104 protein-coding genes and 1 other annotated feature (2 of these 105 running past the window's edge) are annotated in these 115343 nt (G+C 48.0%); of the genes, 22 read left to right on the top strand and 82 right to left on the bottom strand.

Annotated features, from left to right (window positions below; genetic code table 11):
• The 15 genes from BCOA_RS30330 to BCOA_RS30250 form a co-directional block, all read right to left on the bottom strand.
• Positions 1-122 carry the beginning of an ABC transporter ATP-binding protein gene (locus tag BCOA_RS30330; RefSeq protein WP_014097764.1) on the bottom strand. The gene continues 892 nt to the left of window position 1, outside the view, so only the first 122 of its 1014 coding nucleotides appear in the window; its start codon is at positions 120-122; its stop codon lies beyond the left edge, outside the window.
• Between the two features lie 47 nt (positions 123-169).
• A complete protein-coding gene (locus BCOA_RS30325; RefSeq protein WP_041818340.1) occupies positions 170-1051 on the bottom strand; it encodes an ABC transporter permease in 882 nt (293 codons plus the stop codon).
• A 153-nt stretch (positions 1052-1204) separates the two neighbouring features.
• Positions 1205-2158: an ABC transporter permease gene (locus BCOA_RS30320; RefSeq protein WP_041818339.1), complete on the bottom strand. Its 954-nt coding sequence runs from the start codon at positions 2156-2158 to the stop codon at positions 1205-1207.
• A gap of 308 nt (positions 2159-2466) precedes the next feature.
• The gene (locus BCOA_RS30315; RefSeq protein WP_014097761.1) at positions 2467-4053 is read right to left on the bottom strand and encodes an ABC transporter substrate-binding protein; all 1587 of its coding nucleotides are present in this window, start codon (positions 4051-4053) and stop codon (positions 2467-2469) included.
• Between the two features lie 172 nt (positions 4054-4225).
• Entirely contained in the window at positions 4226-5338 is a 1113-nt protein-coding gene (locus BCOA_RS30310; RefSeq protein ID WP_014097760.1) for an amidohydrolase, read from the bottom strand.
• A 123-nt stretch (positions 5339-5461) separates the two neighbouring features.
• Positions 5462-6940, bottom strand: coding sequence for a M81 family metallopeptidase (locus tag BCOA_RS30305; protein WP_041818127.1), 1479 nt, complete (start codon positions 6938-6940; stop codon positions 5462-5464).
• A 506-nt stretch (positions 6941-7446) separates the two neighbouring features.
• Positions 7447-8481, bottom strand: coding sequence for a glyceraldehyde-3-phosphate dehydrogenase (locus BCOA_RS30295; RefSeq protein WP_014097758.1), 1035 nt, complete (start codon positions 8479-8481; stop codon positions 7447-7449).
• A gap of 131 nt (positions 8482-8612) precedes the next feature.
• A complete protein-coding gene (gene coaE / locus BCOA_RS30290; RefSeq protein WP_014097757.1) occupies positions 8613-9215 on the bottom strand; it encodes a dephospho-CoA kinase in 603 nt (200 codons plus the stop codon).
• A 16-nt stretch (positions 9216-9231) separates the two neighbouring features.
• Positions 9232-9870: a sporulation membrane protein YtaF gene (ytaF, locus tag BCOA_RS30285; protein ID WP_014097756.1), complete on the bottom strand. Its 639-nt coding sequence runs from the start codon at positions 9868-9870 to the stop codon at positions 9232-9234.
• A 64-nt stretch (positions 9871-9934) separates the two neighbouring features.
• On the bottom strand, positions 9935-10768 hold the full coding sequence (gene mutM, locus BCOA_RS30280) for a DNA-formamidopyrimidine glycosylase (RefSeq protein ID WP_014097755.1): 834 nt from the start codon (positions 10766-10768) through the stop codon (positions 9935-9937).
• A 35-nt stretch (positions 10769-10803) separates the two neighbouring features.
• Positions 10804-13470: a DNA polymerase I gene (polA, locus tag BCOA_RS30275; RefSeq protein WP_044051923.1), complete on the bottom strand. Its 2667-nt coding sequence runs from the start codon at positions 13468-13470 to the stop codon at positions 10804-10806.
• A 181-nt stretch (positions 13471-13651) separates the two neighbouring features.
• The gene (gene mdh / locus BCOA_RS30265) at positions 13652-14587 is read right to left on the bottom strand and encodes a malate dehydrogenase (RefSeq protein ID WP_014097753.1); all 936 of its coding nucleotides are present in this window, start codon (positions 14585-14587) and stop codon (positions 13652-13654) included.
• Positions 14588-14658: 71 nt separating this feature from the next.
• Positions 14659-15933 carry an NADP-dependent isocitrate dehydrogenase gene (gene icd / locus BCOA_RS30260; protein ID WP_014097752.1) on the bottom strand — a complete coding sequence of 425 codons (1275 nt, stop codon included), beginning with the start codon at positions 15931-15933 and terminating at the stop codon, positions 14659-14661.
• A 197-nt stretch (positions 15934-16130) separates the two neighbouring features.
• Positions 16131-17246, bottom strand: coding sequence for a citrate synthase (citZ, locus tag BCOA_RS30255; protein ID WP_014097751.1), 1116 nt, complete (start codon positions 17244-17246; stop codon positions 16131-16133).
• Between the two features lie 379 nt (positions 17247-17625).
• Positions 17626-18093 (bottom strand): DUF441 domain-containing protein, encoded by a 468-nt coding sequence (locus tag BCOA_RS30250; protein ID WP_014097750.1) that lies wholly within the window; start codon positions 18091-18093, stop codon positions 17626-17628.
• A gap of 167 nt (positions 18094-18260) precedes the next feature.
• On the opposite strand from BCOA_RS30250, the gene ytvI reads away from it, so the two are divergent.
• On the top strand, positions 18261-19379 hold the full coding sequence (gene ytvI / locus BCOA_RS30245; RefSeq protein WP_014097749.1) for a sporulation integral membrane protein YtvI: 1119 nt from the start codon (positions 18261-18263) through the stop codon (positions 19377-19379).
• A gap of 42 nt (positions 19380-19421) precedes the next feature.
• Here the strand turns inward: ytvI and pyk are convergent, their stop codons facing one another.
• The 6 genes from pyk to dnaE form a co-directional block, all read right to left on the bottom strand.
• Positions 19422-21182: a pyruvate kinase gene (pyk, locus tag BCOA_RS30240; RefSeq protein WP_014097748.1), complete on the bottom strand. Its 1761-nt coding sequence runs from the start codon at positions 21180-21182 to the stop codon at positions 19422-19424.
• A 21-nt stretch (positions 21183-21203) separates the two neighbouring features.
• The gene (pfkA, locus tag BCOA_RS30235; protein WP_014097747.1) at positions 21204-22166 is read right to left on the bottom strand and encodes a 6-phosphofructokinase; all 963 of its coding nucleotides are present in this window, start codon (positions 22164-22166) and stop codon (positions 21204-21206) included.
• A 515-nt stretch (positions 22167-22681) separates the two neighbouring features.
• On the bottom strand, positions 22682-23656 hold the full coding sequence (gene accA / locus BCOA_RS30230) for an acetyl-CoA carboxylase carboxyl transferase subunit alpha (RefSeq protein WP_014097746.1): 975 nt from the start codon (positions 23654-23656) through the stop codon (positions 22682-22684).
• Complete coding sequence (accD, locus tag BCOA_RS30225; RefSeq protein WP_014097745.1) at positions 23650-24525, bottom strand: acetyl-CoA carboxylase, carboxyltransferase subunit beta; 876 nt, start codon at positions 24523-24525, stop codon at positions 23650-23652. Before accD ends, accA begins: the two co-directional genes overlap by 7 nt.
• A gap of 125 nt (positions 24526-24650) precedes the next feature.
• The gene (locus BCOA_RS30220; protein WP_014097744.1) at positions 24651-25883 is read right to left on the bottom strand and encodes an NAD(P)-dependent malic enzyme; all 1233 of its coding nucleotides are present in this window, start codon (positions 25881-25883) and stop codon (positions 24651-24653) included.
• A gap of 93 nt (positions 25884-25976) precedes the next feature.
• Positions 25977-29321: a DNA polymerase III subunit alpha gene (gene dnaE / locus BCOA_RS30215; RefSeq protein WP_014097743.1), complete on the bottom strand. Its 3345-nt coding sequence runs from the start codon at positions 29319-29321 to the stop codon at positions 25977-25979.
• A 145-nt stretch (positions 29322-29466) separates the two neighbouring features.
• Between dnaE and BCOA_RS30210 the strand changes: the two genes are divergently transcribed.
• Together BCOA_RS30210 and ytrI are read left to right on the top strand one after the other, a co-directional pair.
• On the top strand, positions 29467-29799 hold the full coding sequence (locus BCOA_RS30210) for a YtrH family sporulation protein (protein WP_013859924.1): 333 nt from the start codon (positions 29467-29469) through the stop codon (positions 29797-29799).
• Positions 29796-30302 (top strand): sporulation membrane protein YtrI, encoded by a 507-nt coding sequence (gene ytrI / locus BCOA_RS30205; protein WP_014097742.1) that lies wholly within the window; start codon positions 29796-29798, stop codon positions 30300-30302. Before BCOA_RS30210 ends, ytrI begins: the two co-directional genes overlap by 4 nt.
• 42 nt (positions 30303-30344) lie before the next feature.
• On the opposite strand, the gene BCOA_RS30200 is transcribed toward ytrI, so the two are convergent.
• On the bottom strand, positions 30345-31283 hold the full coding sequence (locus BCOA_RS30200) for a DHH family phosphoesterase (RefSeq protein ID WP_014097741.1): 939 nt from the start codon (positions 31281-31283) through the stop codon (positions 30345-30347).
• Between the two features lie 83 nt (positions 31284-31366).
• Between BCOA_RS30200 and BCOA_RS30195 the strand changes: the two genes are divergently transcribed.
• Positions 31367-31675: a YtpI family protein gene (locus BCOA_RS30195; protein ID WP_014097740.1), complete on the top strand. Its 309-nt coding sequence runs from the start codon at positions 31367-31369 to the stop codon at positions 31673-31675.
• Positions 31676-31695: 20 nt separating this feature from the next.
• On the opposite strand, the gene BCOA_RS30190 is transcribed toward BCOA_RS30195, so the two are convergent.
• Positions 31696-33012, bottom strand: coding sequence for a CBS domain-containing protein (locus tag BCOA_RS30190; RefSeq protein ID WP_014097739.1), 1317 nt, complete (start codon positions 33010-33012; stop codon positions 31696-31698).
• A 204-nt stretch (positions 33013-33216) separates the two neighbouring features.
• Positions 33217-33900: a metal-dependent hydrolase gene (locus BCOA_RS30185; RefSeq protein WP_014097738.1), complete on the bottom strand. Its 684-nt coding sequence runs from the start codon at positions 33898-33900 to the stop codon at positions 33217-33219.
• Positions 33901-34053: 153 nt separating this feature from the next.
• Here BCOA_RS30185 and BCOA_RS30180 point away from each other — a divergent pair, with 153 nt between their 5' ends.
• Complete coding sequence (locus BCOA_RS30180) at positions 34054-35148, top strand: M24 family metallopeptidase (protein WP_014097737.1); 1095 nt, start codon at positions 34054-34056, stop codon at positions 35146-35148.
• Positions 35149-35227: 79 nt separating this feature from the next.
• Here the strand turns inward: BCOA_RS30180 and ald are convergent, their stop codons facing one another.
• Positions 35228-36343, bottom strand: coding sequence for an alanine dehydrogenase (gene ald / locus BCOA_RS30175; protein ID WP_014097736.1), 1116 nt, complete (start codon positions 36341-36343; stop codon positions 35228-35230).
• A 306-nt stretch (positions 36344-36649) separates the two neighbouring features.
• Between ald and BCOA_RS30170 the strand changes: the two genes are divergently transcribed.
• Positions 36650-37114, top strand: coding sequence for a universal stress protein (locus tag BCOA_RS30170; RefSeq protein WP_013859933.1), 465 nt, complete (start codon positions 36650-36652; stop codon positions 37112-37114).
• A gap of 30 nt (positions 37115-37144) precedes the next feature.
• Here the strand turns inward: BCOA_RS30170 and BCOA_RS30165 are convergent, their stop codons facing one another.
• From BCOA_RS30165 to refZ, 14 genes are all read right to left on the bottom strand, one after another.
• Positions 37145-37975, bottom strand: a complete 831-nt coding sequence (locus tag BCOA_RS30165; protein WP_014097735.1) for an EcsC family protein — start codon at positions 37973-37975, stop codon at positions 37145-37147.
• Positions 37976-38132: 157 nt separating this feature from the next.
• Entirely contained in the window at positions 38133-39323 is a 1191-nt protein-coding gene (locus BCOA_RS30160; RefSeq protein ID WP_014097734.1) for an acetate kinase, read from the bottom strand.
• Positions 39324-39532: 209 nt separating this feature from the next.
• Positions 39533-40534 (bottom strand): class I SAM-dependent methyltransferase, encoded by a 1002-nt coding sequence (locus BCOA_RS30155; RefSeq protein ID WP_014097733.1) that lies wholly within the window; start codon positions 40532-40534, stop codon positions 39533-39535.
• A gap of 109 nt (positions 40535-40643) precedes the next feature.
• On the bottom strand, positions 40644-41147 hold the full coding sequence (gene tpx, locus BCOA_RS30150; RefSeq protein WP_014097732.1) for a thiol peroxidase: 504 nt from the start codon (positions 41145-41147) through the stop codon (positions 40644-40646).
• Between the two features lie 121 nt (positions 41148-41268).
• Positions 41269-41733 (bottom strand): GerW family sporulation protein, encoded by a 465-nt coding sequence (gene ytfJ, locus BCOA_RS30145; RefSeq protein ID WP_014097731.1) that lies wholly within the window; start codon positions 41731-41733, stop codon positions 41269-41271.
• A 35-nt stretch (positions 41734-41768) separates the two neighbouring features.
• Positions 41769-42458 (bottom strand): DUF2953 domain-containing protein, encoded by a 690-nt coding sequence (locus tag BCOA_RS30140; protein ID WP_251460211.1) that lies wholly within the window; start codon positions 42456-42458, stop codon positions 41769-41771.
• A gap of 36 nt (positions 42459-42494) precedes the next feature.
• Positions 42495-43019, bottom strand: a complete 525-nt coding sequence (locus BCOA_RS30135; RefSeq protein ID WP_014097729.1) for an RDD family protein — start codon at positions 43017-43019, stop codon at positions 42495-42497.
• 13 nt (positions 43020-43032) lie between these two features.
• On the bottom strand, positions 43033-44049 hold the full coding sequence (gene sppA / locus BCOA_RS30130; protein WP_014097728.1) for a signal peptide peptidase SppA: 1017 nt from the start codon (positions 44047-44049) through the stop codon (positions 43033-43035).
• A 115-nt stretch (positions 44050-44164) separates the two neighbouring features.
• Positions 44165-45739 carry an acyl-CoA synthetase MbcS gene (gene mbcS / locus BCOA_RS30125; protein ID WP_014097727.1) on the bottom strand — a complete coding sequence of 525 codons (1575 nt, stop codon included), beginning with the start codon at positions 45737-45739 and terminating at the stop codon, positions 44165-44167.
• Between the two features lie 133 nt (positions 45740-45872).
• Entirely contained in the window at positions 45873-46076 is a 204-nt protein-coding gene (locus BCOA_RS30120) for an alpha/beta-type small acid-soluble spore protein (RefSeq protein ID WP_013859944.1), read from the bottom strand.
• An 88-nt stretch (positions 46077-46164) separates the two neighbouring features.
• Positions 46165-47373, bottom strand: coding sequence for a tRNA uracil 4-sulfurtransferase ThiI (thiI, locus tag BCOA_RS30115; protein WP_014097726.1), 1209 nt, complete (start codon positions 47371-47373; stop codon positions 46165-46167).
• Positions 47370-48524 carry a cysteine desulfurase family protein gene (locus BCOA_RS30110; protein WP_014097725.1) on the bottom strand — a complete coding sequence of 385 codons (1155 nt, stop codon included), beginning with the start codon at positions 48522-48524 and terminating at the stop codon, positions 47370-47372. Before BCOA_RS30110 ends, thiI begins: the two co-directional genes overlap by 4 nt.
• Positions 48525-48890: 366 nt before the next feature.
• The gene (gene ezrA, locus BCOA_RS30105; RefSeq protein WP_014097724.1) at positions 48891-50591 is read right to left on the bottom strand and encodes a septation ring formation regulator EzrA; all 1701 of its coding nucleotides are present in this window, start codon (positions 50589-50591) and stop codon (positions 48891-48893) included.
• A 292-nt stretch (positions 50592-50883) separates the two neighbouring features.
• A complete protein-coding gene (refZ, locus tag BCOA_RS30100) occupies positions 50884-51522 on the bottom strand; it encodes a forespore capture DNA-binding protein RefZ (protein ID WP_014097723.1) in 639 nt (212 codons plus the stop codon).
• A gap of 162 nt (positions 51523-51684) precedes the next feature.
• Between refZ and BCOA_RS30095 the strand changes: the two genes are divergently transcribed.
• Positions 51685-52164, top strand: coding sequence for a GAF domain-containing protein (locus BCOA_RS30095; RefSeq protein WP_014097722.1), 480 nt, complete (start codon positions 51685-51687; stop codon positions 52162-52164).
• A gap of 205 nt (positions 52165-52369) precedes the next feature.
• On the opposite strand, the gene BCOA_RS30090 is transcribed toward BCOA_RS30095, so the two are convergent.
• Positions 52370-54238 carry a sensor domain-containing diguanylate cyclase gene (locus tag BCOA_RS30090; protein WP_014097721.1) on the bottom strand — a complete coding sequence of 623 codons (1869 nt, stop codon included), beginning with the start codon at positions 54236-54238 and terminating at the stop codon, positions 52370-52372.
• A 499-nt stretch (positions 54239-54737) separates the two neighbouring features.
• On the opposite strand from BCOA_RS30090, the gene rpsD reads away from it, so the two are divergent.
• Complete coding sequence (rpsD, locus tag BCOA_RS30085; RefSeq protein ID WP_013859951.1) at positions 54738-55340, top strand: 30S ribosomal protein S4; 603 nt, start codon at positions 54738-54740, stop codon at positions 55338-55340.
• A 201-nt stretch (positions 55341-55541) separates the two neighbouring features.
• Here the strand turns inward: rpsD and BCOA_RS30080 are convergent, their stop codons facing one another.
• Positions 55542-56318 carry a hypothetical protein gene (locus tag BCOA_RS30080; protein WP_014097720.1) on the bottom strand — a complete coding sequence of 259 codons (777 nt, stop codon included), beginning with the start codon at positions 56316-56318 and terminating at the stop codon, positions 55542-55544.
• Between the two features lie 548 nt (positions 56319-56866).
• On the opposite strand from BCOA_RS30080, the gene BCOA_RS30075 reads away from it, so the two are divergent.
• The gene (locus BCOA_RS30075) at positions 56867-57304 is read left to right on the top strand and encodes a helix-turn-helix domain-containing protein (protein WP_014097719.1); all 438 of its coding nucleotides are present in this window, start codon (positions 56867-56869) and stop codon (positions 57302-57304) included.
• A 200-nt stretch (positions 57305-57504) separates the two neighbouring features.
• Here BCOA_RS30075 and BCOA_RS30070 read toward each other — a convergent pair whose 3' ends face one another.
• On the bottom strand, positions 57505-58500 hold the full coding sequence (locus BCOA_RS30070) for a proline dehydrogenase family protein (RefSeq protein WP_014097718.1): 996 nt from the start codon (positions 58498-58500) through the stop codon (positions 57505-57507).
• 16 nt (positions 58501-58516) lie between these two features.
• Positions 58517-60064: an L-glutamate gamma-semialdehyde dehydrogenase gene (gene pruA, locus BCOA_RS30065; protein ID WP_014097717.1), complete on the bottom strand. Its 1548-nt coding sequence runs from the start codon at positions 60062-60064 to the stop codon at positions 58517-58519.
• Between the two features lie 181 nt (positions 60065-60245).
• Here pruA and BCOA_RS30060 point away from each other — a divergent pair, with 181 nt between their 5' ends.
• Entirely contained in the window at positions 60246-61619 is a 1374-nt protein-coding gene (locus tag BCOA_RS30060) for a sigma-54 interaction domain-containing protein (RefSeq protein ID WP_014097716.1), read from the top strand.
• Positions 61620-61718: 99 nt separating this feature from the next.
• Here the strand turns inward: BCOA_RS30060 and tyrS are convergent, their stop codons facing one another.
• Positions 61719-62978, bottom strand: a complete 1260-nt coding sequence (gene tyrS, locus BCOA_RS30055; RefSeq protein ID WP_014097715.1) for a tyrosine--tRNA ligase — start codon at positions 62976-62978, stop codon at positions 61719-61721.
• Positions 62979-63121: 143 nt separating this feature from the next.
• Positions 63122-63320 (bottom strand) — a binding site (T-box leader).
• Positions 63321-63533: 213 nt separating this feature from the next.
• Positions 63534-64343 carry a formate dehydrogenase accessory sulfurtransferase FdhD gene (fdhD, locus tag BCOA_RS30045; protein ID WP_014097714.1) on the bottom strand — a complete coding sequence of 270 codons (810 nt, stop codon included), beginning with the start codon at positions 64341-64343 and terminating at the stop codon, positions 63534-63536.
• Positions 64344-64585: 242 nt separating this feature from the next.
• Here fdhD and fdhF point away from each other — a divergent pair, with 242 nt between their 5' ends.
• Both fdhF and BCOA_RS30035 read left to right on the top strand, forming a co-directional pair.
• The gene (gene fdhF / locus BCOA_RS30040; protein WP_014097713.1) at positions 64586-67528 is read left to right on the top strand and encodes a formate dehydrogenase subunit alpha; all 2943 of its coding nucleotides are present in this window, start codon (positions 64586-64588) and stop codon (positions 67526-67528) included.
• 16 nt (positions 67529-67544) lie between these two features.
• Positions 67545-68072: a DUF1641 domain-containing protein gene (locus BCOA_RS30035; RefSeq protein ID WP_014097712.1), complete on the top strand. Its 528-nt coding sequence runs from the start codon at positions 67545-67547 to the stop codon at positions 68070-68072.
• Positions 68073-68113: 41 nt separating this feature from the next.
• On the opposite strand, the gene BCOA_RS30030 is transcribed toward BCOA_RS30035, so the two are convergent.
• From BCOA_RS30030 to acsA, 13 genes are all read right to left on the bottom strand, one after another.
• A complete protein-coding gene (locus BCOA_RS30030) occupies positions 68114-69115 on the bottom strand; it encodes a ThiF family adenylyltransferase (protein ID WP_014097711.1) in 1002 nt (333 codons plus the stop codon).
• 2 nt (positions 69116-69117) lie between these two features.
• Positions 69118-69606, bottom strand: a complete 489-nt coding sequence (gene moaC / locus BCOA_RS30025) for a cyclic pyranopterin monophosphate synthase MoaC (protein ID WP_014097710.1) — start codon at positions 69604-69606, stop codon at positions 69118-69120.
• 3 nt (positions 69607-69609) lie between these two features.
• The gene (moaD, locus tag BCOA_RS30020) at positions 69610-69840 is read right to left on the bottom strand and encodes a molybdopterin converting factor subunit 1 (protein ID WP_026104495.1); all 231 of its coding nucleotides are present in this window, start codon (positions 69838-69840) and stop codon (positions 69610-69612) included.
• The gene (locus BCOA_RS30015; RefSeq protein ID WP_014097708.1) at positions 69840-70292 is read right to left on the bottom strand and encodes a molybdenum cofactor biosynthesis protein MoaE; all 453 of its coding nucleotides are present in this window, start codon (positions 70290-70292) and stop codon (positions 69840-69842) included. The genes moaD and BCOA_RS30015 overlap by 1 nt, the downstream gene beginning before the upstream one ends.
• 4 nt (positions 70293-70296) lie before the next feature.
• Positions 70297-70779: a molybdopterin-guanine dinucleotide biosynthesis protein B gene (mobB, locus tag BCOA_RS30010; protein ID WP_014097707.1), complete on the bottom strand. Its 483-nt coding sequence runs from the start codon at positions 70777-70779 to the stop codon at positions 70297-70299.
• On the bottom strand, positions 70739-72037 hold the full coding sequence (locus BCOA_RS30005; protein ID WP_164931353.1) for a molybdopterin molybdotransferase MoeA: 1299 nt from the start codon (positions 72035-72037) through the stop codon (positions 70739-70741). Before BCOA_RS30005 ends, mobB begins: the two co-directional genes overlap by 41 nt.
• Positions 71940-72614: a molybdenum cofactor guanylyltransferase gene (locus BCOA_RS30000; protein ID WP_014097705.1), complete on the bottom strand. Its 675-nt coding sequence runs from the start codon at positions 72612-72614 to the stop codon at positions 71940-71942. The genes BCOA_RS30005 and BCOA_RS30000 overlap by 98 nt, the downstream gene beginning before the upstream one ends.
• Positions 72611-73111, bottom strand: a complete 501-nt coding sequence (locus tag BCOA_RS29995; protein WP_014097704.1) for a MogA/MoaB family molybdenum cofactor biosynthesis protein — start codon at positions 73109-73111, stop codon at positions 72611-72613. Before BCOA_RS29995 ends, BCOA_RS30000 begins: the two co-directional genes overlap by 4 nt.
• A 4-nt stretch (positions 73112-73115) precedes the next feature.
• The gene (gene moaA / locus BCOA_RS29990; RefSeq protein WP_014097703.1) at positions 73116-74117 is read right to left on the bottom strand and encodes a GTP 3',8-cyclase MoaA; all 1002 of its coding nucleotides are present in this window, start codon (positions 74115-74117) and stop codon (positions 73116-73118) included.
• Between the two features lie 200 nt (positions 74118-74317).
• Positions 74318-75046: a sulfate/molybdate ABC transporter ATP-binding protein gene (locus tag BCOA_RS29985; protein WP_237340677.1), complete on the bottom strand. Its 729-nt coding sequence runs from the start codon at positions 75044-75046 to the stop codon at positions 74318-74320.
• Positions 74994-75713 (bottom strand): molybdate ABC transporter permease subunit, encoded by a 720-nt coding sequence (gene modB / locus BCOA_RS29980; RefSeq protein WP_014097701.1) that lies wholly within the window; start codon positions 75711-75713, stop codon positions 74994-74996. Before modB ends, BCOA_RS29985 begins: the two co-directional genes overlap by 53 nt.
• 3 nt (positions 75714-75716) lie before the next feature.
• Positions 75717-76505: a molybdate ABC transporter substrate-binding protein gene (modA, locus tag BCOA_RS29975; protein ID WP_029141441.1), complete on the bottom strand. Its 789-nt coding sequence runs from the start codon at positions 76503-76505 to the stop codon at positions 75717-75719.
• Between the two features lie 165 nt (positions 76506-76670).
• Positions 76671-78389, bottom strand: coding sequence for an acetate--CoA ligase (gene acsA, locus BCOA_RS29970; protein ID WP_014097699.1), 1719 nt, complete (start codon positions 78387-78389; stop codon positions 76671-76673).
• Between the two features lie 223 nt (positions 78390-78612).
• On the opposite strand from acsA, the gene BCOA_RS29965 reads away from it, so the two are divergent.
• From BCOA_RS29965 to BCOA_RS29955, 3 genes are read left to right on the top strand one after another with little or no spacing between them, the layout of a single operon-like run.
• The gene (locus BCOA_RS29965) at positions 78613-79245 is read left to right on the top strand and encodes a GNAT family N-acetyltransferase (protein ID WP_013859974.1); all 633 of its coding nucleotides are present in this window, start codon (positions 78613-78615) and stop codon (positions 79243-79245) included.
• Between the two features lie 27 nt (positions 79246-79272).
• Positions 79273-79920 (top strand): acetoin utilization AcuB family protein, encoded by a 648-nt coding sequence (locus BCOA_RS29960; protein ID WP_014097698.1) that lies wholly within the window; start codon positions 79273-79275, stop codon positions 79918-79920.
• Positions 79917-81071, top strand: a complete 1155-nt coding sequence (locus BCOA_RS29955; RefSeq protein ID WP_014097697.1) for an acetoin utilization protein AcuC — start codon at positions 79917-79919, stop codon at positions 81069-81071. Before BCOA_RS29960 ends, BCOA_RS29955 begins: the two co-directional genes overlap by 4 nt.
• A 95-nt stretch (positions 81072-81166) precedes the next feature.
• Here the strand turns inward: BCOA_RS29955 and ccpA are convergent, their stop codons facing one another.
• The 6 genes from ccpA to BCOA_RS29925 all read right to left on the bottom strand — a co-directional run bounded on the left by ccpA (position 81167) and on the right by BCOA_RS29925 (position 90195).
• Entirely contained in the window at positions 81167-82165 is a 999-nt protein-coding gene (gene ccpA, locus BCOA_RS29950) for a catabolite control protein A (protein ID WP_014097696.1), read from the bottom strand.
• 658 nt (positions 82166-82823) lie between these two features.
• Positions 82824-83900 carry a bifunctional 3-deoxy-7-phosphoheptulonate synthase/chorismate mutase gene (locus BCOA_RS29945; RefSeq protein WP_014097695.1) on the bottom strand — a complete coding sequence of 359 codons (1077 nt, stop codon included), beginning with the start codon at positions 83898-83900 and terminating at the stop codon, positions 82824-82826.
• 411 nt (positions 83901-84311) lie between these two features.
• Complete coding sequence (locus BCOA_RS29940) at positions 84312-84689, bottom strand: YtxH domain-containing protein (RefSeq protein WP_014097694.1); 378 nt, start codon at positions 84687-84689, stop codon at positions 84312-84314.
• An 18-nt stretch (positions 84690-84707) separates the two neighbouring features.
• Positions 84708-85238 (bottom strand): DUF948 domain-containing protein, encoded by a 531-nt coding sequence (locus BCOA_RS29935; protein WP_014097693.1) that lies wholly within the window; start codon positions 85236-85238, stop codon positions 84708-84710.
• Positions 85239-85438: 200 nt separating this feature from the next.
• Positions 85439-86752, bottom strand: coding sequence for a UDP-N-acetylmuramate--L-alanine ligase (gene murC / locus BCOA_RS29930; protein WP_014097692.1), 1314 nt, complete (start codon positions 86750-86752; stop codon positions 85439-85441).
• A gap of 290 nt (positions 86753-87042) precedes the next feature.
• A complete protein-coding gene (locus BCOA_RS29925) occupies positions 87043-90195 on the bottom strand; it encodes a DNA translocase FtsK (protein ID WP_014097691.1) in 3153 nt (1050 codons plus the stop codon).
• A gap of 174 nt (positions 90196-90369) precedes the next feature.
• On the opposite strand from BCOA_RS29925, the gene BCOA_RS29920 reads away from it, so the two are divergent.
• Positions 90370-91008 carry a YhcN/YlaJ family sporulation lipoprotein gene (locus BCOA_RS29920; protein WP_014097690.1) on the top strand — a complete coding sequence of 213 codons (639 nt, stop codon included), beginning with the start codon at positions 90370-90372 and terminating at the stop codon, positions 91006-91008.
• Positions 91009-91062: 54 nt separating this feature from the next.
• Here BCOA_RS29920 and ytpR read toward each other — a convergent pair whose 3' ends face one another.
• From ytpR to BCOA_RS29905, 3 genes are all read right to left on the bottom strand, one after another.
• Positions 91063-91668, bottom strand: a complete 606-nt coding sequence (gene ytpR / locus BCOA_RS29915; protein WP_014097689.1) for a YtpR family tRNA-binding protein — start codon at positions 91666-91668, stop codon at positions 91063-91065.
• Between the two features lie 18 nt (positions 91669-91686).
• Positions 91687-92481, bottom strand: coding sequence for a DUF1444 domain-containing protein (locus BCOA_RS29910; RefSeq protein ID WP_014097688.1), 795 nt, complete (start codon positions 92479-92481; stop codon positions 91687-91689).
• A 148-nt stretch (positions 92482-92629) separates the two neighbouring features.
• Positions 92630-92944 carry a thioredoxin family protein gene (locus BCOA_RS29905; protein ID WP_014097687.1) on the bottom strand — a complete coding sequence of 105 codons (315 nt, stop codon included), beginning with the start codon at positions 92942-92944 and terminating at the stop codon, positions 92630-92632.
• Between the two features lie 143 nt (positions 92945-93087).
• On the opposite strand from BCOA_RS29905, the gene BCOA_RS29900 reads away from it, so the two are divergent.
• On the top strand, positions 93088-94227 hold the full coding sequence (locus BCOA_RS29900) for a SpoIIE family protein phosphatase (RefSeq protein WP_014097686.1): 1140 nt from the start codon (positions 93088-93090) through the stop codon (positions 94225-94227).
• 93 nt (positions 94228-94320) lie between these two features.
• Here BCOA_RS29900 and BCOA_RS29895 read toward each other — a convergent pair whose 3' ends face one another.
• The gene (locus BCOA_RS29895; protein WP_014097685.1) at positions 94321-95160 is read right to left on the bottom strand and encodes a CheR family methyltransferase; all 840 of its coding nucleotides are present in this window, start codon (positions 95158-95160) and stop codon (positions 94321-94323) included.
• Between the two features lie 288 nt (positions 95161-95448).
• Complete coding sequence (locus tag BCOA_RS29885; RefSeq protein ID WP_014097684.1) at positions 95449-98214, bottom strand: hybrid sensor histidine kinase/response regulator; 2766 nt, start codon at positions 98212-98214, stop codon at positions 95449-95451.
• 183 nt (positions 98215-98397) lie between these two features.
• On the opposite strand from BCOA_RS29885, the gene BCOA_RS29880 reads away from it, so the two are divergent.
• Positions 98398-98580 carry a hypothetical protein gene (locus BCOA_RS29880; protein WP_041818118.1) on the top strand — a complete coding sequence of 61 codons (183 nt, stop codon included), beginning with the start codon at positions 98398-98400 and terminating at the stop codon, positions 98578-98580.
• A gap of 90 nt (positions 98581-98670) precedes the next feature.
• Here the strand turns inward: BCOA_RS29880 and BCOA_RS29875 are convergent, their stop codons facing one another.
• From BCOA_RS29875 to BCOA_RS29855, 5 genes are all read right to left on the bottom strand, one after another.
• The gene (locus tag BCOA_RS29875; RefSeq protein WP_014097683.1) at positions 98671-99810 is read right to left on the bottom strand and encodes an MFS transporter; all 1140 of its coding nucleotides are present in this window, start codon (positions 99808-99810) and stop codon (positions 98671-98673) included.
• 85 nt (positions 99811-99895) lie between these two features.
• The gene (locus tag BCOA_RS29870; RefSeq protein WP_014097682.1) at positions 99896-100081 is read right to left on the bottom strand and encodes a hypothetical protein; all 186 of its coding nucleotides are present in this window, start codon (positions 100079-100081) and stop codon (positions 99896-99898) included.
• A gap of 380 nt (positions 100082-100461) precedes the next feature.
• Entirely contained in the window at positions 100462-101055 is a 594-nt protein-coding gene (locus BCOA_RS29865) for a hypothetical protein (RefSeq protein ID WP_014097681.1), read from the bottom strand.
• 127 nt (positions 101056-101182) lie between these two features.
• Entirely contained in the window at positions 101183-101707 is a 525-nt protein-coding gene (locus tag BCOA_RS29860; RefSeq protein ID WP_014097680.1) for a DUF84 family protein, read from the bottom strand.
• A gap of 61 nt (positions 101708-101768) precedes the next feature.
• Positions 101769-102842 carry a M42 family metallopeptidase gene (locus BCOA_RS29855; RefSeq protein WP_014097679.1) on the bottom strand — a complete coding sequence of 358 codons (1074 nt, stop codon included), beginning with the start codon at positions 102840-102842 and terminating at the stop codon, positions 101769-101771.
• A 204-nt stretch (positions 102843-103046) separates the two neighbouring features.
• On the opposite strand from BCOA_RS29855, the gene BCOA_RS29850 reads away from it, so the two are divergent.
• Complete coding sequence (locus tag BCOA_RS29850) at positions 103047-103358, top strand: PepSY domain-containing protein (protein ID WP_014097678.1); 312 nt, start codon at positions 103047-103049, stop codon at positions 103356-103358.
• Positions 103359-104610: 1252 nt separating this feature from the next.
• On the opposite strand, the gene BCOA_RS29845 is transcribed toward BCOA_RS29850, so the two are convergent.
• Complete coding sequence (locus BCOA_RS29845; protein ID WP_014097677.1) at positions 104611-105465, bottom strand: YtnP family quorum-quenching lactonase; 855 nt, start codon at positions 105463-105465, stop codon at positions 104611-104613.
• Positions 105466-105964: 499 nt separating this feature from the next.
• Positions 105965-106627, bottom strand: coding sequence for a tRNA (guanosine(46)-N7)-methyltransferase TrmB (gene trmB / locus BCOA_RS29840; RefSeq protein ID WP_026104491.1), 663 nt, complete (start codon positions 106625-106627; stop codon positions 105965-105967).
• 154 nt (positions 106628-106781) lie between these two features.
• On the opposite strand from trmB, the gene BCOA_RS29835 reads away from it, so the two are divergent.
• On the top strand, positions 106782-107060 hold the full coding sequence (locus BCOA_RS29835) for a YtzH-like family protein (protein ID WP_026104490.1): 279 nt from the start codon (positions 106782-106784) through the stop codon (positions 107058-107060).
• A gap of 146 nt (positions 107061-107206) precedes the next feature.
• On the opposite strand, the gene BCOA_RS29830 is transcribed toward BCOA_RS29835, so the two are convergent.
• The 3 genes from BCOA_RS29830 to thpR form a co-directional block, all read right to left on the bottom strand.
• Positions 107207-107998 carry a phosphotransferase family protein gene (locus BCOA_RS29830; protein WP_014097674.1) on the bottom strand — a complete coding sequence of 264 codons (792 nt, stop codon included), beginning with the start codon at positions 107996-107998 and terminating at the stop codon, positions 107207-107209.
• Between the two features lie 390 nt (positions 107999-108388).
• Positions 108389-109336, bottom strand: a complete 948-nt coding sequence (locus BCOA_RS29825) for an NERD domain-containing protein (protein WP_014097673.1) — start codon at positions 109334-109336, stop codon at positions 108389-108391.
• 12 nt (positions 109337-109348) lie between these two features.
• A complete protein-coding gene (gene thpR / locus BCOA_RS29820; protein ID WP_014097672.1) occupies positions 109349-109918 on the bottom strand; it encodes an RNA 2',3'-cyclic phosphodiesterase in 570 nt (189 codons plus the stop codon).
• Between the two features lie 151 nt (positions 109919-110069).
• On the opposite strand from thpR, the gene BCOA_RS35400 reads away from it, so the two are divergent.
• On the top strand, positions 110070-110237 hold the full coding sequence (locus BCOA_RS35400; protein WP_014097671.1) for a hypothetical protein: 168 nt from the start codon (positions 110070-110072) through the stop codon (positions 110235-110237).
• Between the two features lie 50 nt (positions 110238-110287).
• On the opposite strand, the gene dat is transcribed toward BCOA_RS35400, so the two are convergent.
• Positions 110288-111154 carry a D-amino-acid transaminase gene (gene dat, locus BCOA_RS29815; RefSeq protein WP_014097670.1) on the bottom strand — a complete coding sequence of 289 codons (867 nt, stop codon included), beginning with the start codon at positions 111152-111154 and terminating at the stop codon, positions 110288-110290.
• Between the two features lie 92 nt (positions 111155-111246).
• Positions 111247-112665, bottom strand: coding sequence for a dipeptidase PepV (pepV, locus tag BCOA_RS29810; RefSeq protein ID WP_014097669.1), 1419 nt, complete (start codon positions 112663-112665; stop codon positions 111247-111249).
• Between the two features lie 797 nt (positions 112666-113462).
• Here pepV and BCOA_RS29800 point away from each other — a divergent pair.
• Positions 113463-113684 carry a DeoR family transcriptional regulator gene (locus BCOA_RS29800; protein WP_014097668.1) on the top strand — a complete coding sequence of 74 codons (222 nt, stop codon included), beginning with the start codon at positions 113463-113465 and terminating at the stop codon, positions 113682-113684.
• Between the two features lie 629 nt (positions 113685-114313).
• Here the strand turns inward: BCOA_RS29800 and BCOA_RS29795 are convergent.
• Positions 114314-115343: the 3' portion of a putative polysaccharide biosynthesis protein gene (locus BCOA_RS29795; RefSeq protein ID WP_014097667.1), read on the bottom strand. Its footprint extends 596 nt past the window's final position; only the last 1030 of its 1626 coding nucleotides appear in the window; its start codon lies beyond the right edge, outside the window; the stop codon is at positions 114314-114316.

Raw genomic sequence — 115343 nt, 5'->3', positions numbered from 1 at the left:
ACTACGCCGAGCGTTTCCCCGGAATGGACCGTGAAACTGACCCCGTCCACTGCTGTCACCAAACCTTTTTCCGTATAAAAGGATGTTTTTAAATCTTTTACTTCCAGCAGGCATTCCTGCATGTATGCTTCCCCCTTTCTTTTTCGCATTATTGCCGTGTGAAGCCGCTTTACTTGTTCGCCTTGTTTGTATGGGGATCCAGCAAATCACGGAGCCCATCACCAAATAAATTGAGGCCCAAAACGGACAAGATAATAAACATTCCAGGAAAAACCGTCATCCACCAGGCACTAAAAATAACAATCTTTCCATCGTACAAAATATTTCCCCAGCTCGGATTGGGAGCCGGCACGCCCGCGCCAAGAAAACTGAGGCCTGCTTCCAGAATGATCGACAATGCGAAAACATAGGTTGCCTGAACGATAAACGGTGATATCGTGTTGGGTGCAATATGGCGCCAAATAATCCGAAACGAACCGGCTCCCTGGGCCTTGAGCGCCTCAATATAGGTTTTTTCCTTCACCACCAATGCCACAGACCGGACAACCCGCGCCACTGACGGAATTTTAACGACAGTAATGGCAACTACAACATTGACCGGACGGGGCCCGAGAACAGCGGTAATGGCAATCGCCAAAAGGATATCAGGAAAAGCCATCAGCCCATCACAAATCCGCATTAAAACATGATCCAGCAATCGGTAATAGGCAGCATATAAACCAGTGACCATTCCGATCAGGGCGGTAAGCACGGTAGCGGATAGCCCCACAGCCAGTGAAACCCGTCCACCGTAAGCAACACGGCTGAACAGATCGCGCCCGTAGTTATCCGTGCCGAACCAATGGATGGAACCGGGCGCCTGGAGACGATGGGCAGGGTCAATTTGAAGCGGCGTATATTTTGTGATAAAAGGGGCGATCAAAGCAAATAAAACCAATAAAATGACCATCATGCTGCCTAAAACGGCCTGCCGGTTCGCAAAAAACCGTTTTACAAACAGGTTGAATCGTTCTTTTTTCAGCCGGTTCTTTGTGGAGAGCATGTTCTCCATTTCCAATGTTGTCTCTACTTCCAATTTCTTCCCCTCCTCTGCTGTTCGGCAAAACAAAATGGGCTGAAAACATATCTTGTTTTTTAAAATCGGTTTCGGAGCCCGGTTTTTCCAAAAATTACTTTGGCTAAGCCACGGTTTTGCCGTAATCAATTATGTTTTCCGGTTTAAACGGACTCTCGGATCGATGACGCCGTACAATAAATCAACGATTAAATTGACGAGCAGATAGGAGACGGATGCCAGTAAAATAACCCCTTGAATGACTGCATAATCTCTGCGCAAAATGGAGTTCATGATCAGCTGGCCAATCCCGGGCAGATTAAATACGGTTTCTGTCACTACCGCACCGGCGATCAGCGAACCGAAAGACTCCCCGACAACGGTAATAATGGCAATGGAAGCATTTCTGAGGGCGTGTTTATAAATCACGATCCGCTGTTTAAGCCCTTTTGCTTTTGCTGTTTTAATGTAATTGGCACTCAGCACGTCCAGCATGGATGACCGGGTCATTCTGGCAATGACGGCGGTTTGGATGATGCCAAGGGCCAAAGCGGGCATGATCATATACCGCAAATGATTCCATACCCCTGCGCTTAATGGTTCATATCCGGCCACAGGAAACCATTTCAGCTTTACACCGAACAGCTGCATGAGCAACAGCCCTAATAAAAAGCTCGGTACTGCCATTCCGAGCATAACTAGCACCATGAAGAACTGGTCAGTTTTAGACCCCCGCTTCCTAGCGGCAATGATGCCAATTGGTATGGCCAAAATGATAGAAATGGCCTGGGCAAGAATGGAGAGCGAGAGCGTCGGCCCCAAATGTTCCAGAAAAGCATCCAGTACCGGTTTGTTTTGGGAGATTGACCAGCCAAGATCTCCCCGAAAAAGCCCGATAAACCAATCGAAAAATTGTTGGTAAAGCGGTAGATTCAGGCCAAGTTTGTCCCGCAATTGTTCCACCTCGGCCGGTGATGCCTGAGATCCGAGGATAACGGAGGCCGGGTCTCCCGGCGTTAAGTGAATCAGAAAGAAAACAACGATTGCTACAATCAGTAATACCGGTATAAGAGACAATAGCCGGGTTAAAATATATCTCTTCAATTGGCAAATCCCCTTTGCAAATCTGTCGTAGGGTTGATCATTCTGATATTCTTTTTTGCTGCTAAATTCTTTTATAAAGATGGGCAAAGCGGGCATTTCCGCTTGCGGCCACTTTATGATACAGCTTAACCCCCAGGTGATAAGGGTTAGGCTGTATCCGTGATCGTTTTGCAATACGCGATTAAATGGTATGCCTTTTTACGAGGTTTCGTAAAAAGCCAAGGGGTTCCCCAGCCAGCATTTAAAACCAGAGCCGCTTGAAATGTGATTTTTCAGTGCAAAGATGCAAACGCCTGCCTTGCCGAATTTTATGATTCTATGCTGACATTCCAGAGAACCGGACCAATAAACCATTTAAATCCTTTGACTTTATCGGAACAGGCATTGACATTTTTGTAAGTTCCAAGATTGATCACCGGCAGGTATTGCCAGAATTCCTGTTGCAGCTCACGAATGAGTGCTTTTGTCTCATCCTGCGTTTTGGCAGAACTGATCTGATCCAGCAATTGATCGATTTTCGGATCGTTTGTCCAGCCCGGCCAGTTTGCCTTGGAATCCAGGAAACCGTATTGATGCGGCACGATTCCCGTATCCCAGCCGGTGAAGAAAATGTCATAGTCGCCCGGATTTTCCCGATGTTCAAGCAGAGTGGCCCAGTCATATACATCAAGTTTGACTTTCATTCCGATTTTCTCCAATTGTTGCTGGGTGGCAATGGCTGCGTTATAGTGATGCGGATAATCCCGACTGGTCAGAACCTTGATTGTTTCGCCTTTATAGCCGGATGCTTGCAATAATTGCTTAGACCTGTCCAAATTTTTCGAATTATAAACTTCCTTCCCGGCATCAGAATACAATACTTTCTGTTCCGGCCGGAATAAGCCAGGTTCCAATTTATAGAATCGTTTATCCGTAAATGCGGATTGCAGAACGACTTTTTTGTCCAAGGCATCGTTTACTGCCTGGCGGGCTTTTACATTTTTGAAAAGGCCTTGTTTTTTGTTGAAGACGAGGATTTCCATCCCGTAAGTATAGGGCTGGATCTTCTTCCCCGGCGTACTTTCAATTTGTTTCACCGCATCATATGGAACACTGAGGGCAATATCATATTGCCCACTGATCAGGCCGGCACTCCTGGTGGATGCATCAGGCGCAAAATACCAGTAGATATCCTTTACCTTAGCCGCTTTTTTCCCGGCAACGCCGCTCGCCGGTTTATTAACGGGCTGATAAATTTTAAACTTTGTAAAATGGAGGTACTGGTCCTTTTTCCATCCTGAAAATTTGAATGGGCCCGTCCCAACATATTCTTTTGCCCCAGTAGGACCCGCCGATTCGGCGATTTCTTTTGGCATTACTGCGGCCAGCTGGGTTTGGTCTGCCAGAATCGTCATTGCAACAGATGAAGGTTTCTTTAGAACCAGTTCTACCGTGTAGTCATCTTTTTTCTCCCACTTCGCCCCGTCCATGATCGATTTCGTCAGCGAGGCATTTTTCTCCCACTTTTGCATCGAGGCGATCACATCATCCGCTTTCATTTCTTTGCCATTGTGGAATTTTACGCCTTTTCGCAGTTTAAAAGTGACCGTTTTTCCATCGCTGCTTGTTTTATAGGATTCAGCAAGCTGCGGGGCCACTTTATAGTTTTTATCCAACGTCACCAGTGATTCAAATACAAGTCTTGCGGGCTGGGCGGTTGCCTCAGCTGTTGTAACTGTCGGGTCGAGTGTATCCGGCTGGGCTTGTGCCGCAATTTTCAATGTACCGCCTGATTCAGATGTTTTATTTGAAGCGGGCGCATTTGAAGACTTTGTCGTTGATTTGCCGGAACATCCGGAAAGTGCCATGGCGATGACAAGCATGAAGAGCAGAAAATAAATCGGTTTTTTTCTCATCAACAGGAGAACCCCACTTTCTTTAAATTGTCGTTAAATAGACGCTATATAATACTTTTATTATAGTCAATGGACTGAACAGCTGTCAATCAATTTTAGACTTTTCGAAAAAGTAAATAGGGGAAGGAAGCTGTTCCTGCCGCTTTTTGTCACATGACGGCAGTTATTTACCTTAGCCAAAAGAGCAACGAAGAAGGACATCGGCCAAAATTCTTGCGCCGGTATCCAGAACCGACCGGTTAAAATGCATGTGCGGGTGATGCAAGCCCGGTTTGAGATCAGCTCCAATGCCGATCATAGACGCTTTTACTTCCGGCTTTTTAATGGTATAGAAGTGAAAATCGTCGCAACCGGTTGTAACAACAGGAGCGGCAATCGCATTCGGGCCGGCTATCCGGCGAATCGCTTGTTCGGCAATGTCCTCTGCTTCTTTCGAGACTTCAGCTCCCGGTGTGTAGTCTGTCCACTCCCATTGTATTTCGACACCAAAAAGGGTTTTTAATCCGGAAAGGCCTTCTTCCATTCTTTCTTTAATCCGGTTAAGAATGAGATTTTTCCTGGCTCGGATATCGAGGCCAAACTCGGCCGTTCCCGGAATAATGTTTAGATTCTCGCTGCCCGCCGCAATTTTTGTCAATTTGACTGAATACGATTCGAAAGGCGGGAAAGAAAGCGTTTTTATAAATTGGTACAGGGTGGCAATGACATCAATGGCGCTCTTTCCTTCATGCGGTCTGGCGCCATGCGCATCCGTTCCGAAAATTTTCCCCTCCAGAAAAATACCAGCGCCGTGATGAATGGAAGGGGAAAACTTTCCAAATGGCAATTCCTCCACCGGTCGGAGATGGATACCAAAGAGATGTGTGACCTTTTCCAACGCGCCGCGCTCAATCATTGCAAGGGAGCCGTTTCCTTTTTCCTCGGCCGGCTGAAAAATAAAACGGATTCTTTTATTGGGTGGCAGCGGCTGGTTTTTTATATACAACAACGCCCCAAGCACCATCGAAATATGCGCATCGTGCCCGCAGGAGTGGTTCGCCTGGAAGACGCCATCCACCTCCTGCCACAATGCATCCAGGTCGGCACGGACGGCGGCCGTTTCCTCGCCTTCACCAATATCGGCAATCAACCCGGTGATATCAGGAAAACGCCGGTATGTTACTCCGAGCTGTTCCAATATTTCCGCAATCCTTTTCGTTGTCCTGAATTCCCGGAAACTTACTTCCGGATTTGCATGAAAATCTTCAAACCAATCCAAAATCTGTTGTTCATAGTTTTCTCCCATACAACCACCTGATTTCAAAAATAAATTTTAATGCTTTTAACCTTTTTACAATGATGAAACCCCTTTTGGCACGTTTTTTTACTATTGAATGGAAACGGGGGCTCCCCCCCCGTTTCTATTTTTTCATACAGGGTCAAGTGGCAGTACCGGCCTTTTCACCCGCCGGTATTGGAAGTTCAGCAGATTGTAGCTGCTTAATCCCGGTGAATCAACAGGTATAATCTTTTTGGCAAGCGGCGTGAAAGAAGAGCGGAAATGGTTTTCAGACTTCAAGGCGACAATCTTATACTGGGTGACGTCTATGCCGTGCAGTTTAAATATTTGCTCATCAAACGTTTGCGCCCGCTTGGAACATACAATGATGTCCACATTGCCGACCTGAAGCCGTGCCGACTTTCCGAGATCCGCTTTTTTCCCGCGGTACATTTGCGTTGTATGCACAAACCGGCCGTCTGTTAAGGTTTTGACGTAGGCTTTTACTCGCAGCGGTTCCCCATGAAGGGAATCGGTTTTTCCGCCAAGAAGGGTGGTAATCCAGTTGCCGCAACCGGCCTGATGCGCCAAATCTGCTGTTTGCGGGTCATAAATAAACCCGAAGCAGGAGTTTTCAATATTCCTCTCGACCAGCACTTTCAACAGGTGAGTACCGTCTCCGGGAGCCCCTGCACCGGGATTGTCGGACATTTCATTTATTACAACCGGTCCGCCCGGCACAGCCAATGCCTGTTCGAGCCCTTCTCCCGGGTTGGGGTAACCGATATAAAATAGATCGCGCAGTTCCCAAATTTTCCTCGACACGTCTTTGGAAGCCTCCCGGGCCAGCTCTTCATCATCATTTGTCATCGTTAAAACTGAAACGCGCATGTCGGGAATATCCGTCTGGCAAAATCCATGAAAAAATGTACAATCGATGACGGATGGATGTTCTTCCCATTTCCAGCAAAGTTCGTTAATCTCTTTTGCCGGCGGCAGATCTGTGGTGGACGAAGCAATCATCATGGGAAGCTTTTCCACGTACATGACAGGCTTCAGCTCGCCATTTATGATCTTCAACAAGTTTTCCAATGCTTCCTGTCCCCGTGCAAAACAGTCTGTATGTGGGTAAAAGTTTACCCCGAACAATGCATCTGCTTCCTTCACCATCGTTTCTGTAAGATTGGCATGCAAATCAAGGGTGGCGACGATCGGAATGCCGTATCCGACCATTTTCCGGATTTCGGAAAGAATGGTTCCTTCCAAATCATCGATCCCTTCTGCCAAACCGCCGCCGTGCAGGGCGAGGCAAATGCCGTCAAGTTTTCCCGTCTTGCTGATATGGTTCAAAAGCGTTTCAATCAATTCCCGGTATGCGTCGCGCGTAATCAGCCCGGTTGGATTCGTATTAGCCCAAAATGCAGGCACAAGTTCCACGCCCAGTTCATGCCCTTTTGTAATCATGCCGCCAAGATAGTCGTTTACCTCCGCATGATGGTCGACAATCTCCTCCCCGACTTGCCATTCATAGCATTTGAATAGATCGACCGTTGTTTTGACCGTAGAAAAGGTGTTGGTTTCGTGCATAATGCCGCCGATCGCAATCCTCTTTTTTTGCAAACCTGCCATCCCTCCATAGCACTGTGCAGCTTTATTTTAAAAATATTCTTCCTATTAACTATAAAGCAATGCGGATGCGGACCAATTTCCGATGCCGTTTCTGCTGGCTTACATCCATTTGCTGCCGTGAAACTCGTCGCAAAATGGACGGTAAATAGGATAAACTTATCATAAAATAGACCCGGCTGCCACGTCAATTACAACGGCTACACATGCATCAGATTTCCTTTTCCAATCAATACGGGCGGTTTTCCTTCCTATCTTGGAAGCGTCCCGCCGCCATCTGTTATGCAGAACGGACCAGATCTCTCTATCCTGAAAAAATTGCGCCGGCTCATTTTTATCCTTTTGCCCATGCCGGATACAATGCAAATGGGCGCCTATTTCCGGAAAACCGCTGTTTTTCCATCTGCCAATGGGCCTGAAACTTATGTTTTTATTCAGCAAGTCATCCTCCGGCGCGGCTCTGAAAACTGGTAACGAAAACGGAGCAGGCTGGTGCTGCTCCGTTCGGCTTAGGCAATATTGATTTTCCCGGTTTCTTCCATTTTTTCCGCGACGAGCTGTGCCAGTTGTACGACGCGGCAAGAATAGCCCCATTCATTATCGTACCAGGCCAACACCTTGACTTTGCTTCCATCCATGACCATCGTGGATAAGCCGTCGACAATGGCCGAGTACGGATTTGTCGTATAATCCGAAGAAACGAGCGGCACTTCTGTATAGTCCAAAATGCCTTGCAGCGAGCCTTTCGCCGCCGCCTTAAATGCATCATTCACTTCTTCTGCCGTCACTTCTTTTTTCAAATCGACGACAAGGTCCACTAGCGATACATCCGGGGTCGGAACACGCAGCGCCATGCCGTGCAGTTTCCCTTTCAGTTGCGGGAGGACAAGGCCTAACGCTTTTGCCGCCCCGGTTGTCGTCGGAATGATCGATTTGCCACAGGCCCGGGCACGCCTTAAATCTTTATGCGGATTGTCGATATTGTTCTGGTCATTCGTATAAGAATGGACTGTTGTCATCAGGCCGTTTACAATCCCGAATTGTTCATCAAGTACTTTCGCGACCGGTGCCAGGCAGTTTGTGGTGCAGGAAGCGTTCGAGATAATATGATGCCGCTCGATATCTAAAACGTTTTCATTTACCCCTAAAACAATGGTGGCATCTTCATTCTTCCCGGGCGCTGTCAACAGTACTTTTTTCGCGCCTGCCTGAAGATGGAGCGCGGCTTTTTCCCTTGCATTGAATTTTCCGGTTGCTTCAATTACCACATCAATATCCATTTTTCCCCACGGCAGTTGGGCCGGATTGCGTTCCGCCAAAAGCCGGATGCGTTTGCCGTTCACAATGAGTGCTTCCTCTTCTTCCACTTCCACTTCTCCGGGAAATACGCCGTGGATGGAGTCATATTTAATCAAATGTGCCAGTGTTTCCGCCGGATAGCAGGCATTCACCGCCACAATATTTAAAGCGTTATCCATCATGGCTTTTCTGAAAACCATTCTGCCGATGCGGCCGAAACCATTAATCGCAATTTTTGTTTCCACAGTGCAGACAACTCCTTCGAATAATAAATGACATACTTTTAATCCATTATTCATCAATTAGTATATCATATTTTAAAAGTTATGTAGCGTTATTCCCCTATTTTTGCATAAAAAAAACCATGATGTACCCATCATGGAACGAGCTGCCAATCTGACACGATTTTTTCAAGCTGCTGTTTTGTTTCCTCCAGGCTGCCATTGTTGTCGAGCACCGCATCCGCCAGTGCCTTTTTTTCGCTCAGCGGCATTTGCGCCCGGATCCGCATCTGCGCTTCTTTTTCTGAAAGGCCGTTTCGGGTCATTAATCTCTTTAACTGCGTCTCTTCATCCACGTAAACGAGGATGGTGCGTTCAACCATATAGGTAAGCCGGCTTTCAAAAAGAAGCGGGATATCCAGAAAGACAGTTTTTTTCCCATTTTCAATTGCCCGGTCCTTTTCCCGCGTCATCCAGGCCCGGACTGCAGGGTGGACAATGCTGTTTAGTTTCATCCGGAGTGCTTCATCCGCAAAAATGAGTGCCCCGAGTTTTTTCCGGTCAAGCGTGAGATCTTGCAGCAAAATCCCTTCGCCGAACGCTTCAATGATTTGTTCATACGCAAGTTCGCCGGGTTCGACCACTTTTCTTGCGGCAATATCCGCATCGACAATCGTAAACCCTTTTGTTTTCAGCATATTGGACACCGTGCTTTTGCCGCTTGCAATCCCGCCTGTTAAGCCGATAATCTTTGCCATACTCCCACCTGCCTTGTTAAAACTTGCATATACCGATCAAAATGAGGAGAACACCTGGTATAAAGGAAATTTTCCGGATCCATTGCAGCCGGGAAAACAGCATGCCGAGCCGGATGCCGGAAGAGACAAGCAAAAAGCTCATGCCGGCAACAAGGAAACTGAGCAGAAACGGGGAGTAGCCCATGATGCCCGCACCGATCCCGGCACCGAATGCATCGAGCGAGAGCGCAATCCCAAGCATGACCGCTTCGATTCCCGTAATGGCCCCGGAACGGTCAAAATCCGCGCTCGTCGGTTTTTTCAAAATATGGATGACGACGCCCAATGAGCGGATTTCAAAGTTGAGCACGACCTTTTCCCCGGGTTCTTCTTTTTCGTCGTTTGACCGGAAAAACTGGACCATCACCCATGCCCCGATCAAAATTAAAATCACGCCGCCAATCCGGTTTGCCGTTTCCGGGCGAATCCAATGGAGTAGGCTCTTCCCGAACAGCACGGAAAGAAATAAAGACGCCCCCGAACAAACGGCGATGATGAGGAGGGACTTAAGCGGAATCTTCATCTTCCGCAGCCCGTATGTAAAACCTGTGCTGAAATTATCCATGCTGACCGCCAATGCCAATAGCAAAATCGAAAGCCGGAAACCCACGGCCATCGCCCCTTCCGTTTTGCATCGCTGCTATTAGTGTATGGAGGGGGCATGGCCAATGTTCAACCTGTTATCTGCGTTTCTTTTGGCAATTCGGGCAGTAATGGGTGCCGCGGCCTGCTGTAACCATCTTTTCAATCGGGGTGCCGCATTTCCGGCACGGCTCCCCTTTCCGGCCGTAAACATACAGCTCGAGCTGGAACATGCCCATCTGTCCTTGCGAATTTACATAGGAACGGACCGTGCTGCCGCCTTTTTCAACGGCTTCCTGCAACGTTTGAATGATCTCGCTGTGTAAAAGATGCACGTCTTTTTTTGTCAGTGACTTTGCTTTTCGCTCCGGATAGATGTGAGCACGGAACAAGGATTCGTCCACATAAATGTTCCCGAGCCCGGAAATGACCGTCTGATCGAGCAAACAGGATTTGACATTGCGTTCCGTTTTCTTTAGTTGGCCGTATAAATATTTTTCCGTAAACGTATCGGATAGCGGCTCAGGGCCGAGTTTTGAAAGCGGGAGAGAGGACAATTCCTCCCCCTTTAAAAACAAATGCATTGTCCCAAATTTGCGGACATCTTTGTACCTTAGTTCCTTTCCGGATTGAAAATGAAAAATCATATGCGTATGCTTTTCAACCGGTTCATTTTGGTCATAAACCCGGTATCGCCCTTCCATGCGCAAATGGGAGACAAGCGCGTAATGGTCCGTGTAAAAAATGAGAAATTTGCCGCGCCGCCCGAGCGAACGGATCGTTTCACCGGCCAGAGCATCGGCAAACGCCTCTGTGTGAAGCGGCTTTTTGACCATTTTTGGCAAAAGCACCGTTACGCTTTCAATCGTTTCGCCAGCAACGAGCTGTGCCAGCGTTCTTCGTATCGTTTCCACTTCCGGTAATTCCGGCATGCTTGATTCCTCTTTCCTTTCTTTGTTGCCTGCAGCTATTTTGCATCAAACCAGGTCGGCCCGTATGCGGAATCCACTTTCAGGGGAGCGGCGAGATCTACGGCATGCTCCATCACTTCCGGCACAATTTCTTTTAACACTTCAATCTCTTCTTCCGGCGCTTCGAAAATCAGCTCGTCATGGACCTGCAGCAGCAGCCGCGCCCGCAGTTTTTCTTTTTTCAGCCTTTTTGCCATATCGATCATCGCTTTTTTAATAATATCAGCTGCACTTCCCTGGATCGGTGTATTCATGGCCGTCCTTTCAGCAAAGCTGCGCAAGTTGAAATTCCGGCTTGTAATTTCCGGCAAGTAACGCCGCCGCTTTAAAAGGGTGGAGACATAGCCTTTTTGCTTGGCTTCCCTGACAATTTCATCCATATATTCCTTGACGCGCGGGTAGGACGCAAAATACCGTTTGATAAATTCGCCGGCTTCCTTGCGGGAAATGCCGAGATTTTGCGAAAGCCCGTAGTCGCTGATGCCATATACGATCCCGAAGTTGACCGTTTTTGCCTGGCGCCGCATCTCAGACGTTACTTCTTCCGCTTTCACATGGAAAACTTCCATCGCCGTTTTCGTATGGATATCCATGCCTTCGCGGAACGCTTCAATCAGCTTTTCATCGCCGGAAATATGGGCGAGCACCCGCAATTCCACCTGCGAGTAATCCGATGAAAAAATAAGCCAGCCTTCTTCCGACGGGACAAACGCTTGACGAATTTTCCGGCCTTCTTCCATGCGGATCGGGATATTTTGCAAATTCGGATCCGTCGAGCTGAGGCGGCCGGTCTGCGTCAATGCTTGGTTAAAACGCGTATGGACTTTGCCATCTTGGTGGACCACTTTTAAGAGCCCCTCAATATAGGTGGACTGGAGTTTCCCAAGCTGCCGGTAATGAAGGATTTCCCTGACGATTTCGTGGGCAGGCTCCAGTTTTTCGAGCACATCGGCAGACGTGGAGTATCCCGTTTTTGTTTTTTTAATGACAGGCAGCCCCATTTTTTCAAAAAGAATGACGCCAAGCTGCTTCGGCGAATTGATGTTGAATTCAGTGCCGGCCATGCTGTAAATCCGCTGCTCAATTTCATGAAGCCGGAGTTTAAATTCTTCGCCCATTTCTTTTAACCGGTCGGTATCGACTTTCACGCCGGTGTATTCCATATCCGCCAAAATAAGGGAAAGTGGGAGCTCGAGTTGTTCAAACAGTTCAAGCTGGCCGTTGTTTTTGAGCGCTTTTGTGCAAGGTTCGCAAAGGGCATCTATCGCTTCCGCTTTCCGGGAAATATGCTCGGCGTACCGTTTTTCCTCGGGCAGCTTCCGTTTCGCGCCTTTTCCGTAGACAGCCTCATCCGTTTCCACGTTCCCATAATCATGCGTTTTTGCCACCGAGGCAAAATCTTCGACCGTATCGGAAGGATTCAAGAGATAGGAAACGAGCAGCAAGTCAAAGTCGGTCCCACGCAGGTCTATGCCGTACCGTCTCAAAGCGACAATTGAACGCTTTGCATCGTAGACGTGTTTGATTTTGCTTTCATCTTCCACCCATTTTTTGAACGCTTCGGAAGAAAGTGCGTCTTCCGCCCGGAGGAAAAAGAGCCCTTTTTCGTTTTTTAAACCGAACCCGATGATCTCGCCAGTATGGTAATTTTCATCGAGAATCTCCACATAAAAAGAAGAAACATCGGCAAACAAGTTGTCCGTAATGTCTTCGGCAATGGAAAAAGAAATGGCTTCCAGTGCCGGTTTTTCTTCCGTCGGGGTGTCCCCGCCCATTTTTTCAAGCATTGATTTAAAGCCCAATTCCTGGTACAAATGCCGTAATTTTTCCGGGTCGGCGTGCTTGTATGCCGCCTGTTCAATGGAAATGGAAAGCGGAATGTCACGGTGAATGGTGGCGAGTTCTTTGCTCATCAGCGCCTGTTCTTTGTTCGCCTCCAATTTTTCCTGCAGTTTTTTCCCGGATACTTCCCCGATATGGTCAAGCAGCTCTTCCACCGTCGGGAACTGTTTTAACAGCTTAATGGCTGTTTTTTCCCCGATGCCCGGCACGCCGGGAATGTTATCGGATGAATCGCCCATCAGCCCTTTCATGTCGATGATCTGATGCGGCGTTAACCCGTATTTTTCCTCGACATGCGCCGGCGTGTAGGCTTCCATATCGGTGATCCCTTTACGCGTAATCATTACCGTTGTTTTCGGCGAAACAAGCTGCGTCATATCTTTGTCGCCGGAGATGACTTTCACAATAAACCCTTCTTCTTCCGCTTTTTTCGACAGGGTGCCGATGATGTCATCCGCTTCGTAATTTTCCAGTTCGTACCGTTCAATCCCGTGGGCATCGAGCAGTTCCCGAATCAGCGGGAACTGTTCGGACAGTTCCGGCGGGGTTTTTTGGCGCGTTCCTTTATATTCGCTGTATGTTTCGTGGCGGAAGGTCGTTTTGCCGGCATCAAACGCCACCAAAATATGCGTCGGCTTTTCCTCTTCCAATATTTTGGAAAGCATCATCGTAAAGCCGTAAACCGCATTCGTATGTATGCCTTTGTCATTGTTCAAAAGCGGCAAAGCAAAAAACGCCCTATAGGCAATGCTGTTTCCATCAATTAAAATCAATTTTTTCAAAACCAAAACCTCCCGGAAAAATGGAGAATATCCGTTCATATTCCTTTCCCCATTTTACCATGATTCGGCGCAAAGGAAAAATCGCGGCGCTTTTAAAAAAATAAATGAAATATTGCCGCTAAAAAAGGCGCGATCATCACCTTTTCCAGCAATTTTTAGAGGATCAGACGCGAAAAAAAGCCCCAAACCCTTCATGCGGATTTGGAGCAGGATTTTCTGTTTATGCGAGGGCATCCATGACTTTCCGGACGGAGGCGGCGGATTTGTCAAGCGCTGCTTTTTCTTCCGGTGTCAGATCGAGTTCGATGATTTTTTCAAGGCCGTTGCCGCCCAAAATGACCGGAATGCCGAGATAAATGCCGTTGTAGCCGTATTCGCCTTCGAGATAAGCAACGGCAGGCAGGATGCGGCGCTGATCTTTGGCAATGGCTTCCACCATTTCCGTTAATGCTGCTGCGGGCGCATAATAAGCACTGCCGTTACCAAGCAGGTTCACGATTTCCCCGCCGCCTTTTCTTGTCCGTTCCACAATTTTATCGAGGCGCTCTTTGGGAAGTAATGTTTCGAGCGGAATGCCGCCTGCGTAAGCGTAACGGACGAGCGGCACCATCTCATCGCCATGGCCGCCGAGCACAAAACCGGTAACGTCTTTGACGGAGACGTCCAGTTCCTCTGCGACGAAAGCGCGGAATCTTGCCGTGTCGAGCACACCCGACTGGCCGATTACGCGGTTTTTCGGAAAACCGGATGTTTGATAAACCGTGTAGGTCATTGCATCAACCGGGTTCGTCAGTACTATCAGCACGGCGTTTGGCGAGTATTTCACAATTTCCTTTGTCACGTTTTCCATGATCTTTTGGTTTGTCTGCACAAGGTCGTCCCGGCTCATCCCCGGTTTGCGCGCAACGCCCGCCGTGATGACGACAACATCGGAATCCTTTGTGTCTGCATAATCGGACGTGCCGGTGATCTTTGCATCAAACCCCTGTACCGGGGATGCTTCAAACATGTCCAAGGCTTTCCCTTTTACCGGGTTTTCCATTTGCGGGATGTCAACGAGCACCACATCCCCCAGTTCTTTTTGGGCAATCAGAAACGCCGTTGTCGCCCCTGTAAAACCGCCGCCAATGACCGATATTTTTTTCCTTTTCAGCATGACGAGCCCCCTTTGTTTAAATGTCAGCCGGCTGTAAAAAGGCAGCCGGCTTGCCGTAAATCATTTGTCCGTTATTTCCCCATGTTTTTAATCAGTTCATCGCCAAATTCAGAGCATTTGACTTCTCTTGCGCCATCCATCAGGCGGGCAAAGTCGTATGTGACCACTTTGGATGCGATCGTTTTTTCCATCGAACCGATAATCAATTTTGCCGCTTCATTCCAGCCCAAATGTTCAAGCATCAAAACACCCGACAAAATAACGGATGAAGGGTTCACTTTATCCAAGCCGGCATATTTCGGTGCCGTTCCGTGCGTCGCTTCGAAAATGGCATGGCCGGTTTCGTAGTTGATGTTCGCGCCAGGGGCAATCCCGATGCCGCCGACTTGTGCAGCGAGCGCATCCGAAATGTAGTCGCCGTTTAAGTTCATCGTTGCGACGACGTCAAATTCGCGCGGACGGGTCAAAATTTGTTGCAGGAAGATATCGGCAATCGCATCTTTGATAATGATCTTGCCGTTTGCTTCTGCTTCTTTCTGCGCCTGGTTGGCAGCATCCGCGCCTTTTTCTTCTTTAATGCGGTCGTATTCGGACCAGGTGAAGACTTTATCGCCGAATTCCCTTTCCGCCAGTTCGTAACCCCAGTTTTTAAACGCGCCTTCCGTAAATTTCATGATATTGCCTTTATGTACCAGCGTAACGGATTTGCGCCCTTCTTTGATCGCATAGTTAATCGCAGCGCGCACCAGCCGTTCCGTTCCTTCTTTCGATACCGGTTTGATGCCGATGCCGGAAGTTTCCGGGAAGCGGATTTTTTTCACGCCCATTTCATCTTGCAAAAACGAAATGACTTTTTTCACTTCCGGTGAACCTTCTTGATATTCAATGCCGGCATAAATGTCTTCCGTGTTTTCGCGGAAAATGACCATATCGGTATCCTGCGGGCGTTTAACCGGGGAAGGGACGCCATCAAAATAACGGACAGGGCGCAGGCAGACGAATAAGTCGAGTTCCTGGCGCAGCGCAACATTCAGCGAACGGATCCCGCCGCCGACCGGAGTGGTTAATGGCCCTTTAATGGCAATGAAATATTCGCGGATCGTGTCAAGCGTTTCCTGCGGCAGCCATTCCCCTGTTTTATTGAACGCTTTTTCCCCTGCATAGACCTCTTTCCAGACAATTTTCTTTTCGCCTTTATAGGCCTTCTCAACAGCCGCATCCAATACGCGCTGTGCAGCCGCCCAAATATCAGGGCCGGTGCCGTCCCCTTCGATAAATGGAATAATCGGGTGATTCGGTGTGTTTAATACGCCGTTTTCTACGGTGATCTTTTCTCCTTGTGCCATTTCAAAATCTCCTCCAGTCCCAATATCAGTTTATACTTGTGGTGTACACGGAATGAACCGGCCCCGCGCATGGTCCTGAGCCGGTCCTTCCCCACCAGATGCACGCTTGCCCATCCCCAAATACTTCCAGGAACGGGCGGGCGTTTTAAGAAAATAACGGATAAATTCAGCCGGGATGGTTCCCCGCCAAGGTCCCGTTACCGGTCTTCAAGCGGAACGTACTGGCGCATGCCCGGGCCAATATATTCCGCGCGTGGGCGGATAATCCGGTTGTTGGCGTATTGTTCCAAAATATGGGCGATCCATCCGGAAATGCGGCTGACGGCAAAAATCGGCGTGAACAGGTCATGGTCAATGCCGAGGCAATGATAGACAGATGCAGAATAAAAGTCTACATTGGCAGGAATGCCTTTTTCGCTCGTGACAATTTGCTCAATTTTTACCGACATATCATAATATTTACGCTGCCCGGTCAGCTCTGTCAATTTTTCCGACATTTTTTTCAGGTGTTTTGCGCGCGGATCGCCTTTTCTGTAAACGCGGTGGCCAAAACCCATAATTTTTTCTTTGTTGATGAATTTTTCATGCAGGTAATCTTCCACTTTATCGACCGAACCGATTTCCGTGAGCATTTTCATGACCTGCTCATTTGCGCCGCCGTGGAGCGGGCCTTTTAATGCGCCGATTGCAGCGGTAACGCCGGAATAGATGTCGGAAAGCGTCGCAACACAAACGCGTGCAGTAAAAGTGGATGCGTTCAGTTCATGGTCCGCATGCAGTACAAGCGCTTTGTTAAAGGCTTCCACTTCAATCGGTTCCGGTTCCTTTTCTTTTAACATGTACAGGAAGTTTGCGGCAAAACCGAGATCTCTGCGCGGTGCGACAGGTTCTAGGCCTTTCCTGACCCTTGCGAAAGCGGCAACAATTGCCGGTATTTTTGCCTGCAGCCGGATGGCTTTGCGCAAGTTTGCTTCCCGGTCCATTGCATCGGCTTCATCATCGTAAAGCGCGAGTGCGGAAACAGCGGTACGGAGCGCGGCCATCGGGTGCACTTTCCCGATCGGGTAAGTTTTAAAGCTATCCAAAATTTCTTTCGGCAATTCCATATGATCCGCCAGTTCCTGCTTAAATGTTTCCAGTTCGGATTTTGTCGGCAGTTTTAAATGCCACAGCAGGTAGACGACTTCTTCAAAGCTGGCTTTTTCTGCTAAATCATCAATGCCGTAGCCGACATATGTAAGCGTGTCATCGATGATCGAGCTGATTGAAGTTTCACTTGCAACGACCCCCTCTAGACCTCTTGTTGCTGTCATGCTTATCTCTCCTTCTCCTTAAGGTTGTTTCCCCCATCTCAAACGTAGATAAGTTGATTTCGGGGTATATATTTTTCTGCGGAATAAATAACGGTTGCCGGCCGGCAATATGCAAGCGATCACATACTCTATTATAATATAATAATTATATTTGTCTATTTTTTGACGTACATGCGCCCGCTTACATAAATCATTATAAACAATTTTCAAACACATTGGTACAGAAAAAAGCCAAATTTCTTCTTTTAGTATAGCGCTTTCGCAGCCGTGCTGGCAATCATTTTGATTTTAGCATATGCCCTTCTGTAGCAGCAGGAGAAAAACCGTTGAAAAATCTTTCTTCCAACGGTTTTTACATGTTTAAGCAAATTCCACCCGGCTAAAAACTGTTTGTCACCCATTCGACGATTTTCATGGCCATCCAGGCAATGCCGGCGCCGATCAGCGGCCCGACCGCAACCCCTTTAAACAAAGAAACGGCGAGAATGGTGCCAAGCACGAGCGCCGTCGTAATTTGCGGATCGCTCGCAAGCAGGGTGATACCGTTTTTGGCCAGAAGCGCGACAATGATACCGGATGCAAGTGCAATCCATGCATACGGCGATTTGAGCGATTCATACAAATCTTTAAAGCCGATCTGTCCGGTTGCAATCGGCACAAGGACGGCGATCGTAATAATGGTGACGCCCCAGTTGATCCCTTTCGACTGGACGGTTGAAAAAATTTTCGCATCCAGCCCTGCCACTTTCAGGACAAGTAGCACGATAACAGAAATGATTAACGATTGGTTTTTTGCCGCAAATCCGATCGCTAAAAGCAGCAACAAAAATAAATACGGCTGGTACATAAGCATCCCTTCTTTCATGCTGAAAATCTTTTGGTGCCGGGTATTTTTTTCTGAATTTTTGGTGAAGATAGAAATAGAAAATCTATCAAAAAAAACGGCTTTTTCTTTGTTTTACGCCCCCCGCCGTGTAAAATAATAACATATTAACGAATACAGGAGGGTCAGACTTGAATTCTGTTTACATACACCGCGCGCTGCGGGGCCTTTTTGTTGCACTGTGCATCCTGGTTGGCTTTTTTGCGGTTTATCTGGCTGTAAAATACGCTTATCCGTTTATTATTGCGCTGTTGATCGCGCTTATGATCAACCCGCTCGTCAATTTTCTGGACAGAAAGGTAAGGCTTCCGCGGGCGCTTGCTGTTTTGATATCCCTGATTCTGATCATTGGCGTCTTTGTCGGCATCATTACGCTGCTTGTTGCCGAGATCGTAACGGGGGCGAATTACCTTGCTGACGTTTTGCCGGAGCATGTCCAGACGCTTGTCAATTATTCGGAATCGCTTGTCACCGCCCAAGTTTTACCGCTGTACGACCAGCTGGCGGGCCTCTTTAAAAATCTCGATGCAGGCCAGCAGGAAACGATCGTGCAAAACATTCAGGCGGCCGGGCAAAAGATCGCTTCTTCAGCAGGTGATTTCCTGTCCGGGCTGTTTAAAAAACTGCCGGGGCTTGTTTCCTGGATTCCAAATGCGGCAACCGTGCTGATTTTTGCCCTGCTTGCAACGTTTTTCATCAGCAAGGACTGGAACCAGTTGACAGGCAAAGGAAAGCTGTTACTGCCGAAAAAAGCAAGAAAAAGCGGGATCACCGTGTTTGCCGACCTCCGCAATGCGCTTTTCGGTTTTGTCCGTGCTGAATTGACACTGATTTCCATGACACTTGTCATTGTGCTGATCGGGCTTTTGATTTTACGCGTGGATTACGCGATTACAATCGCCCTTGTTTGCGGCATTGTCGATATTTTGCCGTATTTGGGAACGGGCGTTGTGTTTGTCCCCTGGATCATTTACGAATTCATTACCGGCAGCCTGCCGCTTGCGATCGGGCTTACCGTCCTTTACATTGTCGTGATCGTGCAAAGGCAGATTATGGAGCCGAAAATTTTATCGTCCAGCATCGGAATGAATCCACTCGCGACGCTTATCGCCCTGTTTATTGGCTTTAAAACAGTCGGGTTCCTTGGCTTGATTCTCGGGCCGATTACACTCGTGTTGCTGACCGCGCTGATCCGCGCCCATGTATTCCATGACATTTGGAACTATATTATGGGCAAAAAAACAATATAAAAAACGCAGAGGCCGGATGCCTCTGCGTTTTTTTTTGCTTATTTACAATACAGTCGCATGGCCGTTGTAAACCGAGCCGGTTGCTGCATCTACCGTAACTTCCTGCCCGTCTTTAAAAATGGAAACGGCTTTTTCAACACCGACAATGACCGGAATGCCGACATTGATGCCAACAACTGCAGCATGGCTTGTCAAGCCGCCTTCTTCCGTAATCAGCGCGGCACATTTTTCAATGGCCGGCATGATTTCTTTGTCGGTCGTTCTCGTGATGAGCACACAGCCTTCTGTTGCTTTTGCGTTTGCTTCTTCTGGGCTTTCAGCAACAACGACCGGACCAAATGCCGATTTTCTGCCGATTCCCTGGCCTTTTGCCAATATATCGCCGATCAGGTGCACTTTCATCAGGTTGGTTGTGCCTTTCCCACCAACAGGGACGCCGGCTGTGATAATCACAAGGTCGCCGTGATGGACGATATCGGATTTCAATGCTTCATCCACTGCGATTTCAAGCATTTCATCCGTATTGTTTGCCTTTGTGCCCAATTGCGGGTATACGCCGGACACAACGGTTAAGCCGCGCTGCACTTTCGGATCGCTCGTGACAGCAATAATCGGGGCTGCCGGGCGGTATTTGGAGATCATGCGCGCCGTATAGCCGCTTTCGGTTGGCGCAATAATGGCATTCACATCAAGATTTAAAGCCGTATGGGCAACGGACTGGCAAATGGCGTCTGTCATATTATGGTCCGTGCTCTTGCTGCGTTTGTTCAGAATATCGCGGTGGTTAATCGCTTTTTCCACATGGACCGCGATATTGTACATCGTCTTAACCGCTTCAGCAGGATATTTTCCGGCTGCTGTTTCGCCGGAAAGCATGATTGCATCCGTGCCGTCGAAAATGGCGTTGGCCACGTCGCTTGCTTCTGCGCGGGTCGGGCGCGGGTTGCGCTGCATCGAATCCAGCATTTGCGTTGCGGTAATGACCGGTTTGCCGAGCGTATTGCATTTTCTGATCAGCTCTTTTTGCACGAGCGGTACCGCTTCGGTCGGAATTTCAACGCCGAGGTCACCGCGGGCAACCATTAAGCCGTCCGATACAGCTAGGATTTCATCGATGTTGTCGACGCCTTCCTGGTTTTCAATTTTAGGGAAAATTTTCACATGTAAAGCATCGTGTTCTTCAAGGAGCTGGCGAATTTCCAAAACGTCAGACGGCCGGCGTACAAATGAAGCCGCAATGAAGTCAATGCCTTGTTCAAGCCCGAACAGGATATCGCTCACGTCTTTTTCGGTAATGCCCGGAAGGTTCACGGAGACACCCGGGACGTTGACACCCTTTTTGTTTTTCAAAACGCCGCGGTTCAGCACTTTTGTATGGATTTCACCGGCGTTTTTATCGATGGCCGTCACTTCCAGTTCAATCAAACCATCATCAAGCAGAATTTTAGAGCCAACGTGCACATCATCAATCAGCCCTTCATACGTGACCGAAAATTTTTCCGTTGTCCCGAGCACTTCTGTCATTGAAATGACCGGCGTCATGCCTTCAACGAGCTCAAATCCGCCATCTTTCATATCGTGGGTGCGGATTTCCGGGCCCTTTGTATCAAGCAGAAGCCCGATCGTTTTGTTTTGGTTTTTTGCAGCTTCGCGGATATTTTTAATCCGGGCAAGATGTTCCTCGTGGCTGCCGTGCGAGAAGTTCAGGCGGCAAACATCCATCCCGTTTGCCATTAATCTTTCAAGCATTTCAACACTTTCACTGGCAGGCCCGATTGTACATACAATTTTGGTTTTTTTCATTCTATTTCCTCCTAAACAACGTTAGATCGACAATTCTTTCGACAGCTTATACATGTTTTGATTAATGGCGTGCGGTTTCCCGAGAATCTCAAGGATGTCATGGTCAACCAGCTGGTTATTTTGAATGCCGACAGCGCGGCCCCCTTTTCCTTCGAGCAGCAGTTCAACAGCCCTTGCGCCTAGTCGGCTTGCAAGTACGCGGTCAAATGCAGTCGGAGAACCGCCGCGCTGGATATGGCCGAGAACGGAAACGCGGGTATCACCGATCACGCCGGTTTTTTTCAATTTTTCCGCAAACTCGTTGCCACTCATCACGCCTTCCGCGACGATGATAATGCTGTGGCGTTTGCCGCGTTGTTTCCCTTGTTCAAGGCGCTCCACGACATCTTTCAAATCAAATTTTTCTTCCGGTACAATAATCGATTCAGCCCCGCCGGCAAGACCGGACCAAAGCGCGATATCCCCGGCATTTCTGCCCATGACTTCAATAATAAAGGTCCGTTCGTGGGAAGAAGCGGTATCGCGAATTTTGTCAATCGCATCCAGAACAGTGTTCAGCGCTGTATCAAAACCAATTGTAAAATCCGTACCTGGGATGTCGTTGTCGATTGTCCCCGGCACACCGATGCAGTTGAAACCTTGTTCTGTCAGTTTTTTCGCTCCCTGATAGGAACCGTCCCCGCCGATCACAACGAGGGCTTCAATGCCATGGTCTTTCAGCTGCCGGATCGCTTTTTGCTGCCCTTCCGGTGTTTTGAATTCTTCGCTTCTTGCCGACTGCAAAACCGTGCCGCCGCGTTGGAGAATATCGCCGACAGATCCCGCTTCAAGCTTTTGGATGTTACCTTGAATCAACCCGTTATAGCCCTGGTGAATGCCGTAAACTTCCAGGCCGTGGTAAATCCCTTTACGGGTAATCGCGCGGACTGCGGCATTCATCCCTGGTGCATCGCCGCCGCTTGTTAATACTCCAATTCGCTTCATATGATTCACCTCTGTATATGTAATTCTCTTGGCAGGCCGGTATTTCAATCAAGCAAAGTAATTATAGTATCGCCAAGTCTGCCTTCGAATATATCTAAAATACCACTTTAAAAGCATGTTCACAATCGATCATGAAAAAGTAAAAATTTTAAAAATGTGCGTTTATGAACAAACTGTGTCGGAATAGTATGAATACGTTACCAATTCTCCTGTCTTCCCTGCCTGCCATGCAAACGGCGTTCTTTTTTCTTTTCCCGGTTTCCATGCCGGTAAACCAGGATCTGAATTTTCTTTTCAACCACTTAGAAGAAAGGGGATCCTATATAAATTGAACTAAACATTACTACTTGTTTATGTGCTGCCATCCCGATCGTCATTGATTTTGGTACGAAAAACTTAAGTTCATTTTATATAGCTGGAAAGCAGAACGCCAAAATTTTGGCCTGCATCCGTTACACCATGTAAAAAGCGAGGCAACCGGTGATGGATGCCGGTTGCCTGGGTGCTTTTTTCGGCTATTGGCGGGCAAACTGTTCGAGCGTTGAAAATACGCCAATTTTACGGTATTTTTCGTACCTTTTTTCCACCAGTTCTTCAGGGGCATATGCCCGCAGCTCCTTTAATGATGCGGCAAGCACAGGGCGCATCAGCTCTGCCTGCGCTCTCGGATCTTTATGTGCGCCGCCTTTTACTTCCGGAATCAGTTCATCGATAATACCCAGTTCTTTCAGCTCGGGCGCGGTCATCTTCATGGTGGCGACGGCCCGTTTTGCCTGCGACGCATCTTTCCATAAAAGCGCCGCGGCGGATTCCGGTGAAATGACCGAGAACCATGAATTTTCGAGGACATGGATATGGTCGCCGACGCCAATGCCGAGCGCACCGCCGCTGGCCCCTTCGCCGATAATCAGGCAGATGATCGGAACGGACAGCCCGGACATTTCAAACAAATTGCGCGCGATCGATTCAGCGATGCCCCTTTCTTCCGCTGCTTTTCCCGGATACGCACCTTTTGTGTCGATGAAGCTGATAATCGGGCGTTTAAATTTTTCCGCCTGCTTCATTAGCCGCATTGCTTTCCGGTAGCCTTCCGGGTGTGGCATGCCGAAATTGCGGCGGATGTTTTCTTTTGTGTCTTTCCCCCGCTGCTGGCCGATCACGGTGACAGGAAGGCCCTCAAATTTTGCGATCCCGCCGACAACCGCCCCGTCGTCGCCGTATACACGGTCGCCGTGGAGCTCAAGAAAATCGGTAAAAAGATATTGAATATAGTCCAATGATGTCGGCCGTTCGGGAAAACGCGCAATCTGGATTCTGTCCCACGGATCCATATTTTCGTAAATTTCCTCTTCCAGCCGGGAAAGCCTTGCTTCCAGTTTTTCAATCTCGCTTGACAAATCGACATCCGACTGTTTTGTAAATTCCTTTAGCTCGGCAATTTTGCGTTTCAGCTCAATGACCGGTTTTTCAAATTCAAGTTCATTCACCATTGTAGTTCACCTGCGTTTGTTGGTTGATGGATGTCCAGAATGCCTGCCAATGTTTTTTTCAGGTCATGGCGTTTCACAACCGCATCGAGCTGGCCGTGTTCAAGAAGAAATTCTGCAGTCTGGAAAACTTCAGGAAGTTCTTCGCGGATCGTCTGTTCAATGATGCGGCGGCCGGCAAAACCGATCAACGCGCCGGGCTCCGCAAGATTGATATCCCCGAGCGATGCAAAGCTTGCGGTCACGCCGCCTGTTGTCGGATGAGTCATCACGGTTACCGTTAACCCGCCGTGGCGGCTGAACCTTTCGAGCGCCGCGCTCGTTTTCGCCATCTGCATTAAAGAATAGATCCCTTCCTGCATGCGGGCGCCCCCTGAGGCCGTGAAAATGATAAACGGCACATGGAGCCTGTCTGCTTCTTCGATGGCGCGCGTAATTTTTTCGCCGACAACCGAGCCCATGCTGCCCATCCGGAATTGTGCATCCATGACACTAAGCACGACCGGCCTTTCCTGAATGTTGCCCTTACCTGTCAGTACCGCTTCATTCAAGTTTGTTTTTTTGCGGTCTTTTTCCAGTTTTTCAAGGTAACCCGGAAACGCAAGCGGGTTTTTGGAAACAAGCCCGCGGTCGAACTCTTCAAACGTTCCTTCATCCAGCAGGCTTTCCACCCTTTCATAAGCGGTCATTTGATAATGGTAGCCGCAATGGAGGCAGACTTTTAAATTCTTCTGCAGTTCTTTTGTATACATAATTTTGCCGCACTTCGGGCATTTTGACATGATCCCTTCAGGAACTTCCTGCTTTGTATGGTCTGAAGGGATAGTCGCATATTTTCGCTTTTTCGGTTTAGAAAAAAAATCTTTCAGCAAATCTTACCCCTCCTGTATCTGGCACCGGAACCACCGGGCAAGCCGGCGGTTTTTCTGCCGAAGTACCGGCAAATGGCGTTTTCCCGTACCGGCAAAAAGGCGGCTTTTTTTCCGGCATCTGATGCTTATTTGCCAATTTCGGAAAGCTGTTTCGTTTTTTCGCGGATTTCTTCCGGGCTCACCTGGATGCGGGCGACACCGGTTTCCATCGCCGCTTTTGCAACAGCTGCCGCAACCGCCGGCGCAACACGCGGATCAAACGGGCGCGGAATGACATAATCCGCATTCAGTTCATGTTCATCAATTAAACCGGCGATCGCGTGGACAGCGGCTTGTTTCATCTTTTCATTAATATGCGTGGCGCGCACATCCAATGCCCCCCTGAAAATACCCGGGAAGGCGAGGACATTGTTGACCTGGTTTGGAAAATCAGAGCGGCCTGTGCCGATGACTTTCGCGCCGGCCGCTTTGGCATCTTGCGGCATGATTTCCGGATTCGGATTGGCCATCGCAAAAATAATCGGGTCTTTTTTCATCGACTGCACCATTTCTTTCGTCAGTGCCCCCTCTACAGAAACGCCGATAAAAACATCCGCATCTTTGATCACATCCGCCAGGCTACCTGCTGCTTTATCACGGTTTGTATATTTGGCCACTTCGAATTTCACCTTGTTCATTCCAAACGGGCGCCCTTCATAGATCGCCCCTTTAGAGTCGCACATAATAATATCGCGGACGCCAAAGTTGTAAAGCAGTTTGATAATCGCGATGCCGGCAGCGCCCGCGCCGCTTGCCACCACTTTAATTTCAGACATTTCTTTGCCAACGAGTTTTAAAGCGTTCACGAGCCCGGCAGCCGTTACAATCGCCGTCCCGTGCTGGTCATCGTGAAAAACAGGAATATTCATTTCCTTCTTCAATTTTTCTTCAATGACAAAGCAGTTCGGCGCGGCGATATCCTCCAGATTCACGCCGCCAAAAACCGGTTCCAGCCGTTTCACTGTCTCCACGATTTCATCAATATCTGTCGTATCGAGGCAAATGGGAAAGGCATCGACGCCGGCAAAGCTTTTGAACAAAATCGCCTTGCCTTCCATGACCGGGAGTGCGGCTTCAGGGCCGATATTTCCAAGCCCGAGAACGGCGGTGCCGTCCGTTACAACCGCGACCATATTGCCTTTCATCGTATATTCATAGACCGTTTCCGGTTTGTCGTAGATCATTTTGCAAGGCTCAGCCACACCGGGCGAATAGGCCAGGCTCAGATCCTTTGCATTTTTGACGGTGACTTTTGACTTGGATTCCAATTTCCCTTTGTGTTCGCGGTGCATATGTAACGCTTCTTCCCGCAATGACATGAACCTCACTCCCCCGTTTTCACTGCACGATATGCGGTTTCTTACTCACAAGCCTATTAAACAATATAACATATTTAATCTAGAGAGAAAAACTTATTTCAATATGACATTTCCTTCACCAAGCAGTTCCGTAAGCTTTCCGAGGCATGCTTCCTCCGCCCGGACCCGGTTTTTTTCCGGAAGCCGGATCGTTTTCCGTTCCGCTTCATAATGAAGAATGACCGGCGAGTCCCCCGGAAAAGCGTCAAGCACCTGCTTCACTTGAACAAGCAGCATGCGGTCCTTTCCAGCCGGAATCTTTAAATATAACGTGGCACCGGTCGGCATGCTGCGGAACGGGCTGGCATCTTCGAGCGCCCGGGCAATCACCTGCTTTTTGCCGTTCCTGTTTTCAACATTTCCTTCCACGACCACAATCAACCCTTTTTGGCATAACGGGCTGTATTTTTTAAAGACATCCGGAAAAACAACACATTCTATCTCATCCGTTTCGTCACTCATGCGCAAAAATGCCATCAGGCTGCCTTGTTTTGTGCGGATCGTTCTTGTGTCCGTAATGCAGGCGCCAAACCGGATTTTTCTCATGCCGGGTTGAAGCTTGCTTACTGCAAGCACGCCGGCTTCGTCCCAACCCGGGCGGTACTGCCCGGCCGGATGCCCGGATAGATAGAGCCCCAAATATTGCTTTTCAAAGGCAAGCTTATCCATCAGTGAAATCGGCTCGGTTTCCACATAATTTGGTTCAATGCTGAACGCTTCATCCTCAAAGAACAGATCCGCCTGCCCGTCATCCGGCTTCATAATCTCCGCGTGCTCAAGGGCGACATCAATGCTGGCAAGCAAAACTGCCCTGTCTTTTCCAAACTCATCCATCGCGCCTGAGAATGCAAACGCCTCTAAAATTTTCCGGTTCAGCCCTTTCACCCGCAGGACAAGATCAAACAGGCTTTTAAACGGGCGCCGTTTTCTTTCTTTAAGCAGCTCTTTGATGGAGGCGTATCCGATCCCTTTTATCGCGGCAAGGCTATAACGGATGGCGCCGTTTTCCACGGTAAACGGATAATGGCTGTGCTGCACGGAAGGCGGCAAAACCCGGATCCCCATCTGCTGCGCTTCGCGAATATACTGGGCAATTTTATCCTCGTTGCCGATCACGCTCGTCAAAAGGCTTGCCATAAAATAGAGCGGGTAATGGGCTTTTAAATAGGCGAGCCGGCAAGCGAGCATGCTGTAAGCGACGGCATGGCTGCGGTTAAAACCATAATTGGCGAAGCGGACGATAAAATCATAAATAGTATTCGCCGTTTTTCTCTCATATCCTTTTTTTTGCGCGCCATTTATAAAATGCAGCCGCTGTTCGTCCAGGATTTCCCTTTTCTTTTTGCTGACGGCACGGCGGAGCAAATCCGCCTCCCCGAGTGAAAAGCCCGCCATCTTTGAAGCGATCTGCATAATTTGTTCCTGGTAGACAATCACACCGTATGTTTTTTCCAAAATCGGCTGGAGGTCGGGATGCGGATATTCGACCGGTTTCAACCCGTGTTTCCGCTCAATATAGGCCGGGATGTTTTCCATCGGCCCGGGCCGGTACAGCGCATTGACCGCGACAATGTCTTCAAATTCAGTCGGTTTAAGCCGCTCGAGCACTTTCCGCATGCCGTCCGACTCGAACTGGAAGATCCCGGTCGTATTGCCCGAACTAAAAAGGCGGAATGTCTGTGGATCATCGAGCGGTACATCCTGGAGGCGGATTTTTCTCCCCGTCCCCTTTTCAATCCCCGTGAGGATATGCTCAAGGATGGTTAAATTCCGCAAGCCGAGAAAATCCATTTTCAAAAGCCCGATTTCTTCGAGATGGTTCATCGGATACTGGGTTAAAAAGATGCCGTCATGCCCTTCCTGCACCGGGATGATTCCCGTAAGCGGTTCCCCACTGATAATGACGCCGGCTGCATGGGTCGAAACATGGCGCGGCAATCCTTCCAAAAGCAGGGCCGTTTCAAAAAGCTTGCGGTGCTGATCCGATTGGCCGATCCATTCCCGAAAGGCGCTTGATGCTTCATACGCTTTTTTAAGCGTCATGCCAGGCTGTGACGGGATGAAGCGCGACAACTGTTCAAGTTCTTTTGCGCTGAGACCGAATATCCGGGCTACATCCCGGGCTGCGGCTTTCGCAGCAAATGTGCCGAATGTGATGATCTGCGCGACATGCTGTCTGCCGTATTTTTCCGCAACGTAGCGAATCATCTCGTCCCGCTTGTGATCCGGAAAATCGCTGTCAATATCCGGCATGGAAATGCGCTCCGGATTTAAAAACCGTTCAAACAAAAGCCCGTATTGCACCGGATCGACGTCGGTAATATAAAGCGCGTATGCGACAAGGGAGCCGGCAGCGGAACCGCGCCCCGGCCCGGTAAGAATCCCGTGCTCCCTCGCATATTTCATAAAATCCCAGACAATAAGGAAATAGTCGCTGAACTGCATTTCCTGAATGATTTTTAATTCATACTCCAGCCGGTCTGTATACCGTTCTTCCAGATTCGGAACGCGTGCTGCAAGGCCTTTTCGGCATACTTCTTCTAAGAAGGCATCCGCCGTCTGCCCGCCCGGAACCGGAAATGCCGGCAGCAGCCGCTGTCCCGTTTTGATTTCCACAGAGCAGGCATCTGCAATTTTTTCCGTATTGGCCAAAGCTTCCGGGAAATCGGCAAAAAGCTGTTCCATTTCCTCTTGCGGCTTAAAGTCGTGCGTGCCGCTTTCCGGGCGCGGCCGGTTTTCATCCGTCAGTTTCACCCCGGCTTTGATCGCGCGCAACACTTCATGAGCAAAAGCATCTTCCTTTTTTAAGTATTTCACATTTGCGGCCGCCACTTCTGGGATACCCAGTTTTTCCGAGAGCGCGTGCATATCGGGAAGCACTTTCTTAGCTTGCACTGTCCCGTTGTTTTCAAGTGCAAGATAAAAGCTCGGCCCGAAAATGTCCCGGTATAAAACTGCAACCTCTTCTGCGCGCGCTTCATCTCCCCTAAGTAGCGCCTGTTCGATTTCCCCTTCAAGCCCCGGCGTAAAGGCGATCAGGCCGTCGCTGTAGGCGCGCAGCCATTTGATAAAAATGCCGGGTTCGGGTCTCGTCTGGATGGCACTTGAGATTTTCATCAAATGCCGGTAGCCGGTTTCGTTTTTGGCAAGCAACACAACCGGATAGGCTGTGTCAGGTTCAAACGAACTCATGATATCCGCTGTCATGCCGATAATGGGTTTAATGCCATTTTCGCGGCAAGCCTTGTAAAAAGGAAAGGCCCCGTACATCACATTGCGGTCCGTGATCGCAAGGGTGTCGTAATGAAGCGCTTTTGCGTACGCCGCCCATTCAGGGATGGAGATCGTACTTTCCAACAGGCTGTAGGCCGTTTGGACCTGTAAATGGACAAAACGCATGGTAAACTGCCTCCTATTCGTACCTGTACATGATTCTTATTATACATGTTTTCACGCGAGCAAAAAAGAAGATACGTTCGATTTCATACAGGCATGCATTGTCCCATATATTGTTAGTAATGAAGAAAAGATGGGGATGGTTCGGTTGAGCGAAGGATTTTTTCCCGCATTTTTCAACAGCTATTTTATCGCATTCGGCGTAATGTTCGGCGGCGCCTTGATCGGGGGACTCGCTTCGTTCATTACCGGCGAGCCGCTTTTGACGGAAATTTCGAAGATTGCGCGTGACCTCCGCATCTGGGCGATCATTGCCGCCATCGGGGGGACGTTCGATACCGTTTACAGCTTTGAAAAAGGATTTTTGGAAAGCGAGACGATGGTATTGTTCAAGCAGCTGCTTTTAATTCTGTCGGCCATGGGCGGTGCCAAAACGGCCGCGCTCATTATTTCATGGATAACCCAGGAGAATGTGCTATGAGAATCCCGCCGCTTTACCGGAAACCGGGCTGGCAGCGGTTCATGGCCGGATTTATCGTGGGCGGGTGCATCTGCTGGCTGATTTTTCTGTACATGTTCGGTGTCATGCAGGAAAGGCAGGCGCAAATGATTGAACGACAGGAAAAAACGATCCAGGATTTGCAACAGGAAAAGGCGATCTGGCAGGAAGACTATAAAAAGCTCAATCAAAAAAATGAAAAGCTCCTGACCATCCAGCGTATTGACGTGAAAATCAGCAACTACGAAAAATATGACATTCACGATTCACAAAGCATTTTTGAAGCAGAAGAGGATATTAAACATGACTTAAGCCCGCTGATTGCAAAAAATTTAAAAACCGCTTATTTGAACAAAGACTTGATCACCCGCATGCTTGAAAACAAAGTCATTAAAATCAACCACCGCCGCTATACTTTCGAAGTGCGGGACATTTTGTTTTACTCCGTTGTCCGCGTCCACCTGAATTTAAAGCTGGCAGACTAAAAGAAGGCAAATCCGCTTTTCCGGCGGTTCTGCCTTCTTTTTTTACCCTTCCTTGCAGAGCGCGATTAATTCCTTTTTTACCGCCTCTGCCGTTTCCCACGAATACGCGGTGGCCCCGGCCGCAAGCGGATGCCCGCCGCCGCCGTATTTGCGGGCCAGCTCATTGATGGCAGGGCCTTTGGAGCGGAAACGGAGGCGGATTTGGCCTTCTTCTTCGATAAAGAAGCACCAGGCTTTAAGCCCTTTAATATCGCCGAGCGTGGTGACAAGCTGGGAGGCTTCGCGCACCGTTACGCCGAATTTTTCAATCAGTTCTTTTTTCAGCACGACGATGGCCGCCCCGTGCTCAAGAATGTCCAGGTTCTGGTAGATATACCCTTGCAGCCTGGCCACACTTGGTTCAATCTCGTACATCTTGTTAAAGAGCGCTGTCCGGTCAAAATGGTAATGGATCAGTTCTCCGGCATAGTCAAATGTTTTTTCCGTCGCACTCGGATACAAAAACCGGCCCGTATCCCCGACAATGCCGGCAAACAGCAGCCTTGCCGCAACATCTGTCATCCTGAGCCCTTCTTCTTTCCCCGATAAGTAAAACTCATAAATCATTTCGCTGACAGAGGACGCATCTTCATCGACCCACTGCAAATCCCCGTAAGCATCATGATTCGGGTGATGGTCGATTTTGATCAGCCTTTCCCCCAGATGGAAACGCTGGTCGCTGATCCGCTCGCGGTTCGCGGTATCACAAACAATGACAAGCGCCCCGCGATACGTTTCATCGGAAATCCTGTCCATCCTATTCAAGTAGGCGAGGTCCGGTTCATCATCGCCCACGATATAAATGTTTTTACCCGGAAAAGACGCCTTCAATATTTCCGCAAGTCCCCCCTGCGATCCATATGCATCCGGATCAGGCCGGACATGGCGGTGGATGATGATCGTGTCAAAAAGCTTGATCGTCTGTAAAATTTTTGTTTTCATCTTACTCCCCGTTTCTCTGGCAAGTTCTTTTTTCATTTTGTAAAATAGAAGAAAATACGGACAACCCGATTTGGAGGTGCACGATGCCGATCCTTGCCGTTTTGATTCTCGCATCCCTTTGCGCGTATGTATATTTTAAACTAAAATACATCCGCAGCCTGTTGGAGATGGAAAAAAAGGTGTTTTCCGCCAAAGCCAATATGGCACTCGGTTCGTTTATTTTTTTGTTCGGCGTGAATGAATTGTTTCTGTTTCACACTGCCGTCACCTATGCCATCGCAGCCATTTTTATCGCGCTCGGGCTGTTCAATATCGCAGGTGGTTTCAAAAGACTGCAGTTTTACCGGCCCGAAATGCAGAAAGAAAGAAACGAATCGCGGCGCACACTGTAAAAAGGAGTGGGCACGTACCGTTATCTTTCAATCAGTTGGCACATCAGCAGGGCTTTACCGACAAGGCTGCCTTGGTTGAAGACTTCGACATCAATTTTGGCAAATTTCCGGCCGGAATCGAGAATTTTCGGTACAATCCGGATCATGCTTTCGAGCTGGACCGGTTTGATAAAATAGACCGTTAAGCTTTCGATGATCATTTCGCCTTTTTTTCTGGAGCGCAAAAAGCGGTTGGTCGTTTCGTGTACGAGTGTCGTGAATACACCATATGAAATCGTCCCTAAAGGGTTGGTCATTTGCGGCGTCACTTCAAACTGGTAATCATCCGGGTCTTCCGTTTTGGCCGATGATGCATCAAGCTGGGTCGTGACGATATTGTCGATCGTTTCCCCGACTTGCGGCTGGCGCTGTGTCATTTGCAGCTCCTTTAAGACGTCCTGGCGGCTGACAATCCCCCTCAGCCGGTTAAAATCGTCGGTCACCGGCAAGATTTCGATCCCTTCCCAGACCATCATATGGGCAACAGATGTAACGCTTGTTTTTTCGCTGACCGTAATCGGATTTTTCGTCATCACTTTCTCGATGCTTAAGTGCGTGTCGGTTTCCATCACGTCTTTTGAGGTAATAATACCCGCCACCTTTAAATTGCGGTCGACAACAGGAAAGCGCGAGTGGCCTGTTTCCCGTTTTTTGCGGTACCAGTCCTGAACCGTGTCCGTTGTATTCAAATAAGCCGTTTTTTCAATCGGTGTTAAAATATCTTCAACGAGAATAATTTCTTTTTTGATCAGCTGGTCATAGACAGCACGATTAATCATCGTCGCAACGGTAAACGTGTCGTAGCTCGTCGAGATGATCGGCAGCGATTTTTCATCCGCAATTTTTTTTACATAATCTTTCGTATCAAATCCGCCGGTGATCAAAACGGCAGCTCCTGACCTTAACGCCAGTTCATGCGCGTCCGTGCGGTTTCCGACAATGAGCAGGCTCCCCGGATCCGTATACTTCGACATCGCCTCAAGCTCCATGGCGCCGATTACGAATTTTGTAAGCGTTTTATGCAAGCCGGATTTTCCGCCCAGCACCTGGCCGTCGATAATATTGACGACTTCCGAAAAGGTCAGCTTTTCAATGTTCTCTTTTTTCTTCTGCTCAATCCGGATAGTGCCGACCCGTTCAATCGTGCTGACATACCCTTTTATTTCAGCATCTTTAATGGCGCGGTAGGCGGTCCCTTCACTGACATTCAGCGCTTTTGCAATCTGGCGGACGGATATTTTTTCCCCGACCGGCAGCTCATTGATATATTGTAAAATCTGTTCGTGCTTTGTCGCCATTTTTTCACCTTCTTTCCGTTTTTATCCGCTTTCAAGGAATATGTATGGAGTCATCTGTATAATTCTATTATAGATGGAAAAAGGGGGAAAGGGCAATCAGGCACCTTTATCTTTCCATCATGGAAAAGGGGAAGTGCGGCCGGCACTTTTTCAGCACATGCCGGCTGCAAGCGAACCCCTGTATTTGCCAATCTTGCGCGTCTATTACAATTCGATCGCATCTCCGGCTTTCATAATTTTACCGTTTACGCCGTCGAGCAAATCGATAAATTTCTGCGGATCCTGCTGAATGAGCGGGAACGTATTGTAATGGATCGGCACGACCGTTTTCGCCTGCAAAAATGTTGCCGCCACTGCTGCGTCTTCCGGTCCCATCGTGAAGTTGTCGCCGATCGGAAGAAATGCAAGATCAATCGGATGGCGTTCGCCGATTAATTTCATATCCGAGAACAGCCCGGTATCACCGGCGTGGTAGATCGTTTTCCCTTCCGCCATCAGCAAAACGCCCGTCGGCATCCCGAGATAAACGATTTCTTTCTTTTCGTCATCCACAACCGCCGAGCCGTGGAACGCCTGGGTAAGCTTCACTTTCCCGAAATCAAACTGGTACGAGCCACCGATATGGAGCGGATGCGTATTCAACCCTTTCCAGGCAAAGTAATTTGCGATTTCATTATTGGCAATAATAAGCGCATTCTTTTTGCGGGCAAGCGTTTCTGTATCCCCGATATGATCGCCGTGCCCATGTGTGAGAATAATCACATCCGGGCTTTCTTCCTCCACTTTCAGGTCTGTCTGGCTGTTGCCGGTAATAAATGGATCAAAGAGTATCGTTTTGCCCTCCGTTTCCACTTTTACAATCGAATGGCCGTGAAAAGAAACTTTCATCAACATATCACTCCTTTTAAAAATTTGTACGGCTTTTAGGGGCCACTTTCATTATATTATTTCTTTGCCCCGTAATCCTGCCTCGCGCTTCACCTGTAGCATCTTAACTTGTTTTTTGCTATGCTAGTAACGTCTGATAAGGAGATGAATGGAATGAATAAGCGTTTAGCAAGTGTGGCGGCGTGGCTGAAAGCGGAAAAGACCGATGCTGCTTTTATTACATCGCCCGACAATGTCTTTTATTTGAGCGGTTACCGCAGCGACCCGCACGAAAGGCTGCTCGGCATTTGTGTATTCCAAGAAAAAGAGCCGTTTCTCGTCTGCCCGGCAATGGAGGCATATGACGCGAAAAAAGCTGGCTGGGAATATGACATTCTCGGCGTCCAGGATACGGATAACCCGTGGGATTTGGTTGCGGAAGAAATACGCGGGCGAATCGGGGATGTCCATACGTTAGCGATTGAAAAAGAGCATTTGAACGTGGAACGGTTCGAAGCGCTGAAAGAACGGTTTGGCGGCGCCCGCTTTACCGCTGCTGAAGAAAAACTGCGCATGATGCGCCTTATTAAAGATGAGCATGAACGGAAGATTTTAAGGGAAGCGGCTGCTTTTGCCGACCTGGCCGTTGAAACGGGCATCCGCGAAATTAAGGAAGGGAAAACCGAACTTGAAATCGTGGCAGCCATTGAATTTGCAATGAAAGAAAAAGGGATTTCAGAAATGAGCTTCGCCACCACCGTCCTCTCAGGTGCGAAGGCGGCTTCCCCGCACGGCGTCCCCGGCCTTGACAAGATCGAAAAAGGGAATTTTGTCCTGTTTGACCTTGGCGTTGTGCATCAAGGCTACTGTTCCGATATTACAAGGACGGTCGCATTCGGGGGGCTTAACGAAGAGCAAACCCGGATTTACGAAACGGTATTAAAAGCGGAAGAAGCGGCCGTTGCGGCAGCAAAACCGGGGGTAAAGGCAAAAGAGCTCGACTTGATTGCACGCCGCATCATTGAAGACGCGGGATACGGCGAATATTTTACACACCGGCTCGGCCACGGCCTCGGGATCAGCATCCACGAATATCCTTCTGTCACCCATACGAATGAGCTGGTGCTTGAAGAAGGGATGGTCTTCACGATCGAACCGGGGATATACGTGCCAGGGGTTGCCGGCGTCCGGATTGAAGATGACGTCTGCATTACAAAAACGGGTGCCGAAGTGCTGACAAAGTACCCGAAAGCCTTGCAGTATGTTTAAAAAAGAAGCACAAGCGGCTTTCATGCTGCTTGTGCTTCTTTTTTTGTTCCGGCAATTCTTGCAGCCGGCTTTTGAAAGCTTATTTTAAAAGCGTTTTCACATCGGTATAGGAGAGCCCGATCGAATCGGCCACCGCTTTATACGTCACATGCCCGTTCAGCGTATTGACCCCTTTTAACAGCGCTTCATTTTCCAAAACCGCTTTCTCATACCCCTTATTGGCAATTTGCACCGCGTACGGCACCGTCACATTGGTAAGGGCAATCGTCGATGTGCGGGCAACCGCGCCCGGAATATTTGCGACTGCATAATGGACGACATCATGCTTGATATAAACCGGATCATCATGTGTCGTGGCACGGTCTGTCGTTTCAAAACTGCCACCCTGGTCAATCGCAATATCCACGACAACAGAGCCCGGCTGCATCGCTTTGATCATCTCTTCCGTTACCAGTTTTGGCGCTTTTGCACCCGGGATCAGAACGGATCCGATGACAAGGTCCGCATCACGCACTGCTTCCGCAATATTGTATGGATTCGACATCAAGGTTGTAATTTTGCTGCCGAAAATGTCATCAAGCTGGCGCAAGCGATCCGGATTCAATTCGACAACGGTCACATCCGCCCCAAGGCCGATCGCGACTTTTGCCGCATTCGTTCCGGCAACCCCGCCGCCGATAATCGTAATCTTGCCTCTTTTGACGCCCGGTACGCCGGAAAGCAGGATCCCTTTTCCACCGTTATTTTTTTCAAGAAACTGTGCGCCAATCTGCGGCGCCATTCTGCCCGCCACCTCGCTCATCGGCGTCAGAAGCGGCAGCGAACGGTTGGCAAGCTGCACGGTTTCATAAGCAATGCCGGTCACTTTCTTTTTCAGCAGTTCTTCCGTAAGCTTTGGTGCTGCAGCAAGATGCAAATATGTAAATAAAATCATGCCTTCACGGAAATAGCGGTACTCGCTTTCGATCGGCTCCTTCACTTTCATAACCATTTCAAAAGACCACGCCTCACGAGCGGTCTCAACGATCCGGGCACCGGCTTTTACATATTCTTCATCACTAAACCCCGATGCAAGGCCCGCATTCTTTTCAATAAAAACTTCATGCCCCGCTTTGGTCAGGGTCACAACGCCGGCCGGGGTCATGGCCACACGGCTTTCATTGTTTTTAATTTCTTTTGGTACGCCAATTCGCATAGAAAGTTCCTCCTCTTGTTCGTGTTTTGCAATCCGTTTTCTTATTATTGTAAGAAAACATATCAAACGGTTGAAAACTTTCTTAAACATCTTTAGTGTAGCAAAAATTCCCTCTTTTTCCTATGCTTTTTTTGCAAATTTCTTATTCGCGCCCGGGAACGGGATAGCGTTTTTATTTTTCCTGGCTTCCGCCCTTTTTGATTAAAAAATAGATCGCCAGGTTTTTTCATTTTTCGCACACAAACCCGGAAAATTCTAGTAAAATAGACATGAAAGGCAGGCAGTTTATAAAGGAGATGAAAGAAGATGGGCACACAATACCGGAATATTTTAGTAGCGGTAGATGGCTCCAAAGAAGCCGACTGGGCTTTTACGAAAGCGGTTGAAATCGCCAAACGGAATGGGGCCGAATTATCGGTTGTCCATGTGGTCGATAACCGAGCACTCGCCACTTTGACCCCGATTGATTCAACGCTCTATGAGCAAAACGAAAAATTTGGGGATGAACTGTTAAGCAATTATAAAGACCGCGCCGCAGAAAAAGGGATCAAAGTCCAGACGATCATCCAGCTCGGCTCTCCAAAACTTCAAATCACAAAAAATGTCGCGCCGAAAGTGCATGCGGATTTAATTGTGTGCGGCGCAACCGGTTTAAACGCGGTGGAAAGGCTCCTGATCGGAAGCGTTTCCGAACATATTGTCCGCACTTCCCCCTGCGATGTGCTTGTCGTGAGAACGCCTAAGGAAGAAGAAGGCAAAGGGGAAAATTAAGCAAAAACCAGCCTTTTACGGGCTGGTTTTTTAACGGCCGCTTTTTTCTGTTAAAAACCGGTATTGATAATATTTCTCCGCAATTTCACAAACCCTTTTAGAAAAATAGTAGTTTGTAAGAGCCCCGATGGCCATCCCGGCCCAGCTGTTTTCTCCCCGCTTTTTCGGCCGGAGCAGCGCCAGAAAAGCGAGTTTGCCGGCATGCCCGATTGCCCCCGGCCACAAATACCGGTGGAATAACTTATCGTTTCCCACATAGAAGCCGGTCTCGCGCGCTTCCAGTTCATCCATCAATTCTTCCCAGAGCGCATATTTCACCATGTCCGGGGCAGCGGCCATCAGCACCATTTTCAGCGCCGCCACGAGTTCGCCGGGCGTTTTTGTTTCAAATCCGTAAGCTGCACCGGTGAGCTGGACCGCCCGGAGATTCACAGCCAGCAGGAAAAACGGATCCGCCGCGGCAAAAACAGCTTTCCCCGTCCCGCTCAATGCTCCTTCGAAGAGTGAGAAACGGCGGTATTTTGCCTGCTGCCGCGCCGCAATAAACCCTGCCTGGTCGATGGTAAGCTTCCTCATATCGGGAATCGTTGCAACAGAACTGTCAAAAAGCCGCCCCGCAGCAAGTATTTTTTCGATTTCATGCCCGTAAGGCAGATTTTCATCGGCAAATGAACAGATTTGAAACAAAACAGCATCTATTTTTTCATGAATATTTTCGAGCGCCTCATCCGGAAAATGGGCAAAGAGCGCATCCAGTTTTTGCTTGCGCCCGTCCCCTTCTTTTCCGGCCGTTTTTAGCTTCTCCGCCCAGTCGTTGATTTCATCCAGTACAATTTTTTCCCTGCCTGTCCATTCCGCCATTTTCAATCCGCTCCCTAACGCTGTTTTACAGCCATTATATCATAAAGTTCATGGACGGCTGTTCGTTTATGCCATGCCAAAGTGACCCTGAAACAATTTATTCGGACACGGGCAGCAGGAAAGCAAACTGTCGGCGCCAGCCGTTAAGATTCCGCGGTCATGAAGAGAGCCGGACAACATCGCGTGCGATCATCAGCTCTTCGTTTGTCGGGATAACGAGTACTTTTACAGGGGAATGCGGATAATTGATAAACGCTTCCGTCCCGCGGATCTGGTTCAAAGTCGGGTCCCAGTAAATGCCCATAAATTCCAGTCCCGTTAAAATTCTTGCGCGGATGGCATCGCTGTTTTCCCCGATGCCAGCCGTGAAAATAATCGCATCGACGCCGGCCATTTTCGCCGCATACGACCCGATGTATTTATGGATGCGGCTTGCAAAAATGTCAAGCGCCAGTTCAGCCCGCTTGTTCCGCTCGAGTTCCGCCGCTACCTGGATATCGCGCAAATCGCTGGAAACGCCCGAAATGCCGAGAAGCCCGGATTCTTTGTTTAACACTTCGAGCACTTCTTCTGCCGTTTTGCCTGTCTTCTCCATAATAAACGGGATCAGTGCGGGGTCGATATTGCCGGAGCGCGTGCCCATCGTCACGCCGGCCAATGGCGTAAAGCCCATGGACGTATCGATTGACCGGCCGCCCTGGATCGCCGCAATGCTTGCCCCGTTGCCCAAATGGCATGAAATCAGGCGCAGCTGTTCAATTGGCCTGCCGAGCAGCTCAGCGGCACGCATCGCCACATATTTATGGGAAGTGCCATGAAACCCGTATTTGCGGATCCGGTATTTTTCGTAGTATGCATAGGGGAGGCTGTATAAGAAAGCACTTTCCGGCATCGTTTGGTGGAAAGCGGTATCAAACACGGCCACTTGAACCACATCCGGCAGCACGGCACGGAACGCCCGGATCCCCGTTGCGTTCGCCCGGTTATGAAGCGGCGCGAGTTCCGCCAAATCTTCAATTTGCGCGAGCACCTGGTCATTGACGACAGCAGAATCATTGAAAATTTCGCCGCCGTGCACAACCCGGTGGCCCACGCCTTCTATTTCATCCAAAGACCGGATAATGCCGGTTTCCGTTAATTTTTTTAATAAAAACTGTACAGCAATTTCATGGTTCGGAATATCGGTAATTTCCTTCACCCTGTCCCCGTTTACCGTAATGGAAAACAAGGCATCGTTTAACCCGATCCGTTCAATCAGGCCTTTCGTTATAACGCTTTCATTCGGCATCTCAAATAATTGAAATTTTAAGGAGGAGCTCCCCGCATTAATTGCCATAATTTTTGCCATTGCTCGTCTTCCCTTCGCAAAATCAAATGAACCCTTTTATTTTTTTAAAATAGTGATCTCATTTTCTCATTTTGCCATTCTATCCGACTTTTTTCAACCGGTTTTTGGTTCCGTCTCCCGGGAACATATAAAATGATACCATAAAAAAACAAACAAATGGGGGCCGGAACGCAATTTCCTGCTTTCCAGCCCCCATTTTTCCCAATTCGTCAAATTTTGCCGCTTTGGATATTTTCTTTGCACCAGGCGTCAATCTTTGCCATCAGCTGCCTTAGCGCCCCCTCGTTAGACAGGGACGGGAGCGACGCCAGCAGCACTTGTTCCGGTGCTTTTACGCCTTCCGCTTTCTTGCGGATGACAAAAATGCTTTTGGCAGCCTGTTCGTTTTTGAAGATGGTCATCGGCAATTGCAAAATCGCCTGGATATCCGCTTCTTCTTTTAAAAACTGGCGAAGTTTCGGAGCTTCTTTTGTTTCAAATAATCCGTTTGGGATGAGAAAAAACAAAAATCCGCCCGGGCGCGCCGCTCTCAGGCTTTGCTCGATAAACAAATGATGGGCGTACGAATGCCCTTCATCTGCCTTCAGCTTGTAATCCGCGGCGCCCGCATCATTCGGATAGTACCCGACTGGCAAATCGCAAACAACAACATCGACAGGGTCAATGAACAATTGGGACAGGGCATCCTGCGTAAACAGTTCGATTTCATGGTGCAGAAGGTTTGCCCCCGTGTATGCGAGCCGGATCAGCACATCATCGATATCCACGCCGTAAGCGGTGATGTTTTTCCCACTGAGCTGGTTCAAAATGGTCGCAAGCAAATTGCCGGTGCCCACCGCAGGGTCCAAAATTGAAAACGCACTGGTATCTTCTGTAAACTTGCCGATAAAATAGCTCATCAATAGACCGATCGAATCCGGTGTCATTTGATGGTTTGCCTGGACGTTTGCTTTCATCCCCTTCAGAATGGCGAGCTGGTAGGCTTTCCGGATCTGCTCGCGGGTAAAATCCTCGAGGCGGACCGTTCCGTATAGGTTTTCAAGGCGGTTTTCATCATGCGCACCGATCCCATTTTGGCGGATGCTTCCGCTGAATAAGTTTTCCCCGGTCATCGCCACAGCTTCCAGGTACGGAACAGAGAGGCGGTTTTCCAAAATGTGTGCGGATTCGTTTAAAACGTTAAAAAGGGTTTCAACAGGAGAGTCCGACATTCATGCTCCTCCTTCGTATTCTTCTTCCATATAAAATCCCCGATGGAGATCGGGGATTTTATCGCAGTATAGCAAGTGCTCTTCGCTTTTCTTGACGCGAATACCTGTTTTACTCTGCATCTTTTGCAGCTTGCAATGCTTTTTCGTAGTCAGGATGGTTGGTGCCTTCGCTTACATATTCCACATATGTAACCGTATCATTGGAATCTACGACAAATACGGCACGGGCAAGCAGGCGAAGTTCTTTCATCACAACCCCGTAAGCTTTGCCGAAAGACAAGTCGCGGTGGTCGGACAACACTTTTACATGGTCAAGCCCGGACGCCGCACACCATCTTTTTTGCGCAAAAGGCAGGTCACAGGAAAAAGTATAAACGTTGACTTCTTTCCCGAGTTTTGCCGCTTCTTCGTTAAAACGGCGCGTCTGTGCATCACAAACACCGGTATCAATCGACGGAACAACGCTGAAGATGCGGACGCCGCCTTTTGTATCCGAAAATGTCACCTCATTCAAATCATTATCCAGAACCGTAAAGTCCGGTGCCTTATCGCCGACTTTCACTTCTGTCCCTTCCAATGTGACTGGATTTCCTTTAAATGTAACCGAAGCCATGAGATACCCTCCTTATTTTTACCGGGGCTTTCAATCCCCCGTTTTTCAACTGTGCTCATACCCTATCATAATGGACAACGAAAAAAATTTCCAATTTAAAACCCGCGAATCATGCGGGTTGTTAAAAATCAAGATCCTGTTTTTGCTGGTTGGCCGGCTGTTGCCCGCCATTTTGGCCGCCTGCATTTTGGCCGTTTTGTTTCAGCATGCCCTGGATTTTTTCGACAACGCCCGGCGCGACATCCATAATTTTTTCAATCAAATGTGTGTTTTGGTCCAGGTGCAGCATTTTCACGCCTTGTGCGCCAACAACCAAAAAGGCAATCGGCATAATCGAGACACCGCCGCCGCTGCCGCCCCCGAAAGGCAGCTCTGCCGGACGGGATTCACCGCTGCCGCCGGATCCGGATGGCCCGTTAAATTGGCTTCCGCCTGCCGCAAACCCAAAACCGACTTTGGATACGGTTAAAATGACGCTTCCATCCGGCGTTTCCACCGGATCCCCGATAATCGTATTTACGTCAATCATTTCTTTTAAATTTTCCATTGCGGCCGTCATCAGGCCTTCAATCGGATGTGAACCCATTGTTGTTTCCTCCTGTCATTCGTTTCTGCCGGGATTTAAGCATGCCGGCCGTTTTCTGATTCGGAAACCGGTTTAAGCGCGATTTCCGCTTTTCCTCCCCGCCAGTATTTCAACACTTTAAATGCGGCCAGTATAGCTTTCCCAATCTGGATTTTCACCATACATTTTAACTGCGTTTCAGAAACCGGATTTTGGAAAAAGGGTGTAACAGAGAGGACAGGATCCGTTTTTACCCGCAGATTTGTGGTTATGAGGCTTAGTATTCCCCCTTTTACCGCCCAAATACTTCCGGCGGCAATTCCCGTCCACGCGGCGTCATGCAGCCCGATTGCTGTATGCCATTCGAATTTTCTCAACTGGACACTGCGGATGAACTTGCCTACAATCGCCTTTAAACCGATGACGCGCTCCGCAATTTGTTTCACATCTTCAATCCGCTGTTCGAGCACATCCGGCGTAATGTTCCTTTCATGCTCTGTATGCTTTGTCTCTTTTTCATATACGACACCGGGTTTTTTTCGGTCCACTTTCACTGCCGGGATTTTCACGGTATAGCGGATGATGCCCCAAACCCTGATTTGGATAAAAATTTTATCATCATCCCGGCGGTGCCCGTATTCAATAAAGACGGACAGGGAAGAGAACCAAAGAATCGCAGCGATTGCGGCAATGCCGAAAAACGCGGACAGCCACCATATCATTTCCATCATCAGCCTTTTTGCCATCATTATCGCCAACAGGGCAAAAAAATAAACCTGCCTTTAAGCAGGTTCATAATAAGGATAGACCGGTTCCTGGGAACGTTCATGAATGACGACCGTATCGGCAAACAAATCGTGCACCCCTTGTTTTTTCGGCGTAAATGCAACGACAATATAGATGGCCGAAATGGTGACGCAAACATAACGGACGATCCATTCCCGGAATAAAACGGTGCTCCATTTCAGCGGCCCGGGATGATCCACTGGCACAACCCTGAGGCCAAATACCATTTTTCCAAGCGTCTGGCCGAAAAATTTCGTCATCAGGACAAAGTACCCGTAAAATACAACGGCCGATGCCACCGTAATCGGTGCATAAATTTTTTCTTCTGTGAGAGACAGGCCGGAAAGCCGGAAAATAGGATGGATAACCAGCCACTTCACACTTGCCACAACAAGCAGATCAAGCAAATAGGCCCAAAACCGCATCCAGAACCCGGCATAACGGGCCCCTGACAACTCCCCGTACTTTTGTTCCGGCCCGGGGTTCACCGTTTCAGGCATTTGGTTTTCGTTTGAATTCACTCCAGTTCCCCCCTTATTCAGCCCCGGAATACAGGTACATCAGGCGCGGTGCGTTCGATTGCGACAATAAACGTGCAAGCCCCGAGGCTTCTGCTTCTTTGCCGAGCATTTTTTGCGCTGAAGCGGAAAACAGCGAATCCAGCCCGCCACTTGATTCGTATTCCACAACCTGTGCTTTTCCGAGATGAAGATCTTTTTTCATCGCCGCAATGGTGTCATCCAGGTAACCGTATTTGTCAATCAGATGCAAATCCAGCGCCTGCTTGCCGTCGTATACACGCCCGTCCGCAATTTTGCGCACCTGTTCTTTCGGAATGTGGCGCCCTTCAGAGATGACTTTGACAAAACCGTTATACGAATTGTTCACCATTTTCTGCAGCATTTCTTTTTCGCTCTTCGTCATGTCCCGGTAAGGGCTCATAATGTCTTTATACTCCCCGCTTTTGATGACCGGAAAATCAATGCCGTATTTTTTGGCAAGCTTCCCGTAATTCACGCTTTCCATGATCACCCCGAGCGATCCGGTCAATGTTTCCGGACTTGCGAATATTTTATTGGCCGGCGTTGAAATATAATAAGCGCCGGATGCGCAAGTCGGCCCCATGGACACATAAATTTTCTTCTTCGTATCTTTTTTAATTTCCATCAGATGGTGATGGATTTCTGCCGACTCGGCCACCCCGCCGCCCGGTGAATTAATATGTAAAATGATCCCTTTTACATCGCTGTCTTTTTTCGCCTGATCCAGTTCTTCCAAAAAACTTTGGTGGTTATATTCACCGGTGTCAAGCAGTGATGGTGTCGTGCCGGTATCCTGAATCGTCCCGTTCACATTCAGCACGACGATTTTCTTTGACTCATTCCCATCCTGCAATACATTTTCGGAAACATCCCCTTCCCCAGCTTCCACGGTCTCTTTAAAGATTTTGGAAAAGTTGGTTGATGCCGCCATGCTCGCCAAGTTCACAATAATGGAAACGACGAACAGCCCGCCTGCCAAAGCAAGCGCTCCCCATCTTTTTTTGTTCATGCCAACATTTCATCCTTCCACTTTTTTGGTTTTTCTTTTATTCTACTTGAAGATCCGGGACATTAAAACAAAAAGCCGGGCATTTTTTTGAAAAAAATGCCCGGCTTTTTGTTTCTTATCTATTCCATTCCTGCTGCCTGAGCTCGACACGGCGAATTTTGCCGGAGGCCGTTTTTGGCAATTCCTTGATAAATTCAATTGCACGCGGATATTTGTACGGCGCGGTCAGTTGTTTCACATGGTTTTGCAGTTCTTTTACAAGCCCCGGCAAATTCTCGCTGATGCCGTCTTTTAAAACGACAAAAGCTTTCACAATGCTGCCGCGGATTTCGTGCGGGCTTGCGACAACGGCACATTCTTTCACATACGGATGCTTGACAAGGGCATCTTCGACTTCAAACGGCCCGATCGTATAGCCGGAAGAAATAATGATATCATCCCGCCTGCCTTCAAACCAGAAATAACCGTCCTCGTCTTTTCTTGCCCTGTCCCCTGTTATGAAGTAATCGCCGCGGTATTGCTTGGCCGTACGCTCCGGCTCTTTATAATAGCCTTTAAAAAGCGCAGGCGTGTCTCTATGGACGGCAATATCGCCAGTTTCGCCCAGTTTGCACGGCTTCCCGTCATCATTTACGATTTCGACTTCATTCCCGGGGAACGGTTTGCCCATTGAACCCGGGCGCAACGGCGTATCAAGGGAATAACCGACGAGCAGCGTGCTTTCCGTCTGTCCGTAACCGTCACGGATCGTGATGCCGAAATGGTTTTGGAAAACATCGATGACTTCGCGGTTCAGCGGTTCTCCGGCTGAGACCGCGCTCCTTAAGCTTTTCAGATGATACTGGGACAAATCATCGACTTTTGCCATTAAACGGTATTCAGTCGGTGTGCAGCAGAGCACATTGATTTCATATTCATCCAAAAGGGACAAATATTTTTCAGGGTCAAAACGGCCGTTGTAAACAAACCCGATTGCGCCTGAACCGAGCACGGAAAGGAACGGACTCCACACCCATTTTTGCCATCCCGGTGCGGCCGTCGCCCAAACGCGGTCGCCTTTCTGAATGCCAAGCCAGTTCGGGGCAGCCGTGCGCAAATGGGCGTATCCCCAGCTGTGCGTATGGATGACGCCTTTTGGATTGCCGGTTGTCCCGGAAGTGTAAGACAAAATGGCGATATCATCTTTTGACGTTTTGGCGATTTCCAGTTCACAAGGGGCTGCTTTTTTCTTTTCATCCAGAAACGCCCATCCCTGTTCCGGTTCTCCGATCACGAATTTTTTCAAATGATCAATGCCGCGGACTTCTTTAAACTGTTCGGTGCATGAATAATGGGCGACAACGCCTTTTACATCCCCTGCTTCGATCCGGTAGTCGAGGTCTTTTGTCCGCAGCATTTCCGAGGCTGGCAAAAGAACGATGCCGCATTTCATTGCAGCGAGATACACTTCGTATGCTTCTACAATACGCGGAACCATGACAAGTATGGTATCTCCCTTTTTCAGCCCGCTTTCCAAAAAGACATGGCCGGTCCGGTTTGCATTTTCAATTAATTCTTTATATGTGACTTCTCTGTGCATGCCTTCTTTGTCTTCCCAAATCAGCGCAACTTTGTGCGGGTCCCGGGCATATTTCTCAATTTCTTCGGCTATATTGTATGTTTGTGGCGCAATCAGGTCACTACGACGCAAGCGAATCGCCTCCAGAATTTTTTAGTACCTCACTATTATACCTGATATTAAAAAAATATGATACAAATTTACGACAAAAACAAGTAGAAGCGGACCCGATTCAGGCCCGCTTCTTTATCCATTCTTCATTCAGTTATCGGGAAGTACCGCCTAATTGTTGTTCAGCCATCGAAACAAGGCGTTTCGTGATTTCGCCGCCGACAGACCCGTTTGCGCGGGAAGTCGTATCAGCACCAAGGTTTACGCCAAATTCCTGAGCGATTTCGTATTTCATTTGGTCCAGTGCTTGTTCAGCACCGCTTACAAGCAATTGGTTGCTGTTGTTGCTTTGTGCCATGTGTCTCACCTCCTTGTGAGTATAGATTGCGCATAAACACATGGCATCATGTTGTAAGTTTATTGGCGGTGCTGCCAGTTACTGGATTTTATAACAGCTCAGAAAAATCTTCTTCCTGCGCCGTTTCATTTGGTGTAATAAAGACGTCCTCCGTATTTTGCACCGCTTCTTCAATCAATGGTTCCAGTTCGAGGCGGCTTTCGTAAAGACGCGCAAGCTCGAGTTTCGGCCGTGTTTTCGGCGAAGGTGGCGTGAAAATCGTGCAGCAGTCTTCATACGGAAGGCTTGAGATATCGTATGTGCCGATTTTTTGGGCAATATCAATAATGTCCAGCTTATCCATCGAAACAAGCGGCCGCAACACCGGTGTCGTTGTGACGTCATTGATTGCAACCATGCTGTCGAGCGTCTGGCTGGCAACCTGGCCGAGGCTTTCGCCGGTTACAATCGCAAGCCCGTTATGAATTTTACGGAGCCGGTCGGTAATCTCAAGCATCACCCTTCTCTGCACGGTCATCGAATAGCCTTCCGGAACCCCTTTATGGATCGTTTCCTGGATTTTTGTAAAGGGGACAATATGCACTTTCATGGAGCCGCTGTAGGCGGAAATTTTTTGCGCAAGGTCAAGCGCTTTTTGCTTTGCACGCGGGCTTGTAAACGGCGGGCTGTGGAAATGGACCGCTTCCACTTTCACGCCGCGTTTCATCGCGAGGTATCCTGCAACTGGGCTGTCAATACCACCCGAAAGCATGAGCATCGCTTTGCCGGATGCACCGACCGGAAGCCCGCCGGATCCTTTTATCACTTCAGTGGACAAATAAACGCCGTTTTTCCGGACATCCACAAGCAGCTCGATATCCGGCTGTTTTACATTGACTTGAATGCCGTCCAGTTGCTTTAAAATATAGCCGCCGACGAGATGGTTCAAATCATTCGAATTGTATTCAAATGTTTTATCGCCGCGGCGGGCTGACACTTTGAAGGTTTTGCCTTTCGCAAAATTTTGCCGGACGAGTTCGAGCCCCGCCTGCTCGATGTCTTCGAGCTGTTTCCGGGTGCGGACGGCCGGGCTGAACGACTGAATCCCGAAGATCGATTTTAAAATGTCGATGACTTGCCCGCCATCTGCGCCATGTAAAAGCACGTACATGCGGTCGTACAGTGCCTGGACTTCAATGCCGGGAAAAGGCCTGAGCGCTTTTTTGACATTGTCTTTTAAATGGCGGATAAAAAACTGGCGGTTATGCCCTTTTGTCGAAAGTTCCCCGTAACGGATTAAAATGCGGTCATAGTTCATTGATTTCTCCCCAACACTTGTTGTAAATTTGTGATTGTTTGCCTTAATATGCGGATAAAACGTTCCGCTTCTTCCATTGTATTTTCATAAGAAAGGCTCACACGCACCGCCCATTCGGCTTCGTCTTCGGAAACCCCCATGGCAAGAAGCGTGCGGCTCAGTTCCCGCGTTTTAGAAGAACAGGCGCTTGTTGTTGAAATATAAATGCCTTCCTCTTCAAGCGCGTGCACGAGCACTTCACCGCGGATGCCGCGGACGGAAAAATTCAGGATGTGCGGTGCTGAAACAGCCGGATTGGTATGGACGGTTACAGCAGGCATCTCCTGAAGTTTTTCGATCAGGGCATCCCGGATACGGGCCGTTCTTTCTGCCGCCCCTGCTTCAAATTTTTCATGGATCAGGCGGAGCGCTTTGCCGGCTGCAACGATTCCGCCTGTATTTTCGGTGCCGCTGCGCAAGCCGCTCTCCTGGTGCCCGCCGGTTAAAAGCGGCGACAGGCGGAGATTTGCCCGTTTATATAATATCCCGGTTCCCTTTAAGCCATGGCATTTATGCGCGGAAACCGTGCAAAGATCGATGCCGGCCTCACGCAGGGAAAGCGGGACTTTTCCGCAGCCCTGGACATCGTCTGTATGGAACAGGATTTTCGGGTAATGTTTCAGAAGCTGTCCGATTTCTTCCACCGGCTGCACTGTTCCGACTTCGTTATTCACATGCATCACGGAAACAAGAATCGTTTCATCCGTGATGGCCTGTTTTAAATCGTCCAGTTTGATCCTTCCGCTCTTGTCAACCGGCAAATACGTGACGCGAAAGCCCCATTCTTCCAGCTGCCGGCACGTTTCAAAAACAGATGCGTGTTCAACAGCCGTCGTAATGATATGGCGCCCCCTTGAACGGTATGCGAGGGCTGTCCCTTTAATGGCCAGATTATTGCCTTCCGTGCCGCCGGATGTGAAAAAAATTTCGTTCTCGTCTGCGCCGAGAATACCTGCAATTTGCCGTCTTGCCTGCGTGAGAAGTTTCTCTGTACGCGCGCCGAGGCTGTGCAGGGAAGAGGGATTTGCAAAATAGTTTTCCGATGTTTTCACAAAAGCATCCAGCACTTCCGGATAAGGCTTCGTTGTGGCACTGTTGTCAAAGTAAATCATTTGAACACCCTCTGTTGGCATAAAATTGGATCCAAACCTGCATCATTGCTTAATATACCATGCCGGATACCGAACCTACAACCGATATACTCCCGTTATGCAACACCCATTCCGGTCTCCCTGCCGCTTTTTTGCGGCACCGGCTTTAATCTTCAAAATGGGGTGGTAATGGTCCTGCGCCTTCCGCCCGTGCGTGGTTAACCCGTTCAGGCAGAAATGCGTCGCTTAAGGCTCAAAGGTCTTCACCCGTACCTGTTTACCAGGCTAAAGAACCCGGCGTCAAAACGAATGCGTGCGTCCGGCTGAAAGGCATGGAAAAAAGCAAACGAAAAAAACGGGGAGCGCTCCGTATTTTTTCCGTTTGCTTTAAAGTAATTCTTCCGTTTCCAGCATTTTTTCAATTTTTTTCAATGCACCAGGCTCAACCGCCTCCACTGTCGTTGCGGCTTCTTCAAGCGCCTTCTCATAATCATAGCGCCGGAAAGCTACTTCTGCGCGCTCCAGCCCGTCCGCCACTTTCTTATATTTAGCACGGTAACGGTTGCCGTATTGAATCACTTTTTCAGCAAGCTGAACATTTTCCAATAAAGCTTTCGTGCTTTTTTCAAAGTTTCCGACTGCCTGTTCCGCCTCCAGCAGATGGTGGTTGACCCTCTCCATGTTTAGCGGCGTGGCATGGAGGCTGTCGGCAGTATCACGAATCGCGTTCCAGGCCGCTTCATACAGGCTGCGGTACGAGTCCGGCAGCCCGGGGATATTGCTTCTTTCGACAAGGCGGCGCATATCCTGGATTTTCCGCTTCAATCCCGCGATCTTCGCGCGTGCCTCCATTTCTTCCTTCCGCAGGTTCTGCAGAAATTCGTTAAACGTCTTCTGGTCATCCTGCAGTTTTTCAATCTGCCCTTCCATTTCTTTGAGCTGTTCGCTTAACACGGTATAAATCGTTTCGTTTTCGGGAATTTTTACTTCAAGGACCGCCAAACGCGCGGCCAGTTTCTCCAACTGTTTATCGAGTTCAGCAGGAACGGCCATGTTTTCCTCATGCAGCTGGTATGTCTTTTGCACGGATTCTGTTTCTGTTGTGAGGCGCTTGTTTTCTTCCCGTACTTCATCCAGCATATCCTTCACTTCGCGGAAATGCTTGAGCACATAGTTTTTTGCGTACGCTTCTTTTTCTAAAACATCGTAAATCGTTTCTATTCTTTCCTTGATTTCCCGGATGCCTTCCTCGACATCCGCTGTGTCAGCCTGTTCAAGTTGTTTCCGGTAAGCCGATAGCTTTTCTGTAAGCTCCTTCATTTCTTCATCAAACTGCAGGTGATCGAGCGCAAAGCCTTGTGCAGCCATTTCTTTGTAGCCCTCTTTCAATTCAGCAAACTGCATCGGCAAAAGCGATTCCGTTTCCGCCAGCAAATCCGGAATTTTTCCGGCATCCTCCTGCAATGTTTCTGTTTCAGTTTTCAGTTCATCGGCTAATTTCTTTGCCTCCAAATAGTTCCCGGCTTCCGTCAATTCATGGTAACGGACAAATTTCTCCGCCAGGCTGTCCACTCTCAGGTCGAGGCTTTTAATGGCTTTTCCGAATGTATGGCGCCGTGTCAGAAGCTGTTTCTTCAAGTCTTTGAAGATTTTCCCGAGTTCTTCCACTTCTTTCCGGGATTCTTTCTCGGCATCCATCAGTTCATTGACGCCGTCCAGTATATCTTTTATTTTTTGTTCCGCAGTTTGAAGAATCGCCTCTGCTTCCGCCTGTACGGCCTTCGCCTTTTTGAAACGGTATTTGTCAGTGTGCTCCTCGATTTCAAAGAGCTTATCTTCCACTGCCGGCAGTTCCTCGTTTAAAAGGTCCTCCCAGTCTTTGCGCCAGCCTTCAAATAAACTTTCCGCCTCCCCGCCCATATTGAGCCGTTTGACTTTTCCCAGCTCATCGGTGACAGGCCGGTTCATGATTTCAATTTTCCATGCTTCAAGCTTGTCAATCTCTTTGTAAAACTGCCTCCTGATAAAAAAACCGCAAGTCAATAAAACCAGCAATAAAAGAATAGCGCCAATGATGCCATACATCATAAACTTGAAAGCCTCCCGTTCGTCCACAAATCAAACCTTAATATCCGCTCATTATGTATGTATGAATACCGGAACAATCCTTCCCGATACCCACAGGCATGTATGTTTATTTTTATTCTATGATACCATGTAATGACAATATTTGACTATGAAATTCGAGATTTTTCGATTCATTTTGGGGAAGGTTTTTTCCGTACCCACAATAAAAAAAGCCGGCGCTTATTTTTTGCACGTCGGCGGGCTTTTTCGGAAAGCTGCCGGCATTTTAAAAACAGCCAGCCCGCTCCGGCCATTAAAAAGCGGTTTCAAGCAGCAGCGGTTCCGGCTGCGCCCCCGCGTTTTGCCGGATGCTGTCCAGCCATTCGGCAACCGATTTGCCGTATTTTTCGGCAAAATACGGCTCTTCCGGCTGCATGCCCCATACTTCGCGGATATACTGGCTGTTTAAATACGGCATCGACAGCATGCTTTTCAGCTGGATCATGAGAAAGTTCAGTTTGCCCGCCTGGATTCCGGGACCGCACCAGGCTTTGACGAGCTTTTTTAATAAATAACGCTCTTTCATGAAGTAAGTGGACAAAATTTCGCGGACAATTTGCGAATCAATGGTGACTTCCCGCCATACAAATCTGGACAGCAGGTGGTTTTCGCTTTGAAAGTGCAGGATGCGGAAGGCCGCCCGTTTTAATCCATCCTCCGAAAGATTTTGCACTTCTTCTTCAAGGCAGGCAATATACGGTTCAAAAAAGCGGATAAAACACGCTTCCAATAGCCCCTGTTTGCCTTTAAAGTAATAGGAAATATTGGCCGAATTGACTTTTGCGGAAGCCGCAATCGCCCTGATTGTTGTTCCTTTATAGCCCTTCGTATGAAATAAAGCAATCGCCGTATTAAATATTTTTTCTTTTGTTTCACTGCTGTTTCCGTCCATTTGTTCCACCCTTTCCTCTTTTTTGCTTGCCGGGCTTCCCCTTTTGTGTTAAAAATATTCTATTCCGTACTATTCCATATGCCGGGCCGGGGTTCCTTTAAAAACTTTCCGACAAAATCCCGCCCCGTTTTTAAAAAATTTGCTGATGTAAGGATGATGGCGATGTTTCATGCAGAAAATCCCCAGGGAACGAAGAAAGAAAAGTATGATCTTGTCGTAAAACAGCTGATCGCGCTCACAGAAGACGAACCGGATAAAATTGCCAATTTAAGCAATGCTGCAGCGCTGTTAAACCAGTTTCTTGACCGGGTGAACTGGGTCGGGTTTTATTTCGCAAGCGGGGATGAACTCGTCCTCGGGCCGTTCCAAGGTTTGCCAGCTTGTGTACGGCTTCCGTATGGAAAAGGGGTGTGCGGGACAGCCTGGAAAGAAAAACGGGTGCTCCGGGTCGCCGATGTGCAGCAGTTTTCGGGCCATATTGCCTGTGACGCCGCTTCCCAATCCGAAATTGTCGTCCCGCTGATGAAAAACGGTGAAGTGATCGGCGTTTTGGATATCGACAGCCCGGAAAAAAATCGATTTGATGCAGAAGATGAAGCGGGACTGGCAGCTTTTGCCGCAGCGCTGGAAAAAGTGCTGTAAGGCCGGTTTCGCAGGTTGATAAATAAGGAGATAAAAGCATGCCGAGTCCCAAAGGCCGGACGAACTTGGCAGGCAGCAAGGATTAAGCGGCCTGAAGCAGATATTAAAACCATAACCGAATGGATAAAAAATGCCCCCATTGCCGGATCAGGCAATGGGGGTTTTTTAAGGCGGCTGTACAAAAGCAATCAGCTGCAGTGCGCCCTTAATTGGCTTTCATTTCCATATCGCTGATGACCACCTGGTTTTTTCCGAGGCTTTTCGCATGATACAATCCGGCGTCTGCCCTGTTAAAAAGCGATTCCACCGTTTCATTCATCTCTTTATTCCAGTACGACACCCCGCACGAAATGGTAACCGGAGGATTTGTATTTTTCTCAACAGCCGCAAGCACCCTTTTGGCGACCTGCACCCCTGTTTGAAGCGGCACGCCGGGAAGATAAATCGCCATCTCCTCTCCGCCCCATCTTGCTCCGATATCGGTTGAACGAATGTTTTCTTTGATCAGCTTTGCAACCTGGATCAAAATTTCATCCCCGACTTGATGGCCGTATGTGTCATTGACTTTTTTAAAGTCGTCAATATCGAGCAAAATCAGCGTGCCCTGCTCATCTTCACCGATAGAAGTTTCCATCCGGCTGTTCAAGTAATTTTTGGCAAACAGCTGGGTAAGATGGTCGGTGATCACCATTTTTTCAAGCCGCTCGCGAAGCATGGAGTTGGTTAAGGCCATGCCCGATTGATAAATAAGCGACTGAAAAAGTTTGAACCTGTCAAAAGAAAAATGGTAAGGCGCTTCATGAAGAACAAGGCAGAACCCCTTTAAATCATCTTCCTGGATAATCGGGACAGCCATCAGCGAAGAAAAGCGATAGTTTCTGCCGGGAAAACGCTGGTTTAAGTTGCTGATAAACAGGGATTCTTTCGTATCAGCAAAAGAACGGTTTGCAAAATCAAGATACCGGATGCCTTCCTTTTCTTCAAAAATGGGGCTGCTGCCTTCAAGCAGGTCCATTTTTCCATTCTCCATCATCACGAACCCGATTGCCTGGGTATTAAATGAACTGGAGATCTGCTCCATTAAAAAATCGACGGTTTCTTTTAAATTCGCGCTTTTATTTAACTGGCGGGAAACCGAATTGATCAGGCGGAGTTCTTCAATGGACTGCATCGACTGCTGGTACAGCTTGGCGTTTTCAAGCGCACTTCCCGCCGTATTGGCGAGCAGGCTGATAAATTCCAGATCGCTGCGGTTAAATTCATAGTTTGCAAAAGTGATGACCTGCAGCACGCCGTACACGCCTTGCTTTCCCCTTAGCGGCGCATAAAGCATCGTTTCGTTTGTCCGCCATACCGTGGCAAGATGGACCTGGCCGTTTACATATGATTCGAGCGCCATTTCGTCGACTGCATCATATTGCAGCGATTTGATCGGCAAATCAAGATTGTGGTGATAATCGTCCGACAGCATTAAGGTGTATTCAAAAACCGGATACAGCCTTTTCAGCGTGTAAATGATTTCTGCAAGGATCGTATCCGTATCCATGGAAGAATGGAATTTTCCGGTCACTTGGAATAATTCGATGTAACGCTTTCTGTCGGCTTCAACAACAGACAACTCATACTTCAGCTGCAGGAAGTTCCGGCTTTCCCTGACAAACGCCTGCAAATCCGCGTCAGACAGCTCCCCGAACATCCTGTTTGGAATGGAAAGAAGCAGGCAGCCATCCTCCATGTTTTTTTCCGGAATAAAAAAGGCAATGTTAAACTGTTTTAAATAAGGATCCTTTTGCAGTTTCCCATTTGTGACAACCTGGGAGGCTGTTTTTAAAGCTTTAATTTTTCCGGAAGGCACGACAAGTTCGACGTCATGCCGGAAAGGATTATAAAAGCCGCATATTTTGTAAAACTTTGTGTTTTCGCTATCCGGCTTATAATACACGATATGATCAGCGCTGAGCACTTCTGCCACGACCGCCACCCAGTCATCCAGGCTACTTGCTGTCTCAAGATTCATTAAATCCAGTAAACGGGACTTATAATATAGGATTAAATGATTTTCTTTCTTTTCCATTTCCTAATCACCCTGACCCTGTTTCCGTATAAAAGCGAAAAACGCATAAAAAGCGCGAGCCTTGAAAATGAAGAATATTAAAACAAAAAACTGCACGGGAGACGTAAAAATGTTAAAAACCGGTCAAATTAATACCATTATAATGCAAAAGAACTATAAATGTACAGTCTGCCTAACCGATATACTGTATATATTGTGTCTTAAGGCCTGTTATGAAGCCGCGCGAACGGAATGTGAAAATTTTTTGTCGCAACACAGACCAATTTGCATTTGTTGTTGACTTTTTATCTTTGAAAACATATAATCAACGTTGTGTAAAATAATGCAGCCTTATTGGACGGCTTTGTGTTTGTATTTTGTTCCTTGCCTGAATGCAAGGTGTATCGTGTAACCCTCTGCTGCTGGGGCGATGGTACATGAAAACAAAATACGCATGAAGAAGTGTCCATGATATCTGTTTTTATTTTACAACAAAATAAAAACAAAGGAGGAGTCTTTCATGGCTCGTTATACAGGTCCAAGCTGGAAATTGTCCCGCCGTCTCGGGATTTCTTTAAGCGGTACCGGAAAAGAATTGGAGAAGCGTCCTTATGCACCTGGACAGCACGGCCCGAATCAGCGCAGAAAATTGTCTGAATATGGCTTGCAATTACAGGAAAAACAAAAGCTTCGCCATATGTACGGCTTAAATGAACGCCAATTCCACAACACTTTCCTGAAAGCTGGCAAAATGCAAGGGAAACACGGTGAAAATTTCATGGTTCTTTTGGAATCACGCCTTGATAACCTTGTTTACCGTCTCGGTTTGGCTCGCACACGCCGCCAAGCACGCCAGCTCGTAAACCATGGGCATATTCTTGTTGACGGCAAACGCGTCGATATCCCGTCTTACCGTGTAGAACCGGGGCAAACGATCGGCGTGCGCGAAAAATCCCGCAACTTGGATGTCATCAAAGAAGCGATCGAAACGACAACTTTTGTGCCGGATTACCTTTCTTTTGATGCAGACAAGCTTGAAGGGACTTACAGCCGCCTCCCTGAACGCTCGGAACTGCCGGCTGAAATTAACGAATCGTTAATCGTTGAGTTCTATTCCAGGTAATATGTAAACCCCCGAAACCGCTCTGGTTCCGGGGTTTTTTTATATTCTGAGACACAAATTTATAAACAGGTGAAAAATTAGCCAACAGAAAGATATGGCCCCCAGACTTCCAAGCCCCCCCTGTTAATCGAGGATCATAAAAAAACCACTGCATCCCATTTTCCCGGATGGCATTCCCGGTTTGGAGCATCTGGTTTTGGTTTATGATGATGCTTCGGGAAAACTGGGAGATCCAGCACTTGGCAGTGAATTAGCCAATTTTATGATTTCGCTTTCAGACAAATCACCATAGATCCAAATCAGTTTTTCCTGGTCAAAATAATAAAACAAGGATTGCGTTTTCGATCGAGTATTTACAAAAGCCTCATCGCCCTTAAACGGAATAGTTTTCGTTCCTTCACGCATGGAAAAGGAAAATTGGGGATACAGTGCAATCATGACTGTTCTTTTCCCGTCTGTGATGTTCCATATCGATTTTCCATCAAAATCCGAGGTGATTACAGCATATTTTTGCATAGGAAGCGTTAAACCTTTAACATGATCTTCCAAACGATCAATAGGGGCATCTGTCACGTTTTTTATTCCCCACTTACCGTCATGAAAGGACAGGGCAAACAGATTCAATCTTGAATCTTTAAGTTTTGGTACTTTGGTTGCTACGACCGCTTCGCTTCCCAAATGGGTTTCCCATAATATATTCTTCTTAGAAGGAACAACATCTTTTTCATCTGAAAACTTCCATTTAACCACATGGGTAACGGTATCGAGCGGTGTTTGCTGTTCGTCTTTTGGTGCCTCAGTCATCCTCATTTGGTCAAGACTAAGGGACGCCGCTTGGCTATTCTCCTTGGCCTTGGTGTGGTTTGGCTGTATTTCATGCTTCACCTGGTTACCGGTATGACTTGCTGAACAACCGTTTAATAAAATGGGAAGCATCACAAAAATTGAACAAGCATGTCTAAAAATTGGCCGTGTCATGGTCATTGCCCCTCATCTTTCATTTTCGGAATACCCGCGGCGGGCTTTATGATTCTTTTTTCAATATTCAAATCCATTGTATAGAAAAAAATCCCCAAAAGTCCACATCATTTATTCGACAAATAGCGGGACGGTCAAAAGGATGGAAAAATGACCATCGATATTTTTTCGCCTTCGTTACAGCATACGGGCAGGTGCGTTTAATCCTCACTCCTCTTTTTCAGGCAATCTTTCCGGTTTGTCTAACCGTGATAAGGCCCTGACTTCCAGTCACGAGCGAGAAAATCCACGGATAAGTCTGCACCAATCATTAGCAATACATCGGGGGCATAATGATTACAAAAAATCAAATGTTTTAACGCTTTAGTTGATCTCACAGGGATCTTGAGATAAATTAAATATAACATTAATGTGAAGTTAACATATAGATTAATAATACTTTTGAGCCAAAAGGAATCGTGAAAATTGTAAAGTGAGTTAAAACAAACTTGTTTCAAAAATAATATACCAAAAAGGAGCAGAGCTAAATTTAAGTGAGGGGTCATTCAATGATTAAAACTGAGCGTGCTTATAAAGAGGCTGTAGAAAAGCTAAAACAAGACAGGGAATTTATTGAGTCAGAAAAGTTGAGTTTTAAAGATATGGGGCTCACCCAAGAACAAATTGATCTCGCCATCCAACCTTATATATCTTTTCACGAACAACTCAAAGAAGAAGTGGACTATTATGAAAGAATCAAGCGGGGAGAGTTCGACACTGTCATTAATTTACGGAACATCGGCAGAACTTTAATTGCATACAGAATATATATTGGCATGTCCCAAGCCGAATTGACAGAGAAACTGGGAGTGGCCCCGTCTCAAGTATCAAGGGATGAAAGAAATGAATACTATGGCGCTACGATTGAACGTATACGTGATGTAATGGAAGCAATGAACATGTTTTCGATTACAAAAATTGAACCGAAAGAAGTCCAATCTGCATAATTGGGTTGTTCCAAACTGGAAAGTCCTTAACCGTGCGGGAAAATAAACAAAGAGGCGTCCGTGCCATTGGTTTCCACCGTTGCGGCACAATTTACTGATCGCTTGCCCATGCCGGGTTGGGCATGGCAGAAATGCAGATCAACGGGATGAGATAGAAAAGGCCGCTCTGGGAATGGTTGCTTTGCGGAGCGGCCTTTTTCTTATTTCTTCCTTTTGCGTCTCCACAGCATGAAAAGCGAGGCTGTCAGGGCGGCGGTGAGAAGCGGTTCTTTTTTCAATTTGTTGTCTTTTGTATACAGTGCATCCTTTACAATCAGGTTCAAATTTTGTGGGCGTTCGGCAAGGCGCCGCATATAATAGCCGAACCAGTCATTTCCGAACGGCATGTACGTCGTGAAATGGTATTTTTTCGCCAGTTCATACTGCATCTCCTGGCGAAATCCGTACAGCATCTGAAACTCAAACCGGCTGTGCGGGATTTGGTTTTCTTCAATAAATGCTTCCAGTTCGCGAATGATGTGGTGGTCATGGGTGGCAATGGACGTATATGCCTCGCCGAGCAGCCGTTTTTTTACAAGCTTTACATAGTTCCGGTCAATTTCCGCTTTTGACTGAAAAGCGGCTGTCTCGCTTTCTTTGTAAGCGCCCTTTACAATCCTGAGCCGGACATCCTTCAGTTCATCCATAACCGCTTCGGCGTTGCGCAAATACGCCTGGATGACTGTCCCGACATTTTGGTACGTTTCAAGCAGGGTTTTCAACACCTCTATTGTAGCATGAAAATGGGTATAATCTTCCATGTCAATATTGATAAAAATCCCGTATGCTGCTGCACGCGTCAAAATGTCTTCCATATTTTGCAGGCAGAACGCACGGTCAATATCAAGCCCGAGCTGGGTCAGTTTCACCGAGATATGGCAATCCAGGTTCTCCTCATGAATCCTGTCCAGCATTTGCAGAATGCGCTGTTTCGCCGACTCCGCTTCCGCTTTTTCAGATACGAATTCGCCCAGATTGTCAACGGTACAGCTGATTCCACGGGCATTCATTTCCCGGATGGTCCGGGTGACGGAATCAATATCCGTCCCCGCCACAAATTTTTCAGCACCGAACCGGAAACCCCATTTTTGTGCACTTTTATTTAAAAACCTGCTGTTTGAAAGGCCGATGAAAAAATCCCTCGTCAAATTTGCCATATCGCCTTTCCTCCCGTTAAAACATTTCCGATACAGACTTTGCTTCCATAAACAGCTTCAAATAATCCGGGCCGCCCGCTTTCGAATCGGTACCGGACATTTTAAAACCGCCGAACGGCTGGTAACCGACAACGGCCGCCGTGCATCCCCGGTTAAAATACAGGTTGCCGACATGGAATTCGTACCGGGCGCGTTCCAAATGCTCCCTGTTTTTCGAAATGACGGCGCCTGTCAGCCCGTATTCCGTATTATTGGCAATTTCAAGCAGTTCGTCAAAATCTTTTCCTTTCGCAAAAGCGACAACCGGCCCGAAAATTTCTTCCTGCATGATCCGTGCCTTTGGATTTACATCTTTAAAAATCGCCGGGTAAACGAAAAATCCTTTTTCGCCATCCGTTTCCCCGCCAAAGACGAGTTTGCCCTCTTCTTTGCCGATTTCTATATAACTTTTAATCTTGTTAAACTGCTTTTCGTTAATGACAGCACCCATGTACACATTTTCTTCGGACGGGTCGCCGACGGTTACGTTTTTCGCAAGGGCGATCGCCTTTTCGAGCACTTCTTCATATACGTCTTCATGTACGACTGCCCGCGAGCAGGCTGAACATTTCTGGCCGGAAAAACCGAATGCCGACTGGACAATCGCATCTGCGGCGAGATCGAGATCCGCTTCTTTATCGACAATAATCGTATCTTTGCCGCCCATTTCAGCAACGACCCGTTTTAAAAAGTGCTGGTCCTTCTGCACTTTCGCAGCCCGTTCATAAATGCGCAGGCCCGTTGCTTTGGAACCCGTAAAGTTAATCCAATGGGCAGACGGATGATCCACCAGGTAATCGCCGATTTCTGCCGGATCGCCCGGCACAAACTGGAGCACGCCTTTCGGAACCCCCGCTTCTTCCAAAATTTCAACGAGTTTGTATGCAATAACAGGCGTGCTTTCCGAAGGCTTCAGCAGAACCGGGTTCCCGGCAACAAGCGGGGCAACCGTCGTGCCGCAAACAATGGCGAAAGCAAAATTCCACGGCGGAATGGTCACCCCCGGCCCCATCGGCTGATAAAAATAAGTGTTGTGCTCATTTTCACGCTGTTCCATTTCCTGCCCCTTTGCAAGCTCAAGCATCTGGCGGCCGTAGTATTCCAAAAAGTCGATTCCTTCCGCCGTATCCCCGTCCGCCTGGCTCCACGGCTTGCCGGCATCAAACACAAGCCACGCCGACAGCTCATGTTTGCGGCGGCGCGCAATCGCAGCGGCTTTGAACAGCACATTCGCCCGCGCTTCGGGTGCCATTTTCCGCCAGCTGCGAAATGCCTCATTGGCGCCTTCGAAAGCTTTGTCAACCAGTTCTTTCGATGCTTTCGAAACTTTCCCGACAACCTGTTCTTTATTCGCAGGATTGACGGATACGAGCTTATCCTCTGTAAAAATCCGTTCTCCGTTTATTACAAGCGGGTACTCCTTCCCGAGTTCCGCACGCACTTTTTCAAGTGCCGCTTGAAACGCCTGTACGTTTTCAGGCTGGTTAAAATCCGTTAATGGTTCATGTTTAAAAGGCAAGACCAATGAAAAAACCTCCTTCATCCTCGTTCTGGCTTAATACCATGCAAGAATCATGCCAACTTCCGGAACATCCCTGTTTCCCTATATCCGCAAAAAAATAAACCGTTTTCTATGTACAATATATTTACACAATTGTAAATCGAATGTACAATACCTTTACACGACAAAGGGGAGGAAGACGGAAATGGCAAATGAACTGTCTTATTTGCAGGCGGTATTATCGGCGGAAAATGATGCGATTACGATCGTAAACGAAAAAAAGGAAGTCATTTATTGGAATGATGCCGCCGTCCGGACCTACAATATTCCAAAAGAAATGATCTTAACCAAAAAAATTACCGATTTTTTTCGCGATGATGATTTAATGGTGCTCAAAGTGCTGCGGACAAAAGCCCGTATTACCGACCAATATCATCGGCCCCGCCCCGACAAGCATGTCGTCGTCAATGCGCGGCCCATTTTTGACAACCGCGGCAGGCTGATCGGCGCGGTATCCGTGGAACGCGATATCACCCAGATTGTTAGGCTGAACGACAATCTCGTCTCCACTTCCATAGAACTGAATGAACTGCGCCAAAAAATGTACACAAGCTATGAAGAAACGCCTTTTTCCAAATTAAAGGGGAAAAGCCGCGCGCTCCGGGATACGATCCAAATTGCGGCGAAAGCGGCGAAAACGGATGCCGTCACGCTTATTCTCGGCGAGTCCGGCACCGGGAAAGAAATATGCGCGCGCGCCATCCATGAAGCAAGCGCGCGGAAAAACGGCCCTTTTATTCCGGTGAACTGCGGCTCGATCCCTTCCGCCCTGTTTGAAAGCGAATTATTCGGCTATGAACCAGGCACGTTTACGGGTGCGGAGAAAAAAGGAAAAGCGGGAAAAATTGAAGAAGCGGACGGGGGTACGCTGTTTTTGGACGAAATCGGCGAACTGCCGCTAGATATGCAGGTGAAGCTGCTGCGCGTGCTGCAGGAAAAAGTGATTTACCGCATTGGCGACGCTTCGGGCAGGAAAATCAATGTCCGTTTTATTGCCGCCACCAACCAAGACATTGAAAAAATGATGAAAGAAAAGACATTCAGGTCGGACCTTTATTACCGGTTAAATGTTATTCAAATTACGATGCCGCCATTAAGGGTGCGCACAGACGATATTCCTGTCCTCGCCCGCTACTTTCTGAAACAATTTGCCGTCCAGTACAAGATGCCTGAACCGGAACTCGCCCCTGATGCCCTTTCTTTCCTGCAAGCGTATCATTGGCCAGGGAATGTCCGGGAGCTCCGGAATTTAATGGAACGGATGGTGATCCTATCAGAAAAGCCGTTTATTGACCGCGCCTCCCTTCTCCGCTTTTTCCAGGGAAATGAAACCCAACCGTCCGGAAGTGCCATCCCGGAAAGCGGCACTTTGCCTGTGGAAAAAGAAAATATGGAAAAACAGCTCATTGAAAAAGCATTGCGCAAAGCAGGCGGGAACAAATCCGCCGCAGCAAAAGAACTGGGCATTTCAAGGGTCACCTTGTATCAGAAGTTGAAAAAATTTGGAATTGGGAGCTGACTTCCGGCGGGAAAAACGAAAAGAGAAAGGCAAGTCGCAATTGGAACCATAAAAAAGGGATGCACATTTTAGGCATCTCCATTGTGCATCCCTTTATCCTCAATGTTTAATTAAAAAGTATTTTTTCTTTCCCCTTCTAATGACGGTAAATTCGCCGCCGATTTTATCCTGTTCCCCTAACGCATAGCCGAGATCCGTTATGCGGTCACCGTTTACGTAAATGGCGCCGTTTTGGATATCTTCGCGTGCCTGGCGTTTTGACGGGGAGATTTTGGCGGCAACGAGCAACTCCACAAGCTGCTTTTGTTCTTCGCTTTCAAGCTGGAATGACGGAACATCTTTAAATCCCTGCTTCATTTCTTCAGCCGACAGTTTCTTCACATTGCCGCTGAACAATGCTTCCGTAATATTCAAAGCCTGCTGCAATGCTTCCTCCCCATGGATCAGTTTTGTCATTTCCGCGGCCAGCGCTTTTTGGGCTTTGCGGAGATGCGGTTCGGTTTCAACCGATTTTTCCAGCTCTTCGATTTCTTCTTTTGGCAAGAAGGTGAAGTACTTCAAGTATTTTACGACATCGAGGTCAGCCGTGTTGACCCAGAACTGGTAAAACTCATATGGCGATGTTTTCTCGGCATCGAGCCAGACTGCGCCGCTTTCTGTTTTCCCGAATTTTGTGCCGTCCGCTTTTGTGACAAGCGGAATGGTAAGCCCGAAAGCTTTTTCTCCTTCCGGTTCGAGCTTGCGGATCAGCTCAAGGCCGCTTGTAATATTGCCCCACTGGTCGCTTCCGCCGATTTGCAGGCGGCAGTTGTATTGTTTATACAAGTTAAAGTAATCGACGGCCTGGAGGATTGTATATGTAAATTCCGTAAACGAAATACCGGTTTCAAGCCGTGATGCGATCGTGTCTTTTGCAAGCATGTAGTTGATGCCGATATGCTTTCCGTAATCACGCAGGAAAGTAACGAGATCCATCGAGCCGTGCCAGTCATAGTTATTGACCATGATGGCGCCTGACTCGCCGTCAAAATCAAAAAAGCGTTCCAGCTGTTTTTTCAATGCTTCGCCGTTTTGCTTGACCTTTTCAACTGTTAACAGCTTTCTTTCTTCCTTCTTGCCGCTCGGGTCGCCGATCATGCCGGTTGCACCGCCGAGCACGACAATCGGCCGGTGTCCCGCTTGCTGGAAACGGCGCAGCGTCAGGTACGGGAGCAGATGCCCGATATGCATGCTGTCGCCTGTCGGGTCAATCCCGCAATACAGGGTCACTTTCCGGTTTTGAAGCAACTCCGCGAGCCCTTCTTCGTCTGTTTGCTGGTAAATGATCCCCCGCCATTTTAAATCTTCAAGTAAATCCATTTAAAATCCCACTCCTTTTTTATGTAGCCTCTGGTGCCGGCATCTTTCAGGTTCCAAGTGCCCTACTTAACGATGATGGGATCATGAAACCTGTATGCTGCCTTCTTTTTCCTGTAAACAATAAAAACGCCCCTCCGTCAAAACGAAGGGACGATTGTATCGCGTTACCACCCAACTTGAGAATTGCTTCTCCACTCATTTGGATAACGGCTGGGGGCCGTCTGCCGTATCCGGCAAAAGCTCCGGGGTGTAATTCGCCGCCTGCCTGTACCGGTTCGCACCAACCACCGGCTCTCTTGTATGCAGCAACAGGAAGCTACTTGATCCTTTCGACGCTTCATTCATCAAATTGTAAGTTATTTTTACCATATACATTTTGAAATGTCAACCTTGCCAAGCAGGCTGCACCAGCGCTTTCTTCAAATCCGGTAATGCCCATTTTAACCTTTCCTCATCCGGCAAAGGCCCTGTTCCGTCCCGAAGCACGCCTTCCAGCGTGTCTTCCCGTTTTCTTCCAACCCAAACCGTGCCTTTCCGATCGTATACACCCGGCAATCACCGGGCATGGGCGGCAACACCGGCAATCCGTTCCGGGCAGGTGTAAATATTCATCGACCCGCCGCGGATAAAGCCGATCGTGGTAATGCCGAGTTCTTCGGCGGATTCCAGGGCGAGTGTGGTGGGTGCCGATTTCGATAAAATCACCTCGCAGCCGATTTTGGCTGTCTTCAATAAAATTTCCGAGGAAATGCGCCCGCTGAATGCAAGGATTTTCCCTTTTGTGGAAACCTGATTTTTCAAACAATATCCGTAAATTTTATCAAGCGCGTTATGGCGGCCGATATCCATCCGGCTGACAAGGATCCCGCCGGCATCGCACAGCGCAGCATTATGGACGCCCCCTGTTTTTTTAAACACTTCGGCATTCTCCTGCAATGCTTCCATCAGCCGGAAACAATCATCAACTGTAATCCGGACGTGCACACCGTCCATTTTTTTCGCCGCCAGAGCATCATTGACAAAAACAAACGCCTGCCTGCTCATTCCACAGCAGGAGGTGATATAACGTTTATTTTGCAGCTGTTCGTAATAAGGATTAAGATGATCGGTCCGGACATGGACGAATCCTCCTTTTTCATCCGTCCAGATGTCGCGGATATCTTCATAGCGCCGGACAACCCTTTCCGACACAAGATAACCGACCGCCATGTCCTCGATATATTCAGGTGTGCACACCATCGTCACCCATTCCTGCCCATTCACTTTTAATGTCACCGGGAATTCCGTTGCGACTGTATCCAGCGCCCGTTCGAGCCTCCCGTTCTTGAAACGGAGAATTTCCCTCTGCGTGTCCACATTTTTCATGGGTTCAACAGCCCCCTGTCTATAATGTTTTATTTTAAAGGAATCAGATTAAAAACAAAAGCCGCCCGCTCAAATAGGCAAAACACTCTGATGGTTTGTTCATTTTTGCATCAGATGCTAGAATAAAAAAAGAGAATGATAGTTTTATTTTTGCAAAGGTTTGGTATAAGTAACAGAGTTGCCGGTTTTTTGTATTCTTTTCTGAAGGCCTGCCTTCACTGTTTGCAAAAGGAGGAAAAGAAATGGAAACCAAATCGATTCACATCACGATTGATGGCCGGGATTATGAAGCCCGCCCCGGTGAGAAAATCATCGATGTGATCAACCGGAATGATATTTTTCATCCACAAATTTGCTATTACCCGGAAGTAGATCCAATCCAAACTTGTGACACTTGTATTGCGGAAGTGAACGGGGAATTGATGCGCACCTGTTCGACGGTCGCGGAAGACGGCATGGTGGTCCGCCTCAGCGATGACCGGTCGGAAGCAGCCCGGCATGAAGCGATGGACAGGATTCTCGCCAACCACCTTTTATACTGTACGGTGTGCGACAATAACAACGGCAACTGCATCGTCCACAATACAACGGAAAAAATGGGCATCGAACATCAGAAATATCCGTTCACGCCAAAAACGGACGCAAGCGGGGTCGACTATTCCAACCCGTTTTACCGGTACGACCCGAACCAGTGCATCGCATGCGGGAGATGCGTGGAAGCCTGCCAAAATCTGCAGGTGAACGAAACGCTTTCCATTGACTGGGAAGCAGAACGCCCGCGCGTCATTTGGGATAACGGCGTTCCGATCAACGAATCGTCATGCGTTTCCTGCGGGCATTGCGTCACCGTCTGCCCTTGCAATGCACTGATGGAAAAATCGATGCTCGGCGAGGCAGGCTATTTAACCGGGCTTGAAGAGGATCTGCTCGACCCGATGATTGATCTTGTGAAAAAAGTCGAACCGGGTTACGGCAGCATTTTTGCCATATCCGAAATCGAAGCTTCGATGCGCGAACAGCGCACGAAAAAAACGAAAACCGTTTGCACCTTCTGCGGTGTCGGCTGCACATTTGAAGTATGGACAAAGGGCCGGAAAATTTTAAAAATCGAACCGAAGCATGAAGGCCCGGTAAACGCCATCTCCACTTGCATCAAAGGAAAATTCGGCTGGGATTTTGTCAATTCCGATAAACGGCTGACAAAACCGCTTGTCCGCAAAGACGGTAAATTTGTAGAAACATCATGGGATGAAGCGCTCAGCGTGGTGGCAAGCCGGCTGAAAGAAATCCATTCGCAATACGGAAAAGATGCGGTCGGTTTTATTTCTTCTTCAAAAGTCACCAATGAAGAAAACTATTTAATGCAAAAGCTGGCGCGCCAGGTATTTGAAACCAACAATGTCGACAACTGTTCGCGCTATTGCCAGTCGCCAGCAACGGACGGCCTGCTCAGAACCGTTGGCATGGGCGGCGACAGCGGCACGATTAAAGATATTGCCTCAGCCGGTCTTGTCATAATTGTCGGCGCGAACCCGGCGGAAGCCCACCCGGTCCTTGCAACTCGCATCAAACGGGCCCATAAACTGCACGGCCAGAAACTGATTGTTGCCGATATGCGCAAAAACGAAATGGCAGAGCGCGCTGATCTTTTTATCCATCCGAACCAGGGCACAGACCAGGTATGGCTGATGGCGGTGACGAAATATATCATCGACCAAGGCTGGCATGATGAAAACTTCATTGCGGAAAAAGTGAACTTTTTTGATGAATTTAAAGAAACGCTTGAAAAATACACGCTCGACTACGCTGAAAAGATGACCGGAATCCCGAAGGAAACGCTGATCCAAATCGCCGAAATGATCCATCAGGCAGACGGAACATGTATCCTCTGGGGCATGGGCGTCACGCAAAATACAGGTGGTTCCGATACGTCCGCTGCTATTTCCAATCTGCTTCTTGCAACCGGAAACTATACACGTCCGGGTACAGGCGCTTATCCACTGCGCGGGCATAACAACGTGCAAGGCGCATGCGATATGGGCACGCTGCCGGGATGGCTGCCGGGCTACCAGCATGTGGAGGATGATGCGGCACGCGAAAAATTTGAAAAAGCGTACGGCGTCAAAATCAGCAACAAACCGGGACTGAACAATATTGAAATGCTGCATGCGATTGCAGCCGGGCAGTTAAAAGCGATGTATATCATCGGCGAAGACATGGCGCTTGTCGACTCCGACGCCAACCATGTAAGCGAGGAACTTTCCAATCTTGACTTTCTTGTCGTCCAGGATGTCTTTTTCTCAAAAACGGCCCAATATGCGGATGTTATTTTGCCTGCAGCCCCGTCGCTTGAAAAAGAAGGCACCTTTACAAACACGGAACGCCGTGTGCAACGGCTATACCAGGCGCTCCCGGCTTTGGGCGAATCCAAACCGGACTGGTGGATTATCCAGGAAGTGGCAAAACGACTCGGCGCAGACTGGAATTACAGCCACCCGGGCGAAATATTTGCCGAAATGGCCAGCCTGACCCCGCTGTTTGCACAGGCAGACTACGACAAATTGGAAGGCTGGAACAGTTTCCTTTGGGGAAGCCTCGATGGTGCCAATACCCCGCTTCTTTACAAGGACGGCTTCCCGTTCCCGGACGGCAAAGCGCGGTTTGCCCTGACAGACTGGGTAAAACCGGCCGAATTTCCGGAACAATACGATTTGCATATTAATAACGGCCGGATGCTGGAACAGTTCCACGAAGGCAATCTGACCAATAAATCGGAAGGCATCGAATCAAAAGTCCCGGGCGTATTCGTTGAAGTGTCGCCGGAGCTTGCAAAAGAACGCAATCTCGACACCGGAGACCTTGTCCGCGTCACTTCCCCGTTCGGCTCGCTGCAACTGCATGTGCTGGTCACAGATCGCGTGCAGGGCAAAGAACTATACTTACCGATGCACTCGACGGAAAAAGAATCGGCGATCAACTTCTTAACCGGGCCGATTTACGATAAACGGCAAAGCACACCGGCGTTTAAACAAACGAAAGTGAAGATGGAACTGATCCGAAAAGGTGGGGAGTCACCACTGCCGAAATCAAACCACCGCGATAAGAAACGCAATCCTACACGCGGCGTGGAAGTCGAACGCAAATGGCAGCGCGAAGGCTATCAACCATTAACAGACGTACACTAAGAGAGGGGGAAAAAGGATGGCCGCTCCGATCACAGAGATTGCAAGACAGCAGCCGACGGAAGAAGAAGTCACCCGGCAAAAGCTCGAGGAATTGGAAAAACTGGTTGCCGATCATAAAGAGGCGTTTGAAAATTTGATCCGGCTGATCGATGATTTCAATGATACCGGCGCACTGGAAGCCGCAAATGCAATGATTCTCGCAAAAAATGATATTTTAAAAATCGTCCTTGAGCAATTATCCCGGGAACAGGTCGTTAACCTGATCAACATGCTGCTCGGCACGGCCGGCGTCTTTATGAAAGCCGACCACGACCTTATTATCCACTTGATGAACGGTGTAGCATCAGGCTTTGATGAAGGCAAACAATTCATTGGCTCGGAGGAAAAAGTGACATTGTTCGGGCTGCTGAAATCGTTGAGCGACCCGGACGTCAACCGGGCAGTCGGTTTCGCCATTTCCTTTTTGAAGGGCATGGGAAAGGCGCTCCAGGAACCGGTGCCGAAAAAAGAAGACGTGGATAATGAAACATTGGCAAATATTTAACGCCATTCGAAAAGGAAGCACGGAAATGCGTGCTTCCTTTTTCATTGAAAATATTTTTGGTAGAGCGAACGGGCCTCTCTCTTATCTTTCGTACCGTGAATGAGCATCCTGCCGTCCGGAAATAAAACCGTCCGGTGGCCTTCAAGCGCGGTGATCATTAAGTAGCCGTTATACTCTACGGCAGCACCGCCCGCTTTCATCTCCCGCGCCATGTTTTCAAGCTCGAACGCGCCCGGATGACGGATTTGTACTGTATCCCGCCCGCATAGCACATCAGCCGATGATTGGGATTGTAGGGCCGGATAGACCGGATGCCCCCCGCATGACGGACAGTCCTTATTTTTCATTTTTCCTGCTTTGATGAAATGATGTTCGCCTTGCCAAATATCAAAAACGGCAACGGAATCGCGCGGCTTTTCCCCGGAAAGCAGTTTTAAAGCTTCCGTTGTCTCGTAAGCCGCAGTCATTTGCACAGCCGGCGCGATAATGCCTGCTGTATCGCACGTCGCGTGGTAAGCGGGGAGATGGCCAATCAGGCAGCGGAGGCAAGGCGTTTCGCCGGGAATGATCGGAAACGAAACACCACAGCTGCCGACGCAGGAGCCGTAAATCCACGGGATCCGGTATTTTTGCGCCAGGTCATTCACATAAAAGCGCGTCTCAAAATTATCGGTCCCGTCAATGATCACATCAACGCCTTCTTCCAAAATAGAAAGCAATTTCGGATCAAATGCATCGATCACATGCGCCTCGATACGGATGGTGCTGTTGATGGCTTTAAGCCGGTTTTTTGCAGCGATCGCTTTTGGCAAATGGTTGCGCGCATCTTCTTCGCAGTACAAATTTTGCCGCTGCAAATTCGTTTCATCGACATAGTCGCGGTCCACCATCGTGATTTTTCCGACCCCCGCCCGCGCCAAGCTTTCCGCAACAGCGGAGCCGAGCGCGCCGGCGCCAATTATGAGCACATGGCCTTTTGAAATGTTTTGCTGTCCGTTTTCACCGATCGGGGCAAACAGTATTTGCCGGGAATACCGTTCCATGCTCATTCCTCCTGCCTGATAAAATGCCCGCTTTTTCCGCCTGTTTTTTCGATCAGATAGGTCGGCCCGATGACCATGCCTTTGTCCAGTGCCTTGCACATATCATAGACGGTCAGCGCACATACGGACGCCGCTGTCAAAGCTTCCATTTCCACGCCCGTTTGCCCTTTCGTTTTGGCCGTTGTTTCGATGTCAAGGCGATACCCGTCTTCCCGTTTTTGCCAGCTGAACGAAATGTCAACGCCTGTCAGAGGCAACGGGTGGCACATCGGAATGACATCCGCCGTTTTTTTCGCGCCCATAATGCCGGCCACCTGCGCGACGGCAAGCACGTCCCCTTTTTTGATTTTAAAGTTTGTAATCTGTTCATAGACTTCCTTTGAAACGAGCACACTGCTTTTTGCACGCGCCGTCCTGGAGGTTTCCGGTTTTGCCGTTACATCGACCATTTTGGCGCGGCCCTGTTCGTTCATATGCGTCAAGTTTCCCATTTTTCAACCTCCGCTGACCGGCGGAATGAGGGCAACGGTATCGCCGCTATGGACCATTTCCTCATCGCGGGCAAATTCTTCGTTCACGGCCACCATCACCGCGTCCTGCTGCAAAATCCCTTTTTCCGCAAGCGTCTCGCGCAGTTCGCCGACCGTCATATTTTCGCCATTGATTTCCATTTCAGAACGGCCAGCCTGTTCTTTTAAATGAGCAAATAACAATACTTTAATCATCATTCAAACGCCTCCGGTGCCCCTGATTCGTAAAAAACCGTTTCCTTTTGGTTGCCAACCCACATTTCGCCGTTTTCCCAATGTTCTTTTTTCCAGATCGGCACCATTTCTTTGATTCTTTCAATTGCGTACCGGTTTGCCCGGTAGGCCTCATCTCGGTGCGGGGCGGAAACCGCAATCGCAACCGCAATGTCGGAGATGTCGAGGCGTCCGATCCGGTGCACGATGGCCGTTTTGGCTGCCGGGAACTGCTGCCGGATTTCGGCACCGATTTGTTCCAATTTTTTCCGGGCCATTGGTTCGTATGCTTCATATTCCAGATACAATGTTTTCTTTCCTTTTGTCATTTCCCGGACAGTGCCGATAAAAGTGACAATAGCGCCCGCATTCCGGTCGGCAACAGCCTGGATCAGTTTGGAAACATCCACCGGTTCTTTTACAATTTCAAACATACTTTCACTCCTTTAAAAACGCTTCAACCCATTCAATGCAGCTTTTCCGGTCAAAAAGTTTTATGCAGCCGGATAACGCCGGATTCAGGCTGAAGGCGGCCCGCACATTCGGCAGGCTGAGCAAATCCCTGTCTTGTTCATCACGGAGGCAGACCACTTTCGGATAGGGCGCGTATTTGTAGCCTTCAATCAGCAGCAAATCAAGCGGCAATGTCTCGTACCAGCCGATGAGCTGCTCCAGTGCGAGTCCTTGATCGACATGCACAGCGAGAACAAACAAGCCGTCCCCTTCCACCCCGGCTGCCTGGGCGCCCGCTTCAAAGTGCCGCGTGGAATCTTTGCCGGGGGCGAGCAACGGCTTCCCGCCATGGCCGTGGTGTTTTAGTGTGCCGACCCGGTATCCGTTATCCGCCAACACCCGTGTCCAAAGTTCGGCAAGGGCGGTTTTACCGCTGTCTTTGCGGCCTGCGATCTGTAATATTTTCATCCCACAGCGGCGCCCCTTCCCCGTCTTCCAGCATCAGCACATCGACCATCGTCCCTTTTGTAAAGCCGCGGGACCCGCCCGGCAGCACAATCAAAGCATCCGCCTCTATTAAAGAGGAAACAATATTCGATTTGTCCCTTCTTACCGGAAGCGCGTGCAGCAGGCCTTCCTGATAAGAAAGTTTGGCGCGGACAAACCGGGTAAACGGGTTTGGTTTCGGGAAATCCTCCCCAAGTAAGGCCTGCGTTTTTTTCAAATAAACATTTCGTTCGCCAAGCATCGTTTTTAAGTACGGGCGGACAAACAGTTCAAAACCGACATAGCAGGCGGACGGATTGCCGGAGAGGCCGAAAAGAATTTTCCCGTCCAGTTCGGCTGCCGATGTCACGCTGCCGGGGCGCATCGCCACTTTATTGAATAAAAGCGTTGCCCCCAGCTTTTCGTAGACTTTCGGAATATAGTCAAAATCGCCGACTGAAACACCGCCCGTTGTCATGACGATATCCGCTTCCTTCACCGCCTGCCTGACCGCTTCATATGTTTCCTCGAAATCATCTTTCACAAGCCGGTAAAAAACCGGTTCGCCCCCGGCGCGGATGATTTGCCCCCAGAGCATATAGGCATTGCTGTTACGGATTTTCCCTTTTTCGAGCGGTTCACCGACTTCAAGCAGTTCGGATCCCGTCGCAATCACAGCAGCTTTCGGTTTTTTTGTGACCGGTACTTCTGTCATCCCGAAAGTTGCAAGGGTCGCCATTACGCCCGGATTAACGATCGTGCCTTTCGGGACAAGCACTTCGCCTTTTTTCATATCTTCGCCAATGCCGACAATGTTCTCACCGGGCCGGACTTTCCGTTTTATCTGCACAAATGTTTTCCCATTTTGCACTACTTCTTTTGTGAGTTCCACCATAATCACGGCATCCGCCCCGTCCGGGATAGCGGCGCCAGTCATGATTTTCACGGCTTGATTCGGCTTTATCCCTTCATCCCATGTAAAACCTGCCCCGATTGTGGCGACCACTTCAAGGAGAACAGGGTGATCCGCGCCCGCTTCAAGCGTAGATCCGGAAAAAATCGCATACCCGTCATATGGCGACCGTTTAAACCACGGCACGTCATGGGTTGCAGCCAAATCTTCGGAAAGCACTCGGTTAAAACTAGTCTGAATCGGCACAAGCTCCTTTTCGCCTGTAAGCGGATGGGCCATCACTTTGCGGATGGCCTCCGCCACTTTGATTGGTTTTCTCATCAACATCACCGGCTTCTTTTTGTTGTAAAATATAATCTTCTTTTGTATTGATATTGGCAAACACCATTTCCTGCGCAAAATCGATACATTTCAGGCGGCAGCGTGCAAAAAGTGCCCGCATGCTGAGGCGGTCTGTTTCCAGCTGCTCCCTTATTTTTTCTTTCACGCTGTTGTGAAAAACGGCAACGAGTGGCTGAATTCTCCCCTCTGTCCGGGCCACGATGGCGTCATATGCCGGATCGCGTTCTTGAAGCAGCCGGGCAACCGTTCTTTTTCCGATCCACGGCGTATCGCACGGCAACACAGCGTACCACCGGGCGTCCACTGCCATCATCGCCGAATAAATGCCGGCGAGCGGACCTTTTCCCCGGTATCGGGGGAGATCACAAATCACCGCAATCGGCCGGTTGCGCGGGATTTTTTCCGCAAGCTCGGGCCGCGCCACCACAACGATCGCGTCAGTTCCGGCGAGCGCATCCACGCTGCGTGCGACCATGGCTTTGCCACCGATTTTCGCAAGCGATTTTTCGCCGCCGAACCGGCTCGACTTCCCGCCGGCCAGCACAATTCCGGCTGTATTCATTGCCGGTTGAGCTCCCAGACGATATGCTTTAATTCCGGCAAAATGAGTTTTTTCATGGCGAGGGACACGGCGTTGCTGGAGCCCGGCATCGAAAATACGGCTTTTTTCCCGATTGTGCCGGCAAGCGCTTTGCTGAGCATCGAGGCGCTTCCGATTTCTTCATAACTTAAATAGCGGAACAGCTCGCCAAAACCTGGCATTTCTTTATCGAGGAGCGGCCGGACCGTTTCAACCGTCACATCCCGTTTCGTAAAGCCGGTGCCGCCGTTCAGCAAAATGGCATTGATGGTTCCTTTCGTCTGTAAAACCGCCTGTCTGATTTGTTCCGCTTCGTCTTTTACGATGCTGTATTCCGCCGCTTCCGTCCCTTCCTGTTTTAACAAATCTATGATTAGCCTGCCGCTTTTATCTGTTTCTTCCGTCCGGGTATCGGAAACGGTGATCACTTTGCACAGCACCGGAATATCGGCCAGTTGTTTATGTTCTTTCGTGCTCAACCCTTTACCCTCCAATATACGACATTTCGATTCGTTTTCCTTTCATCGTCGGGTTTTTCCCCCGTTCTTGTGAATAGCGGTCCACCCGGTTTTGCCATACGCCTGCAATGCGGGCAGCCAGCATTTCATCGCTTGCGCCTTCTCTTATTGCCCCAAGCAGGTCCGTGCCTTGTGCGGCAAACAGACAGGTGTATATTTTCCCGTCTGCCGACAGCCGCAAGCGTGTACAGTCGCCGCAAAAAGGCTGGGATACGGATGAAATGAAGCCGACTTCCGTATCTGTCCCTTTGTAACGGTACCGTTTGGCAACTTCCCCGTAATAATTTTCTTTCAACGGTTCAAGCGGCATTTCTTTTGAAATCATGTTGAGAATTTCTTTGCTGGTCACGACTTCATCCAGCTTCCATCCGTTCAGGGAGCCGACATCCATAAATTCGATAAAACGGAGGGAAATCCCTTTTTCCTTGAAATAGGCGGCCATCGGTAAAATTTGCGAATCGTTCATCCCTTTTTTGACCACCATATTCACTTTGACTTTGATGCCCTGGCGGATGGCTTCCTCTATCCCTTCCAAAATTCTTGCCGGTTTTGCCCCAACGCCGTTGATGGCTGGAAAGATTTCCGGATCGAGGGCATCCAGGCTGACATTGATGCGCGAAAGGCCGGCCTTTTTTAACGGTGCGGCATATCTTTTCAACAGAAAGCCGTTCGTTGTCACCGATAAATCTTCAAGGCCGTCGATTTGATGGAGCATGGCCACAAGCTGATCGATGTCTTTCCGCAGCAAAGGCTCCCCGCCCGTCAGCCGGATTTTCCGGACGCCAAGGGATACAAAAAGTCTCGCAAGGCGCGTGATTTCTTCAAATGTCATGAGTTCGGACCGGTTCATAAAACAATATTTCTGGCCGTTATCGGCAGGCATGCAGTACGTGCAACGGAAATTGCAGCGGTCCGTTACCGAAATTCGCAAATCCAAAAGCGGCCGGTTCAGCATATCGGTCAGCATGTTCTCCATCATCTCCGTTTTAAATTCTGTTTTCCTGTTAGAAATGGACATTTACCAAATGTTTGCAGGCGCCCGGCTGCCATTCTTAACGCCAAAGTTCCACTACCAATTGTGAGGCACACGCACTGTTCATGGTTTGTCATACATCGTGAACCCGGGCATCTGCCGGGTGGCACACCTCTTTCTTCGATCCCCGGCTTTCATATTCTGATAGCTGCAGGGTTCCGGGCATCTTGCCGGGCGACGGCGTGTTTCAGCACCTCTTTTTTCGGGTCCTGCTGTAATACTTTCCCATTTCTGTACAAAATGACATTGTCACAAAGCAGATCAGCCTCTGCCATATTGTGGGTAACCAGTAAAACGACCCCGTGAAAATGATCGTGAAGAAACGATAAAAATTCTTCCATCACAAGTTCCTTCGTGTCCGGGTCCAATGCGGAAAAAGGTTCATCCAAAAGCAGGCAGGAAGGCTCGGTGATAAGCGTCCTCGCAAGTGCCACCCGCTGCTTTTGCCCACCGGACAGTTCAGCAGGGTAGCGGTTTTCAAAACCTTCCATTTTGATTTTTTTCAGAAAAGCAGCCGTCTTCTCTTCTATTTCCTTTTTTGGCCGCCCTTTTAAACCAAATGCAAGATTTTGTTTTACCGTTAAATGCGGAAAAAGGGCGTAATGCTGGAACATATACCCCGTATGGCGGTGCCGCGTCTTGATATCCATATGCTTTTCTTTATCAAATAATATCCGGCCGTTTAGTTCAATCTTTCCTTCATCGGGCTTGTCGATCCCGGCAATGCACTCCAGCGTCAGGCTTTTGCCGCTTCCGGACGGTCCTAAAATGCCGGTGACGCCGGGACCCGCCTCAAACGCGATATCCAGCTCAAATTCCGGAAATGTTTTTTTGATGTTTACGCGAAGCATGCCTACTGCCACCCCTCCCCATCTTTTTTTCCATCCGCTTAATGCCGTACAGGACGGCCAGCGATAAAAACGTCATGATCGCAACGAGGAGCCCTGCCGTCCGTTCGTCCCCGTTCATCAGGCAATTGTAAATGGCAATGGACATCGTTTCTGTTTTTCCCGGAATACTGCCGGCCACCATTAATGTTGCCCCGAAATCGCCAAGGGCGCGCGCAAATGCGAGCATGACGCCACTTGTGAGCCCCCGCCACGACAAAGGGATCATGACGGAAAAAAAGATATTCCATTCCGTTCGCCCCAAAAGGCGTGCAGCATGAAGGAGCGATTCATCAATACCGGCAAAAGCCGTGCGCGCCGACTGGATGAAAAATGGAATGGAGACGCACATTGCCGCAATGACCGCTCCTGTCTGCGTAAACACAATCGTCACGCCGAATTGTTGTTCAAGAAACCGGCCGAGCACACTTTGCCTTCCGAGAATGACGAGTAGATAGTAGCCGAGCACGGTCGGCGGCAGCACAATCGGAAGCGTCAGCAAAGCGTCTGCCACATCCGCCGCTTTTCCCTCCGACCGGCTTAATAGATAGGCTGCCAACAGTCCGGGGATAAGGGAAAAAACGGTTGAAAGCAATGCTACTTTAAAAGACAGATAAATGGGAAATAAATCGATCTGTCCCACTTGTTACTGCCCCGCAGACACTGCATAGCCGTATTTTTTCATCGTATTTTGCGCTTCCCTGCCGGCTAAATAATGCACAAATTTCTTCGCGATTTCCTGCTTTTTCGAGCTTTTCACAACCGCTGCCGTCTGTTTCAGCGGATTGTACAGGCTGCTTGAAATGCTGGCAATAGCCAGCTTTTCACCTTGCGCAAGAGAAAGAGAAACGATGCCGGCTTCTGTATTTCCCGATTTTACGTATGTGAGAGTATCTGAAATATTTTTGGCGTAAACCAATTTTGATTTCACTTCATCCCAAATCCCCGCTTTTTGAAGCGCTTGTTTTGCCGCCAATCCGTATGGCGCTGTTTCCGGGTTGGCAATGGCAATTTTTTTCACCTCAGGGCGGGTTAAATCTTTAAGGCTGCGGATGGAAAGATGGCTGCCCTGTTTGGCGGCAATCCCGATTTTCCCGTATGCGTAGACGGTTTTTGTGCCAGGAACGAGCATGTTTTTATCCGCCAGCTGGTTGACGTAATCCGCGTTCGCCGCCGCAAACACATCATACGGCGCGCCGTTTTCAATTTGCTGCTCCAGCTCGCCGGATGCGGCAAAAACAAGTTTCACCTTGATGCCGGTCTGTTTTTCAAACTGTTTGCTGATTTGCCGGAAAGATTTTGTCAAATCTGAAGCTGCCGCCACATTGATTTCTGTTTGTTTCGATTGCTTCTTGGCTGAGCCGGATGCACTCCCTTGTGCGGAACAGCCCGCAAGCAGGAAAAGGCAAAGCAACGTCATACCGAACCTTTTCATATTGAACACCAACCTTAACTTTTATAAAAGGATATGTTTTTATGATAGCGGAATATTTTTTCTTTCTCAATTTTTTCACTTACCTGGGGATTTTTCCACTGTTCCGTATCACTGAAACCTTTAGATAGAAAAACCGGGCAGCACTAAAGCTGTCCGGTTGCTTACTCAATCTTCCATTGTCGAAAGGTCGCCGGTCGGCAGGTCCAGTTCCCAGGCTTTCAGGACGCGGCGCATGATTTTCCCGCTCCGGGTTTTCGGCAGTTTTTCGCAAAACTCGATTTCCCGCGGCGCGGCATGGGCGGCCAACCCTTTTTTCACAAATTGGCGGATTTCTTCCTTCAGCTCATCTGACGGTTCGTATCCATCCCTTAAAGCGATAAAGGCTTTAATAATTTCGCCGCGGACCGGATCCGGCTTGCCGATGACGCCGGCTTCCGCAACGGCCGGATGTTCGATCAGTTTGCTTTCCACTTCAAACGGCCCGACCCTTTCGCCGGACGTCATGATGACATCGTCCACGCGGCCCTGGAACCAGAAATAGCCGTCCTCGTCCATATAAGCCGAGTCACCGGAAACGTACCAGCCGTTCGGGAAAAAGTAAGATTCATATTTTTGCGGGTTGTTCCAGATGGCACGCATCATGGAAGGCCAGCCTTTTTTAATGGCGAGATTGCCCATCCGGTTCGGCGGAAGCGGATTTCCCTGGTCATCAACAATGGCCGCTTCAATGCCAGGGAGCGGTTTCCCCATCGATCCCGGTTTGATATCCATGCAAGGATAGTTGCAGATCAGCTGTGCGCCGGTTTCCGTCATCCACCATGTATCATGGATGCGGAGCCCGAATACTTCATTGCCCCAGCGGATCACTTCCGGATTCAGCGGTTCACCGACACTTAAAATATGGCGCAATGTCGAGAGGTCATATTGGTTAATGATTTCATTGCCGGCCCCCATCAGCATCCGGAACGAAGTCGGGGCGCTGTACCAAACGGTGACGCCGAACCGTTCAATCGTTCTGTACCACGCTGCCGGGCTGAAGCGGCCGCCGACAACGACGTTTGTTGCGCCGTTTAACCATGGCGCAAACACGCCGTAAGAAGTTCCCGTTACCCATCCCGGGTCTGCCGTGCACCAGTAAATATCATCTTCTTTTAAATCAAGCACCCATTTTCCCGTCTGGTAATGCTGGATCATGGCATTATGGACATGGAGGACGCCTTTTGGCTTTCCGGTTGAACCGGACGTATAGTGGAGGATCAGCCCGTCTTCCCGGTCAACCCATTCGATTTCCAGTTTATCGGAAGCTTCGTTAAAATATTTCAGGTAGTCTTTGTACTTTCCTTCTTCTTTGACATTTTCCCCGACAACAAAGATGGTTTCCAATGCCGGAAGCTGGCCGGCCGGGACACGCCCGACAAGGTCAGGGGTTGTCACAAGCACTTTCGCTTCACTGTCTTCAAGGCGGTCTTTTACAGCCCCTTCCATAAACGCTTCAAACAGCGGGCCGACAATGGCGCCGAGCTTGATGGCGCCAAGCATGGCAAAATACAGTTCCGGCGAGCGCGGCATAAAGATGAAAACGCGGTCACCTTTTTGGACGCCCGCTTTTTCTTTTAAAACATTTGCCGCCTTGTTTGTCAGCCTTTTCATTTCATAGTAAGTATATTTCTCGTTGCGTGAATCACTTAAGTACATGAGCGCTACTTTATTTTTGCGGGAGCTTTCCGCATGTTTGTCAATGGCTTCATACGCCAGGTTGACACGCCCTGTTTCATACCATGAGAAATTTTTCTCGGCGTCTTTCCAGCTGAACGTTTTGCGGGTTTCTTCATAGTTTTTCAGATTGAAATCCCCTTGTACGGTTGGTAACGCTTCCAGTTGCATGTAAGGTCCCCCTTTGTTTAGATTCACACATTTATTATATATGAAAACTGTTTTATTCACAATTTAAAACTTCTTTCCGCAAATGCCACCATTGTGAACAATTCCGGAATTTCCCTTTTTCCATATTGTTTTTGTTCTGTAAACATGAGATGATGAAATTGTGAAATGAACGGTCATTCATCATACTGTTTTTTCTTTGATTTGTTCAAGGGATGGTGGAAAAATGGAACATAAGAAAACATATTATGCTATCGAATTGCCTACAAAAGCAGGGCCGCTTGTGATTGAAGGGCCGGTTCCCGGGAAAAGGCTTGCGGAAATGGAATTCCATGAAGACTTAAAAGCTTTCCGCCCCGCGCCGAAACAGCATGCTGCCCTGATTGAAATTGCCGACCTGCCGGAGGGGAGGATCATTCTGGCACGCAGCGGCAATACAATCGTCGGCTATGTCACGTTTCTTTTCCCGGACCCGCTCGAACGCTGGTCAGAGGGCCATATGGACAATCTTCTCGAACTCGGCGCAATCGAAGTCATTCCGGAATACCGGGGATGCGCTGTCGGCAAGCATTTGCTGAAAGTCTCCATGATGGACGACGCGATGGAAGATTATATTATTATCACGACCGAATATTACTGGCACTGGGATATGAAAGGAACCGGCCTGAACGTGTGGGAATACCGGAAGATGATGGAAAAAATGATGGCAGCAGGCGGCTTGAAATGGTTCGCCACGGACGATCCCGAAATTTGCTCGCATCCGGCAAACTGCCTAATGGTGCGGATCGGGAAAAGAGTCGATCAGGAATCGGTTGAAAAATTTGACCGGATCCGCTTTAAAAACCGGTATATGTACTAAAACTTCGGCAAAAGGGGATGGGTAAAGATGATTGTGGAAGAAATCATGCAAAAAGACGTCAAGACGCTGTCGCCCCGGCATACCGTACAGGACGCGCTAAAATTGATGCAGAAGGAACAGATCCGCCATATCCCGCTGCTCGACCAAAACGGCAAACTGTGCGGGGTCGTCACTGAACGTGACATCAAGGAAGTGGCGCCCAATCCGTTTTTCCCGGGCGAGCAGCTGGAAAAACTTTCGCTGCCGCTTGAAAAAATTATGAAAACGGACCTTTTGACAGGGCATCCGCTCGACTTTATCGAAGACATTGCCGCGCTCATGAATGACAACCGGATCGGCTGCCTGCCGATTCTTGAAAACGGGCAGCTGGCCGGGATTGTGACAGGGACCGATCTGCTTCAGACTTTTGTCGATCTGACCGGCGCAGGGCATCCGAGTTCGCAGATTGAAATCCGCGCACGCAACCGGACCGGCATCCTGCGCGATATTACCGAAATCATATACGAACATCATCTGAATATTTTAAGTGTGCTGATTTACCCCGACCGTAAAAATGAGGAAAACCGTGTGCTCGTGTTCCGGGTCAGCACGATGAACCCGGTGTCCCTCATTACGCATTTGAAGGAGGCCGGCTATGAAGTACTCTGGCCAAATATGCCGGGGATGCCGCGATGAAAGATGCTGTTTTCGTCTATTCCACCGATTTGCTGGCTTATCGTTTCCGCGATGACCACCCGTTTAACCAGATGCGGCTCCAATTGGTTAAAGAACTGCTCGAAGCGATCGGGGCTTTGAGTGGGGAGGATATTGTCAAACCACGGAAAGCTACTGATGAGGAACTGTTGCTCATCCATGACCCGTCATATGTGGAAGCCGTAAAACTGGCCGGGCATGGAAAACTTGATCCGGTCAAAGCAGAGAATTACGGGCTCGGGACAGAAGACACCCCTGTTTTCCCGAATATGCACGAAGCGAGCGCTTTAATCGCCGGCGGTACATTGCAGGCAGCCGAAGAAGTGATGTCGGGGAGGGCGCGGCATGCTCTGCACCTTGGCGGCGGGCTGCATCACGGATTCCGCGGCAAAGCTTCCGGATTTTGCATCTACAACGATACGGCAATTGCCATTAAATATTTGCGCAAACAATACGGCGCGCGCGTTCTTTATGTGGACACGGATGCCCACCACGGTGACGGCGTGCAGTGGGCTTTTTACGATGATGAAAATGTTTGTACGTTTTCCATCCACGAAACGGGCCGTTACCTTTTCCCTGGCACCGGCAATGTTAACGAATGGGGAACGGGAAAAGGATATGGCTATTCTTTCAATATTCCTTTGGATGCGTTTACAGAAGACGAATCATGGCTGGAATGTTATGCAAAAGCATTGGAAGAAATCGCAGCATACTTCAAGCCGGATGTACTGGTCACGCAAAACGGGGCGGATGCCCATTATTATGACCCGCTCACCCATTTGTCCGCGACGATGAACATTTACCGCGAAATTCCGAAACTGGCCCACAAAATGGCGCACGAATATTGTGAAGGCCGGTGGATTGCAACTGGCGGGGGCGGCTATGACATTTGGCGGGTCGTGCCGCGGGCCTGGTCGCTCATTTGGCTGGAAATGGCGGAAAGGGAAGGCGGAAGCGGAGAGATCCCTACTGCATGGCTTGAAAAATGGCAAAAAATCTCCCCCTACCCCCTGCCTGAAAGATGGGACGACCCGGTAGGTTTATACCGCCCGATCCCGCGCAAACCGGAAATTGAAGAAAAAAACCGGCTTGTGCTGAACCGGTTGCTGCAATTCATTAAACAGACAAAATAAAAAGCCGGCCCTGCCAGATCATTCTGGCAGCACCGGCCTTATTCATTCTATTCGTTTCAATGGTGAGCGTTACCGTTTACGCCCATGCTGCTTTTTTATTTTGTCGAATTCCGGTATTCCACACGGTGCGGCAGGATGACCTGGTTTTCCGTTACGGTTTCTTTGTTCATGTATTTCGTCAAAAGCCGCATTGAAACAGCACCGATATCATACAACGGCTGGACAACGGAAGTCAGCTGCGGGCGCACCATTTCAGCGAGACGCGTATTATCGGAAGAAACGACTTCCAGCTGTTCCGGAATGTTAACACCGGCATCAAGGGCGCCGTGGATTACGCCGAGTGCCATTTCATCGTTTCCGACAAACACGGCCGTAGGGGTCTTGTCCAATTCCTGAAGCCGTTGCCATGCTTCTATGCCGGAATCATATGTATAGTCCCCTTCCAGAACATAATCCTCATTGAATTCGATGCCCGCATTACGGAGCGCTTCTTTGTATCCTTCCAGGCGCAATTCGCGGTTGACCGCATCATGCAGCGGCCCGATTACCAATGCAATTTCCTTATGTCCCTTTTTGACAAATTCGCTGATCACTTCAATTGTCGCTTTTTTATAATCGATATTAACGGACGGAATTTTTCCCGTAGGTTCAATCGACCCGGCGAGTACGATCGGAACAGAAGATTTTTCAAATTCCTCAATATGCTCTTCCGTAATATTCCCGCTCATAAACACAATGCCGTCCACTTGTTTGCCGAGCATCGTGTTCAAAAGGCGCAGTTCCTTTTCCTTATTCTGGTCGGAATTGCTTAGAATAATATTGTATTTGTACATCGTTGCGATATCTTCAATCCCGCGGGCAAGTTCCGCATACAGCATATTCGACACATCCGGGATAATGACGCCTACGGTTGTCGTCTTTTTGCTGGCGAGGCCGCGTGCAACCGCATTCGGGCGATAGCCGAGCCGGTCGATCACTTCGAGCACTTTCTTCCTTGTTGTCGGTTTCACATTCGGGTTTCCGTTAACAACCCGCGACACCGTTGCCATGGAAACGTTGGCTTCACGGGCAACATCATAAATCGTAATGTTCATCTTTCAATCACTCTCCAATATACAAGTCCTGTTCATAGTTTTCACCATTCAGCCTGTCTTAAACATAGAAATGTAAGGCTTTTTCCTCTGGTGTATCGTACAAAAAAATGCCCAAACACGATCACGTTCGACACTTTTATCAGTTCATTAGACTTCTCATTATACCATATATGATAAGCCAGGCAAAAACTTCCTGCAAGGTTTGACACAAAATTGCCACATTCTTCACAAAGAATTTTAGGGGTAAAGACGACGTCTGGACGTTGGCGCCGCTTCTTTCGTGCCGTATGTAGCAACATGACAGCGGAATTTTGGCCAATTTGAGCTTTTGCTGGAATATTGCCCGCTTCCTTAGCCGTGGCTGCCTGAACTTTGGATGGATTCCTTTACTTAGAGCGCGTCTACGTTAAGAAAGCAAGCTAATATGAAGGCATTCCTTCACTTAGAACCCGTCTATGTTAAGAAGGCGCGAAAAACGATGGCATTCCTTTACCTAGAGACCGTCTACGTGAAGGAATTTCGCTTATTCAACAATCCCTAGTTTATCCGCCATTCGATGTTCTTGCGTTTAAAAATGACAGGACGACGCCACCACACGGCCGGAAAAATCCCCCACAAAGAAAAACCTTCTGCAAGGCAGAAGGCCGGATGCTGATCCTTATATTTTCGCCGGCAAAGCGGATTGGATTTCCTGATAAAATGCATCGAACTGTTTCAAATCCATTTGCTGAGCTGCGTCCGAAAGTGCGACTGCCGGATCCGGGTGCACTTCCGCCATGACACCGTCCGCTCCGATCGCAAACGCCGCTTTGGCAGCTGGAAGGAGCAAATCCCTTCTCCCTGTCGAATGGGTCACATCCACAAATACTGGCAAATGCGTTTCCTGTTTTAAAATCGGCACCGACGTAATATCGAGCGTATTGCGGGTCGCCCGTTCGTACGTCCGGATGCCCCGTTCGCAAAGTATAATCTGTCCGTTTCCTCTTGACATAATATATTCAGCGGCATTCATAAATTCTTCAATCGTTGCCGCGAGTCCGCGTTTTAAGAGAATCGGCTTTTGGATGGAACCTGCCGCTTTCAACAGCTCGAAATTCTGCATATTGCGCGCGCCGATTTGGATGACATCGAGGTAATCGACCGCTTTTTCGAGATCAGCAGGTGTCACGATTTCACTGATAACAGCGAGATCATATTCATCGGCAATCTGTTTTAAAATTTTCAGGCCTTCAAGTCCAAGCCCCTGAAAATCATACGGAGAGGTGCGCGGTTTGTAAGCGCCGCCGCGAAGCAGTTTCAGCCCCTTCGCTTTTACGGATGCCGCAACAGCCGCAACCTGGTCGTACGATTCAACCGAACACGGGCCGAATACAAAATACGGGTTGCCGTCGCCCACTTTTTCGCCTTTAATATCAACAATTGTATTTTCTGGCTGTTTCTTCCGCGAAACGAGCAATGCTTTCCGATGGTCATCTTCCTGCAGTTCAAGGGCCGCTTTAAAGATCTCTTTAAATAAATGTTCAATGGTAGACATTTCAAACGGGCCATCGTGATGTTCTTTAATGGCATTCAGCATTTCACGTTCCCGAACTGGATCATAGCGGTTTACACCCTGAGCTTCTTTCAGTTTCCCGATTTCCTGGACGAGCTCACCCCGCTTGTTGATCAGCTCCAGCAGCTTTAAGTTTACTTCTTCAACTTCTTTCCGCAATTGTTCAAGCTCTCTGTTCCCCACGAACCTCTCATCCTCTCTGTCAATATCCTTATCTCATTTTGTTGCCGGCGTCTATTACCATAGAAGCTTACAAGTGATTAGCACTTATTATAATCGATTCTTTTTAAAAAGTCACGAAAAAATTCTTTATCGGATAAACGCTTTTATGTGCTAAAGCAATACCCGTCCTGTTATAGTTTTATATGTTTTTCTCGGAAAAACGTTCCCTCTTTCTTTTCGTTTTGCCAGTCGCCATGTCCATCCTGATCGTAATTGATTATGTCGTGAAAAACTTCAATTCATATTATACCGCTCCATCTGAAAAAAAACGCACAAAGAGCGGCTGTCGTTTGGCGCGTATCATCCTTCTTGTTCTGTTTTCCTGTCTGAAAAGCACAAAAAAAGCGGCTGATATGCCGCTTTTTTTTGCGCTTACTCACCGACCGATGAGGAACTGCCTGAATTTGAACTTTGTTGATTCACATTTTCCATATCCGTTTGTGCTTTATCTTTTGCCTGCTGCGCGGTCTGAACGGCGCTGTCTTTCAGCTGGCTGCCTTTCTGCACGGCAAAATCGCGGACTTGTTTTGTTTTTTCAGCAGCCTGCGAAGCGAGCTGGGTCCCTTTTTCGGTCGCAAATTCGCGCCAGCCGTCTGTTTTTCCTTTAATGGTTTCCACCTGGCCGCTTAAGTCTTCCCGAAGTTCTTTCCCCGATTTCGGCGCCAGCATAAGCGCTACTGCAGCACCGACAACACCACCGACAATTGCACCAGTCAAAAAATCTTTCGTGGACATTTGTTCTTCAGACATGTAAATTCCTCCTTAAGTTTATGAATTTCTTACCCGTTGGAGCAGCCTTTCATCATTGCGGACCGGTTCTTCAAGAAGGTGTTTCGGGACAGGGTCTTTGGCATGGACAGGATGGGTTTCATTCGTGCCTGTGCCTGTACCTTTTTTACCCGACCATCTATCTTTTATTTCCTTCAGCGCAGCGCCCCATTGCACGGCCTGTGCAATTTTGTCCTGCCTTTTGCTGACGGCCGAAGCAATCGATGTTGTGACTTTACGCAGCGCCTGACTCAGTTGCTGGGCGGAAACACCGATATCTTCCACGGCATAGACGACACTGTTCAGCCTTTCCGATTTATGCTCGATGTCTTCAACCAACACATTCGTTTTTTCCAGTAATTTTGTTGATTCCTCTGTAATGCCGTGCATCTGCCCTTCAAGGCCCTTTACCGTATCCGACAAGTTGTCCAATGTTTTGCTTAATGATTTCAATGTCTTCGTCAGGGCGATGACCAGAATAAGGAATGCAACAGCAATCAGCGCCACGCTTAAATACAGGATGATTTTCATCTTTCGTTACCACCTCCATGTACAATAAAATTACCCCAAATCGCCTTCCTTAAACTATGGGGTTGAAATCTTTGCGGGTACCATCCTTATTTTCGCATAACGGCCGCCTTGTGCCAACAAAAATGGAAACATTTTCTGCTTGACAAATCTTATAACAAAAAAAGACATTGCCCGCCTGTTTTTCGGACAATGCCTTTGCCTTACCGGCTTACATGCTTTTGCAGCAATGCTTCGTATGCCTTTTGGTACTTTTGGATGTCCCCGGCACCCATAAAGAGAATGACACTGTTTTCAATGCCAAGAAGCGGGGACATGTCCTCTTCCTTGATAATTTGAGATCCGCTGACTTTTTCCTGCAAATCGTAAATAGAAAGCTTCCCGTGGTGTTCGCGCGCCGAGCCAAAAATATCGCACAGAAAAACCCGGTCTGCAAGGTTTAAGCTTTCCGCAAACTCTGTAAGAAATGCCTGCGTGCGGCTAAAAGTATGCGGCTGGAATACGGCGACAAGCTCTCTTTCCGGATATTTTTTCCGCGCGGCATCAATGGTTGCCTTGATCTCAGTCGGATGGTGGGCATAGTCATCAATGATGATTTGCGTGCCGATTTCTTTTTCCGTAAAGCGGCGTTTGACCCCGTGAAATGTTTTTAAATGCGTTTCAACCGCTTCTTTTTCGATGCCTTCGTATTGGCAGAGGGCGATGACCCCAAGCGCATTCAGCACGTTGTGGTTCCCGAAAGAGGGAATTTCGAACGTCCCATAAAAATTATTGCGGACCACCACATCGAATTTCGTTCCTTGCGGCTCCGTCACAATATTTCTTGCCTGAAAATCGTTGCCTTCTTCAAAGCCATAAAAAACAACCGGCACTTTCGCCTGGATTTTTTGCAGCTGCTCGTCGTCCCCGTAAGCGATGATGCCTTTTTTGACTTGCAGTGCCATTTCTTGAAAGGCGGAAAAGACATCGTCAATGTTCGCATAATAATCCGGATGGTCGAAGTCAATATTGGTCATAATCGCATAATCCGGATGGTAGGAAAGAAAGTGGCGCCGGTATTCACACGCCTCAAATACAAAATATTCCGCTCCCGGAACCCCTTTTCCCGTTCCGTCCCCGATCAAATAGGAAGTGGGCTTGATCTCATGCATGACATGGGCAAGCAGCCCGGTAGTCGATGTTTTACCGTGCGCGCCTGTTACAGCAACGCTCGTAAAATTTTTCAAAAACTCACCGAGAAATTTATGGTAACGGATCACAGGAATACCGCGTTTCATCGCTTCATCAATTTCTTCGTGCGTATCGGGAAAAGCATTGCCGGCAATCACCGTCAGGCCGGGGTGAATATTTTCCCGGTTGAAAGGCAGGATCTTAATGCCAGCATCTTCTAATGCCTGCTGGGTAAAAAAGCGCTTTTCCACGTCAGACCCCTGCACTTCGTATCCGATGTCATGCAGGATCTGTGCCAGTGCGCTCATGCCCGATCCTTTAATCCCTACGAAATGGTATACAGTCATAATAGAACCTCCAACACTGTCTATATGTATGCAGTATATGATAAAAACCCGCCATGTGCGATAAGGCATGTTTCCATAGCAGCTATACAGGCTTTATACGGCTGCCTTCATGCCCATCATAAAAAATTCATACTCCATCATTATATCATTTCCAGGCAGCCGTGAACATGAAAAAACGGAATTTTGCCCGCAGCCCGCCGGAAGCCGGAAAGGGCAGCGCACATCCGCATTCCGCATGCCCTTTTTCCTCTATCCTTGCCAAAACAGCTGCCGGCTATAAGGAAAAACGATCACTCTCTGCTTTCCGCTTCCTGCATTTGCATAAATTCGCTTTTCGTTATTAAAACATCCCGCGGCTTGCTTCCTTTCGCCCCGGAAATAATCCCCTGCTGCTCCATCATATCAATCAGACGGGCGGCCCGGTTATAGCCGATCCGAAAATTGCGCTGCAAAAGTGACGTGGACGCCCCGCCCTGGTGAATGACAAATTCGCAGGCGTCGGGAAAAAGCTCGTCTTCTTCTTCGCCCGTTTCCGTTTGTCTCAGCAATTCTTCAGGCTGGAACAAATATTCCGGCTCTGCAGTTTCCCTTACAGATGACACAACATCGTCGATTTCACGGTCGCTCACAAAAGTGCCCTGCAGCCGGACCGGTTTGGAAGTGCCGTTTTCCAAAAACAGCATGTCCCCTTTGCCTAGCAGTTTTTCCGCCCCACTCATATCAATAATGGTGCGCGAATCGACCTGTGAAGAGACGGAAAAAGCAATGCGCGTCGGGATATTGGCCTTGATTAAGCCGGTAATGACATCCACGCTCGGCCGCTGTGTCGCCAGAATCAGGTGAATCCCGCAGGCGCGCGCTTTTTGTGCAATCCGGCAGATGGCATCTTCGACATCCCCCGGTGAGGTCATCATTAAATCAGCGAGCTCATCGATGACAATGACAATATACGGCAGCTTTTCGGAAAACCTGCGGGTACGGACGGCCATTTCATTATAACGGTGAATATCGCGCACACTTTCATGGGCAAACAATTCATAACGCCTTTCCATTTCTTCAACCGCCCACTTTAATGCCGCTGTTGCCATTTTGACATCTGTAATGACAGGGCTGACGAGATGCGGAATTTGATTATATGGCGCAAGCTCCACCATTTTCGGGTCGATCAGGAGCAGTTTCAAATCCTGCGGCGCCGCTTTATACAGGAGCGAAACAAGCACCGAATTGATACAGACGCTTTTTCCCGATCCGGTGGCGCCTGCAATCAGCCCGTGCGGCATTTTTTGCAGGTCGGTTACAACCGGTTTCCCCGAAATATCCAGGCCCATCGCAACCGTCAACGGAGATTTGCTGTTTTGAAATACGGGATCACCGATGATCTCACGCAAACGGACAGGGCGGCTTTTCAAGTTCGGGATTTCAATGCCGACCGTATGCTTGCCCGGAATCGGCGCTTCGATCCTGATATCTTTCGCAGCGAGGCTTAATTTTAAGTCGTCGTTCAGATTGGTGATTTTATTGACTTTTACGCCCGGTTCAGGCTGGACTTCAAACCGGGTGACGGAAGGCCCCTGGCTTGCGTTTACCACTTTCGCGCGGACATTGAAATTTTCAAGTGCCTCATCCAGCGTATAGCTTTGTTCTTTGATCCACTCCTCATCCCGGGTCTGCTTCACCGGCGGCTCCAGCAACGAAAGCGACGGGAAAGAAAACGGTTTTTCACCGCTGTTTTCGGCCGGATTTTCTTGTTCCGGCCGGGGACCCGGGGCCTCTTTCTTTTCTGTGATCCTCCGGCGGTCCTGTTTCAGCATCAGCACGTTAAACGGCAGATGCTTTCGCGGGCGTCTTTCCGTTTTTGTTGCTTCGCCGGATGACGGAGAAGTGCCCGCCATCTCCGTATGCCGCTGTTCCGGTTCATTTCCTGCATTTTTTTCGGTTTTTTCCGAAGCATATGCCGAAGGGGTTCCCGGCTCATTTGCAAGGTCCGCCATGCTTGCCTCTTGAGAAACGGCGGCATCCTCTTTTGACAATTCACTTGCCGGATTGAATCCCAGTGTTCCTGCGTTTTGCTGGTCTGGTTCATTTACCAGGATGGCTTCGGTTTTTTCCGAAGCATATGACGAGGAAGCTTTTTCCGGTTCACTTGCAATGGCCGCCGTACTTGCTTCCGGAGAAACAGCCGCTGCATCCTCTTTTGGCAGCACACTTGCCGAATCGGATCCCGGCGTTTTCGCTTTTAGCTGTTCCGATTCATCTGCCGGGTTTGTGCCGGGTTCTTCCGGAGAAATGGCCGTGGCATTCCCTTTTTCCGGTTCGTTTGCCGGATCGGTTTCGGCTTTTTCCGGTTCACTTGCCGAAGTAGCTTTCTCTGTTTCCGGCTCATCTGCCAGGCTTATGCCGGATTTCTCCAGCATGCCTGCTGCTAAAGATTCCGGCGTGCCCATGCTATGTTGTTCTGGCTCCATGTTCTCCAAAGCGGATGCCGGAGTCTCTTCCGATTTTGCCGGGTCACTTGCCGGGTCGGATCCCAGTGTTCCTGCGTTTTGCTGTTCTGGTTCGTTTACCTGGATGGCGTCGGTTTTTTCCGAAGCATACGACGAAGGGGTTTCCGGTTCATTTGCAAGGTCCGCCGTACTTGCTTCCGGAGAAACGGCCGCCGCATCCTCTTTTGGCAGCACACTTGCCGGGCCGGATTCCGGCATTTCCGCTGTCAGCTGTTCCGATTCATCAGACGGAATTGTGCCGGTTCTCCCCAGCCTGTATGCTGCTTCGGATTCCGGCGTTCCTGTGGCTTCATCTGCCGCACCTGGTGAATCTTCGCCGCGCCCTGTTTCCGTTTGGACAGGTTCGCCTTTTTCCGCCTGATCCGCTGTTGTGCGCCCGGCTTGATCTGCCGGTAAATCAGTTTGTTCCTCTTCGAACCATTGATCCGCCATTTGGATGCCGTGTTCCGGTTCTACCGGGTTCCGTTCGCCGTCCGTGCCCGGATTTTCTGCAAAATCAAGCAATTGCTGCAGTTTCGCCATATCCAAGAGACGGATATCCTTTTTGTAATGATCTTCCAGCTCGTATTCCAACACTGTTGTTTCTTCCTGCGCAGAATCATTTGTCGGCCGTTTAAATCCAAAGACCGGGGACGGGATATCCGTCGGCCGGAAAGGATGGCCTTTTTGCACTTTTTCGCTCCGTTCAGACTGTGGCTCGGGACGATGTTTTTTTGCCCGTGGCCGCTGCTTTTCCGGTTTTTCAGCCGTCTTCCGGCGCGCCCCTTCCTGATCCGGAATTACAGGAAAACGAAACTGTTTTTTCGGATAATGATAAGCCACACGAGTATCTATTTTGTCCGGGCGTGCCTGGTAAAGCCCGGGTTGTTCCGGGGCCTCTTCGTGCACGTTTTCATCCTTAAAATATTTTGCCATTTTTTTAATCCAGCTCAAATTCATCACTCTTTCCTTTGCTCATGCGTCCGAAGAGCCTTTCAAAAATTCTTCTCACCTTCCATTATACAAAGGAAACACATGTTTTTCGAGGGATTTTTTAACACAGGCATGCCGGCATAAAAAAATCGGGGTTAGGCACATTATGAGTGATACTATTTTTTTGAAGGAGGGAATGGATTGAAGATCGCAAAAGCATTGCTCGGCATCGGGCTTGCATCCGGGCTGTTGATGGGATGCGGAAACAATAACGGTGCTGGCGACAATAATGGCAACCGCAACAATGCACGGCCTGTACGCTATAACGACACAGCCGACAATAATGATGTGCGTTACAATAATGTCCGTTACAATACAGGAAGAACAAACGGCAATAATGGCGCTGATTTGACAAATAATACACGGGGTACACAAGGGATCAACAACGCCAATTTGACGAACAATAACGGCAACGGCAACAACAACAATAATAACAACAATAACGTCCGGGTGGCCAACCGTATTGCGCGCAGCATTGAGAATTTAAAAGAGGTAGCACAAGCGCGTGTCATCGCCACGAATGACAATGCTTATGTGGCTGTCTTACTGGAAAGGAACCAAAACAACGACAAACTTGACAAAAAACTGAAAAACAAAATTTCGAAAGTTGTCAAGCAAACCGATCCATCGATCAATGATGTGTACATTTCCGAAAATCCGGATTTCTTTGACCAGATGAGTGATTACGTCAATGACATCCGAAACGGCCGCCCGATTTCAGGATTTTTTAACCAGTTTAACGATATCATTCAGCGTGTCTTTCCGAACGGATCAAGATAAGCGAAAAAGGGCCGCATCCCGCGTGATGCAGCCCTTTTTTTGGCATCCGGCTTTTTATTCCGGCAGCGGAAATTCGCTTCCGACTTCGTATTGCCCGTCCAGCACAAGGATGCCTTTTTTCTGCGGTGCATTCGGGAGCCCGAGTTCACGCGCCGAGCAGATCATGCCGCTTGAAGCCACGCCGCGCAGCACGGCATCTTTGATGATCATCCCGTTCGGCATAACAGCGCCTGTTTTTGCAACCACAACTTTTTGCCCGGCTTCCACATTCGGCGCGCCGCAGACAATTTGCAATGTCTCAGCACCGGTGTCAACCTGGCAGATGCTTAAATGATCAGAATCCGGGTGCTTTTCCTTTTCTTTTACATACCCGACAACGAATTTCGGGGACAAGTCGGCGTCCAGTTTTTCATCGAACCCGTTTTCGGCGAGTATTCCGTTCAGCTTGTCGAGTAAAGCTTCCGTCAGTTTCACGGGGCCGCTTCCTTCAAACGCGCCGTACCGGGATGCTTCAAAAATATTGAACCCGGCTGTTTCTTTTGTCTTTTCATCATAAATGCGGGCAACCGTGCCTCTCTTTTCATAAGCGGCATGCTCCGCGTCTTTGATCATAACAATCAATGTATCGCCGATGCCTTCGCGGTTGTAAAAAACATTCATAAACGAAACGTACTCCTTTCAAGACTTCCGGTTTTTGCCCAAAATAAAGACCGGCTCCAATTCGCCGTCCTGATATAAAAATGAGAGGGCAGTAATCGGCACATGGCCGTTTGCAAAAAAATTCATCGCCATTTGCGCGATTATATCATAACCTGTTTCATTGCGGATGTCACCTATAATTAAAACATCCTGATGGGGAACAGCAAGAACCATTTCCCCTTCCGTTTTCTCGGACATTTCCTGCAAAAACTTTTCATTTAAAATCCGGCTTGCATCATAGCCATCATTCGTGTTCAAGAAATAAAAATCATTCCCTGCGACAGTGTCTTTTTTCATTTTCGTGGAAAGCGACCGTAAATTAAACCGCGCCGTTTCCCGAATTTGTTCCGGGCTCCACTCTTCCCGCTCCAGCATTTGAAGATCGATCAACCGGTACGTATTCCCCAGATCAAGCGCGTAATAAATGCGCGTCTCGGCCGTGTGCGCATCGGTTAAAAACGGGATGCCTCCTGGAGCTTCTTCTGGAAAAGAAGTGGACCGGATCACAGGAAAAATACTTTTTTCCCGGCCATTAAGCGAATGGTTTTTCCCCATTACACCGAGCGCTGCTTCCGCATAATAGACAACTTCTTTAATCGCTTCTTCTTTTTGGGTAGCCCATTTGGCGGCAATCTCCGGCAGGGAAATATTGAGTCCCTGGTGTGTGTCTTCATTTTCGACCCGAAGTACATCTTTTTCACGGTCATAGGAAAAAATCCGTCCTTTTTTCTCCAGCCTTTTTTCCAGCTCCCGTCTTAATTGTTTCGTATCCATTTTCCGGTTGGCACCTCCTTTATCCCCCAGCTTAGGAAAAATCCCCCGTCCGCAAAGAGGGGGATTTCGGCCTGCTTTTTGTCTTTCCTGAAAATATGCGTATGCATTCGGATGGTGCCGCGTTCAATGCGGCTTGATCATCTATGATTCAGGCAAGGCTTTCGATAAATTTTTCGACTTCTTCTTTTGTTTTCCGGTCTTTGCTGACGAAACGGCCGATTTCCTTGCCGTCCCGGAATGCGACAAAACTCGGGATCCCGTATACATCAAGATCCGCACATAAATCCAAAAATTTATCGCGGTCAACATGGACAAAAGTATAATCGCTGTATTCTTTTTCAATTTCCGGCATAAACGGGTCTAAGAAGCGGCAGTCCGGGCACCAGTCCGCTGAGAACAAAAAAATATGTGTCCCGTTTTCTTTCAAGTTTTTAAAATCTTCCATTGATTGCAATTCCTGCATGGTTAAACCCTCCAGTTTCTGTGTCTTCTTTTTATTATACCGTAACGGCAGAGCTGTTTCATTTTTCATCACCCGGCTTTCCCGGTATAATGAAAATTAAGCAGTTTGCGGGAAATGGACTTTTTACATAAGGGGTAGACTTCATGACCATTTTAATTGTAGATGACCATAAAGTAAATTTATTTGTCATAGAAAAAACTTTAAAAAATGCCGGATATGATCAGTATGTATCTTTCACTTCGGCTAAAGGATTATTCGCTTATTTGCATCTAAATGAGGAACACGCGCCAAAACCGCCTGCCGACTGCATTTTGATGGATATTATGATGCCCGAAATCGATGGTATTGAAGCGTGCCGGATGCTGCAGCAGTCACAGCTTTTTCGTGATATTCCCGTCATTTTCCTGACTGCGCTTGATGATGCCCGGAAGCTGGCGGAAGCACTGAACGCCGGGGGAATCGATTATATTACTAAGCCGATCAACAAAGTCGAGCTGATCGCCCGCCTTAAAGTAGCACTGCGCCTGAAAGAAGAGAAAGAATGGCATGCGGAACAGGAAAGGCATTTAAAAGACGAGCTCGATCTTGCAATGCAGGTTCAGCGCACACTTTTGAGCGAACCGATAAAAGAAAACTGTCTTTCCATTACATCTTCGTACAAACCGGCTCATCAACTGGCCGGTGATCTTTATTACTGGTATAAAATGGATGATCACCGTTACAGCCTCATGCTGCTCGATGTGATGGGGCACGGGATTTCGGCATCGCTCGTCTGCATGTTTATTTCTTCCAAATTAAGGGATTTAATGCAAAGCAAGGCAGACCCTGAAACGGTGATGCAGAAATTAAACGAACTGATGCTTTACCTGAATAAAAATGGCGGGTTGCAGGATTATTTTACAGCCATCTACCTTGTGCTCGACTGTGCCAGCAAAACGATCGAATATGTGAATGCCGGCCACCCGCCCGCTTTTGCCCTCGTGGATGAAAAGGAAGTCGTGTCGCTTTCGGAAGGCGGATGTGCTGTCGGCTTCTTCCCGCAATTGAAAGTGGAAAAGCAGGTGCTCCGTTACCATGAGAGCCTGCAACTCCTTTTATTTACAGATGGCGTAATGGAAGCACTCGATTCGGACAGCCACGACGGCTTGAAAATCCTGCAGCAGCTCGCTTCATCCACCTGGTCTCCGGAAAAGGCCGCTTCCCCCTTGGATACCGTCCTTGCCAAAGAACTGCAGGAACAACAGCCGGATGATATGTGTGTTGTGCTCGTGCAGGCAAAATAAGTGCTAGGGCTTACTAAGCGGGATATAGGGGTTGTCCGGTGAAAATACAGTAAAAAACGGCGAGATCGCAGTGTCTCGCCGTTTTTTAAATGGTTATGCTTTTTTTCGGTAAATTTTTTCTTCTCTGTCAAAAACCTCATACTTTCCTTCCGTATCAATCGTCCGCACGGTTTCTTTATGGCCGAGCCCTAAAAATCCCCGGTTCGTTAAACTTTCATCAAATAATCGCAAAACTTTTTTCTGAAGGTTTTGGTCAAAATAGATCATAACGTTCCGGCAAATAATCGCATGGAACTCATTAAACGAACCGTCCGTGACAAGATTGTGCTGGGCAAATACGATATTTTCCGCAAGGCTCTTATTGAAATAGGCATGCTGGGCATCGGCCGTGTAATAATAGGAAAATTCGCGTTTCCCACCTGCTTGGAAATAATTTTTCGTATACGTCTGCATTTTATGAAGCGAAAAGGCGCCGCTTTCCGCCTGGCGCAACACTCGTTCATTCATATCGGTTGCATAAATTCTCGTTTTTTCGCGCAGCCCCTCTTCGTCCAATAGAATGGCCATCGAATAGGCTTCTTCACCCGAGGAGCAGCCTGCATGCCAGATCCGGATTTCCGGGTACTGCCTTAATTCCGGGACGACTTTTTCGCGAAAGGCGACAAAAAAGTCCGGATCCCGGAACATTTCTGTCACTTGAATGGACAAATCATTTAACAGCACTTCAAGGAATTCGGGTTCATGGATCACCCTTTCGATTAGCGCGCTGATGCTCGGCAGGTTTTCGAGCCGCATCCGGTGCGTAACCCGCCTTTCAATGGAAGAACGGGCATACTGGCGGAAGTCGTAGCCAGATATCCGGTAAATGGCAAATAGCAGCATATCCAGTTCGAGCTTCCTGATGTCCTCATCCGTTAGTTGGTTTTTTTTCACGCTTTTTGCACTCCATCATTCTAAAGTTTGGGCTTGTTGAAATTGCGGAAATGGCATTCATTCCGCAACGGCCGCTAAAAAGCAACAAAATTTCCCGTGCTTCCTTTACTTGGAGCATGCCTATGTGAAGATAGCGGGCTAAATTTGCGGCCTTTTTTACAAAGAAATTCCTGTAACGAATTTTTTTCGGACTTCCCTGCGTGAAGAAAGCAAGCAAAATGTACAGCCTTCCTTCACCCCGTACCCCTCTCTCCGCTTTTTCACGGGCTTCCTTCCCTCAGCCTGCCTTTATTCTAGCGGCAGCCATACCCGCATGACAGATAACAGCTGGTCCATCTTCAGCGGTTTGCTGATGTAATCTGTTGCGCCGGCATCCAGACACTTTTGCCGGTCGCCTTTCATCGCTTTTGCTGTCAGAGCGATAATGGGCAAATCCGCAAATGCATCGTTCTTCCGAATTCTTTGCATCGTTTCATAACCGTCCATGCCCGGCATCATAATATCCATGAGGACGATGTCGACCTCTTTGTGAAGGTCCAGCATATCCAGGCATTCGAAACCGTTTTGCGACACAAGCACTTTCATGCCTTCTTTCGACAGCGCCTTTTTCAGTGCATAAATGTTCCGGTTGTCATCGTCACAAATCAGCACCGTTTTATTTCGGAGCGCCTGATCGGCTGATTCTTCTTCGCCCTGCTGCTGATCTTCTTCATGCAGCAATGCCGGCGCTGCTTCGCTTTCCGACGCTGGCACTTCTTCCGTAGCGGTCATCCCGTTCGGCAAGCTTGGAATATACAAAATGAAGGTGCTGCCCTTTCCGACAGTGCTGTCGAGACAGATTGTGCCGCCGAGCAAGCGGGCAAACTCACGGCAAATGGACAAACCGAGTCCCGTACCGCCGTATTTGCGGCCGGTCGCACCGTCCCCTTGCTGGAAGGCTTCGAAAATGAGATCCTGTTTCTTTTCCGGAATCCCGATCCCCGTGTCTTGCACAGCCACTTCCAGCCAAAAATCGGCGCCTTCCGTTTTCACGTATTTTCCGGCTGTTTCTGCGCTCACTTTGCGCATCCGGAACGTCACCGAACCATTTTCCGTAAATTTGACGGCATTTGAAAGCAGGTTTTTCACGATCTGTTGGAAACGCCGTTGGTCGGTATAAATCAAATCCGGCACATTATCATCGACATCAATCTTCAGTTCAAGTCCTTTTTGCTCTGCCAAATAAGCAAACTGGTTGCCGACATACACTGGCAATTCACGGGTGTTCGTCTCTTCAATGACAATTTCCATCTTGCCGGCTTCTACTTTGGACAAGTCAAGTATATCGTTAATTAAATTGAGCAAGTCACTGCCGGATGAATGGATCACACGGGCGAATTCTTTTTGTTCTTCGGTCAGATTGCCCTCTTCCGATTCATCCGCCAGCATTTCGGAAAGAAGCAGAATGCTGTTGAGCGGCGTCCGCAGTTCATGCGACATATTTGCAAGAAATTCAGATTTATACTGCGAGCTCTGGATAAGCTGCTCTGCTTTTTCTTCCAACTGATGCTTTGTTTTTTCCAGTTCCTGCGCTCTTTTTTCCGCTTCTTTCGTCCGTTCCTCAAGCTGTTCATTGATCATGCGCAATTCTTCAGACTGCGACTGCAATTCCTCCGACTGGGCTTGCAGTTCTTCCGATTGCGATTGCAACTCCTCCGACTGGGCCTGCAACTCTTCCGTCATCATTTGCGATTCTTTCAAAAGCCGCTCAACCTCCATTCTGCTCAGGACACTGTTGATTGCCATCCCGAGTGTATGGTTGATTTGCTTGATGAGCTCAAGCCGCGCCGGCGTGAACTCCTCCAGGCTTGCCAGTTCCAAAACCGCCAGTACTTCCTCTTCATAAATGACAGGCGCAATCAGAATGCTGCGCGGTTTCGCTTCACCCAAACCGGTCGAAATTAGCGAATAATTTTCGGGAACATCGGTAATGATCCGGCTCTCTTTTTCTAACGCACACTGGCCGGCCAGCCCCTCCCCGTATGAAAATTTTTCGCGGCCCGGATTCCCGCGGTCTTCCGCATAAGCAGCAATTTTGACAAACTCGGCTTTTGTTTTTTCTCCTCTTTTCAAATAAAAGGCACCCATCGAGGCTGCCATAACCGGTACGGCTTTTTGAATAAACCGTTCCGCCAGCGTGTTGATATGGGTGATATTCTGATACATCGTCGCCATTTCGGCAAGCGTCGTCTGCATCCAGTTTCTTTCCGATATTTGTTCAATATAATTTTTTTCTTTCTGGCTTGCCTGCTCAAGCGATGCGGCCATCCGGTTAAAAGCTGCACCGATTTCCCCGATTTCATCCTCTGTCTTCACATCCACCCGCGGCAGTGACGTAAGGTCATCGTAATTGATATGCGTCATTACTTTGGAGATGTTGTTTAAGCTTTTCGCCGTTCCCGATACAATCCAGTAAGCAATAAACAGCATCACGGCAATCATCAGCCCGGAAGAAACCACAATCATCTGCAGCAAGTTTTTTTCCAGCTGGCTGGCATTTTTCATTGCTTTCGACATTAAGTTTTCCTGGAAATTTTTAAAATCGGTAATATATCCCGTTAAGTGGCTCCGTTTCGTTTGATAGTCGGAAATCACTCCGGACGGCACCGTTTTATTGTGCCTGGCGTCATTGATAATCGTTTCTTCCGTTTCCGTATAGGAAGCAAATTCATTTTGGAGCTTTGCCAAAATATCCTTTGCCTGGTTATGGTTTAATATATTGTCTAGCTGGTTCAGCCTTGATTCGATTTTTGCACGGTTATCCGTAATATTTTGAATAGCGGTTTCCGTGCCGCTTGCTTTTTCATCATTAATAATGGCCAAAAGTTCCCGGTCGGACTGCGAAAACAGCAGCTGGATCTCCGTTGCCATTTTTACTTTCACATAGCGGTCCTGCACGATTTCAGACATGTTTTTTTTCATATGATTCATGGAAACGAGCATGACCACAGCCGTAACAAGCATAAAAGCGAGGATCACGCCGAACCCTGCATATTGTTTTTTCTTAAAGCCCATGCTTTCTTCCCCCTGTTTTTCCATCTGCCGGATATATCGATACTTCTAAGACAAGTGATAAAGCCATTGAAGCTTATACTCTATTCCCGATTTTTCAACATATTATACCATCAATCTGTGACAAATTTGTTACATTTCGTAGCAGGAATCAAGTTTTTTTACAAGGCTAAAGGGGGGGAGAGGATGATGATGCGTATTTACCATCAAACCGCCCCGTTTTTACTTTTCCTAAAATCAAAAAAGGCCTTGCAACCGCAGGACGATGTATCCCTTGGTAACAGGCTCCCCAATCAAGCAATCGAGTTGAGACGAATGAATTTTATGAATTTAAATAATAGATTTTCTATAGGTTTAGATTCATATTAAGACTCCTTATCTTGTAAATTGAGGTGATACATAATATTACGGTTGAAAGAAAAAATCCCGCTGCAAAAATAAATAACGACATTTTCAAACCTAAATACGAGCCAAGAACGCCTCCAATGACGCCCCCAGTGGCATCGCTCCCCTTGTTATAAACCGATTACTTGCATTTACGCTACCTAAAATTTTTAATGGCGTAATAGCCTGTCTTAAACTGACCTGGCTTACAAAATAGAGCATGTTTCCAAATCCGGATAGCATCTGTCCTAAAGTAAGTAAGATTAAAGCGATGGTTTTAGAGTGAAAGTAGGGTGTAAAAACAATGATTCCCCCAACTCCGATTAAAACGGTAGCACCAATGATCGATATCCCAATACCCATCTTTTTTGAAATAAATTCAGAAAAGTAAGCCCCTATTATCCCTCCAATACTTCCTAACCCATAGATTAATCCAATTTGCGATGCGTGCATTCCAACATTCCTTACTATGTATAGTATGTAAATGGTTTCAAAAGCAGTTCTGCAAAAATTTAAAATAGCCGTAGATATGGAGATAGATAAAAGAATTCGGCTATTTATTAATACTTTTAGTCCCTTTAAAATTCTTTTAAATATATTTATGTTTTCTGTAACTGTCTCTCTCTTTTCATTCATTTTTATTTTCCACATAAAAAATAATGAAATAAAATAAGATATTGAATCGATCATGATAGAAATGGGAGCAGATAAAATATTGATTAAAAATCCTGCAATGCTTTGACCAAAAATTTGGGATAAAGAACGGCTAACTTCTAAATTCCTATTTGCTCTGTACAAATCTTCCCTTGAAACAATAATGGGAACAAAAGAAAGATAGGCAAGTTCAAACATCATGGAAAACGTAGCAGATAAAAAAACAACGATGTAAAAAACGTAAAAATTGAGGGCATTAAGAAAGGCAAAGATGGGAATAACTAAAAGACAAAGTCCAGTTAATAAATTTGTAACGAGCAATATCGAACGTTTATTACTTTGATCAATCCAAGCCCCGGCAATTAAACTAAATAAAAAAAATGGAATGGTTGCACAGGCTTGGAATAACCCCATTTCAAATGAATTAGCCTTTAATAAATAGACTGCAGTTAAAGGTAGTCCGACAATTGTAACTTGAGAACCAAACATCGAAACAGTTTGTCCTGACCAAAATAATAAGAAATTTTTATTTGATTTAACTAGCGAAGGTGAAGTATTCAATAGATAGCCCTCCTTAAAAGCTTATCTTTGAAAATTCTCGTATGTTGCTGGATTTTTAGTCCTGCTAAATGTTGAAGTGAATGAATTATTTAGATAAGAAATATCCCCAAATAGGCAACACTATTAAATCGAATACGAGTAAAAATAATAGTAAACTATCATATTTGTCATAATCATCCACTCGATTGTTTTGTAATTTTCTAATTATAAAGATTGTAAGAACCAATAGAATAATCCCCGTAATTACTTTAAAAAAGACTAATAAATCCATAGTTAAATCTCCTCTTTAAAGTAGGATACGAATCATCATATTCGCCAGAGATTCCCATTTTCCTTCTAATATCCACATCTTTTTTAACATTAAAAAGACTCAAATCACACAGTAGCGGGAAGTTAAACAATAATAAGCATTCCTGTAATCAAAGAAATTTGGTGTTTGCACAAAAAGAGCCCCCTGGTATGATAGGGTGTCCAAAGCTTCAGAGCAAAAACGGACTCTTAATCGATACCCAAGGGGGGACTCCCATGAATGATACGCTGCATCTTGATTCTTCAATCATTGACTTTATAACCATGCTTCTAAATATTCCGATGAAATGAAATATAGTTTTAATTTGAAGGACTCTTAACCAATAAGGCCATCTGGAACGATTAGCCATGAAAATCCCCTGTCTTTTGATTCACCGTTACATAGGGGTATTCACCGGTATTCACTTCTTTTACCCAAACTTCCCAATTACCGTTGCCAATATACTTATAGTGACTGGGCGTGACGTGATAACCTTTATATAATTCTTTCTCGAACGTTGTTACCCAGGCGCCGTTCGGCCGGTTTACAGCCTGATTGGTCTTATCGGTATTGGAATTGGAACTTGTGCCTTTGTTCGATGTTCCTTCATGATTCTTTGTTGTATTTTCCGATGCCGATGAATTTCCTGATGTTGGTTGGTCTGATTTTGAATTGTCAGACTGGTTTGATGCTGATGAGGAGCTGTTTTCTTCTACCTGACCTGCAGAACTTTTCTGATCATCACTTCCCGTTGTGGTTGAACCGGAAGCTGAATTATCTGCTTCATTCTTACTTGTGTCCCTTTTTTGTGCTTTATCTTTAGGCTGCGTGGAGGAGTTTGTTTCAGGATGACTTCGATCACTTGATACGTTTTGACTTTGATTGTGATGAAATATAAAGAACCCACCAATCACAATCAGAACAACAACCAATACGAGCAAACTAACTTTTTTCATTTCAATGCCTCCTCCCTTCCATATTAACACGCTTCTACAATTTTAAATCGCCAGTACTTGACCAGCAAAGATTTTCGTTACTGAATTTAAAAGCCTTGAGATATCTTTTGGATATTGAAATATTTACTTATTTTTCAACTCTTTTCTGATACAGAAACTGTCCCAAAAGCATCTTTGTAATATGGGTGAACATGTCGCCGCGCGTGACGAGTTCATTGGTGAAGACACCGATTGCGCCTTCTTTTTTGCGGACGTTTTCTTTTTTTGCATAGTTTTCCATTACAGGTCCGAGTTCTTCGCCTGCCCGCAAACGAACCGCGATTTCTTCCGGAAGCGGAATCCTTGCTCCGCCGGCGATGAAGGGTTCTTCTCCTTCCACGACAATTGCACCCCAGTTGCAGAGAAACAAGCCATGCGGGGTTTCCACCACGCCACCTTCAAGACCAATACCAATATCCGCATTTTTTGCTGCCAGGACCGCCCTCGAGCGGTTAATGGCCCCTTGCAGCGTTTCTTCGTCGGAAAAAGGCTGTTCTTTTACGCCGGATGGCACACCTGCAGCCACAAATTCCATTTTCTGCCCGTCAAGCACTTCAAAGGCTTTCCGGACAGCCGACACTTTTGCCGGATTGGTCGAACCAATTGCAATCATCAAATTCTTTCACCTCTGTATTTCGGGCATTTTTGCCTCAGGAAAATCGAATATTTCTTTATTATTTACTGCGGATCGCATCAACGGTTGAACGGTCACAGGCCTGTACCAATTTCACGATCAAGGCCTTGGCTGCCGCATAGTCATCGACATGAAGGATCGCGGCATGCGTATGGATATAGCGGGCGCAAACCCCAATCACAGCACTCGGGATCCCTTCATTGGTAGTATGAACGCGGCCGGCATCTGTCCCGCCATTCGGGGCTACGAAATACTGGTAGCGGATATCATTGCTCTCGGCTGTGTCGAGAACAAACTCGCGCATGCCTTTATGTGTCACCATCGTCCGGTCGTAAATCCGCAGCAATGCGCCTTTTCCAAGCTGCCCGAATTGTTCTTTATCGCCGGACGCATCATTGGCGGGACTAGCATCCAGGGCAAAGAAAATATCCGGCTTAATCATATTGGCTGCTGTCTGTGCACCGCGCGTCCCGACTTCCTCCATAACCGTAGCGCCCGAATAAAGCGTGTTCGGAAGTTTTACACCCTGCAGTTCTTTTAACAATTCGATGGAGAGGCCGCAGCCGTAGCGGTTATCCCAAGCTTTAGCAAGAATTTTCTTTTGATTGGCCATTGGGGTGAACGGGCAAACCGGCAAGATGGGCTGGCCCGGGCGAATCCCGATTTTTTCAGCATCTTCACGGTCATCTGCGCCGATATCAATCAGCATATTTTTAATGTCCATTGGTTTGGATTTCTGATTTTCATCCAATAAATGTGGCGGAATTGAACCAACAACACCGATGACAGGACCGTTATCCGTATAAATTTGTACGCGTTGAGCCAGCAACACCTGGCTCCACCAGCCCCCTAGTGTTTGAAAGCGGATCATGCCATTTTCAGTGATGGATGTAACCATAAATCCAACTTCATCCATATGCCCTGCCACCATCACGGTTGGCCCGTCTTCCTGATCACGTCTTACGCCAAAGACGCTGCCGAGATGATCTTGTATGATTTCATCCGAATATTTTTGCAACTCCTGCTTCATAAACTGGCGGACGGCCGACTCGTTACCCGGTGCGCCTGGCAGTTCAGTCAGCGTTTTAAATAAATCGAGCGTTTCTTGTTCCATGCTTTTTACTCCTCGTTTCTGTATTTTTTTATCATACCGTATGTACAAGGTTTATTTTACATAATGGGTGGTTTTCTTGCCAGATTTTCACTTCATTTTGTACTTTTGTAAGTGAATTCATTTTCGGTTACCGCCTTGAAAGTATATAATGAGGGGGAGCACCGATTTATTCTGATTAATTGCAGAGGAAAGGATAGGAGAAAGATGAATTGGAAAACTTTTATCGCCGGTATCGCTGTGGGTGCAGCCGCCGGGTATGCCGTCAATGAAACATTGCACCGTACTGTTAGCGTATCCGCCGAAACCGTTCTTGCAAAAGTTAAGAAAGCGTTTAAAGAAAACGGTCCGATTGACGGTTCCTGGATTCAAATGACAGAGGAAGATTATGAAAAGTACCCGTTTAAAACGAGGGTCTATAAGGGCGGGGTTTCGCTTACAAAAGACGGAGAGAAGAAGCAGTACGAATTTATTGCCGACGCCAAAACCGGTACCGTCCTCGATGTCTATCCGATTTAACAGAAAAGCAAATCCGTTTTAAACCGGCTTGTGCCGGATGGCTGGAAAAGCAGAATCCTTTAAGGCTGGCTTTTCTCGCCAGCTCTACAGGATTTTGCTGAATGGTAACCGGCTCTGTTTCGGAGATCCCGGCTTAGGGCTGGCTTTTCTTGCCGGCTCTATGCGGGAAAGCAGGATAAGCTACTGCTATTTTTAAACTGGCACCCTTCGGAATATTTTATTGGAAAGCAGACGCGCCCTATGTGAAGGGAGATCCTCAATTTTTCGCGCTTCCTTAACGTAGACGGGCTCTAGGTGAAAAAAGGCTTTCGTTTTTGCGCGCTTCCTTCACGTAGACGCCCTCTAGGTGAAGGAAGAACCTCATTTTTGCGTGCTTCCTTCACGTAGACGCGCCCTATGTGAAGGAAGGCCGTCTTTTTTCCGCGCTTTCTTAACGTAGACGCCCTCTAGGTTAAGGAAGACCCTCAATTTTCCGCGCTTCCTTAACGTAGACGGGCTCTATGTGAAGAAAGACCTTCGTTTTTCCGTGCTTCCTTAACGTAGACGGGCTCTAGATTAAGAAAGCGCCTTGTTTTTGCTTGCTTTCTTAATGTAGACAGGATCTATGTAAAGAAAGGCCATCTTTTTTCCATGCTTCCTTAACGTAGACGCACTCTATGTGAAGAAAGACCTTCGTTTTTCCGCGCTTCCTTAACATAGACGGGTTCTATGTTAAGAAAGGCCTTCGTTTTTCCATCCTTCCTTAATGTAGACGCCCTCTATGTAAAGCAAGAGCCTCGTTTTTGCTTGCTTCCTTAACGTAAACGCCCTCTATGTAAAGAAAGGCCGTCTTTTTTCCGCGCTTTCTTAACGTAGACGCACTCTAGGTTAAGGAAGATCCTCAATTTTTCGCGTTTCCTTAACGTAGACAGGCTCTAGATTAAGAAAGCGCCTTGTTTTTGCTTGCTTTCTTAATGTAGACAGGCTCTAGGTGAAGAAAGGCCCATCTTTTTTCCGTGCTTCCTTAACGTAGACGCACTCCATGTAAATCCCGCGCTTCCTCACATTTTTAAGCCGGCCCTTTGCTGGATGGTTGTTCATTTAACAGGATAAGATGCATTTCGATGTGAAATTTAAAACGGCGCGTTCTCGTTACCGGGTCGGTTTAGCAGGAAAGCCGCAGGGGTTTATGCCATGCAAAAATCGGCACGGATCTTTTCCCATACGCGGCAGTAAAAAACGGTGGACCTTTTGTTCACCGTTTTTTACCACTTTATACGGGCATTTTTTCACGTTCCACTTTTTCTATCATATTCCCGTCCGTATCCCACTTCAGCGCCCGGTAGACAGCGTCGTGGTAAAATACAAACCAGGCATTGTCCCGGATCGCCTCTTCAATCCATTTCTGTTTTTGAAAAATGGAGGTCATCGGGTAATCATCATAAGCCATCACCCAAAGCGGGTTGCGGTGCGCGTGCGTCGGCAAAAGATCTGCCATATGGATCCATTTCTCGCCGCCGGACTCCGCCATTACAATCGCATGCCCGTCACTGTGCCCGCCTGTATGTACCATCCGGACTTTGCCTTCAATGGTAACCTCTTCTTTAAACGTTTGCACCTGATGCTGGATTGCTTCCCAGTTTTCCTTCCAATACGTGCTTTTTGAACGGATATTCGGGTGACGCATTTCGTCCCATTCCGTTTCAGATACATAGATGGCGGCATTTGGAAATGAAGGGACATATCCATTTGTATCATCTGGCATGGTCAAGCCGCATGCATGGTCAAAATGCAAATGCGTCATGAGCACAATGTCGATATCCTCCCGTGTCAACCCGAATGCGCTTAATGAACGGTCGATCTGCGACTCCTCTGTGACGCCGTAATTCCGCTTCTGCTTGTCTGTCAGTTTTCCGTTGCCAATCCCGGACTCAATGAGAATGTTTTTCCCGTACAGCTGAAAAAAGATCGGGTCTGTCCGAAGTTCAATCTGGTTTTTTTCATTATATGGATATTTCCGCGACCAGAGCGGTTTCGGAACAACGCCAAACATGGCACCGCCATCCAGATGCGTGACGCCACCATCGAGCCAGTAAAGTGTCATTTCACCGACTGTTAAATGTTCCATTCTTCTCCCTCCTGTAATCGGTTTCAATTCATTATATTCGCCACCATTTCCCATTTTTCCTGCCTGTGTCGCGTTGTAAAAAAGGCGATCCTGCCTGTCCGCTTTGCCCTGTGGTGTTTCCCCGCCAATTCTGTAATGCAAAAAATTGAAAATGCCGTTCCCTTTTTCCCCAGCCTGTTCCGTAATGTAAAAAACTGAAAATGCTGTTGCGTTTTCCCCAGCCTGTCCCTCCTTGCAAAAAATCGAAAATACCGGTCCCGTTTTTCTCAGCCTGTTCCGCTTTGCAAAAATTGAAAATGCTGACCCCTTTTTTCCCAGCTGTTCCGACTTGCAAAAAAGGAAAATGCCACTCCCATTTTCCCTGCCTGCTTCGCTTTGCAAAAATCGAAAATACCGGTCCTGTTTTTCCCAACTGTTCTGCGTAGCAAAAAATTAGAAATCCCGTTCCCGTTTTTCCATGTCTGGTGCACGATGCAAAAAAAAGCGCCCCGCACTGCCATTATCCTTGCAGTGCGCCGGGCGCGTTGCGGTATTTTGCCTCACAGCGGTAAATGCGCTGCCCTTGTGCGGAAAACTTTTCTTCATATTCTGTCATGACATTGCCGGAAAAATCACTGCGATGCAAATCAAGGCTGATATTTTTTAACTGCAGGCCATATTCCGAAAAACTTTGCAGCGAGTATTCAAACAGACCTTGGTTGTCCGTTTTTAAATGAATTTCCCCGCCGTCCGCCAAAATGTCTTCATACAGCTGCAAAAAAGTGCGGTATGTGAGTCGCCGTTTTTCATGGCGTTTTTTTGGCCACGGGTCGGAAAAATTCAAATAAATCTGTTCGACATCGCCTTTTGCAAAAAATTCCCGCAGCTTTGCACCGTCCACATTTAACAATTTTACATTCGGGCGGTTTTTTTCAATCAGTTTATCGAGTGCAGACACGATCACGCTCGGCTGTTTTTCGATCCCGAGAAAATTGATTTCGGGATGCTGTTCCGCCATTTCAGAAATAAACCGGCCTTTCCCTGTTCCGATTTCAATATGGAGCGGGTTGCCGTTTCCAAACAGCGCCTGCCAATGGCCGCGCCATTTTTCCGGGTCAGGTACGACGAATTGCGGGTACTTTTTTAATTTTTCTTCCGCCCACGGCTTATTCCGTAATCTCATAAAAACACCCCAACTTATATTTTTTGGCAAAAGCCTGGCCTATCTGCATAAAAAAAGAGACAGGTTAAACAATAGAGTATGTATGGAGGTACCGGTGCAAGGCCTTCATGCACATGTCAACAGCTGCATATCTCTAGTGAAGGATGTGTTCCACTTGGCACTCAGCCATCGCGACCAGTTAACCTTATTAACGGATATTTTGTACGATCATCAAACAGACTGCTGCGGATCTGTTTCGGAATGTGAACAATTGGAAAGGCTGGTCAAATCATTGCTCGTCAATCCGGCTGTCGCAAATGATATGAAACAAACGCTGACAGATGTGTACAGCTACAGCCAGGCGGGAAAATATGCCCAGCATTTGGACGACCATATTGAAGCCCACCAAAACAAGCTCGGGGAATGGGTTGACCAGCTGAACACCTATTTTTAAAGAATGAAGAGCGGCAAAAAGAAGAGGAACCATCACCCGGTTTCTCTTCTTTTTCGTTCGAAACCGGTACACTTTTTTCGCTGCAAGCCCTCAACTGGCAGTTTCTCTAAAAAAGAAGACCCAGGCAAACGCGATGCAGCCTTCTTTTATTTTTTCACGCCGCCATGCACGTTCTGCAAAAAATCAAGCCAGCGTTGCATTTCTTCGTACCGGCCTTTTTCTTTATGCCAGCAAATCATCACAATCGCTTGGTAAATGGTGTGCCATTTCATCCGGAGCGAAAGGCTTGCGGTCATTTTCGTGCCGTATTGCAGCAACCACCTTTCCCAATTTTCGGGCGGAATGTAGGCGTACAGGAGCATGCCGATGTCCATCGCCGGATCGCCGATCAGCGGGCCGTCCCAATCGATCAGAAACAATTCATTTTCGTTTGATAAAAGCCAGTTGTTATGATTGATATCGCCGTGGCAGACGACACAATCCCCGTATGCAACGTTCGGCTGTTCACGTTCGAGAAATTCAAGGGCATCCAGAACACCTGGTGCATCGGGCCATTCCCCTTTTGCGCCGGATTTAAGATCATGCAGCATGTTTTCAGGCTTCATCGATTCCAGCCCGAGCCTTTGCAGCATCGTTAAAAGCGGTTTTGAATCGTGAATTTTTTTCAGCATCTTGGCAACGCGTTCTTCTTCCATTTCGTAAGGCTTTAGTTCCCTGCCCTCCACCCACTGCTGGGCCGTGATGGTGTCGCCGTTTTCTAGCCTTTTCGTCCAGACAAGCTTCGGGACAATGCCTTCAGCGGATAACACGGCCAGAAACGGCGATGAATTCCGTTTTAAAAAGAGGGATTGTTCCTGGTATTTGGCATAGAAGGCTTCTCCTGTCGCCCCCCCTGCCGGCATGATCTCCCAGCCTTTTCCTAATATATCTTCCAACATGTTCACCTTCAAATTCAGTAAGTCAACCTCACACCGATGAAAAAACAGCGATATCCCTGTTATAAAGCCAGGAAAAGTAGGATTTGTAAAAAAGTAAAAATGCCATTCCATTTTACACAAAACATTGACGCGGATTCTTCCTGTTTGCTGAAAAATCCGCAGCTGCCGGTTTTTTCACTCGGCAAACGGAGACAAAAACAAAAAAAGACAGCTATTGGCAAGTATCATTCACAATAGCCACCTTTCAGTAAATTTTATCGCTTTTTGACTTTTTTCGTCAAGCGTAATTTTGGTTTAACCCGGGGCCGGATTTCCCAGAAATATTGAAATACCGGTAAGGCGGCTGTTTGTACCGAAAATTTTCCAATGTTTGCAGGAAAAATTCCCGCTCTATTCCCCGGCGCCGTCACGGGCAGCCTCGTTCGTTCCGGCACTTTTTTTGTCCAGGCATTCGTTAAGCAGCACTTGGGCCGACTTCAGTTGCATATATTTAAACGGTGAGCGCAAATTTCGCTGTTGCCGGAACCATTCGACATGCGGGCGTTTGTCAAGAATATGGAGGCCATCCGGCGCATCCGGCCATTGAATAAACCCGTTCCGGCAAATGAGCGCCCTTTCGACCGGAAAGGTGATATCATGCCGTTTCAGAATGCTGCGCACGATTTTTTCCGTCCGCGCGAGGGCAATGGCCGGATTTAAAATATTTTCTTCGTTCCCGGCTGTCCGCTTCTTCCAGAAACGGCCGTTCGACCCGAAAAAGACGGCATCCTTTTCTTTTTCCACAAAGGCAATACACCATACCGCCATTGGCGAAATCAAAAGATGTTCCATTTCCAAAACGGCTTTTTTGAATGAAAAAACCGGCCGGTACATCAATAAAAATGTATCCGGAAATCTTTGCAAAAAATATTTTAAGTCCGGGTCAAAATAAAGGACGGCTGGGATTTCGGACTGTTGCAGCAAAGTGGAACTGGCCCATTTCAGCTGGAACCGGAACAGCTGGTCGAGAAATAATTTTTTTAACTGGTCTTCCGTCTCCGGCAAAAAGGCAAGCTGCGGGGCAAAATCCAATTCCCCGGGTGGCGCGTGGAAAACCGGCGCGTCCGGCTCCTCTATTTCGGCCGTATCTTTTCTTTTTAACCAGTGTTTCATGCGGGAAAGGACCTGGCGCGATTCTTCCTGCGCAGGCGCTTCCTCTTCTTCCTCCGGCCCGTTTTCCCAGTTTTCCCGGAATTTTTCCCACTGTTGTTTTTTCAGCCGGATAAACTGGTTGGTGTAGCGGATTAAGTCTGTTTCATAACGTGATACAAAGTCTTGCATTTTTAATAACTGTCCCATTTTCCTTTTCCCTTACTTCAAATTCTGTGCATCAGCTAGCCTGAAAGACTGCACGATTTCGTATTTTGGCGTTTGATGGAGATTCGTCCGGTAGAGCACGATCCGGTCTGCCGAAAAAGGCACCGGTTCAGGCGAAAACGCATCCAGCATGCCGTCAGCAAAAGGTCTGTCACCGTCCCATTTCCGCGCCAGCGTCATATGCGGGTGAAACGGTCTTCGATCAAGTGAAAAACCTGCTTCAAGGCAGCAGCCGGCCACCATTGTCTCAAGATCAGAAAGCGGCGGTGATTCCTGTATGCCTGCAAAGAGTACACGCGGTTCGTCTTTTTTCCCAAAAGTACCGAAGTGGTCGAACACAAGCGGCAGCACGTGGAATGCACCGATTTGATCTGCAATCAGCCGGTTCGCTTTTTCCAATTGCGCCTCTTCTGCCGCTCCCAAAAAGGCAAGGGTAATATGAAGATCATCGCGGTGCACCCATCGCTTAAACGGCAGGCTCCCTTTCAAGCCGGCCGTTGCCTGCTGCAATTTTTGTTTGAACGCTTCCGGCAGCAAGACGGCATAAAAATAATGGTTTGCCATCGCTTTTTTCGCCCCTGTCCATCGTGGTTTTGTGTTTATTTTAACAAAAACTGCCCTGCAGGTATACTGTGCAAAATCTGGTTTCCGGCATTTCCGATGTTTTCATTTTTCCGAATAGGGTATATAAATATGTTAAGGGGGGAGAGCTGGAGTGAAGATTGGCGACCATGTCATGTACAAAGGTGAGAATTGTGAAATCGTATTTATTTACAAAAGCGGGTATTGTGAACTGAAGAAGCCATTTCTTCATCAAATTGTGCTTGCCCACATGTCGGAGCTTGAACCGGCAGGAGAAGAAGAAGCCAGGCTCCAAAAATAGCAAGGGGCATTCCTTTAACCGTTCCTCCGGCTAAAGGAATGCCCCTTCTTTTATTTTGGCGCGCCCGGCACCGCTGCCGAAAGAGCATGAATCTCCCTGTCAAAAGCTTGCTGCAGTTTTAACGTTATTGCGCCTGGTGTGCCGTCTGCAACGGGTTTACCGTCAATGTCCACAATCGGCATGATTTCGGATGTCGTGCTTGTCATCAAGACTTCATCCGCCGCGCGCAAATCCGCTACCGTAAACGGCTCTTCCCGGAAAGGAATGCCTATTTTCCCGCAAATGCCAAAGACCACTTGTCTTGTAATCCCGTTTAAAATGAGGTTCGTTGCCGGATGTGTCAAGAGCACGCCGTCTTTTACGATAAATACATTCGACGACGAGCCTTCTGTCACTGTTTCGCCGCGGTGCTGGATTGCCTCATAAGCGCCGTTTTCCACAGCTTTTTGTTTGGCGAGCACATTGCCGAGCAGGTTCAGGCTTTTGATGTCGCAGCGCAGCCAGCGGATGTCTTCCGCAAGCACCGCTTTTACGCCTTTTCTCATTTTTTCAAGCGGCCGTTCCATTTCACTCGTGTATGCAACAAACGTCGTTTCGCTTGTTTCCGGAAAATGGTGTTTCCGCTTGGCAACGCCGCGCGTAAATTGCAAATAGACAATGCCTGTATCGAGGCGGTTTGCTGCAACCAGTGCTTCCAGTTGTGCCGTGAGCTGCTCCATTGTATACGGAATGTGGAGCGAAAGTTTTTCCGCGCTTTGATAGAGCCGCTTTAAATGCATTTCGCTTGTAAAAAGCCTGCCCCCGTATACGCGGACCACTTCGTAAATGCCATCCCCGAACTGATAACCACGGTCTTCAATATCAACGCTTGCTTCTCCCCTGTCGATCAGGGTGCCGTTTAAAACCAGTTTCTCCATGATGCAACCCCTTTGCCTTTTTTCATTTTATTGCGGCTTTCCCGCTCGTTCTTCTGCTTGCTTGCGGCCCGCCGGCATTGACGCAGCTAAAGTCACGCGTGCTTCCCGGCCAGTTCATAAATGGACTGTGCATAAATAGCCGTTGCTTTAAGCAAATCTTCCACATACATGTACTCATCTTTCTGGTGCATGACATCTTCGCGGCCCGGGAAAAGCGCCCCAAATGCCACACCTTTTTTAAGGGTACGTGCATATGTACCGCCGCCGATTGCCAACAGCTTCGCTTCCTCTCCGGTCTGCTCCTCATACACTTTCGCAAGCGTCGTAATCAGCGGGTCATTTTTGTCAACATAATGCGGTTTCTGATCGGAAAAATGATCAAAACGCAAGCCGTCTTCTTTTAATTTCGACACAATTTTTGTTTTTCCTGCTTCGAGATCGAAAGTAACGGGATAACGCATATTTAATCCTATGCGGCCGCCTTTTTCCTGATGATAGGACATGATCCCGATATTGATCGTCAATTCCCCTGAAACTTCATCTTTGTACCCGATGCCGAAATATTCACCGCGTGAACGGCCGAAGAACTGGTTGAGCGTTTTGATAAATTTTGCCCCGGCACGGTCAAGCGCCACATTATTTAAAAATTTTGCCAAATAAAGCCCCGCGCTTTTTCCGTTTTCCGGTTCCGCACCATGGGCCGAAACGCCTTCCAGTTTTAAAATCAAAACGCCGTCGTCCACAAAATCCTGCCCGCGAAGTCCGGTTTCCTTTTGAAAATCCTGGAATTTTTGCAAAAGTTCCGTCTGCTCGCCGTGCGTGACAATGCGTGCCTCCGCATAATCTGGCACCATATTGTAGCGGCGCCCCGATTCAAAAGAAAGCAGTTCCGCCTGCCCCGTATTTTCCGTTTTTTCCGGATCCTGGATGATGTCAAAATCGGCAATTCCTTTTTCTGCGTAAATAATTGGGAAGTCGGCATCCGGCGAAAACCCGATGGCCGGCATTTCCTCGTTTGCAAAATAGGCGTCCATGCATCTCCAGTTGCTTTCTTCATCTGTGCCGACAATGAGGCGCACCCTTTTTTCAAGCGGCACCCCGAGTTCTTTTACAATTTTCATGCCGTAATAAGCCGCCATTGTCGGGCCTTTGTCGTCGCTTGAGCCGCGTGCATAAATTTTCCCGTCTTTGACTATGCCGCTGTACGGATCAACTGTCCAGCCGTCCCCCTCCGGCACCACATCGACATGCCCGAGGATCCCGAGAATGTCTTCTCCTTCCCCCATTTCAAGGTGCCCGGCGAGATTTTGCACATTTTTCGTTTTGAAACCGTCTTTTTCACCGAGATCGAGCATATATTGGAGTGCCTCCCTGACGCCTTGCCCGAGTGGTGCTTCTTCTGTTGCATTTGCTTCATCGAGGACACTTCTGATCTGCAAAATCCCTTGAAGGTCGCGGATCAAATCCTCTTTCCTTTTTAATACTTCTTCCATCCAGTGGATATCGGCCATTTTTGTCGCTCCTTTACGTTGTCATTCGTTCTTTATTTTACTTCTTTTTCCATTGATTATAAAATGAATTGATATTTTTTGCCGGCCGGGGAATGAAAGACAAAAAGGGAGACGGGAAACAGCATATGGTCTTTCTTTGGAAGGATGAAGGACAAAACATAGGTCGGGGAAGCGGCATATTGTCTTTCATCGGCGGGATGAAAGACAAATCAAAGGTCGACAAGCGGAATATTGTCCTTCATAGGCGTGATGAAAGACAAAACACGGGCCGGCAAACGGCGAATTGTCCTTCATAACTATGATGAAGGACAAAACATGGGCCCGCAAACGGCGAATTGTCCTTCATAACTATGATGAAGGACAAATCACCTCCCAGCAAATAGCTAAATGTCTTTCATCGGCATGATGAAGGACAAAACGGATGCCGGGAAACAGCTAAATGTTCTTCATCAGGGTGATGAAAGACAGAACGTGATGCCGGGACCGTCGAAATGTCCTTCATCGGGCTGGTAAAGGCCATCCCCTCAGCCGAATAGCGGCAACCCAGGAAAAGGCCGGTAAAAAGAAAGCGCTACCAATAGTGGTTATAAACTTAACGGGCACAACATATGGTGTAAACAAGAGCTGATATATTTGTCAATTCAGGCAAAAAGATGTACAATATAATTGTCTGACATCTTAGAAAAAAATTTTAGAAAAAGGAGTTGTCCGAACGGCACGCATATTCCTGTAAGCTAAACATGTTGTAAAGCTGTTTGTCGTCTTTGTCTTTGGAAAAAAGATGAGGGAGTGGTATTTTGAAACCATCAACAGACCGTATGCTTACTCGTATTAAGTCAATTTATGTGTTTATTAAAGAGAAAGGGACTGTGACAACCCAGGAACTGGTAGATGAGTTCGGCATCACTCCTCGCACCATTCAAAGAGATTTGAATGTGCTGGCATACAACGACTTGGTCAAAAGCACACACAGGGGGATTTGGACAACAACAAGCAAAAAAGTTAAGATGTCATCTTAGAGAAAGAAACAAATTGTTTTTTTGGAAAGCGGCAGCGGAGACATGCAGTGCCGCTTTTGGCATGTTTAAGGGCCGTTTATCCCTGCCATTTACAACCTATTCCCGCAGGTTCAATACTCCTCACCTGCTCATCAGTTTCGCTTACCCTGCACCCAAATAGGCAACCCCTCCTTCAGGTGTTGACAACTAACCCGGAAAGTTTATCCACTAAAATGGAGTGCAGCCTTTTTCTCCCGCTTGCAATCTCTGCTCATACACGTTGAAATCTGACATAAGAAAACTATCCGGTTAAAGTGGTTCAACTTTTTACCCGCGATTTCAATCCCTGCTTTCACGCGTTAAACCCTGATACAGGTCAACTATCCGCTTAAGAGGGTTCAGCTTTTACTCTCGCTCACAATCCCGCTTTCACGCGTTGAACCCCACCGCCGGAAAACTATCCGCTAAAATGGGATCCAGCTTTTTTCTCCCGCTTACAACCCACGGCTAAACGGTTGAACAGCCGAAAACGCCAGGAAGTTCGGCTTTTTACCGCCACTTGCAATCCCGTCAGCCATACACAACTTTATCCCGCATCTTGCCCGCAAGCCTTACATTGCGCTTCCTGTTGCACAAATCATCCCGTCTGCTTACCGCATATGCAACCTTGCCTTCACGCGTTGAATCCTTACGCCGAACAGCTTGTCCGCAAGTTTCGATTTCAGGCCAAGGTAGGCATAAACAACCGCACCGGCCGCGGCGCAAATCACAACAATCAGCAATGCCTGCCACCTTGAAGAAGGCGAAAGCACAAGTGTGAGCCCTTTATAAACAGCACCGACCACCGCCAGCATGACAGCATTAAAAATCAAAATCAGGATCGTGCGCCGGATCACCGTCCGATACGGATAGGCTGCGAAAATTTTGATCACAATAAAGCTGATCAGAATCGACGCTGTATACCCGATTGCCGTGGCGTAGACCGCGCCGAGAATCCCAAACATTTTGATCAGCGGGATATTCAGGCTTAATTTTAACAATAGCCCGACGAGCAAGCTTAAAATCGTCCAGCGCTGCTCATTGACCCCCTGCATGATCGCCGCTGTCACGGAATAAAGCGAGAACAAAATGGCAACCGGTGCATAATGCATCAGCACGCTGACCGAGACGGCGTTATCCGTATTATAAAAAATCGCAAAAATAGGCTTGGCCAAAAGCGACATCCCAAGCGCAGCCGGCACCGTAATAAAAAGCAGCACCTGCAATGTCTGGTCAACAGATCGGACGAGCATATCGCGCTCCCTTTTTGCGAAAGCTTCCGTAATCATCGGAACAAGTGTCATGGAAAAGGCGGTCGCAAGGGAGACCGGAATAATGACAAGCTTGTGCGACTGGAAATTCAATATCCCGAGCTGCGTCTGCCACATTTTCCCGAGCCCGACCGCTTCCATACCGCGCTTCACTGTCAGCTGATCAACCATCTGGTAAAGCGAATTGGCGATCCCGACAAATACAAACGGCAAGGCAGAAAGGATGATTTCTTTATACAACGTGGGAATCGAAACATGCATTGTGCCTTTGTCCTGTTCAAGCAGCCGGTCAAGATGCGGTTTTCGTTTGAACCAGTACCAAATGAGCACAAACAGGCTCGCCATCCCACCGACAAATGCGGCAAATGTC

It is taken from the genome of Heyndrickxia coagulans 36D1, from assembly GCF_000169195.2.
Taxonomy (GTDB): domain Bacteria; phylum Bacillota; class Bacilli; order Bacillales; family Bacillaceae_C; genus Weizmannia; species Weizmannia faecalis.
The sequence above is the reverse complement of the archived record's forward strand: the minus strand, read 5'-3'. Positions and strand labels throughout refer to the sequence as shown.

Coding starts and splice junctions, on each gene's coding strand:
- BCOA_RS30325 (WP_041818340.1), bottom strand. CDS start 1,051: ATGGAGAACATGCTCTCCACAAAGAACCGGCTGAAAAAAGAACGATTC.
- BCOA_RS30315 (WP_014097761.1), bottom strand. CDS start 4,053: ATGAGAAAAAAACCGATTTATTTTCTGCTCTTCATGCTTGTCATCGCC.
- BCOA_RS30310 (WP_014097760.1), bottom strand. CDS start 5,338: ATGGGAGAAAACTATGAACAACAGATTTTGGATTGGTTTGAAGATTTT.
- BCOA_RS30305 (WP_041818127.1), bottom strand. CDS start 6,940: ATGGCAGGTTTGCAAAAAAAGAGGATTGCGATCGGCGGCATTATGCAC.
- coaE (WP_014097757.1), bottom strand. CDS start 9,215: ATGGCAAAGATTATCGGCTTAACAGGCGGGATTGCAAGCGGCAAAAGC.
- ytaF (WP_014097756.1), bottom strand. CDS start 9,870: ATGGCCGTGGGTTTCCGGCTTTCGATTTTGCTATTGGCATTGGCGGTC.
- mutM (WP_014097755.1), bottom strand. CDS start 10,768: ATGCCGGAATTACCGGAAGTGGAAACGATACGAAGAACGCTGGCACAG.
- polA (WP_044051923.1), bottom strand. CDS start 13,470: ATGAACGGATATTCTCCATTTTTCCGGGAGGTTTTGGTTTTGAAAAAA.
- mdh (WP_014097753.1), bottom strand. CDS start 14,587: ATGCTGAAAAGGAAAAAAATATCGGTCATTGGCGGCGGTTTTACAGGG.
- icd (WP_014097752.1), bottom strand. CDS start 15,933: ATGGCACAAGGAGAAAAGATCACCGTAGAAAACGGCGTATTAAACACA.
- citZ (WP_014097751.1), bottom strand. CDS start 17,246: ATGACAGCAACAAGAGGTCTAGAGGGGGTCGTTGCAAGTGAAACTTCA.
- BCOA_RS30250 (WP_014097750.1), bottom strand. CDS start 18,093: ATGTACCAGCCGTATTTATTTTTGTTGCTGCTTTTAGCGATCGGATTT.
- pyk (WP_014097748.1), bottom strand. CDS start 21,182: ATGAAAAAAACCAAAATTGTATGTACAATCGGGCCTGCCAGTGAAAGT.
- pfkA (WP_014097747.1), bottom strand. CDS start 22,166: ATGAAGCGAATTGGAGTATTAACAAGCGGCGGCGATGCACCAGGGATG.
- accA (WP_014097746.1), bottom strand. CDS start 23,656: ATGGTGAATGAACTTGAATTTGAAAAACCGGTCATTGAGCTGAAACGC.
- BCOA_RS30220 (WP_014097744.1), bottom strand. CDS start 25,883: ATGTCATTGCGGGAAGAAGCGTTACATATGCACCGCGAACACAAAGGG.
- dnaE (WP_014097743.1), bottom strand. CDS start 29,321: ATGCGTTTTGTCCATTTACAGGTCCAAACGGCCTACAGCCTGTTGGAA.
- ytrI (WP_014097742.1), top strand. CDS start 29,796: ATGAGAATCCCGCCGCTTTACCGGAAACCGGGCTGGCAGCGGTTCATG.
- BCOA_RS30200 (WP_014097741.1), bottom strand. CDS start 31,283: ATGAAAACAAAAATTTTACAGACGATCAAGCTTTTTGACACGATCATC.
- BCOA_RS30195 (WP_014097740.1), top strand. CDS start 31,367: ATGCCGATCCTTGCCGTTTTGATTCTCGCATCCCTTTGCGCGTATGTA.
- BCOA_RS30190 (WP_014097739.1), bottom strand. CDS start 33,012: ATGGCGACAAAGCACGAACAGATTTTACAATATATCAATGAGCTGCCG.
- BCOA_RS30185 (WP_014097738.1), bottom strand. CDS start 33,900: ATGAAAGTTTCTTTTCACGGCCATTCGATTGTAAAAGTGGAAACGGAG.
- BCOA_RS30180 (WP_014097737.1), top strand. CDS start 34,054: ATGAATAAGCGTTTAGCAAGTGTGGCGGCGTGGCTGAAAGCGGAAAAG.
- ald (WP_014097736.1), bottom strand. CDS start 36,343: ATGCGAATTGGCGTACCAAAAGAAATTAAAAACAATGAAAGCCGTGTG.
- BCOA_RS30170 (WP_013859933.1), top strand. CDS start 36,650: ATGGGCACACAATACCGGAATATTTTAGTAGCGGTAGATGGCTCCAAA.
- BCOA_RS30165 (WP_014097735.1), bottom strand. CDS start 37,975: ATGGCGGAATGGACAGGCAGGGAAAAAATTGTACTGGATGAAATCAAC.
- BCOA_RS30160 (WP_014097734.1), bottom strand. CDS start 39,323: ATGGCAAAAATTATGGCAATTAATGCGGGGAGCTCCTCCTTAAAATTT.
- BCOA_RS30155 (WP_014097733.1), bottom strand. CDS start 40,534: ATGTCGGACTCTCCTGTTGAAACCCTTTTTAACGTTTTAAACGAATCC.
- tpx (WP_014097732.1), bottom strand. CDS start 41,147: ATGGCTTCGGTTACATTTAAAGGAAATCCAGTCACATTGGAAGGGACA.
- ytfJ (WP_014097731.1), bottom strand. CDS start 41,733: ATGGGTTCACATCCGATTGAAGGCCTGATGACGGCCGCAATGGAAAAT.
- BCOA_RS30140 (WP_251460211.1), bottom strand. CDS start 42,458: ATGGCAAAAAGGCTGATGATGGAAATGATATGGTGGCTGTCCGCGTTT.
- sppA (WP_014097728.1), bottom strand. CDS start 44,049: ATGAACAAAAAAAGATGGGGAGCGCTTGCTTTGGCAGGCGGGCTGTTC.
- BCOA_RS30120 (WP_013859944.1), bottom strand. CDS start 46,076: ATGGCACAAAGCAACAACAGCAACCAATTGCTTGTAAGCGGTGCTGAA.
- thiI (WP_014097726.1), bottom strand. CDS start 47,373: ATGAACTATGACCGCATTTTAATCCGTTACGGGGAACTTTCGACAAAA.
- BCOA_RS30110 (WP_014097725.1), bottom strand. CDS start 48,524: ATGATTTACTTTGACAACAGTGCCACAACGAAGCCTTATCCGGAAGTG.
- ezrA (WP_014097724.1), bottom strand. CDS start 50,591: ATGATGTATGGCATCATTGGCGCTATTCTTTTATTGCTGGTTTTATTG.
- refZ (WP_014097723.1), bottom strand. CDS start 51,522: ATGGACGGAAACAGCAGTGAAACAAAAGAAAAAATATTTAATACGGCG.
- BCOA_RS30095 (WP_014097722.1), top strand. CDS start 51,685: ATGTTTCATGCAGAAAATCCCCAGGGAACGAAGAAAGAAAAGTATGAT.
- BCOA_RS30090 (WP_014097721.1), bottom strand. CDS start 54,238: ATGGAAAAGAAAGAAAATCATTTAATCCTATATTATAAGTCCCGTTTA.
- rpsD (WP_013859951.1), top strand. CDS start 54,738: ATGGCTCGTTATACAGGTCCAAGCTGGAAATTGTCCCGCCGTCTCGGG.
- BCOA_RS30080 (WP_014097720.1), bottom strand. CDS start 56,318: ATGACACGGCCAATTTTTAGACATGCTTGTTCAATTTTTGTGATGCTT.
- BCOA_RS30075 (WP_014097719.1), top strand. CDS start 56,867: ATGATTAAAACTGAGCGTGCTTATAAAGAGGCTGTAGAAAAGCTAAAA.
- BCOA_RS30070 (WP_014097718.1), bottom strand. CDS start 58,500: ATGGCAAATTTGACGAGGGATTTTTTCATCGGCCTTTCAAACAGCAGG.
- BCOA_RS30060 (WP_014097716.1), top strand. CDS start 60,246: ATGGCAAATGAACTGTCTTATTTGCAGGCGGTATTATCGGCGGAAAAT.
- tyrS (WP_014097715.1), bottom strand. CDS start 62,978: ATGGATTTACTTGAAGATTTAAAATGGCGGGGGATCATTTACCAGCAA.
- fdhD (WP_014097714.1), bottom strand. CDS start 64,343: ATGAAAAATGTGGACACGCAGAGGGAAATTCTCCGTTTCAAGAACGGG.
- fdhF (WP_014097713.1), top strand. CDS start 64,586: ATGGAAACCAAATCGATTCACATCACGATTGATGGCCGGGATTATGAA.
- BCOA_RS30035 (WP_014097712.1), top strand. CDS start 67,545: ATGGCCGCTCCGATCACAGAGATTGCAAGACAGCAGCCGACGGAAGAA.
- BCOA_RS30030 (WP_014097711.1), bottom strand. CDS start 69,115: ATGGAACGGTATTCCCGGCAAATACTGTTTGCCCCGATCGGTGAAAAC.
- moaC (WP_014097710.1), bottom strand. CDS start 69,606: ATGGGAAACTTGACGCATATGAACGAACAGGGCCGCGCCAAAATGGTC.
- moaD (WP_026104495.1), bottom strand. CDS start 69,840: ATGATTAAAGTATTGTTATTTGCTCATTTAAAAGAACAGGCTGGCCGT.
- BCOA_RS30015 (WP_014097708.1), bottom strand. CDS start 70,292: ATGTTTGAAATTGTAAAAGAACCGGTGGATGTTTCCAAACTGATCCAG.
- mobB (WP_014097707.1), bottom strand. CDS start 70,779: ATGAAAATATTACAGATCGCAGGCCGCAAAGACAGCGGTAAAACCGCC.
- BCOA_RS30005 (WP_164931353.1), bottom strand. CDS start 72,037: ATGTTGATGAGAAAACCAATCAAAGTGGCGGAGGCCATCCGCAAAGTG.
- BCOA_RS30000 (WP_014097705.1), bottom strand. CDS start 72,614: ATGAATACAGCCGGAATTGTGCTGGCCGGCGGGAAGTCGAGCCGGTTC.
- moaA (WP_014097703.1), bottom strand. CDS start 74,117: ATGCTGACCGATATGCTGAACCGGCCGCTTTTGGATTTGCGAATTTCG.
- modA (WP_029141441.1), bottom strand. CDS start 76,505: ATGAAAAGGTTCGGTATGACGTTGCTTTGCCTTTTCCTGCTTGCGGGC.
- acsA (WP_014097699.1), bottom strand. CDS start 78,389: ATGCAACTGGAAGCGTTACCAACCGTACAAGGGGATTTCAATCTGAAA.
- BCOA_RS29965 (WP_013859974.1), top strand. CDS start 78,613: ATGGAACATAAGAAAACATATTATGCTATCGAATTGCCTACAAAAGCA.
- BCOA_RS29960 (WP_014097698.1), top strand. CDS start 79,273: ATGATTGTGGAAGAAATCATGCAAAAAGACGTCAAGACGCTGTCGCCC.
- BCOA_RS29955 (WP_014097697.1), top strand. CDS start 79,917: ATGAAAGATGCTGTTTTCGTCTATTCCACCGATTTGCTGGCTTATCGT.
- ccpA (WP_014097696.1), bottom strand. CDS start 82,165: ATGAACATTACGATTTATGATGTTGCCCGTGAAGCCAACGTTTCCATG.
- BCOA_RS29940 (WP_014097694.1), bottom strand. CDS start 84,689: ATGTCTGAAGAACAAATGTCCACGAAAGATTTTTTGACTGGTGCAATT.
- BCOA_RS29935 (WP_014097693.1), bottom strand. CDS start 85,238: ATGAAAATCATCCTGTATTTAAGCGTGGCGCTGATTGCTGTTGCATTC.
- murC (WP_014097692.1), bottom strand. CDS start 86,752: ATGACTGTATACCATTTCGTAGGGATTAAAGGATCGGGCATGAGCGCA.
- BCOA_RS29925 (WP_014097691.1), bottom strand. CDS start 90,195: ATGAATTTGAGCTGGATTAAAAAAATGGCAAAATATTTTAAGGATGAA.
- ytpR (WP_014097689.1), bottom strand. CDS start 91,668: ATGAATGTTTTTTACAACCGCGAAGGCATCGGCGATACATTGATTGTT.
- BCOA_RS29910 (WP_014097688.1), bottom strand. CDS start 92,481: ATGGATACGAAACAATTAAGACGGGAGCTGGAAAAAAGGCTGGAGAAA.
- BCOA_RS29905 (WP_014097687.1), bottom strand. CDS start 92,944: ATGCAGGAATTGCAATCAATGGAAGATTTTAAAAACTTGAAAGAAAAC.
- BCOA_RS29900 (WP_014097686.1), top strand. CDS start 93,088: ATGACCATTTTAATTGTAGATGACCATAAAGTAAATTTATTTGTCATA.
- BCOA_RS29885 (WP_014097684.1), bottom strand. CDS start 98,214: ATGGGCTTTAAGAAAAAACAATATGCAGGGTTCGGCGTGATCCTCGCT.
- BCOA_RS29880 (WP_041818118.1), top strand. CDS start 98,398: ATGATGATGCGTATTTACCATCAAACCGCCCCGTTTTTACTTTTCCTA.
- BCOA_RS29870 (WP_014097682.1), bottom strand. CDS start 100,081: ATGGATTTATTAGTCTTTTTTAAAGTAATTACGGGGATTATTCTATTG.
- BCOA_RS29865 (WP_014097681.1), bottom strand. CDS start 101,055: ATGAAAAAAGTTAGTTTGCTCGTATTGGTTGTTGTTCTGATTGTGATT.
- BCOA_RS29860 (WP_014097680.1), bottom strand. CDS start 101,707: ATGATTGCAATTGGTTCGACCAATCCGGCAAAAGTGTCGGCTGTCCGG.
- BCOA_RS29855 (WP_014097679.1), bottom strand. CDS start 102,842: ATGGAACAAGAAACGCTCGATTTATTTAAAACGCTGACTGAACTGCCA.
- BCOA_RS29850 (WP_014097678.1), top strand. CDS start 103,047: ATGAATTGGAAAACTTTTATCGCCGGTATCGCTGTGGGTGCAGCCGCC.
- BCOA_RS29845 (WP_014097677.1), bottom strand. CDS start 105,465: ATGGAACATTTAACAGTCGGTGAAATGACACTTTACTGGCTCGATGGT.
- trmB (WP_026104491.1), bottom strand. CDS start 106,627: ATGAGATTACGGAATAAGCCGTGGGCGGAAGAAAAATTAAAAAAGTAC.
- BCOA_RS29830 (WP_014097674.1), bottom strand. CDS start 107,998: ATGTTGGAAGATATATTAGGAAAAGGCTGGGAGATCATGCCGGCAGGG.
- BCOA_RS29825 (WP_014097673.1), bottom strand. CDS start 109,336: ATGGGACAGTTATTAAAAATGCAAGACTTTGTATCACGTTATGAAACA.
- thpR (WP_014097672.1), bottom strand. CDS start 109,918: ATGGCAAACCATTATTTTTATGCCGTCTTGCTGCCGGAAGCGTTCAAA.
- dat (WP_014097670.1), bottom strand. CDS start 111,154: ATGGAGAAACTGGTTTTAAACGGCACCCTGATCGACAGGGGAGAAGCA.
- pepV (WP_014097669.1), bottom strand. CDS start 112,665: ATGGCCGATATCCACTGGATGGAAGAAGTATTAAAAAGGAAAGAGGAT.